This is a genomic window from Ralstonia chuxiongensis (assembly GCF_024158925.1).
Lineage (GTDB): Bacteria > Pseudomonadota > Gammaproteobacteria > Burkholderiales > Burkholderiaceae > Ralstonia > Ralstonia chuxiongensis.
In genome coordinates, this window is record NZ_JAMYWC010000003.1 from 508,296 (window position 1) to 617,858 (window position 109,563).

General features: G+C 63.0%; 115 protein-coding genes, 4 tRNA genes and 1 other RNA gene (1 of these 120 cut by a window edge). 80 read left to right on the top strand and 40 right to left on the bottom strand.

Going from position 1 to position 109,563, the window contains the following annotated elements:
• The 10 genes from NKG59_RS11605 to NKG59_RS11645 all read right to left on the bottom strand — a co-directional run.
• On the bottom strand, positions 1–136 hold the 5' end (the start) of the coding sequence (locus NKG59_RS11605; protein ID WP_253536865.1) for a PRTRC system protein C. The gene continues 269 nt to the left of window position 1, outside the view; 136 of the gene's 405 nt are visible here — the first part of the coding sequence; it begins with the start codon at positions 134–136; its stop codon lies off the left edge, out of view.
• Positions 137–148: 12 nt separating this feature from the next.
• Positions 149–724, bottom strand: coding sequence for a PRTRC system protein E (locus tag NKG59_RS11610; protein WP_253536866.1), 576 nt, complete (start codon positions 722–724; stop codon positions 149–151).
• A gap of 23 nt (positions 725–747) precedes the next feature.
• Positions 748–987 carry a hypothetical protein gene (locus NKG59_RS11615; protein WP_253536868.1) on the bottom strand — a complete coding sequence of 80 codons (240 nt, stop codon included), beginning with the start codon at positions 985–987 and terminating at the stop codon, positions 748–750.
• Positions 984–1,535 (bottom strand): deoxynucleotide monophosphate kinase family protein, encoded by a 552-nt coding sequence (locus NKG59_RS11620; protein WP_253536870.1) that lies wholly within the window; start codon positions 1,533–1,535, stop codon positions 984–986. The genes NKG59_RS11615 and NKG59_RS11620 overlap by 4 nt, the downstream gene beginning before the upstream one ends.
• Positions 1,536–1,553: 18 nt before the next feature.
• Complete coding sequence (locus NKG59_RS11625; protein ID WP_253536871.1) at positions 1,554–1,769, bottom strand: hypothetical protein; 216 nt, start codon at positions 1,767–1,769, stop codon at positions 1,554–1,556.
• Entirely contained in the window at positions 1,766–1,894 is a 129-nt protein-coding gene (locus NKG59_RS26415; protein WP_301288129.1) for a hypothetical protein, read from the bottom strand. Before NKG59_RS26415 ends, NKG59_RS11625 begins: the two co-directional genes overlap by 4 nt.
• Positions 1,891–2,271 carry a hypothetical protein gene (locus NKG59_RS11630; protein ID WP_253536873.1) on the bottom strand — a complete coding sequence of 127 codons (381 nt, stop codon included), beginning with the start codon at positions 2,269–2,271 and terminating at the stop codon, positions 1,891–1,893. Before NKG59_RS11630 ends, NKG59_RS26415 begins: the two co-directional genes overlap by 4 nt.
• 8 nt (positions 2,272–2,279) lie before the next feature.
• Positions 2,280–2,438 carry a hypothetical protein gene (locus NKG59_RS11635; protein WP_253536880.1) on the bottom strand — a complete coding sequence of 53 codons (159 nt, stop codon included), beginning with the start codon at positions 2,436–2,438 and terminating at the stop codon, positions 2,280–2,282.
• Between the two features lie 174 nt (positions 2,439–2,612).
• On the bottom strand, positions 2,613–3,047 hold the full coding sequence (locus tag NKG59_RS11640) for a hypothetical protein (RefSeq protein ID WP_253536882.1): 435 nt from the start codon (positions 3,045–3,047) through the stop codon (positions 2,613–2,615).
• Positions 3,031–3,786, bottom strand: coding sequence for a S24 family peptidase (locus tag NKG59_RS11645; RefSeq protein ID WP_253536883.1), 756 nt, complete (start codon positions 3,784–3,786; stop codon positions 3,031–3,033). Before NKG59_RS11645 ends, NKG59_RS11640 begins: the two co-directional genes overlap by 17 nt.
• Before the next feature lie 382 nt (positions 3,787–4,168).
• Here NKG59_RS11645 and NKG59_RS11655 point away from each other — a divergent pair, with 382 nt between their 5' ends.
• From NKG59_RS11655 to NKG59_RS11805, 31 genes are all read left to right on the top strand, one after another.
• On the top strand, positions 4,169–4,741 hold the full coding sequence (locus NKG59_RS11655; protein ID WP_253536884.1) for a phage regulatory CII family protein: 573 nt from the start codon (positions 4,169–4,171) through the stop codon (positions 4,739–4,741).
• 12 nt (positions 4,742–4,753) lie between these two features.
• Entirely contained in the window at positions 4,754–5,137 is a 384-nt protein-coding gene (locus NKG59_RS11660) for a hypothetical protein (RefSeq protein WP_253536885.1), read from the top strand.
• A 167-nt stretch (positions 5,138–5,304) separates the two neighbouring features.
• The gene (locus NKG59_RS11665; RefSeq protein ID WP_253536886.1) at positions 5,305–5,544 is read left to right on the top strand and encodes a hypothetical protein; all 240 of its coding nucleotides are present in this window, start codon (positions 5,305–5,307) and stop codon (positions 5,542–5,544) included.
• Between the two features lie 8 nt (positions 5,545–5,552).
• Positions 5,553–5,747: a ribosome modulation factor gene (locus tag NKG59_RS11670; protein WP_253536887.1), complete on the top strand. Its 195-nt coding sequence runs from the start codon at positions 5,553–5,555 to the stop codon at positions 5,745–5,747.
• Positions 5,744–6,775: a hypothetical protein gene (locus NKG59_RS11675; protein WP_253536888.1), complete on the top strand. Its 1,032-nt coding sequence runs from the start codon at positions 5,744–5,746 to the stop codon at positions 6,773–6,775. Before NKG59_RS11670 ends, NKG59_RS11675 begins: the two co-directional genes overlap by 4 nt.
• Positions 6,772–7,086 (top strand): hypothetical protein, encoded by a 315-nt coding sequence (locus NKG59_RS11680; RefSeq protein ID WP_253536889.1) that lies wholly within the window; start codon positions 6,772–6,774, stop codon positions 7,084–7,086. The genes NKG59_RS11675 and NKG59_RS11680 overlap by 4 nt, the downstream gene beginning before the upstream one ends.
• Entirely contained in the window at positions 7,073–7,495 is a 423-nt protein-coding gene (locus tag NKG59_RS11685; RefSeq protein WP_253536890.1) for a hypothetical protein, read from the top strand. The genes NKG59_RS11680 and NKG59_RS11685 overlap by 14 nt, the downstream gene beginning before the upstream one ends.
• A 109-nt stretch (positions 7,496–7,604) precedes the next feature.
• Positions 7,605–8,042, top strand: a complete 438-nt coding sequence (locus NKG59_RS11690; RefSeq protein ID WP_253536891.1) for an HNH endonuclease — start codon at positions 7,605–7,607, stop codon at positions 8,040–8,042.
• A 205-nt stretch (positions 8,043–8,247) separates the two neighbouring features.
• Positions 8,248–8,781: a P27 family phage terminase small subunit gene (locus NKG59_RS11695; RefSeq protein ID WP_253536893.1), complete on the top strand. Its 534-nt coding sequence runs from the start codon at positions 8,248–8,250 to the stop codon at positions 8,779–8,781.
• A 50-nt stretch (positions 8,782–8,831) separates the two neighbouring features.
• Entirely contained in the window at positions 8,832–10,490 is a 1,659-nt protein-coding gene (locus NKG59_RS11700) for a terminase large subunit (RefSeq protein WP_253536895.1), read from the top strand.
• Positions 10,487–11,800 (top strand): phage portal protein, encoded by a 1,314-nt coding sequence (locus NKG59_RS11705; protein ID WP_253536897.1) that lies wholly within the window; start codon positions 10,487–10,489, stop codon positions 11,798–11,800. Before NKG59_RS11700 ends, NKG59_RS11705 begins: the two co-directional genes overlap by 4 nt.
• A complete protein-coding gene (locus tag NKG59_RS11710; RefSeq protein WP_252692837.1) occupies positions 11,766–12,524 on the top strand; it encodes a head maturation protease, ClpP-related in 759 nt (252 codons plus the stop codon). Before NKG59_RS11705 ends, NKG59_RS11710 begins: the two co-directional genes overlap by 35 nt.
• A 66-nt stretch (positions 12,525–12,590) precedes the next feature.
• Positions 12,591–13,847, top strand: coding sequence for a phage major capsid protein (locus NKG59_RS11715; protein ID WP_253536899.1), 1,257 nt, complete (start codon positions 12,591–12,593; stop codon positions 13,845–13,847).
• A gap of 68 nt (positions 13,848–13,915) precedes the next feature.
• Positions 13,916–14,272: a hypothetical protein gene (locus NKG59_RS11720; protein WP_253536901.1), complete on the top strand. Its 357-nt coding sequence runs from the start codon at positions 13,916–13,918 to the stop codon at positions 14,270–14,272.
• Positions 14,273–14,275: 3 nt separating this feature from the next.
• On the top strand, positions 14,276–14,830 hold the full coding sequence (locus tag NKG59_RS11725; RefSeq protein ID WP_253536903.1) for a head-tail connector protein: 555 nt from the start codon (positions 14,276–14,278) through the stop codon (positions 14,828–14,830).
• A 3-nt stretch (positions 14,831–14,833) separates the two neighbouring features.
• Positions 14,834–15,160: a phage head closure protein gene (locus NKG59_RS11730; protein WP_253536904.1), complete on the top strand. Its 327-nt coding sequence runs from the start codon at positions 14,834–14,836 to the stop codon at positions 15,158–15,160.
• 2 nt (positions 15,161–15,162) lie between these two features.
• Positions 15,163–15,663, top strand: a complete 501-nt coding sequence (locus NKG59_RS11735) for an HK97 gp10 family phage protein (RefSeq protein ID WP_253536906.1) — start codon at positions 15,163–15,165, stop codon at positions 15,661–15,663.
• Positions 15,653–16,006, top strand: coding sequence for a DUF3168 domain-containing protein (locus NKG59_RS11740; RefSeq protein WP_253536908.1), 354 nt, complete (start codon positions 15,653–15,655; stop codon positions 16,004–16,006). Before NKG59_RS11735 ends, NKG59_RS11740 begins: the two co-directional genes overlap by 11 nt.
• Before the next feature lie 63 nt (positions 16,007–16,069).
• Complete coding sequence (locus tag NKG59_RS11745; protein WP_253536910.1) at positions 16,070–16,723, top strand: phage tail protein; 654 nt, start codon at positions 16,070–16,072, stop codon at positions 16,721–16,723.
• Positions 16,724–16,727: 4 nt separating this feature from the next.
• Positions 16,728–17,042: a phage tail assembly chaperone gene (locus NKG59_RS11750; RefSeq protein WP_253536912.1), complete on the top strand. Its 315-nt coding sequence runs from the start codon at positions 16,728–16,730 to the stop codon at positions 17,040–17,042.
• Between the two features lie 98 nt (positions 17,043–17,140).
• Positions 17,141–17,350 carry a DUF1799 domain-containing protein gene (locus NKG59_RS11755; protein WP_253536915.1) on the top strand — a complete coding sequence of 70 codons (210 nt, stop codon included), beginning with the start codon at positions 17,141–17,143 and terminating at the stop codon, positions 17,348–17,350.
• A gap of 1 nt (position 17,351) precedes the next feature.
• Complete coding sequence (locus tag NKG59_RS11760) at positions 17,352–20,267, top strand: phage tail tape measure protein (RefSeq protein ID WP_253536917.1); 2,916 nt, start codon at positions 17,352–17,354, stop codon at positions 20,265–20,267.
• 10 nt (positions 20,268–20,277) lie between these two features.
• Positions 20,278–20,619, top strand: coding sequence for a phage tail protein (locus tag NKG59_RS11765; protein ID WP_253536919.1), 342 nt, complete (start codon positions 20,278–20,280; stop codon positions 20,617–20,619).
• Positions 20,616–21,338, top strand: coding sequence for a phage tail protein (locus NKG59_RS11770; protein WP_253536922.1), 723 nt, complete (start codon positions 20,616–20,618; stop codon positions 21,336–21,338). Before NKG59_RS11765 ends, NKG59_RS11770 begins: the two co-directional genes overlap by 4 nt.
• A gap of 1 nt (position 21,339) precedes the next feature.
• Positions 21,340–21,936, top strand: coding sequence for a tail fiber assembly protein (locus NKG59_RS11775; RefSeq protein WP_253536925.1), 597 nt, complete (start codon positions 21,340–21,342; stop codon positions 21,934–21,936).
• Entirely contained in the window at positions 21,933–22,634 is a 702-nt protein-coding gene (locus tag NKG59_RS11780) for a phage minor tail protein L (RefSeq protein ID WP_253536927.1), read from the top strand. The genes NKG59_RS11775 and NKG59_RS11780 overlap by 4 nt, the downstream gene beginning before the upstream one ends.
• Position 22,635: 1 nt before the next feature.
• Entirely contained in the window at positions 22,636–23,346 is a 711-nt protein-coding gene (locus NKG59_RS11785; protein ID WP_253536930.1) for a C40 family peptidase, read from the top strand.
• Positions 23,347–23,350: 4 nt separating this feature from the next.
• The gene (locus NKG59_RS11790; protein ID WP_253536933.1) at positions 23,351–23,938 is read left to right on the top strand and encodes a tail assembly protein; all 588 of its coding nucleotides are present in this window, start codon (positions 23,351–23,353) and stop codon (positions 23,936–23,938) included.
• Positions 23,939–24,012: 74 nt separating this feature from the next.
• Positions 24,013–27,168: a TipJ family phage tail tip protein gene (locus NKG59_RS11795; protein WP_253536936.1), complete on the top strand. Its 3,156-nt coding sequence runs from the start codon at positions 24,013–24,015 to the stop codon at positions 27,166–27,168.
• Positions 27,165–27,455 (top strand): hypothetical protein, encoded by a 291-nt coding sequence (locus tag NKG59_RS11800; protein ID WP_253536939.1) that lies wholly within the window; start codon positions 27,165–27,167, stop codon positions 27,453–27,455. Before NKG59_RS11795 ends, NKG59_RS11800 begins: the two co-directional genes overlap by 4 nt.
• On the top strand, positions 27,455–28,150 hold the full coding sequence (locus NKG59_RS11805; RefSeq protein WP_253536942.1) for a hypothetical protein: 696 nt from the start codon (positions 27,455–27,457) through the stop codon (positions 28,148–28,150). Before NKG59_RS11800 ends, NKG59_RS11805 begins: the two co-directional genes overlap by 1 nt.
• On the opposite strand, the gene NKG59_RS11810 is transcribed toward NKG59_RS11805, so the two are convergent.
• Positions 28,151–28,420: a hypothetical protein gene (locus NKG59_RS11810; protein WP_253536945.1), complete on the bottom strand. Its 270-nt coding sequence runs from the start codon at positions 28,418–28,420 to the stop codon at positions 28,151–28,153.
• 169 nt (positions 28,421–28,589) lie between these two features.
• Here NKG59_RS11810 and NKG59_RS11815 point away from each other — a divergent pair, with 169 nt between their 5' ends.
• From NKG59_RS11815 to NKG59_RS11835, 5 genes are all read left to right on the top strand, one after another.
• Positions 28,590–29,081: a glycoside hydrolase family 24 protein gene (locus tag NKG59_RS11815; RefSeq protein ID WP_253536949.1), complete on the top strand. Its 492-nt coding sequence runs from the start codon at positions 28,590–28,592 to the stop codon at positions 29,079–29,081.
• Complete coding sequence (locus NKG59_RS11820; protein ID WP_252692808.1) at positions 29,082–29,396, top strand: hypothetical protein; 315 nt, start codon at positions 29,082–29,084, stop codon at positions 29,394–29,396.
• 2 nt (positions 29,397–29,398) lie between these two features.
• The gene (locus NKG59_RS11825; protein WP_252692806.1) at positions 29,399–29,665 is read left to right on the top strand and encodes a hypothetical protein; all 267 of its coding nucleotides are present in this window, start codon (positions 29,399–29,401) and stop codon (positions 29,663–29,665) included.
• Positions 29,662–30,165 carry a DUF2514 family protein gene (locus NKG59_RS11830; protein WP_253536951.1) on the top strand — a complete coding sequence of 168 codons (504 nt, stop codon included), beginning with the start codon at positions 29,662–29,664 and terminating at the stop codon, positions 30,163–30,165. Before NKG59_RS11825 ends, NKG59_RS11830 begins: the two co-directional genes overlap by 4 nt.
• Positions 30,166–30,329: 164 nt before the next feature.
• Positions 30,330–31,118, top strand: coding sequence for a DNA adenine methylase (locus NKG59_RS11835; protein ID WP_253536955.1), 789 nt, complete (start codon positions 30,330–30,332; stop codon positions 31,116–31,118).
• Between the two features lie 62 nt (positions 31,119–31,180).
• On the opposite strand, the gene NKG59_RS11840 is transcribed toward NKG59_RS11835, so the two are convergent.
• From NKG59_RS11840 to NKG59_RS11865, 6 genes are all read right to left on the bottom strand, one after another.
• The gene (locus tag NKG59_RS11840) at positions 31,181–31,528 is read right to left on the bottom strand and encodes a hypothetical protein (RefSeq protein WP_253536958.1); all 348 of its coding nucleotides are present in this window, start codon (positions 31,526–31,528) and stop codon (positions 31,181–31,183) included.
• Positions 31,529–32,149: 621 nt separating this feature from the next.
• Positions 32,150–33,088, bottom strand: a complete 939-nt coding sequence (locus tag NKG59_RS11845) for an SOS response-associated peptidase family protein (RefSeq protein ID WP_253536961.1) — start codon at positions 33,086–33,088, stop codon at positions 32,150–32,152.
• Positions 33,089–33,119: 31 nt separating this feature from the next.
• A complete protein-coding gene (locus tag NKG59_RS11850; RefSeq protein WP_253536964.1) occupies positions 33,120–33,518 on the bottom strand; it encodes a hypothetical protein in 399 nt (132 codons plus the stop codon).
• 84 nt (positions 33,519–33,602) lie between these two features.
• A complete protein-coding gene (locus NKG59_RS11855; RefSeq protein ID WP_253536967.1) occupies positions 33,603–34,589 on the bottom strand; it encodes an IS1595-like element ISRsy1 family transposase in 987 nt (328 codons plus the stop codon).
• Positions 34,590–34,923: 334 nt separating this feature from the next.
• Positions 34,924–35,826: a phosphoribosyltransferase gene (locus NKG59_RS11860; RefSeq protein WP_253536969.1), complete on the bottom strand. Its 903-nt coding sequence runs from the start codon at positions 35,824–35,826 to the stop codon at positions 34,924–34,926.
• A gap of 258 nt (positions 35,827–36,084) precedes the next feature.
• A complete protein-coding gene (locus tag NKG59_RS11865; protein ID WP_253536972.1) occupies positions 36,085–36,981 on the bottom strand; it encodes a LysR family transcriptional regulator in 897 nt (298 codons plus the stop codon).
• Between the two features lie 239 nt (positions 36,982–37,220).
• On the opposite strand from NKG59_RS11865, the gene NKG59_RS11870 reads away from it, so the two are divergent.
• Together NKG59_RS11870 and NKG59_RS11875 are read left to right on the top strand one after the other, a co-directional pair.
• The gene (locus tag NKG59_RS11870; protein WP_253536975.1) at positions 37,221–39,077 is read left to right on the top strand and encodes a methyl-accepting chemotaxis protein; all 1,857 of its coding nucleotides are present in this window, start codon (positions 37,221–37,223) and stop codon (positions 39,075–39,077) included.
• A gap of 74 nt (positions 39,078–39,151) precedes the next feature.
• Positions 39,152–40,963: a methyl-accepting chemotaxis protein gene (locus NKG59_RS11875; RefSeq protein WP_253536978.1), complete on the top strand. Its 1,812-nt coding sequence runs from the start codon at positions 39,152–39,154 to the stop codon at positions 40,961–40,963.
• A gap of 12 nt (positions 40,964–40,975) precedes the next feature.
• Here NKG59_RS11875 and NKG59_RS11880 read toward each other — a convergent pair whose 3' ends face one another.
• Both NKG59_RS11880 and NKG59_RS11885 read right to left on the bottom strand, forming a co-directional pair.
• Complete coding sequence (locus NKG59_RS11880; RefSeq protein ID WP_253536981.1) at positions 40,976–41,680, bottom strand: MOSC domain-containing protein; 705 nt, start codon at positions 41,678–41,680, stop codon at positions 40,976–40,978.
• Complete coding sequence (locus NKG59_RS11885; protein ID WP_253536984.1) at positions 41,677–42,381, bottom strand: glutamine amidotransferase; 705 nt, start codon at positions 42,379–42,381, stop codon at positions 41,677–41,679. The genes NKG59_RS11880 and NKG59_RS11885 overlap by 4 nt, the downstream gene beginning before the upstream one ends.
• 338 nt (positions 42,382–42,719) lie before the next feature.
• On the opposite strand from NKG59_RS11885, the gene NKG59_RS11890 reads away from it, so the two are divergent.
• Both NKG59_RS11890 and NKG59_RS11895 read left to right on the top strand, forming a co-directional pair.
• Entirely contained in the window at positions 42,720–43,115 is a 396-nt protein-coding gene (locus NKG59_RS11890; RefSeq protein WP_253536987.1) for a hypothetical protein, read from the top strand.
• Positions 43,112–43,570, top strand: coding sequence for a DUF2846 domain-containing protein (locus tag NKG59_RS11895; RefSeq protein ID WP_045204300.1), 459 nt, complete (start codon positions 43,112–43,114; stop codon positions 43,568–43,570). Before NKG59_RS11890 ends, NKG59_RS11895 begins: the two co-directional genes overlap by 4 nt.
• Before the next feature lie 69 nt (positions 43,571–43,639).
• On the opposite strand, the gene NKG59_RS11900 is transcribed toward NKG59_RS11895, so the two are convergent.
• Positions 43,640–44,452 carry an inositol monophosphatase family protein gene (locus NKG59_RS11900; protein WP_253536990.1) on the bottom strand — a complete coding sequence of 271 codons (813 nt, stop codon included), beginning with the start codon at positions 44,450–44,452 and terminating at the stop codon, positions 43,640–43,642.
• Between the two features lie 133 nt (positions 44,453–44,585).
• Between NKG59_RS11900 and NKG59_RS11905 the strand changes: the two genes are divergently transcribed.
• Together NKG59_RS11905 and cysE are read left to right on the top strand one after the other, a co-directional pair.
• On the top strand, positions 44,586–45,470 hold the full coding sequence (locus NKG59_RS11905; RefSeq protein WP_420804030.1) for an RNA methyltransferase: 885 nt from the start codon (positions 44,586–44,588) through the stop codon (positions 45,468–45,470).
• A 147-nt stretch (positions 45,471–45,617) separates the two neighbouring features.
• Complete coding sequence (gene cysE / locus NKG59_RS11910; protein WP_253536996.1) at positions 45,618–46,364, top strand: serine O-acetyltransferase; 747 nt, start codon at positions 45,618–45,620, stop codon at positions 46,362–46,364.
• 22 nt (positions 46,365–46,386) lie between these two features.
• Here cysE and NKG59_RS11915 read toward each other — a convergent pair whose 3' ends face one another.
• The 4 genes from NKG59_RS11915 to NKG59_RS11930 are packed head-to-tail and all read right to left on the bottom strand — an operon-like array spanning position 46,387 to position 49,025.
• Entirely contained in the window at positions 46,387–47,205 is an 819-nt protein-coding gene (locus tag NKG59_RS11915) for a UDP-2,3-diacylglucosamine diphosphatase (protein WP_045204297.1), read from the bottom strand.
• Positions 47,202–47,708 carry a peptidylprolyl isomerase gene (locus NKG59_RS11920; RefSeq protein WP_024976009.1) on the bottom strand — a complete coding sequence of 169 codons (507 nt, stop codon included), beginning with the start codon at positions 47,706–47,708 and terminating at the stop codon, positions 47,202–47,204. The genes NKG59_RS11915 and NKG59_RS11920 overlap by 4 nt, the downstream gene beginning before the upstream one ends.
• A gap of 30 nt (positions 47,709–47,738) precedes the next feature.
• Positions 47,739–48,320: a peptidylprolyl isomerase gene (locus tag NKG59_RS11925; RefSeq protein ID WP_253536999.1), complete on the bottom strand. Its 582-nt coding sequence runs from the start codon at positions 48,318–48,320 to the stop codon at positions 47,739–47,741.
• A 54-nt stretch (positions 48,321–48,374) separates the two neighbouring features.
• Positions 48,375–49,025, bottom strand: a complete 651-nt coding sequence (locus NKG59_RS11930; RefSeq protein ID WP_112185192.1) for a tetratricopeptide repeat protein — start codon at positions 49,023–49,025, stop codon at positions 48,375–48,377.
• Between the two features lie 253 nt (positions 49,026–49,278).
• Here NKG59_RS11930 and cysS point away from each other — a divergent pair, with 253 nt between their 5' ends.
• The 6 genes from cysS to NKG59_RS11960 all read left to right on the top strand — a co-directional run bounded on the left by cysS (position 49,279) and on the right by NKG59_RS11960 (position 55,560).
• Positions 49,279–50,670 carry a cysteine--tRNA ligase gene (gene cysS, locus NKG59_RS11935; RefSeq protein ID WP_253537002.1) on the top strand — a complete coding sequence of 464 codons (1,392 nt, stop codon included), beginning with the start codon at positions 49,279–49,281 and terminating at the stop codon, positions 50,668–50,670.
• The gene (locus NKG59_RS11940; protein ID WP_253537005.1) at positions 50,655–51,539 is read left to right on the top strand and encodes a DNA-3-methyladenine glycosylase family protein; all 885 of its coding nucleotides are present in this window, start codon (positions 50,655–50,657) and stop codon (positions 51,537–51,539) included. The genes cysS and NKG59_RS11940 overlap by 16 nt, the downstream gene beginning before the upstream one ends.
• A gap of 86 nt (positions 51,540–51,625) precedes the next feature.
• Complete coding sequence (locus NKG59_RS11945; RefSeq protein ID WP_045204292.1) at positions 51,626–52,594, top strand: acetyl-CoA carboxylase carboxyltransferase subunit alpha; 969 nt, start codon at positions 51,626–51,628, stop codon at positions 52,592–52,594.
• Positions 52,563–53,981: a tRNA lysidine(34) synthetase TilS gene (gene tilS / locus NKG59_RS11950; RefSeq protein ID WP_253537008.1), complete on the top strand. Its 1,419-nt coding sequence runs from the start codon at positions 52,563–52,565 to the stop codon at positions 53,979–53,981. Before NKG59_RS11945 ends, tilS begins: the two co-directional genes overlap by 32 nt.
• A gap of 96 nt (positions 53,982–54,077) precedes the next feature.
• The gene (locus NKG59_RS11955) at positions 54,078–55,328 is read left to right on the top strand and encodes an aspartate kinase (protein WP_045204290.1); all 1,251 of its coding nucleotides are present in this window, start codon (positions 54,078–54,080) and stop codon (positions 55,326–55,328) included.
• 138 nt (positions 55,329–55,466) lie between these two features.
• Positions 55,467–55,560, top strand: a tRNA-Ser gene (locus NKG59_RS11960).
• Positions 55,561–55,744: 184 nt separating this feature from the next.
• On the opposite strand, the gene fabI is transcribed toward NKG59_RS11960, so the two are convergent.
• Entirely contained in the window at positions 55,745–56,539 is a 795-nt protein-coding gene (gene fabI / locus NKG59_RS11965) for an enoyl-ACP reductase FabI (protein WP_253537010.1), read from the bottom strand.
• 309 nt (positions 56,540–56,848) lie between these two features.
• On the opposite strand from fabI, the gene NKG59_RS11970 reads away from it, so the two are divergent.
• From NKG59_RS11970 to NKG59_RS11990, 5 genes are all read left to right on the top strand, one after another.
• Complete coding sequence (locus NKG59_RS11970; protein ID WP_253537013.1) at positions 56,849–58,735, top strand: extracellular solute-binding protein; 1,887 nt, start codon at positions 56,849–56,851, stop codon at positions 58,733–58,735.
• 16 nt (positions 58,736–58,751) lie between these two features.
• Positions 58,752–59,804 (top strand): microcin C ABC transporter permease YejB, encoded by a 1,053-nt coding sequence (locus NKG59_RS11975; RefSeq protein WP_045204288.1) that lies wholly within the window; start codon positions 58,752–58,754, stop codon positions 59,802–59,804.
• Between the two features lie 14 nt (positions 59,805–59,818).
• A complete protein-coding gene (locus NKG59_RS11980) occupies positions 59,819–60,943 on the top strand; it encodes an ABC transporter permease (RefSeq protein ID WP_253537017.1) in 1,125 nt (374 codons plus the stop codon).
• On the top strand, positions 60,940–62,595 hold the full coding sequence (locus NKG59_RS11985) for an ABC transporter ATP-binding protein (RefSeq protein WP_253537020.1): 1,656 nt from the start codon (positions 60,940–60,942) through the stop codon (positions 62,593–62,595). Before NKG59_RS11980 ends, NKG59_RS11985 begins: the two co-directional genes overlap by 4 nt.
• A gap of 241 nt (positions 62,596–62,836) precedes the next feature.
• Entirely contained in the window at positions 62,837–63,484 is a 648-nt protein-coding gene (locus NKG59_RS11990; protein WP_024975996.1) for a C40 family peptidase, read from the top strand.
• A gap of 75 nt (positions 63,485–63,559) precedes the next feature.
• On the opposite strand, the gene NKG59_RS11995 is transcribed toward NKG59_RS11990, so the two are convergent.
• A complete protein-coding gene (locus tag NKG59_RS11995) occupies positions 63,560–64,516 on the bottom strand; it encodes a patatin-like phospholipase family protein (protein ID WP_045204285.1) in 957 nt (318 codons plus the stop codon).
• A gap of 205 nt (positions 64,517–64,721) precedes the next feature.
• Between NKG59_RS11995 and gltX the strand changes: the two genes are divergently transcribed.
• The 4 genes from gltX (at position 64,722) to NKG59_RS12015 (ending at position 66,657) form a co-directional block, all read left to right on the top strand.
• On the top strand, positions 64,722–66,119 hold the full coding sequence (gene gltX / locus NKG59_RS12000; protein WP_045204284.1) for a glutamate--tRNA ligase: 1,398 nt from the start codon (positions 64,722–64,724) through the stop codon (positions 66,117–66,119).
• 126 nt (positions 66,120–66,245) lie between these two features.
• Positions 66,246–66,321, top strand: a tRNA-Ala gene (locus tag NKG59_RS12005).
• 119 nt (positions 66,322–66,440) lie between these two features.
• Positions 66,441–66,516: transfer RNA gene (locus NKG59_RS12010), tRNA-Glu, on the top strand.
• Between the two features lie 64 nt (positions 66,517–66,580).
• A tRNA-Asp gene (locus NKG59_RS12015) sits at positions 66,581–66,657 on the top strand.
• A 103-nt stretch (positions 66,658–66,760) separates the two neighbouring features.
• Here the strand turns inward: NKG59_RS12015 and NKG59_RS12020 are convergent.
• The 9 genes from NKG59_RS12020 to trxA all read right to left on the bottom strand — a co-directional run bounded on the left by NKG59_RS12020 (position 66,761) and on the right by trxA (position 77,289).
• Entirely contained in the window at positions 66,761–68,107 is a 1,347-nt protein-coding gene (locus tag NKG59_RS12020) for an MATE family efflux transporter (RefSeq protein WP_253537023.1), read from the bottom strand.
• A gap of 18 nt (positions 68,108–68,125) precedes the next feature.
• Positions 68,126–69,916 carry an ArnT family glycosyltransferase gene (locus tag NKG59_RS12025; protein ID WP_253537026.1) on the bottom strand — a complete coding sequence of 597 codons (1,791 nt, stop codon included), beginning with the start codon at positions 69,914–69,916 and terminating at the stop codon, positions 68,126–68,128.
• Between the two features lie 172 nt (positions 69,917–70,088).
• Positions 70,089–70,349: a type B 50S ribosomal protein L31 gene (locus NKG59_RS12030; protein WP_004626237.1), complete on the bottom strand. Its 261-nt coding sequence runs from the start codon at positions 70,347–70,349 to the stop codon at positions 70,089–70,091.
• A gap of 203 nt (positions 70,350–70,552) precedes the next feature.
• A complete protein-coding gene (locus NKG59_RS12035) occupies positions 70,553–71,110 on the bottom strand; it encodes a hypothetical protein (protein WP_253537028.1) in 558 nt (185 codons plus the stop codon).
• The gene (locus NKG59_RS12040) at positions 71,107–71,973 is read right to left on the bottom strand and encodes a M90 family metallopeptidase (protein WP_253537031.1); all 867 of its coding nucleotides are present in this window, start codon (positions 71,971–71,973) and stop codon (positions 71,107–71,109) included. Before NKG59_RS12040 ends, NKG59_RS12035 begins: the two co-directional genes overlap by 4 nt.
• Before the next feature lie 63 nt (positions 71,974–72,036).
• The gene (locus NKG59_RS12045) at positions 72,037–72,705 is read right to left on the bottom strand and encodes a LuxR C-terminal-related transcriptional regulator (protein ID WP_009238433.1); all 669 of its coding nucleotides are present in this window, start codon (positions 72,703–72,705) and stop codon (positions 72,037–72,039) included.
• Positions 72,706–73,868: 1,163 nt separating this feature from the next.
• Positions 73,869–75,242 (bottom strand): sigma-54 dependent transcriptional regulator, encoded by a 1,374-nt coding sequence (locus tag NKG59_RS12050; protein WP_253537035.1) that lies wholly within the window; start codon positions 75,240–75,242, stop codon positions 73,869–73,871.
• Between the two features lie 267 nt (positions 75,243–75,509).
• Complete coding sequence (gene rho / locus NKG59_RS12055; RefSeq protein ID WP_004626250.1) at positions 75,510–76,772, bottom strand: transcription termination factor Rho; 1,263 nt, start codon at positions 76,770–76,772, stop codon at positions 75,510–75,512.
• 190 nt (positions 76,773–76,962) lie between these two features.
• A complete protein-coding gene (gene trxA, locus NKG59_RS12060) occupies positions 76,963–77,289 on the bottom strand; it encodes a thioredoxin TrxA (RefSeq protein ID WP_004626253.1) in 327 nt (108 codons plus the stop codon).
• 217 nt (positions 77,290–77,506) lie between these two features.
• Between trxA and NKG59_RS12065 the strand changes: the two genes are divergently transcribed.
• A complete protein-coding gene (locus NKG59_RS12065; protein WP_253537038.1) occupies positions 77,507–80,350 on the top strand; it encodes a PD-(D/E)XK nuclease family protein in 2,844 nt (947 codons plus the stop codon).
• Positions 80,347–83,868 (top strand): UvrD-helicase domain-containing protein, encoded by a 3,522-nt coding sequence (locus NKG59_RS12070; protein WP_253537041.1) that lies wholly within the window; start codon positions 80,347–80,349, stop codon positions 83,866–83,868. The genes NKG59_RS12065 and NKG59_RS12070 overlap by 4 nt, the downstream gene beginning before the upstream one ends.
• A gap of 53 nt (positions 83,869–83,921) precedes the next feature.
• Here the strand turns inward: NKG59_RS12070 and ffs are convergent.
• Positions 83,922–84,020: signal recognition particle sRNA small type (gene ffs, locus NKG59_RS12075), an RNA gene on the bottom strand.
• 126 nt (positions 84,021–84,146) lie between these two features.
• Between ffs and NKG59_RS12080 the strand changes: the two genes are divergently transcribed.
• The 4 genes from NKG59_RS12080 to recR all read left to right on the top strand — a co-directional run bounded on the left by NKG59_RS12080 (position 84,147) and on the right by recR (position 87,724).
• Positions 84,147–86,348 (top strand): DNA polymerase III subunit gamma/tau, encoded by a 2,202-nt coding sequence (locus NKG59_RS12080; protein WP_253537045.1) that lies wholly within the window; start codon positions 84,147–84,149, stop codon positions 86,346–86,348.
• 85 nt (positions 86,349–86,433) lie between these two features.
• A complete protein-coding gene (locus NKG59_RS12085) occupies positions 86,434–86,781 on the top strand; it encodes a YbaB/EbfC family nucleoid-associated protein (RefSeq protein ID WP_024975986.1) in 348 nt (115 codons plus the stop codon).
• Positions 86,782–86,804: 23 nt separating this feature from the next.
• Positions 86,805–87,104 (top strand): antibiotic biosynthesis monooxygenase family protein, encoded by a 300-nt coding sequence (locus tag NKG59_RS12090; RefSeq protein ID WP_253537048.1) that lies wholly within the window; start codon positions 86,805–86,807, stop codon positions 87,102–87,104.
• On the top strand, positions 87,104–87,724 hold the full coding sequence (gene recR, locus NKG59_RS12095; protein WP_045204274.1) for a recombination mediator RecR: 621 nt from the start codon (positions 87,104–87,106) through the stop codon (positions 87,722–87,724). Before NKG59_RS12090 ends, recR begins: the two co-directional genes overlap by 1 nt.
• Positions 87,725–87,741: 17 nt before the next feature.
• Here the strand turns inward: recR and NKG59_RS12100 are convergent, their stop codons facing one another.
• On the bottom strand, positions 87,742–89,031 hold the full coding sequence (locus tag NKG59_RS12100) for a carbohydrate porin (RefSeq protein WP_253537051.1): 1,290 nt from the start codon (positions 89,029–89,031) through the stop codon (positions 87,742–87,744).
• A 233-nt stretch (positions 89,032–89,264) separates the two neighbouring features.
• On the opposite strand from NKG59_RS12100, the gene NKG59_RS12105 reads away from it, so the two are divergent.
• The 7 genes from NKG59_RS12105 (at position 89,265) to NKG59_RS12135 (ending at position 96,166) form a co-directional block, all read left to right on the top strand.
• On the top strand, positions 89,265–90,179 hold the full coding sequence (locus NKG59_RS12105; RefSeq protein ID WP_253537053.1) for a LysR substrate-binding domain-containing protein: 915 nt from the start codon (positions 89,265–89,267) through the stop codon (positions 90,177–90,179).
• A gap of 22 nt (positions 90,180–90,201) precedes the next feature.
• Positions 90,202–91,410 (top strand): CaiB/BaiF CoA transferase family protein, encoded by a 1,209-nt coding sequence (locus NKG59_RS12110; protein ID WP_253537056.1) that lies wholly within the window; start codon positions 90,202–90,204, stop codon positions 91,408–91,410.
• Between the two features lie 89 nt (positions 91,411–91,499).
• A complete protein-coding gene (locus NKG59_RS12115; RefSeq protein ID WP_082076055.1) occupies positions 91,500–92,549 on the top strand; it encodes an ABC transporter substrate-binding protein in 1,050 nt (349 codons plus the stop codon).
• A 64-nt stretch (positions 92,550–92,613) separates the two neighbouring features.
• Complete coding sequence (locus NKG59_RS12120; protein ID WP_253537060.1) at positions 92,614–93,426, top strand: ABC transporter ATP-binding protein; 813 nt, start codon at positions 92,614–92,616, stop codon at positions 93,424–93,426.
• Between the two features lie 23 nt (positions 93,427–93,449).
• Positions 93,450–94,241 carry an ABC transporter permease gene (locus NKG59_RS12125; RefSeq protein WP_045204270.1) on the top strand — a complete coding sequence of 264 codons (792 nt, stop codon included), beginning with the start codon at positions 93,450–93,452 and terminating at the stop codon, positions 94,239–94,241.
• Between the two features lie 91 nt (positions 94,242–94,332).
• Positions 94,333–94,962 carry a TetR/AcrR family transcriptional regulator gene (locus NKG59_RS12130; RefSeq protein ID WP_253537063.1) on the top strand — a complete coding sequence of 210 codons (630 nt, stop codon included), beginning with the start codon at positions 94,333–94,335 and terminating at the stop codon, positions 94,960–94,962.
• A gap of 97 nt (positions 94,963–95,059) precedes the next feature.
• Positions 95,060–96,166, top strand: coding sequence for an alkene reductase (locus NKG59_RS12135; RefSeq protein WP_253537066.1), 1,107 nt, complete (start codon positions 95,060–95,062; stop codon positions 96,164–96,166).
• Positions 96,167–96,242: 76 nt separating this feature from the next.
• Here the strand turns inward: NKG59_RS12135 and NKG59_RS12140 are convergent, their stop codons facing one another.
• Positions 96,243–97,217, bottom strand: a complete 975-nt coding sequence (locus NKG59_RS12140; RefSeq protein WP_253537069.1) for an NADPH:quinone oxidoreductase family protein — start codon at positions 97,215–97,217, stop codon at positions 96,243–96,245.
• Between the two features lie 210 nt (positions 97,218–97,427).
• Between NKG59_RS12140 and surE the strand changes: the two genes are divergently transcribed.
• The 4 genes from surE to rpoS are packed head-to-tail and all read left to right on the top strand — an operon-like array spanning position 97,428 to position 101,117.
• Entirely contained in the window at positions 97,428–98,183 is a 756-nt protein-coding gene (surE, locus tag NKG59_RS12145; RefSeq protein WP_045204267.1) for a 5'/3'-nucleotidase SurE, read from the top strand.
• A gap of 15 nt (positions 98,184–98,198) precedes the next feature.
• Complete coding sequence (locus NKG59_RS12150; RefSeq protein WP_253537072.1) at positions 98,199–99,143, top strand: protein-L-isoaspartate(D-aspartate) O-methyltransferase; 945 nt, start codon at positions 98,199–98,201, stop codon at positions 99,141–99,143.
• Between the two features lies 1 nt (position 99,144).
• Positions 99,145–99,972: a peptidoglycan DD-metalloendopeptidase family protein gene (locus tag NKG59_RS12155; protein WP_045204265.1), complete on the top strand. Its 828-nt coding sequence runs from the start codon at positions 99,145–99,147 to the stop codon at positions 99,970–99,972.
• 8 nt (positions 99,973–99,980) lie between these two features.
• A complete protein-coding gene (gene rpoS, locus NKG59_RS12160) occupies positions 99,981–101,117 on the top strand; it encodes an RNA polymerase sigma factor RpoS (protein WP_045204264.1) in 1,137 nt (378 codons plus the stop codon).
• Between the two features lie 30 nt (positions 101,118–101,147).
• Here rpoS and NKG59_RS12165 read toward each other — a convergent pair whose 3' ends face one another.
• Positions 101,148–102,011, bottom strand: coding sequence for an endonuclease/exonuclease/phosphatase family protein (locus NKG59_RS12165; protein WP_253537075.1), 864 nt, complete (start codon positions 102,009–102,011; stop codon positions 101,148–101,150).
• A gap of 160 nt (positions 102,012–102,171) precedes the next feature.
• Here NKG59_RS12165 and rlmD point away from each other — a divergent pair, with 160 nt between their 5' ends.
• Complete coding sequence (rlmD, locus tag NKG59_RS12170; protein WP_253537488.1) at positions 102,172–103,524, top strand: 23S rRNA (uracil(1939)-C(5))-methyltransferase RlmD; 1,353 nt, start codon at positions 102,172–102,174, stop codon at positions 103,522–103,524.
• 104 nt (positions 103,525–103,628) lie between these two features.
• On the opposite strand, the gene NKG59_RS12175 is transcribed toward rlmD, so the two are convergent.
• Complete coding sequence (locus tag NKG59_RS12175; protein WP_253537078.1) at positions 103,629–104,330, bottom strand: Bax inhibitor-1/YccA family protein; 702 nt, start codon at positions 104,328–104,330, stop codon at positions 103,629–103,631.
• A 369-nt stretch (positions 104,331–104,699) separates the two neighbouring features.
• Here NKG59_RS12175 and ndk point away from each other — a divergent pair, with 369 nt between their 5' ends.
• From ndk to ispG, 5 genes are read left to right on the top strand one after another with little or no spacing between them, the layout of a single operon-like run.
• Positions 104,700–105,125 carry a nucleoside-diphosphate kinase gene (gene ndk / locus NKG59_RS12180; protein ID WP_045204261.1) on the top strand — a complete coding sequence of 142 codons (426 nt, stop codon included), beginning with the start codon at positions 104,700–104,702 and terminating at the stop codon, positions 105,123–105,125.
• Positions 105,126–105,168: 43 nt separating this feature from the next.
• On the top strand, positions 105,169–106,320 hold the full coding sequence (gene rlmN / locus NKG59_RS12185; RefSeq protein WP_092971462.1) for a dual-specificity RNA methyltransferase RlmN: 1,152 nt from the start codon (positions 105,169–105,171) through the stop codon (positions 106,318–106,320).
• Positions 106,317–107,114 carry a type IV pilus biogenesis/stability protein PilW gene (gene pilW / locus NKG59_RS12190; RefSeq protein ID WP_253537080.1) on the top strand — a complete coding sequence of 266 codons (798 nt, stop codon included), beginning with the start codon at positions 106,317–106,319 and terminating at the stop codon, positions 107,112–107,114. Before rlmN ends, pilW begins: the two co-directional genes overlap by 4 nt.
• Positions 107,107–108,189 carry a RodZ domain-containing protein gene (locus NKG59_RS12195; protein ID WP_045204258.1) on the top strand — a complete coding sequence of 361 codons (1,083 nt, stop codon included), beginning with the start codon at positions 107,107–107,109 and terminating at the stop codon, positions 108,187–108,189. The genes pilW and NKG59_RS12195 overlap by 8 nt, the downstream gene beginning before the upstream one ends.
• A 50-nt stretch (positions 108,190–108,239) precedes the next feature.
• Positions 108,240–109,526, top strand: a complete 1,287-nt coding sequence (ispG, locus tag NKG59_RS12200) for a flavodoxin-dependent (E)-4-hydroxy-3-methylbut-2-enyl-diphosphate synthase (protein ID WP_253537084.1) — start codon at positions 108,240–108,242, stop codon at positions 109,524–109,526.
• Positions 109,527–109,563: the final 37 nt, after the last annotated feature.

Genomic DNA, 109,563 nt, shown 5'->3' on the forward strand with positions numbered 1-109,563 from the left:
CGATTTCGGCGTTCAGAATTTCGGGATACGTGTTGGCGTAGAAGTCGCGTACTTGCTCGAGCGTGAAATTCGGCGACGGGTCGGCCAGGCGCACGCCGTTGTAGCGGAATTCGCGGGTCAGTTGGGTGGTCTGCATTTGGCGCTCCTGTCAGATCGGGAGGTCGAGGCCGGTGTGGCGCGGGTCGGTGCTGGCCGGTTCGGCCGCTGGCGCGTCGCCGGTACCCGAGCTATCGGCGCCATCAGAATCGACGAGCGACATTTGGCGCGGGTCGACGGCAGGCATCTCTGGGTCAGTGCCGTCCTTCGTCCCGGTGGCTGGCGCCTCGGTGCCTCCCGTGCCCCCATTCTTGGCGGCTTCGGCGGCTGCCTTCTCTGCGTTGGTTGGCCTGCCGGGACCGCGCTTCGGCGGCGTGTCTGCGGTTTGAGTTTTCTTGGTTGCCGCCTTCGGCGCCTCGAGTGCAGGCGTTCCCTTCTTTCCGTTGGCATTCGCAGCGGCGCGGGCCTGGTCGAGCAACGGTAGCGCGCTCGGCTCGAAAATCTGCACGGCCTCGGCAAAGCCCTCGTCGATTTCCTGTGGGGTGCCCACGAGCACCAACGGGTGCACACCCGGACCGTTCTTGCTGGTGCTGGTGGCGTTGACGGTCACGCGGAGGTTGTCACCTTCAGCCGCGACGGAAATGAGCAGCGACGCGGCGCGCGCCAACTGGTGGAGTTCGGCAAACATGGGTTCTCCTGAAAGGTTCAAAGTCAGGCTGCGGCGCGCAGGCCTTGCCGCGCATTCGCTGCGTTGATCGCGGCCATGCGCAGCGGTGCACGTTGTTGGAGGGCGGATTGCAGGCGCTGGTAAAGCGCCAATTCCGCGAGGCTGCCCGCCGGGGCACGAGAGTTGGCGTAGTCGTCCTCTGCAACTGCGGCGGCGCGCCAGATGGCGAGTTCGGCCTCAAGCGCCGTAACGCGCTGCTCCAGGAATGCGGTGCTGGCGCTCATCCCTGCACCTGCGCGAAATGTTGGTCTTCGACAAGACGGTCGAGCTCGTCGAACAAGTCTTCGGGGCGGCGGTCGTTTCGAATTTCCCAATCGCCAACGCAAACCGCAATCCCCAGCTCGCTGCTGTGCTCGACAACGCGGCGGGCAGCGTTGCGGCGAAGATGAACAATTACGCCACGGTGCTTGCGGATCATTGAGGCTTCGTTTTCCTCGCGCACGTCAGAGATCACAAGGGCGCGCCCGAGCGTGACGTGTTCGGCCAGCACCTTGTCTTCGGCCAGGCGTACCCAAATCTCGGAATGGACAAGGCGCCGGCCCCACTCGGTACCCAACGACTGCATGAGTTGACGTGGTGACTTTTCGATGCCCGGCAGAATCTCCTCTTTCCGGCCGTGTTCGAAATCCTTCGGCTCCAGCGGCAGCGCTGCCAGCAACATCGCGCGGATTGGGTCGGCAAACGCAATCTGCCGGAACCCATGGGCGGCGCGCAGATAGCCTGCGGCCGTGTCTTTGCCAACGCCGGCGTTGCCGGCAAGTCCGATCAGCATGTCGGTGCTCCAGGTAAGTCAGTCGAGGTCGTTGGCCTGCAGCTTTTTCAGGTCAACGGCGGGAAAAAAGCGGGGGCGTGGGGCTTTGCGATGTGCCCTGCGGTGCGCGCGCAGGGACCGTGCGAGCTGTCGCCGAATGGCCGGTATGTCGACCTGATCCTCGGCGCGGCCGGAGCCGCGCACGCGGTGGAATTCGGCGATGAGGTCAGCACGGGAAAAGCGCGCGCGGCTCATGGCAGGCTGGCAATGTCCGGGGCGATTGCGCCGCCCAGGCCGAAGAGCAGCAGGATCAGGGCGAGCGCCAGCGCGGGGCGCTCGGAGAGCGGGCCATGCGCGAGGCTGTGGACGATGCGCGTCATGCGGCCACCTCGGTGTGCATGGTCTGTGCACCGTCGGGGGCGGGCACTGGTGCGAACACGATTACGGGCGCGGTCACGCTGGGCAGTGCGAGCGTGATCTGCAGCTTGTTGTTGTGCTCGACGATTTTTTCCTTGATGGCGCCCTGCGAGAGCAGGAGTTCAAGGAGCGCATGTTCCGTCCGCACATCCGTCCAGATGACTATGCGTGTGTCGTGCCTGGTCAGATCGAGGGCGCCCCAACGGTGAATGCCGTGGCGCGGCGCGGTGGCGAGAATTTCGCCAATGGCGTCAAGGTCCGCGGCGAAACGCACAACGCCTGCGCGATGGGCGTGAGCCCGGCCATCAATTTCCTGCAACAGACGATCGGAATAGCGCATGGCGGGCCTCACACTTGCCGTTGGGTGGAGGCCTGCGTGCGCGGCTCGTCTTCCGCGACGCGATCCAGATAGAGCGCGATCGAGTGGACGACGATGACTGCGGCAACGGCGGCGATGTAGATCAGGACGCCTTTGGCGGTTGCGTTGAGGCGCGGGCGAGTTCGCATGTTTTGCTCCGGCTGTGTGGCGATGGAGCAATTACACCAAACGGTGTTGTGTGTGTCAACACCAAATGGTGAATATGAGCGTGAGGCTGTGCCGGTGGATTACGTTCGACGGAAAACGAAAAGCCCGCCGAAGCGGGCTTAGGGGTTGTGACTCAACCGCAGCCAGTCGCAGCTCTAGCTGTCCACCCAGTGGAAGAGAGCGGAGTCACCTTGGACGTGCTTCAAGACCTTGCCGGAGGGTTGCAGAAGCAATACGTAGGGTTGCTCACCTGTGTAGCCGCCGTAACTGTTCTTTGCATTGATGCCCACCACGATTGCGTATCCCGCCCAGCCGATGCCGCCACCATGGATAAGACCGTTGTTCATATAAGCCCTACGAGGGCTGCCGAATCTGTATCTGGCTGATTCCGGATCTTTAAGGACGGTCGCGAAATACTCCTTGATGTAGTCCTCGTAATACGCTGCTTTCGGAGGCGATCCATACCAGTAGGTCGGTCCTGGCGCCTCGAACGAAGAAGCGCACGCTGCGAGCACAGGTGCGGCAGCCAACATCAATAGGAAGTGCCGGCGATTAGACGGCATGCCATCCCCCTCAAAGTCGGTTGTCATTCCAGATCGCCCTGCCGGCGATCATCGTGCGGTCATCCGGTGGCAGGAGCTTGTCGGGGTGTGCGGTCTTGTCCGGGTTGTCGCTGCGCATGATCCACGCCTGGCCGCCAATGGCAGGGTGGTAATCGCGGATTAAGCGCTTGAGGACTAAGCCACCCTCGGGCGTGCAGATGGCGTACACCTTGCCGTCTTTCGGTTCCTTGTCCGCCGTGTTGATCAGCACCACGCAGCCGTCTTGAATAAGCGGCGCCATGCTATTGCCGGACGCATAAATGATTCGGGCCGTTTTCTCGGTAACTCCGAAGTCCTTGAGGCTTGATCGCTTAAAGGCTAGGCCGCCCTTCACGACGACGTGGTCGACAAAGCGACCCATCCCACAGGCAGCCGCAATATCAAGTTGGGGCACGAGGGCGAAGTCGGCGTCCGACGGTGTCGGCTCTTCCTCGAGTGCCGGTGGTGATATCGCGGCATCTTCCGCATCAAGCCATAGCGGAGCGCGGGTTGCGTCCCAGGCTTTCTCTATTGCGCGAGCAACCTTTTCGCCGAAGGACTTTCGACCGGCGAGCATGTCATTGATTTGACTGGCCGGTTTTCCCATTCGCTTTGAGACCTGGGCAAGCCCGTACTCGCTAACGAGTCGCTCCAGATTCTTGCGTCGCGTTGTGGCTACTTCACTCATCCGGTCATTACAGCATGCGTAAACCAATTGGTGAATTCCCCATAAGGTGTTGCCAAACATTCACCGTCCGGTGTATGTTTCGGTGAATGGACAAGCTTAAGAACTTTCTGAGGTCGATCCCCGCAGAGGAGCGACAAGCCTTCGCTGCCCGTTGTGGGACTACGTGGGCCTTCCTTCGAAACGTGATGTATGGCCAGCGCACGCCGAACGAAAAGCTATGCGTGGCCATTGAAAGAGAGAGTCGCCGGAAAGTTACTCGGCTCGACCTCCGCCCGGATGACTGGCACCTGATCTGGCCGGAGTTAAGCGGTCCCACGTCGCTACGGAGCATTTCCGAAGACATGCGGGGTGCTGCCTCCGCGTAGTAGCCACTTCCATTCGTTTCTCCGTCTGTAACCAATCTGCGGGCATCTGCCTGCGGAGGGCAACGTTTTGTCTTGATGTGCTGGATCGTAAGCGTGCGCACCTCAAAACAAAACGGTCGAATTTCTGGAGGTTTACCGTGACCCTTTTGTATTCCGATGTAAGCGAGCACGAGGCGCTGTATAACGCGGCGCGGAAGTATCCCCGAGGGATCGAAGGACTGGCCGATGCATTGTCGGCGCGTCTGAACAAGCGCATTTCCCCGAACGTTCTCCGGAACAAGCTGCGCCCAGGTATCGATACACACCACGTCACGCTCGAGGATTTCTCGATGGTGCTGGAGCTTTGCGAGGAGGCACGTGTCGACGCAGCAATGCAGCCGCTCGATGCGCTTTGCTGGCGGCACGGTCGGGTGGCGGTCGAGATTCCCGATGCTGATCCGCAAGACCCGAACCCGGCGCGCACCGTCTGCCAAGTCATGGCGAAGATCGGCAACGTTGCAGAGACGGTCGCGCGCGCTGCAGAGGATGGCGTCATCACCGAGGCCGAGCTCGAAGTGATCGAGGGCGATTTCTTCCGGGCACAGGCAGCGCTGGCAAGCTGGCATGCGGCAATTCGCGCGCAAGCCGAGACGCAGTCGAGCAAGCGCTAAGGGGAGGGGTAGATGGCAACGACCAAGTCGACCCTCGCCGCTCAAGCGCGCAAAGAGCGTCACGTACGCAAGAAGATCGAGTCGCACCTCGAAGACAATCCCGGCGAGCGATTCAGCGAAACGCAGATCGGCCGCTTGTTCGGCCTCACTGGTGGCGCCGTCAAGCGCGTCATGGCTTGGTTGATGGCGCACAACCCGCGCATCGTTACGTGCGGCGGCTGTATCCGCCACTACCAGGCACTACACATCAGCGGGCCACGTCGACGCGGCGACGGTGATCTGCGCGGGTACACCGACAAGCTATTCAGTGCGGCTGAGCTGAGCATGTCGCTGCGCGGTGCGCGCTGGCGTCTCGATCGACCTGCCGGCTGGCGACCGGGGCAAGCCACTGCATGACGCAACGGCAGTCTGGCGCAAACACACAGGGGCTGCGGTTCGGCCCCGAATTCAACTGCTGCAAACCGGCCCGTGTGGCTGCGGGCCTTCCATGCGACAGGCCCACGCAGCAGTGCTGCGCGTGGCACCACATCCGCCTAGTAGTGCGCCACCGCGGCGAATCTCCCTTGATTCAGTTCGCCGAGCATCTGCTGACCAAATGTCAGTGGTCGCTCGGCGAGGTGTTCTTTTCGTTCAATGCGGCTGGCGAGTCTTCATCGCTGGCCGTGGTGTGCGCCAAGCAATGGCGCGCGATTCCGACTGCGGCCGATCGCGCCGCGTATCGCAACCAGATCAGCGCCGCAACGTCGCCTGAGTTTCTCGCGACGTTCGACGTACTTTGTGAGGCCGTAAGCGGCCATCGATGAGGTTCCACATGGATTATCCGATCGCACCAATCCACGCGGTGCAGGACGAGGGCAGGGCTGCGTTTGTCGCTGGCCGCCCACGCGATGCTTGCCCATATACCGACGGGACTGAGCACGCGCTGGCGTGGGGAGCGGGCTTCGCTGATGGCTTCCGAACGCACGCGTCGCGGCGGCAACCGAACGTCGATGTGGTGTTCGCATGAGCGCCGCATTCGTAATCACCAGCGAGGAGTGGCAGGCGCTCTCTGGTGTCGACCATCTCGCGTGCCGCCTGTATCTGTCGCTGCGCCGCTGCATGGATTTCCGAACTGGCGTGGTGGGAGGTCCGCACAAGGCAGTGTCGTGGCAAGCCCTGCGCGAAGACTGCGAAGTCCCTGGTCGGCCAGGCGTTCGCCATTTCCGCCCCACTGAGCAGATGCTGCGCCGCCGCGTTGACCAGCTGGAAAAGTGCGGGCTTCTACGTCGTGTCAGCGAGGGCTTGATCCTGAAATTTCGGATGCTGTTGGCTCGGACGGATTCGTGTGTCCAGAAAAAAGCCGGAGGGGGCGCGAGAGGGGAGAAAAAGCCGAAGCAGCCCAATACTGGCGCGGATGCGCGGCGGTTGTCCACATCGCGAAGTTTGCGAAAAGCCGACACACATCCGAACCCCGGTAAAACCTCTAATCCTTCCTCACCTTCCTTTTCCAAGTCCACGGAGGAGGAAGAGCTGGAAATCGCCCCAAGCCCTCCGGTCGATGCCGTGATGCGCGAGGACAACGCGCGGCAACGGCACCAGCCCTCAGAGCAACGCGAGCGTGACGCTGATGCGGCAGGGGATGGCCCTGCGGGCCAGCTTGCAGAGGGAGAACATGGCGCGGAGCCAGCGTGGTCGCCCGTGCTGGCGTGGCCGCGGCGCATTCCGTTGCATGAGCGTGCTGCAGTGGCGCACCAGCTTTCTGTGCTTCCGCATGGCGTGCGCCAGCGGGTGCTCGACGAGTGGGATGGTGCGATGGATACCGGACGGATCGTGCGCCCGTGGTTGTTCTTCGAGAGCGTTGTTGGCTGGGCGAGCGGCCCGGGCTGGCTGCCTGAGCACGCCGACCGAGTGGCCGAGCGCCGCAAGCAGGCGAGTGCGGTGGCATCGCTGGTGGAGCGGCAACGCGAAGGGCCGGTAGCAGCGAGCGCGGCTCCGGTCGGTTCGCTCGCGGTCGAGCGCCTGCGGAAGCTGGTCAAACCGCGAGGCACGCGATGACGCCAGAGCAAGCATTCGCCGAGGCAGTTGAGCAGATGCCGCGTCGCGCGTCCGGCACCGACGCCTGGAGTTCGCGCGCGGTGTTCTGGGCCGCCGTGCGCGCGGGCGCAGCGACGCTTGCTAAGCCGTGGGCCGACGTTCACGACCGATGGGCGCAGCTCTGGGCTGTCGCGTCGGAGGAGCACTTGCCGCCCATCCCTGGTGCCGCGCACATCGGTGCACCGCCTTCGCTGGCAGCAGCTGAGCGCGGGCTCAGCGAGATCAAATCCATGGTTGGCCTTAACAGGGGGAAAGGGCATGTACACCGCTAATCCGGCACCGCCGCGTGCATCCGCGTTGCAGGGCTACCCTTACGACGCGCTCGACGATCTGCTCTACGACTGGTTTGTGTGGGAGTGCACGTACCGCACAACACGCGGCTTCTCGTCAGTCGACAAGACGTGCGCCGCATCCGGTAGCTCAAGGCAATGGGAGAGCACCGACGCCATCCTCGAAGACAGCGTTTGTGCATGGCAGATGAAGCAGCTCGACGCCTGCGTTGACGAGCTGTCCGGCGATCACCAGCTCGCCATCCGCGTGCAGATGCGCAATCGTCGTGGTCCGGAGGTGTGGCGCAACCCGCGTGCACCGGTCCGCCAGCAGGAGGTGTACGCGCAGGCGAAGGCCGCGCTGCGTCCGATCCTTCGTCGGCGCGGTGTCGAAGTTGAGGTCGAGTGTTGACATCCTCAAATCGCAAGCCTATATTCCGCCCCGTGGGACGACGCACGTCCCTACCAAACGCAAAGCCCGACCCTCAACCGGTCGGGCTTTTTTCATTTCTGCGCCCACCATGCCAGCACGCCCATCCTCAATTTGCCGGCAAGCCGGCTGCGGTGTGACGATTGCGCAGCCGGGCTACTGCGACAAGCATCGGCGCCCAGCAGGTGGTTGGCGTGCCGACAGTGAACGAGGCTCCCGGCACGCCCGAGGTTACGGTGCCGAGTGGGACCGCATCCGGGTGCGCATCCTCGCGCGGGCCGGTGGGCTGTGCGAGTGCGACGAGTGCAAGTCGCTGGGTCGCGTGCGCCTCGCTACCGAAGTCGACCACCGAGTGCCGAAGGCGCAGGGCGGTACCGACGACGAAGAGAATCTGCGTGCGATCAACGTCGACTGCCACAAGGCGAAGACGCTGCGCGAGCGGCGCAAGCCGAAGCCCAAGAACACGTCCAGTGCGCCGACTGCCCGATGGGTCGCCGGTGCCTTCCTGCTGCCGCGATCGCGGCGCTGAGCGCGGCGGCGCACGGGGGGTGCGCCGCCGCCGAGGGGTGGGGGGTGTCGAAAGTCTGGGGGCCGAGCCGCCCGGGACCGTCCGTCCAGGCCGGGTGTGTGGACGGCCGATTTTGGAATAGGGGGGGGTCTCACTGGCAGGCTGTGAGAGCGCCGATCTGACAGCCTGCTACGTTTTTCGGCCGATTCGCCGAAAGGAACGCTCTATGAACCCGCTAGATACGCTGCTGGGCGACAACTCGCCCGACGAGCAGTTTCCAGCTGCCTCTGCCGGTGGTAAGGCAGTTCGTTCGCCGCCACCGCCGCCGGGCACAAAGCTCTCGCCGACAGAGCGCAAGGTGTGGGACTACATCTGCCAAGCGTTGCGCGAAGAAGGTCTGCCGCACTTGACCGCCGGCATTGCAATTGCCGTCGTGTGTAAAACATTCATCCGTTGGGTGCGCGCCGAAGCCGAGCTGCAAAACTTCGAAGCCGGCAACAACAACTCGTTCATGGTGGTCACGCCGAACGGCCATAGCCAGCCGCACCAGTTGTACTTCGTGACGCGCACGCTGAAAGGGGAGCTCTTGAAATGGTTGCCGGAGAGCTGCCTGACACTGCCGTCGTCGGTGATGGCGAGGGCGAAGCTGGGCGACGAGGGGATGCAGGACGACCTATTCGGCGATCTTCTGGAGCACGCGCGCGCCGAGCGGACCGCCGTGATCGCGCGCGCCGCACGCGGAAGCAAGTTGACCGCCTGACGCCGCCGGCGGAGTTGCTGCAGGAATGGGATAGGGCATATGGCCTACCCGTGTTGCGCGGCGAAATTGTTGTTGGCGAGTATGTCTACCTCGCCGTCGAGCGACATTACCGCGACCTGATTGACGGCGCGAAGCGCGGGCTGCAATTTGACACGGCCGCGGCCTGGCACGTAATCCAGTTCATCGAACGATTCTTCGTTCACATCAAGGGGCCGTTGGCGCGCGAGCCGATCCTGCTGGACCCCTGGCAGAAGTTCTGGACGGCGGTGCTTTACGGTTGGAAGACCGCCGCAGGCCTGCGCCGATTTACGCGCGGCTACGAAGAGGTCGCACGTAAGAACGGAAAATCAACCTGGAAAGGGCCGCAGGGCGCTTACCTGTTCATGATGGACGGGGAAATTGGCGCCGAGGTGTACGCGGTGGCCACCACGCGCGACCAGGCCATGTCGGTATTTAAGCCGGCATTCGATAATTTCCGACGCTGGGCCAAGCGCTCGGCAGGCGTGAAACGGTCGTTCAAGATTCATGAAGGGCGCAACCTCGAGCAGATCACGTTCGACAGTGCGGTGTTTAAGCCGCTGCCGGCTAACGCCGAGTCGCTCGACGGTCTGAACCCGTACGCGATCCTGTTCGACGAGCTGCACGCACAGAAGACGCCGGATGTCTGGGACGTTATGGAAACCGCGCTCGGTGCGCGCGACCAGCCGTTGTTGTCTGCGATCACCACAGCCGGCTTCATTCTCGACGGAATCTGCGTTGATCAGCGGCGATACCTGATCGAGGTGCTGCGCGGGGAGCGAACCGACGACTCGTATTTCGGCTACGTCTACACGATTGACGTCGACGACGATCCATTCGACGAGCGCGTTTGGATCAAAGCGAATCCGGGCCTCGGCAGCTCGAAGCGCATCGAGTACATGCGCGACATGGCGCGTAAGGCAGCGTTTCTGCCGAGCGCCTTGGTCAACTTCCTTACCAAAGACCTCAACGTCTGGGTCAACTCGGCCGACGGCTGGATCAGCCCGCAGGCATGGGACAAGGGCGCCAAGCCGTTTGATATTTCGACGCTGGCCGGGCGGAAGTGCTACGGCGGTCTCGATCTTTCTGCGACACAGGATTTAACCGCGTTCTCGCTGGTGTTTCCGCCGGCGGACGACGATCGAGATGGCGAGTGGCATGTGCTCGTCTGGACTTGGTGTCCGCAGGAGCGCGTTGACCAGCAATCCGATCAGAAAGACGAGCGTGCGCGCTATTCGCGCTGGGTCAGAGACGGATGGCTCGAGGCCACCGAAGGCGTAATCGTCGACTACCGCCCGGTGAAGGCTCGCATTCTCGAAGCGCGGCGGATGTTCGAGGTGGTCGAGATCGGCTACGACGAATGGAACGCTGCGCACCTGGTGAATGAGCTGCTCGAAGAGGGGCTGGTCATGGTGAAGGTGCCGCAGAACACGCAAGGCATGTATCCCGGCGCGCGCCGCTTCGAAGAGCTGATCTACAACAAGCAATTCCGCCACGGAGGTAACCCCGTGCTGCGGTGGGCGACGCTCAACGTGGCGTTGCTGTTCGATACGAATGGCAATTTCCGGCCGGACAAGAAACGATCGAAGGGGCGCGGCCGCATCGACCCGGCAGTGGCCACGGTTATCGCCCTGAGCCGTGCAGTTGCCATCGAACCTCAGCAACCCGAATCCGGAATCATCGTGCTATGACACAGAGTTGGTACAACGAGGCGCGAGTGCGCCGGCCTGGGTCTTTCGTGCTCAATGCCTGGCGTGAGCAACGCCAGGCGGAGCGCGCGCAGGCGCAGGTAAAGCCGGTGCCGGTGTCGGATATCCGCAGCGGCACCGAAGCCTATGGCTGGCTCACAGGTGGCGTGGGCGGTGCAGGGCGCCCGGTTTCCGAGCGGACGGCCATGAGCATCGGTGCGGTGTATGCATGCGTCTCCCTCATCGGCGGCGCACTGGCGTCGCTCACGCTGGAGACCTACAAGCTGGTCGACGGCATTGGCGAAGCCCATCGGCCGGATCTCTGGTGGCTGCTGAATGAGGAAATGCACCCGCGCTGGGCTGCGCCGGTCGGGTGGGAATTCGGTGCGCAATCGCTCCTGCTGCACGGCGACATGTTCATGCGCATTGGCCGTCCGAGCCGATATTCACCGAACGTCGTTTCGCTCAAGCCGTATCACGCGCTGCAGGTTGACCCCCAGCCGAGCACTGACAGGGAGCGGCTCCTCTATTACCTCTGGGATGAGGATGGCAACGTCGAGGTGGTCGACCAGGACGACATGATCCACGTGCCGGGTCCGGGATTCGACGGTCGCCGCGGCATGTCGCAGATCCGGCATGTTCTGCGCCGTTCCGTCTCGCTGGCAAACGTCGGCGGCGAGCAGGCTGAATCCATGCTCGACAACATGCGGCCGGATTTGGTCCTCACGCAGGACAAGGAGTCGAAAAAGCTCGAGGGCGGCGACATCGACAAGCTGCGCGAGCAGTGGTTGCAGCGCTACAGCGGGCCGGCTGGCAAGAACGGCGCGCCCGTCGTGCTGACCGGTGGCATGGACATCAAGCAGATCAGCATTACTCCCGAGGATGCGCAGCTGCTGGAGATGCTCCAGCTTTCGGTGGAAGACACCGCGCGGATTTTCGGTGTGCCGCCGTACATGATCGGCTACACCGACAAAACCACCGGGTGGGGTAGCGGCGTCGAGCAAATGGGCATCGGCTTCGTCAAGTACACCATGCAGCGCCATCTGGTGAAGATCGAGCAGGAATTGAACCGCAAGATCTACCGCGGCAACCGCGGCGTATTCGTCGAGTTCGACACCGAGACACTCGAGCGCGGCGACCTGAAATCACGCCTCGAAGCTGCGCGTATCGCATACGGCCGAGCCGGAGAGCCCGGCTGGATGACGCGGACTGAAGTCCGTCGGCGCTTCAATCTGCCGGCTCCGAAGGCGGGCGACATTTTCAACGAAGGAAAGGGCGATGCGCCAAAACAAAATCCTCCAGCTGCTGAGTGACAACCGCGCGGCCGCGCGCGTATTCAACGTCGTCGCCAGCGGCGATAACGAGGTGACGGTGTACCTGTACGACTACATCGTTTCCGATGACTGGTGGGGCGGTGTATCGGCCACAACGTTTGTCAAAGAGCTGGCCGGAATTACCGCCGACGTCATCCACCTGCGCGTCAATTCTCCCGGCGGCGACGTCTTCGCCGCGCGCGCCATGGAGACGGCGCTTCGTGGGCACTCCGCCAAGGTGATCGCACACGTGGATGGCCTGGCCGCCAGCGCGGCGAGCTTCCTGATCATGGCCGCCGACGAGATCGAAATATCGGATGGCGCATTCCTGATGATCCACAAGGCCTGGACGGCGCTGTGGGGCAACGCCGACGACCTGCGTTCCGAGGCCGATTTGCTCGACAAGATCGATGCAACGCTCGTCAGGACCTACGAACAGCGCAGCGGCCAGTCCGCGGACGATATTTCTGCCTGGATGACCGCGGAAACGTGGTTCGGCGCAGACGAGGCAGTCGAAAAGGGATTCGCCGACCGCAAGGCCGATGCATCGGCGCAGCCGTCAGCGAAGGCCTCCGCCTGGAATTTGCAGGCCTACTCGAATGCGCCGAAGCCCGCCAGCAATGAGCCTGCTGCGCCTGTGAACGCGCCCGCGCAAACGACGCGCGCGCAGGCGCCTGATTTCTCGGCCATGCGCCGCCGGCTCGACCTGGCACAACGAACCTGACGCGCTCCCGCGTCGGCCTGGGCCGCCCATCGGGCGGCCTTTTTCTTTTCTACCTCCGGAGATTTCATGTCCAAAAGCATCCAAGCGTTGCGGGAGCGCCGTGACGCCATCGCGAAGAACATCAACAGCCTGATGGAGAACAATCAAGGCGATAAGTGGGGCGCCGAGCAGCAAAAGGCCTATGACGATGGCATGCGCGATCTCGACAACGTCAACGCCGAGATCAAGCGCCACGAAGACTACCTGGCCCGTCTGGGCGAAGAAGCGGCAAATGGCCGCCCGGACGGTCTGATCGACGCAGCCGTGCGCACGCCGGGTGCTCACAGCGAGGAATCGCGCGCGCTGCGTGCATACCTGACCGGTGGCTATGCAGCCATGGAGCAGGAGGATGTGCAGCGTGTGCGTGCCCGTCGCAGCCCCGACATTCAGGCGGCCATGTCGACGACGAACCCGGCCGAGGGCGGCTACACCGTGGCGCAGGAGTATTACCGCCAGCTGACCGAGGCCATGCGCGCCTTTGGCGGCCTGCGCAACCTGGCCACCGTGATTCAGACGTCGACCGGTGCCGACATGAATTTCCCGACGGCCGACGCGACTGCCGAGGAAGGCGAAATCGTTGGTCAGAATGCCCAGGTGAACAAGCAAGACACCACGTTCGGCAACACCGTCCTGAAGGTGTTTAAGTACAGCTCGAAGTCGATCGCCGTTCCGTTCGAGCTGATCCAGGACAGCATGTTCGACATCGAGCTCTATATCCGCAGCCTGCTCGCGATGCGACTGGGCCGGATCACCAGCAAGCACTACGTCATCGGCGACGGCGTAACCCAGCCGATGGGCATCGTGACCGCCTCGCCCGTCGGTAAGGTCGGCGCAGCCGGCCAGGTCACCAGCGTCCTCTACGACGATCTTGTCGACCTGGAACACAGTGTCGATCCGATCTACCGCGCGAACCCGAAGGCTGGCTGGCTCATGCACGACCAGACCATCAAGGCGGTGCGCAAGATCAAGGACACGACCGGTCGCCCGATTTTCGTGCCCGGGTACGAGCAGGGCAACCCGGGCGGCGCGCCGGATCGCCTGCTCAACCGTCCGCTGACAGTGGATCAGGCCATGCCGACAATGGCCGCGAACGCCAAGTCGATCGCCTTCGGCGACTACTCGAAGTACATGATCCGCGAAGTGATGGATCTGACCATGTTCCGCATGGCCGACTCCAAGTACATCGAGTACGGCCAGATCGGCTTCGTGGCGTTCAACCGTCAGGGCGGCAACCTGGTCGACGGTGGTGGCGCGGTGAAGACATTCCAAAACCCGGCCGCGTAACAACGCGGTCATCCGAAAGCGTGGTGCGGTCCTGGTGACCGCGCCAACCGAGAACGAGGTATTCGAACATGGCAAAAAATCAAGCTGCCGCGACCGCGGCACTCTCGGCCCAATCGGGTGGGGTGGGTGCGGCGGGAGCGCCGCAGGACCAAACGGGCAGGCAGGACGATGCGAAACTCCAAACCGGTCAGCCGGGCTCGGGCGACGCAGACAAAGACCAGGTGCAGCGCGAAGGTGCTGCCAGCACGAAGCCGAGCGCACCGCAGCAGAAGACGCAGAAACGGGTTCGGGCCCGCGTGTTGGTGGAGGGTCGTTTTGGTCAGCCGAACGATGTTGTCGAAGTCGATGACGACACGCTTGCTACCGCCGCTGGTGAGCTTTGCGCGCACCCGGCCTCCGTTGCATACGCACTGTCGCTGAAGTAAGCCATGCGCATCGTGATCCAGCCGCCGGCCGAGGAAGCAATCAGCCTCGCCACGGCGAAGACGCACCTGCGTATCGAGGACGGCGAGCTGGATTCCGGCGGCGAAGCACTGTTGCTTGCCGCGATCGAGGCCGTGCGCCAGATGGCCGAGCACGAACTGATCCGGCCGCTGCTGCCGCAGACATGCATGGTGCGTGCAGATAGCCTAACCGCTCAACTGCGCTTATGGAATGACGTTACCAGCGTGACGAAGGTTGAATATCGCGACGGCAATGGCGAGGAGCAGCAATTCCCGCTCGATCGCTGCAGCATCCGTGATGCCGGCACCTTGGTGCTTCGTGGAGACCTGCCGAAAGACGCTACGGGCGTGCGTGTCACTTTCGCGTGCGGGGCATGGGCAGAGCCGGCAGCCGTTCCGCGTTCCGTCGTGCAGTGGATGCTCTTGCAGCTCGGCACGCTCTCTCAGGTTAGGCAAAGCGTGACCTACGGCCAGACCTTCGCGGTGCCGGGCCCATTTGTTGGCCGCTTGCTAGACCCGTTTCGCCTAGTGGAGATCTGACGTATGGATTTCGGACGCAACAGTCGGCGGATCGAGTTGCAGCGACGTGTGAAGGGGCGGACGCCATCGGGGCAGCCAACCGATACCTGGGAGACGGTCGCTCGGCCATGGGCTCGACCCTTAGGGCAATCCGGTCGCGAGGTCATTGCGGCAGGACGTGAGACCGCCACCAGGCAGCTCAGCTTGCGCATCCGGTACCGCACAGACGTGACAGCGACTTGGCGGGTGATCTACCGCGGAAAGCCTGCCGATATTCAGGCGGTGTTGCCCGATGAAATCAATCGTGAGCACGTCGACCTGGTCGTCGCGCTCGGCGCCAGTGAGGGGTAATCATGTTCGAGTTGAGCGGCGATGTGCTCGCGGGTCTCGAGCAGCTTGCTGACGATGTGGAGGAGCACGTTGTTCGGTCGGTTGCACACGCCGGCGCGCTGGTTTTTTATGACGAAGCGCGCAAGCTGGCGCCTATTTACCGCGGCACCGAAAAGAAGGGTGTGCGGCCTGGCCAGCTGCGTGAGGCGATTTACCGCGCGTACGCGGACAAGCAGTCGACTGCCGGCGAGGCGGTCTACCGCATTTCGTGGAATGCGAAGAAGGCGCCGCACGGTCATTTGATCGAAAACGGCCACTGGCTCGTGCGCAAGGTGGATGGGCGCAAGAAGCGCATTCGATGGGTACCGCCGCACTCGTTCATACGGCGCGCTTATGATCAGGCCCCGGCCGCTCTCGAAGCCATGCGTCAGCGGGCCGTCGAAAAGATGGCGCAGGCGTTGCGGCGGTCCGTGGTGGACGATTTTGGTAATGAGGTTGCCGCCGAGGTTCCCTATGACGGTTGAGGTAGAACTCCAGCGTGCGCTTGCACCGATGGTCGAAGACCGTCTCTTCCCCGACGAGGCACCGGCCGATACCGCGCTGCCATACGCGACCTACTCGCAGATAGGCGGAAAGGCGCTCACCTTCCTGGCGGGGCTGCCCGACAAACGCAACGGGCGGTTTCAGTTCAACGTGTGGGCGAAAACGCGTGATGAGGCGAACGCGCTGATGCGCGCCATCGCTGACGCGCTCGAGCTGGACGATGTGCTGCAGGCCACGCCGCTCGGTGAGCTCGCGGCAACGCTGGAGCCCGAAACCAAGCTGCGCGGCGCCACACAGGATTTTTCGATCTGGTTTCCGCGGTAGCGCCTGCCGCGCCCGCATTTTTCTGCCCGCCTTGTGCGGGCTTTTTCATTTCTGGAGATCACCATGGCAGTTCGCCTTCCCAACGGCACGACGTTCGCCATCGCTTCGGCCTATGGCGTTGCGAAGCCGTTCTCGGCCATTACCAACGCCAAGCCGCCGCACGTCACCAGCGTGGGGCACGGCCTGGCCGACGGCGCAATCGTCGAGATCTTGTCTGGCTGGTCCAGCCTCGACGGGCGTGTCGCCCGCATCGATACCTCGGCCGCTGACGATTTCACGCTCGAAGGCTTCGATACGACCAACGTGTCGAAATACCCGGCGGGTACAGGCATCGGCTCGGTGCGAGCGGTGCAGGCGTGGCAGCAAATCAGCCAGGTCCTGAGTTCGGCCGCTTCGGGCGGCGAGCAGCAGTTTTACAACTACTCGTTCCTGGAGGACACGGGCGACGAGAAGCAAATCCCGACCATCCGCAGCGCTCGCTCGTTCGCGCTGACGATCGCGGACGATCCGAGCCTGCCGCACTACGCGGTGCTGGAAGCGGCTGATGAGGACCGCGAGCCGCGTTCCATCCTGATGACGTTGCCGGGCGGCTCGAAGCTCTACGCCCGCGCCTATGTGTCGTTCTCCAAGGTGCCCACCACCACCAAGAACGAAGCCATGACCATCGCGGTGACGCTGTCGCTCACCGGCGAAGTCACCCGCTACGCAGGAGCCTAACTCGATGTTCCAGATCAACCCGAACCCGACGTTCACGACAACGGTCGATATTCCGGCCGCCGGCGGCCGCACGGAAAAGCTGACGCTCACCTTCAAGCACAAGACCCGCGACGACGCGCTCGAGTATCTCCGGCGTCCAACCGGCGAGGGCGAAGACGACGCCTCCATCCTGCTCGAAATCATCGCGGGCTGGGAAGACGTCGATGCGGAGTTCTCGCGCGAGGCGCTCAACCAGGTCGTGCAGAACTACCCGGGTGCACCGCGCGCCATCTTCGATGCGTACGCGGCCGAACTGATGGGGCAGCGCCGGGGAAACTGATCGAGGCGGCGCGCCGGCTGTACTGGCGGTCGCACGATGCAGATCAGCTTGCCGCCTTCGGCTTAACAGCGGACGACCTAGAGCCTGAGCCCGTTGCGGTGTGGCCGGATAACGCCACGACGGTCGAGGTTTTTGCGCACCTCGGTACCCAGTGGCGGATCGGTGCCCGCGGCCCTATCGGGCTCGATTACACGGCGATTCCGGTCGTGCTTCAGCTACTGCAAGTCGCTGCCGAACAGCACGCCGAGGTTTTCGCAGGCATTCGCATCATGGAACACGCCGCGCTGGAAGAAATGAACGGGGAATGACATGTCAGAGTCCGTCGTCGGTAAAGCGACGCTGGAGGTGGGCGCGGACGTGTCCGGCGTGCGCGCCGGCGTGTCCGAGGCCCGAAGTGCGGTAACCGGCCTCGCCAACACCGTCGCCACTGAAGGGCGGCGCGCCGCTCAGGGCATCGAGACGATCAGCCAGGCAGCGGCGTCGGTGGCGAAGGAAGGTGGAAGGGCGGCAGCCGGCGTGGAAACGATCGGCCAAGCCGCCACCGCAGCTGCAGGCAATATGGACGCCGCTGCGACCCGCTTCTTGCGCGGCCTGGAGCGTCAGGCGGACCGCGCGGGGAGAACGGCCGCTGAATACGCGGCGCTGCGCGCCGAGCAGCTCGGCGTGACGGCAGCGGCGCAGCAGTACATCGAGCGCCTACGCGCGGTTGAAGTTGCCAGCAAGGCGAGTGATACGGCGCAGCAGAACCTCGGCATGTCGGCGCGCCAGACGGCCGCAGCGATGCGGATGGTGTCACCGCAGATCACCGATATCGTCACGCAGCTCGCAGGCGGCCAGAGCCCGATGCTGGTGCTCACGCAGCAAGGCGGCCAGCTCAAGGACATGTTTGGCGGCGTCGGCCCGGCGCTAAAGGGCGTTGCGTCCTACGTTGCCAGCCTGATCACACCGACGACTGTCGCCGCTGCCGCGGCTGGTGCGCTCGCGTATGCCTGGATGACAGGCGCACAGGAGGCCCGGGGTTACACCAACGCGCTGATCATGACCGGCCACTACGCCGGCGTGTCGAGCGGGCAGATGGCGGGCATGGCCGAGTCGGTGTCGCGCGTCATCGGCACCCAGCACCAGGCAGCGGATGTGCTCACGCGCATTACGACCACCGGGCGCGTGGCCAGCGAGCAGATGGTCGAAGTCTCGTCAGCTGCCATCGCCATGGAGAAGGCGACCGGGCAGTCGATCGATGAAACCATCAAGGATTTCGTCAAGCTCGCCGAAGAGCCCGCCAAGGCCTCGGTCAAGCTGAACGAGCAATTCCACTACCTGACCGGCGCGGTGTATGAGCAGATCGCCGCCCTCGAGCGAGCCGGCCAGGTCGACGAGGCGGCGGCGCTTGCGCAAAAGACGTTCGCGGACGCACTGCGCGATCGCGCGCTGGAGGTGCGCCGCAACGTCGGTTACATGGAGCTCGCGTGGATCGGGCTGACAGAGACGGCAAAAAGGGCCTGGGACGCCATCGCGGGTATCGGTCGCGCGGAGACGGCGGGCGACAAGCTCAACGGGCTCTATCGCACGATGGCCCAGCAGGAAAAGGAGCTGGCCGAGGCGCGTGCGAAGGGCTACAACACGGTGCAGCTCGAGGCCGCGCTCAATGCGAACCGGTCGCGCCTGCAGCAGTACAACGATGCTGTCGTCGCCGACGCGAAGAAGGCGGCCGACCAGGCCGCCAAGCAGCGTGCGGAAGACGACAAGATTGGTGCGCGGGTGTCGATCGACGCACTGATGAAGAGCGTCCGGTCGCGCCGGCAGATCCGCGATGACGACCTGAAGAAATTCAAGTCTGATGCTGAAAAGGCAGGGCTGTCGGCGGAGGAATACGCCAAGGGCGTTGCTGCCATCAACGAGAAGTACAAGGACAAGACGCCGAAGGCGGCAACCGAAGACGCTGGCGCGCGCATGTTGGAAAACCTGCGCAAGACCGGCGCCGCCCTGGCCGCACAGCAGGCCGTCGAGGATCAGCTCACCGCTGGTCAGAAGGCGCGCGCCGAGTTCGAGCAGCAAATTGCGGACATCAAGGGCAAGAAGACCCTGACCGCTGATCAGAAGAGCCTGCTCACGCACCAGGATCAGATTCGCGCGCAGCTCGACCTGAACATCGCGGCCGAGCTCGCAATCCAGAAACGCAAGGACGAAACAGCGGAGCTGGAGAAACAGCGGAAGCTGCTGGAAGACGCACGCCAGCAGGCAGAGGGAATGAACGTTCGAATTGCCGATGCCGCGCAGGCGCGCAGTGAGCAGTTCGGCCGACAGCTTGACGCCTTCGGCTTGGGCAAGCGCGCCAACGAGCAGGTCAACGCGGCGAAGTCGATCTACCGCGAATTCGAGCGCATGCGCACCGACTGGAACAAGTCGATGACCAAGCGCGGGCTCGTTGGCTCTGACCTATACAACGAAGAGCTCGCCAAGATCAATGAGAGCGAGCGGGCCGCGCTGGATCAGTTGGGTGCGTATTACGACCAACTGGCCGCCAAGCAATCCGACTGGAAATTCGGAGCGCTGTCGGCGCTGGCGGACTACCGGGACGCGGCAGCCAATGTGGCGGCCTCCGCTGAGCGGCTGTTCTCCAACGCGTTTCAGTCGATGGAAGACGCCGTCGCCAAGTTCGCCACCACGGGCAAGCTGGATTTCAAGAGCTTCGCCCAGAGCGTCATCGCTGACCTTGCGCGTATTCAGGCACGCGCAGCCATCTCAGGCCTGGCGCAGATGGGTCTGAGCATGGTCGGCAGCATGTTCGGCTCGTTCGCCGGAGACGTCGGAGGGTCCGCAGCGGGAACCGTTGCGGCAAGCGGGGGGACGATGACGGTGCCTGGCGACATGCTCTACGGCGGCAGCATGCCGGCGCCTAGCTACGGCGGCGGCTTGTTCGTTGACGGCGCTCGCGCGGCGGGCGGGCCGGTATCCGCCGGTGGCTTGTACCTCGTGGGCGAGCAGGGGCCGGAACTCTTCAGGCCCAGCGGCTCGGGTTCGATCGTGCCAAACCATGCGCTGGGCGGTGGCGGCGTGGTGGTGAACGTGATTGGCGCACCGAGCCAGCTCGAGGTGCAGCAGTCCACCGACCAGGATGGACGCACTCAGATCGATCTGATTTTCAAGGAAGTCGACAGGCGGATTGACGACAGGCTGCAGCGTGCAACGTTGCAGGGCGGCGTGTTGTCCGGCCGTCGCAACTGAAAGGAATTCCATGGCACTTGAAACTTTCACCTGGCGCGCGGCCGGCGGCAGCGCGCAGGGCACCGTCAAGCTGCGCACGCGGTCGGCGCAGTTTGGCGATGGCTACCAGCAGGTGGCACAAGACGGCATCAACAACCGCACCAGCTCCTGGCCGCTGCGATTTGTCGGCGATGCAGCGCGCATCGGCGCAATTCAGGCGTTCATCGACCGCCACGCCGGCGCGAAATCGTTCCTATGGACGCCACCGCTGGGCGTGCAGGGGCGTTATCGCGTCGGCGAATACACGCCAGCCGTCGAGGCTGGCGGCGTCTACTCCCTTTCGGCAACCTTTGTGCAGAGCTTCGCGCCATGAGTCTCATTCTCGAGCAAATTAGTCTAGGCACCCCGCCAGAAGGCAAGGATGGCAACACGAACCGCGAGGCGAACGCAAAGACCAACGCGAATATGACGGCCATCGCCGCGGCCGTTGACGCGCTCACGCAAAGCGTGCAGGCAAATTCGACGGCGATCGCCGCCAAGGCCGACAAGTCGGTAACGGATAACCAGCAAACGAACATCGGAATCCTGTTCTCAGTCAACGCGCTGCAGGCCGGGAGTGTGGTGATGTTTGCCAGGAACACTGCGCCGCAGGGCTATCTGAAGTGCAATGGCGCGGCGGTTTCCCGCACAACTTACAACACACTGTTTGCAGCCATCGGCACGACCTTCGGGGCCGGTGACGGCGCAACGACCTTCAATGTTCCTGATCTGCGGGGCGAGTTTATGCGCGGTTGGGACGACGGACGAGGCATCGACGCCGGCCGGGCCTTTGGTTCGGGTCAGGGTGCCTCCGTGCACCCATGGTTGGGCGTCTATCGCGCGAGTGCGCAGAGCGGGATTCTGGTCGGCATGCCGGCCGCGACGCTAGTAGATAACGGGTCCGCTTATCCGAGCGGCGATTCGATCTTACCGGCAAGCTCGGGGCCGTACTTCAGCGCGAGTATGCCGGCAGCAAGCACCAATTCCGCACCAGCCGCGGTTGGCGCGCGTCCGCGAAACGTGGCGTTGCTGGCCTGCATTCGGTATGCATAACATGGACATCTATCACTATCACCCACTCTTCGGAATCTGCCTCGGCGCAGACTTGGCCGACGAGGACCCGCTCGAACCCGGCGGGTCGCTCGTTCCGGCATTCGCCACACCGCGAACACCTCCCGATGCACCCGCTGGGACTGTCGCCGTTTACGTGAAGAGCGACGGAGCGGTGCCATCCAACTGGACTGAAGGCGATTGGGAGATGCAACCGGATTATCGCAATGTGCCGATATTCAGCATCGCAGATGGCGCGCCCTATACGCTTGGTGGTCGCTACTTTGGAATCGGGTTGCTTCCGGCGGACGCGACGACCGAGCCGCGCCCGTCGCTAGCTCACTTCTGGTCTGGTGCCGCGTGGGTCCTGAACGTCGACGAGGCGGCGCGATTGAGCAAAGTGGCCGCCGCTAAAGAGCGAGCTGACCGGATGGAAGCGGCGCGCGACGCAATGGTGCCGTTGCAACTCGCTGCCGAGCTGGGCGAGGCGACGGATGCGGAGGCCGCTCTTCTGTTGGCGTGGAAGCGCTACGTTGTAAAGCTCAATCGGATTGACGTTGGCGCCGCGGACATTCAGTGGCCGGAGGTGCCGGCTCCATGAAGATCACCGGCGATATTCAGCGCCTCGAGCCTGGCGCGCTCGTTGAGCTGTTTGAGCTCGACGCGACCGAGATCGGCGCCGACCGGCTGCGCTTTCACGGCCACACGCAGGTCGGCTCAATCTGGTGGCAAGGCAACGAATACAGTCCGTGGCCCATCGAAGGGAAGGGCTTCGCTCGCTCCGGTCAGGGGCAGCAGCCGGCACCGCGCCTGACCGTTGGTAACGTCGATGGCTCGATCTCGGCGGTCTGCCTGTACGCCAACGACCTCGTTGGCGCAAAGCTGCGACGTCGGCGCACCCTGGGCCGCTTCCTCGATGCGCGCAATTTTCCGGAAGGGAATCCCGAGGCGGACCCGACCGAGGAGTTGCCCGTCGAAGAGTGGTTCGTCGAGCAGAAGACAGCCGAAACAAGCGAGACCGTCGAATTCGAGCTCTCCAGTGCGCTCGACTTCAACGGCGTGCAGCTCCCGCGCCGCCAGATCGTCGCCAACGTCTGTGTGTGGCTGATGATTGGCGGATACCGGGGGCCGAACTGCGGCTATACGGGCGCCGCAATGTTCGATCGCGACGACAACCCGGTGGCCGATCCTTCCCTCGATAAATGCGGTGGCCGGCTGTCATCGTGCAAATGCCGCTTTGGCGCCAACAACCCGCTGCCGTTCGGCTCGTTTCCCGCGGCAGATCTGGTTCGCACCTGACATGCAACAACAGACACTCGATGAAGCGCGCCGGCACGCCGCGCGCGATTTCCCGCGCGAAGCCTGCGGCCTGGTGGTCGTGGTCAACGGGCGGGAGCGCTATGTGCCATGCCGCAACGTGGCCGTCGGTACCGAGCATTTTGAATTGCCGGCGGAGGATTACGCCGCAGCCGAAGACATGGGCGAGGTGATGGCCGTCGTGCACAGCCACCCCAACGCCAGCGCGGAACCCAGTCAAGCCGACCGCGTTGCATGCGAGGCCTCCGGTGTGCCATGGCACATCATCGCCTGGCCAGCCGACGACGTGCGTACGATCGAACCCTGTGGCTACCGGGCGCCGCTCGTCGGCCGTCAGTTCGCTCACGGTGTGCTGGATTGCTACTCCCTCGTTGTCGACTGGTATGACCGCGAGCGTGGCATCCATTTGCCGGATTTTGAACGGCACGACAATTGGTGGGCGAGCGGCGGCGATCTTTACCTGCAGCACTACGCGGAGGCGGGCTTCCGCGTCGTCTCGCAGGATACGCCAGAGCGGGCAGGGGACGTCATTCTGATGCAGCTTCGAGCGCCCGTGCCGAACCACGCGGGTGTGTATCTCGGCGATGGCCACATGCTGCACCACCTGCACGGGCGCCTTTCGTCACGCGACGTCTATGGCGGTTACTGGCGCGAGATCACGCGGTGCGTGTTGCGCCACGAATCGGAGATCTAGGCCTATGGAACAGCGAATTCGAACCGTGCGCCTGTACGGAAAGCTGGGCACCCGCTTCGGCCGGCGCTTCGAGCTTGCGGTCGCAAGTCCTGCGGAGGCTATTCAGGCGTTGTGCGTACTGCTCAAGGGCTTTCGCCGCGAGCTGCTCGAGAGCAAAGACAAGGGCATCGCATACGCCGTGTTCGCAGGCAGACGGAATCTGAGCAAAGACGAGCTCGAGTTGCCGCCGGGGCGGGGCGAAATCCGGATTGCGCCCATTCTGGTCGGCAGCAAGCGCGGGGGCATTCTGCAGACGATCATCGGCGCAGTGCTGGTAGTCGTGGGCGCCGTCGTGAGCTATTTCGGTGGCGGCCTCGGCGCGCCGCTGATGAAGTTCGGCGCCGTCATGATGCTCGGCGGTGTCATTCAGATGCTGTCGCCACAGCCGACCGGATTATCCGCACGCGATTCGCCGGAGAACGGCGCCTCTTACAACTTCAACGGCCCCGTCAACACCAGCGCCCAGGGCAATCCCGTGCCGCTACTGTACGGCGAGCTTGAAGTCGGCTCAGCCGTGATCTCTGGCGGCATCTTCGCCGAAGACCAGGTGTAGAGCCCGCAACTGATTTCTGAAACTGAACAGCAAGGCCCCGCTTATGCGGGGCCTTTTCTTTTGGGTGAGCCGAAGTGCGAAATATCGTCGGATACGGCGGCAAGGATGGCGGCGGCGGTAGTTCGCCCGTTGAGTCGCCCGACAGCCTGCACTCCATCGCCTATGCGCGCGTCCTCGACCTCGTGTCGGAGGGTGAGATTGCTGGGCTGGTCAACGGGCTGCAGAGCATTTACCTGGAGGGCACGCCTCTGGCCAACGCCGACGGCTCTCTGAATTTCCAGAACGTTGCCGTCGACTATCGGCCGGGCACGCAGGATCAAGATGCCATTCCGGGTTTCCCGTCGGTGGAGAACGAAACAGGCGTCGGCGTTGAATTGACGTCGGCGATGCCATGGGTTCGTGCGATCGCGAATACCCAGCTTTCGGCGGTGCGTGTGCAGCTGTCGGTGCCAGCATTGTCGAAGGCAGACACCAGCAACGGCAATATCAACGGCTGCCGCGTCGAATATGCGATCGACCTGGCCACCGACGGCGCCGCGTATCAGCAGGTGATGGCCAGCGCCTTCGATGGAAAGACCACCAATAAATACGCGCGCACGCATCGCATCGAATTGCCACCGGCGCGCAACGGTTGGACGATCCGGGTGCGGCGCACGACGCCGAACGCCAACAGCGGCACGATCGCAGATACGACGCGCGTCGAATCGTTCGCCGAAGTGATCGACGCGAAGCTGCGCTACCCGAACTCGGCGCTGATCGGCCTGCGCATCGATGCGCGCCAGTTCAGCAACATCCCGACGCGCTCGTATCGGCTGCGCGGGCGAATCATCCGGGTGCCCAGCAACTACGATCCGGCCTCGCGCACGTACACCGGAATTTGGGACGGCACTTTTAAGGTCGCTTACACCAACAACCCGGCGTGGGTGTTCTACGACCTGGTGCTCCACACGCGCTACGGCCTAGGGGATCGGGTCAACGCGGCGATGGTCGACAAGTGGTCGCTGTACCAAATCGGCCAATACTGCGACGAGCTGGTGCCGGACGGGCGGGGCGGGCAAGAACCGCGCTTTACCTGTAACTGCTACCTGCAGCAGCGCAACGATGCGTACAACGTCCTGCAGGACCTTGCCAGCGTATTCCGCGGCATGGCGTTCTGGGCGGCCGGCAATGTCGTGGCGATGGCGGACATGCCGAGCACGGCCTCCTATCTGTTCCATGCCGGAAACGTTGTCGACGGGAAATTCTCCTATGCCGGCAGCGCCCGGCGCGCTCGCAAGACGGTGGCGCTGGTGTCGTGGAACGACCCGGCTGATCGCTTCATCGCCAAGGTCGAGCCTGTGCAGGATGCAGATGGCATTGCGCGGTACGGAATTCAGCAGACGGAGGTGACGGCCTTCGGGTGCACCTCGCAATCGCAGGCGCAGCGGGTCGGCCAGTGGATTCTCCTGACAAGCCGTCTGGAGACCGAGACCATTTCGTTTAAGGTCGGGCTGGATGCGGCCGTCGTCATGCCGGGCTCAGTAATTGAGGTGGCTGACCCGGCGCGGGCGGGCCGATCCAACGGCGGGCGCGTAAGTTCCGCTGCGGGCCGGGCTGTGACGCTCGATCGGCCGGCCGTTGCAGCGCCGGGGGATACCCTGGTCGTCAATATGACCGACGGTACCGCCCAGCGCCGAACGATCAACGGCGTTGACGGAAATACGGTGACGGTGTCGGCCGACTGGTCGCTGCCCGTGCAGCCCGAGGCGGTGTGGTCGATCGAAAGTGCCGATCTCAAAACGCAGCTCTTCCGCGTCGTGTCTGTCACGGAAGACGACGGCCTCACGTTCGAGATCATCGCGCTGCAGCACAACCCGCAGAAGTACTCGGCGGTCGACCACGGTACGCGGATCGATAGCCGGCCGATTACGGTCATTCCGCCGTCGGTGCAGCCGCCGCCGACCAATGTGGTGCTGTCCACCTACAGCACGATCGATCAGGGCATCGCGGTAACAACGATGGTCGTCGGCTGGCAGCCTGTTGCGGGCGCCATCGCGTACACCGTCGATTGGCGTCGGGACAACGGCGAATGGGTGAGCGCCGGCCGGACCGGGTCGCAAAGCGTGGAAGTGCGGAACATTTACGCAGGTACCTACGTTGCGCGCGTGCGGGCCATCAATCCGTTGGACGTGGCCTCCGCGCCAGCGTATTCCCCAGAAACGCACCTGCAGGGCAAGACAAGCCCGCCGCCGGTCGTGGGCACGTTGCTGGCCACGGCTATCGTGTTCGGCATCCGGCTCGACTGGGCATTTCCCACGGGGCCGCTCGATGTCGAGCGCACCGAGATCTGGTACAGCAAGACGTCGAGCCGTGCCGACGCGGTCAAGCTGGGGGATTTTGCGTTCCCCGCGAACACGCACACGATGATGGGCTTGGCGGCCGGCGCACAGTTTTTCTTCTGGGCGCGCCTGGTCGACAAGTCGGGGAATATCGGCGCGTGGTATCCGAGCGGGTTGGGCGTACCAGGTTCGAGCAGCTCGCAGGCCTCCGACATCCTGGGCTATCTCAACGGCCAGATCGGCAAGACGCAGCTCGGGGCGGACCTGCTGTCTGCGATCAGCAGCATCGAGCCGCCAATGGCCGGCAGTAGCAACGACTACGCGGGTGACGATCACGTGTTCGCCGGCATCGTGTCGACGCAATCTGTGCTCGAGGAGGCGGGCCGGGCGGTGGCGCAGCGCGTCGACACCATGCAGGCCACCGTCGCGCAAAACACGGCGGCGGTGCAGGTCGCGCAGCAGGCCGTTGCAGATCAGAACGGCAAGCTGGCCGCGATGTACACCATCAAGACGCAGATTGCCGCCAACGGCCGTACGTACCTGGCTGGCATCGGTATTGGCGTCGAGAACAACCAAGGCGTCATCGAGAGCCAGGTGCTTATTGCGGCCGACCGTTTTGGCGTCATCCATCCGAACGGGAACAGCGTGCTCACGCCGTTCTTGATCCAGGGTGGCCAGGTGTTCATGGATTCGGCGTTTATTCAGGACGGCGCCATCACCAACGCCAAGATCGGCAACGTAATTCAGTCCAACGCGCTGGGCGCCAACGGGCGGCCGCGCTGGGTGCTCGACAAGAACGGAACGCTCGAGCTCAACGGCGTGGCGGGCGGCGGGTATCTGCGCATCACCGACCAGGTGGTGCAGGTGTTCGATGCGAATGGTGTGCTGCGTGTTCGTATGGGGATCTGGTGATGCCGGTAGGTCTGGAGGTTTACGACGCGTCGGGGCGTCCGGTCGTTCGGCTTACCGATCGGCTGGGCGCCATCGTCGGCGTCTTCAACACCGGCACGAGCGCCGGCTCTGTCAGCGTTCCGGGGCTAGCGCGCGGGTCGCCGTTCTATGTCATTCAAACCGGGTGGTCGTCGGCGGTTGGCGCGTCCAACTTGCCGCAGATCTCGATTTCTGGGACGACGGTCTCCTGGTCCATACCGTATCCGGGCGATACGCAGGCTGTCACCGTCTACGTCGGAGTGTATTGATGACCGCAGGCTTTCAAGCGTTCAACAGTGGGGGCGTGCTGCAGATTGACGAGAATTACGTCAACCTGGGGCTGATCGCGACAGGGCAGGTGACGCCCGCCACGGCAACGCCGGATGGATTCATTTCGGCGTTTAAGATGGCCGAACTGACCGTCACCGGTGTGGCGCCCATCATCGCTGTGCGGGCCAATTACGCGGTGGCCTTGGGGGACGTCCGACAGAGCGGGAGCTCGTGGACGTTTCGCCTATGCGTGAACACCACAACCGACTGGGACGGTACGGCGCTCACGTACTACATCTTCGACCAAGTGCCGGCAGTCGCGCATGGCATCGGACTTCAGGTGTTCCGCGCGGATGGCGTCTGCACCTTCGATTCGAATTACAAGTATTTCAACCCGGTCGGCATCTTCACGCTGGCGGGTGGACAGCCCTTAGCGCTGACCGACTACAACGACTATACGGGCCTGCCAATCGGCACGTACGCCGTTGTGCTGTCGATGGAGCGCATGGGGACCCACTACGCGGTATCAGAGCTCGCCATCACATGCGGCGATGGGCTGCGTGCGTTGCCGAACGGCGTCCGGATGCGCTGGACGCAGATCAACGTGAACGCCGTCGGCGGCGAGGGGGGCGGATCGCTCATCGTCGATCCGCGCGCACGCCAAGCCGTCCTGATCGACGTGTCGAATATCTGACTACTCGATATGCATGGCGCCGATGTTGCCAACATCGGAGTAGGTCGTGTAACGGCGCGCGGCTTCTACCTTTGCGAGCGCGGCGATCTCAGGCTTGCAGTCGGAGCGATCGCCTCGCGCCACGGCGGCACGGCATTCGAAGACGCGGACACGTGCCGCGTGCTCCTCGCGGTCCATGCGCCAGGCGACTGGCTCTTCGTTGTTAGCAGGTGTTGCGCAGCCCGCCACGGCCGTGAGCGCTGATAGAGCTGCAATGCGGAGAGCTTGCATGGGACCCCCTTCAATGTTGTTTTTGCTGTTGCCCTTCCAGTTCGAGGGCGCTGCTCGATTCTAGGTCGTACAGCGCGGATAAAACACGGCCAATTGCAACGAATCTTGCCGTGCTCTTCTGACCGTCCATACCCGCCAATCGGCGGGTTTTTCTTTTCTCGGAGCAACCATGCCATTTACAGACCCGGCTCTGCTGGGTGGACAGAACGTGGCCGCCTTTCTCGACATGCTCGGTTTCAGCGAGGGCACTGACGACGGGCGACAGCCCACGCGTGACCACGGGTATGACGTCATGGTGGGCGGAGACCTGTTCAGCAGCTACGCCGATCATCCGCGCGTGCTGGTGGATCTCCCGCGGCTTGGCATCAAGTCCACGGCGGCGGGGCGCTATCAGCTGCTGGCCCGGTGGTACGACCCCTACAGGCGCTTGCTCAAGTTGCCAGACTTCAGCCCTGCATCCCAAGACGCGATCGCCGTGCAGCAGATTCGCGAGCGCGGCGCATTGGCTGATATTCAGGCCGGCCGCCTGCGCGACGCGATCGGCAAATGCCGAAACATCTGGGCCAGCCTGCCGGGGGCGGGCTATGGCCAGCATGAACACACATTCGAACAACTGCGCGCGCGCTACCTACTGTGCGGCGGCAAAGAGGGGGCGGCGTAAATGACGGAACAGGAAATCGTGGTGGCCGCAAAGGTGGGCGGTGCGGCCGCGCTTGGCTCGGTGATCGCGCTGCGGTTTCTACCCGGCAGCTGGTGGCAGCGGATGCTGTCGTTCGTCAGCAGTCTCGGCATTGGGTGCCTGGCCGGCGGCGCGGCCGTCGAGCGCTTTGCCCTGGTGCCGGGCTCCTATACGCACATGCTGGCCGTGGCCTCGGCCGCCGTCTTCGGCCTGGCGATCGTCAACAACGCCATGCAGCAGATCCCGGAAATCCTCAACGACGTACGGCGGCGCGTGATTGGCGGCGCGAAGGAGTGAGCATGCTCGCATCCATCAACGTGGTGGCCAACGCCATCATTTTCGCGGGGTCGCTTTGGGCGGTCCTTACCCACAAGGTGCCCACGCGCACCGGCGGCGCCTGCGTGCTTGCGCTGATCAACTACGCGGCGCTGGGGAATATCGCGATTCCCGGTGCGTGCCATAGCGCGCCGGAGATCGCGCTGAATGTCGCGGTGGCGATCGGCGTGCTCTGGGGATTTTGGAGGTTGGAGCTGCGCGCACACCGGAAGAGCGGGGGGGCGACGTGAGCCTATTCGACCCTCGCGTGCTGCTGGTGGCGATCGTCGCGCTGGCCCTGTCCTACGGGGCTGGGCGCGTCCAGCAACACGGTGCCGACACTAAGGTTTTTCAGGCAGAGCGGAACAGGGCGGCGCTCGATGCAGCGCGGGCCCAGATCAAAGCCACTGACGAGGCGCGCATCGAAGAACAGCGCCGTGCGAAACAACTATCGGATATTGCCAATGAAGCGAAACAACAAGCTGAGACGGCTTCGGCCGATGCTGGCCGCGCTCGCGCTGAGTCTGGGCGGCTGCGCGAGCGAGTTGCCGAACTCGTCGCCGCAGGTCGCGCCGCCGGCAATTCCTCCGCTGCCGGCGGAGGCGAGGCAGCCGGCGACCCCCTCGATGTGCTTGCCGACGTGCTCCTCCGCGCTGACCAGAGAGCGGGAGATTTGGCGGACTTTGCGGACCACGCCCACATCGCCGGCGCGGCCTGCGAGCGCGCCTACGGCTCATTGACTGGGCTCTAAATTCGGCGCCCAGCCATTCGAATCAAAGACGAGGCGACCGGCCAGCGTTGGAGCGCTGGCCAGCCGCCGGACACACTGAACACCCAGTGAGCCAAGCCGAGGCCTCGCCACCTTCCTAGGAGGCGGGCCGGATTTTAACAAACTGATATCTAGGCTCACATTTCATGGCAACACCCATCATTCCGTGGATCGGCGGCAAACGCCGTCTGGCAGATTTGCTGCTGTCCCGTTTTCCCGCGCACAAATGCTATGTCGAGGTTTTTGCCGGCGGAGCTGCGTTGTATTTCATGCGGCCGCCGGCCGATGTGGAAGTGATCAACGATATCAACGGAGAGCTGGTCAATCTCTACCGCGTCGTGCAGCGGCACCTGGAGGAGTTCGTGCGGCAGTTCAAATGGGCGCTGTCGAGCCGCAAGGTATTCGCCTGGCTGCAGAACACCGAGCCCGCAACGCTCACGGATATCGAGCGTGCCGCGCGTTTCTACTACTTGCAGCAGCTGGCGTTCGGCGCAAAGGTGGAAGGGCAGAATTTCGGTACCGCCACCACTACGCCGCCCGGGCTGAATTTGCTGCGGCTTGAGGAGACGCTCAGCGCCGCGCACCTTCGGCTGGCGTCGTCCTACATAGAGCATCTCGATTGGGCTGCATGCATCGAGCGCTATGACCGGCCGCACACGCTGTTCTATCTCGATCCGCCGTATTGGGAGACGGAGGGCTATGGCGTCGATTTTCCGCTGAGCGAGTATGAGCGCATGGCGGGCTTGCTGCGCGGACTGAAAGGCAAAGCGATCGTGAGTCTGAATGACCATCCCGAGATCCGGCGATGTTTCGCGGGGTTCGAAATGGAGTCCCTCGACATCAACTACACCGTCGGCGGCGGTGCCGGTGTTGGCCGCCGGGAGATCATCATCTACAGCTGGGACAGGGCGGAGGAACCTGTTGGACTTTTCTAGGTTCGGCGGGAGCCGAGCGGCTTATGGCCGCTCGGGATTTACTTCATGGTTCTATTGCAGGCTTATCGATACACTGGCAGGCCAAGTGCCGCCAGTGTGGCGAGGGGTACCGTTGCTTGCGCGGGCGCGGGCTTCAAATACCATGCCGAGTTACCCCACTCGAAAACGATCACCTCCGGCCCGGTGCCTGGCGGTGATACACGCTGCGCTAGCTGCACCACCGCGTCGCGCAACTGCTCGACCGACATCAAGGTCGTGCAGACGTAGGTTGCATCCGGCAGCGAGTAGCGGGTCCCGTTGTCGGCGAGGATGTTCCGGAAGCAGCCGATCGTTGCGAGGGCGGAGTGCAGGTTCTCGTAGTCCTGCCACGATCCATCATGGATCGTGCATCTAATGGCATATTTACTCATGATGCTCAATTCCTTTGCGCATAAATTGCGCGTTTGGGTATCGTTTCTTGGTTGCGCTGGAACGTTACAAAATTCGAATCGAATTTCTCTTGTCGTTCCGTTGACCAAATACGTAGAATTGAGCCCGTTGCACGCCCCTGCAACTTAAACGCAATCCGGGTGCAACCGGGTCACGCTGAGTGGCGTGGAAAGCATTTGTTGGTAGCAAATGCTTTCCGGGGATGCATCGAGCTGTGCCTCGGGCCCTGGTAGCGTCTCCGTTCACGTGGATATGCGCTGCCGGGGCCTTCCTGTTCTCATCAGCGACACCGGTATCGGCTTACCGGGCGCCTCTCGCTATATCACCAGATTTCTCCATCGGACCACTACAGCTAGTGGCGGTTGGTTGTCTTGCCCCCAAGTATAGTGCGGCAATCGAATGTGCCTAGTCTTGACAGGTGGGGACAAAAGGCTATTTTTCCCTTCCCATTGCGGTGCCACAAACTCGCTAACCCAAGTGGGGTATAGGGTTATCAAAGGCCGACTATACGCGGCGCAATAATCGCATTCCAGAATAATTCTTTCTATCGAATCACCCTGATCGATAGATTTATGCTTTTCCAGTGAGCGGCGGTGTGAGGGCTACGATTGGACGCGATGTTCGAAGTGCGGCATCGCGTTCCTTTTGAGGATTTCGTCCATTGCGTCAAGGCGATTTGCGTCCGGGTTCAACCATGCATCCAGGTCCTCGTGCCTGATCGGAACCGGGCAGCGATCGTGACCTGCCTCAGAGATTTCTGGCGGCGGATCTGTTGTGATGATCGCGAACGACAGCAGATCCTTCTCGCCTGGTTTTGTCGCACGCCAGTGGGACCATAGGCAGGCTACGAGCATGGTCTGCGGCGGCTCGGGGCGGAATTCGAGCACCAAGTTTTTTCCCTCGGGGCCGGCCACGTTCTCGTAGAAGGCGTCAACCAGCACGACCCCGTGCATGTGGCCGTATTGCCCCTTCCAAAAACCCCGCAGGTTGTCCATGCGGGCGTTGTAGGTGCCTGGGTACTTTGTGTCGTAGAACGCCGGTTTTCCGGCCGGCCGGCACTGGTAGCGCATAGGCTTTACCACGCGGCGCCCGTTCTCGCACACCATCACCGGCGCATACCAGCCCGGGAAGATGCGCGCGTCCCGCGGCTTGATTTCGGTGGTGTGCAAGTCGTCGAGCTTTCCGGCGATCACCGCAATTTTGTTCGTCGCGATTCGCTCGTCGTCAGAAGCCTTCTTGGTCGCCTTCACTGCCAGCGACTGCTGCGCCCTCTCGAGCCGCTCGCGCTGCTTGGCAAGTTCTTGCAGCAGCTCGATCTCGTCAGCCTTCATCCGCTCGCGCAACACTTCGGCAATCTTCTTTTCCTCGTCCGTGACTGGCGATTCCAAGAACGGTGCTGTCATCGCCTTCGGCAGCCGGATGCGCTTCGGCTCGGCGAAGTACTCCATGATCATGCGGGTGAAGTCGTCCAGCGACATGACCGCGCCGTACTCTTTCACGAAACGTCGATAGTCGGCCTCGATGCGGGCTGAGTAGCACATGGGTTCTCACGGAGCGGCTGGACCCCGCTGATCATACGCCGGCCTCGGCCAGCGCCTGGGCGATCTGTTCGTCGGTGGGCGCAGATGCATCTGATTCCATTGCAGCAGCGCCATACTCGCTGGGGCCAGGGAGACGCACGAGCCACGACTGCGCGTAGTCGGTCGCTGTATCGATTCCCTCAATACGGCGCTCGTAGCCTGAAAGCAAGAACATCGTGTCCTTGGCCCAAACCAACTGCGCATCGAATAGAAGCCATTGGCCGCCAGATAGGTCTTCGACCTGGGCGAGTTCTGCGACGCGGGTGGTGCGGTGGTTAATGGTGTCGCGCTTGTCGCAAACATGGAGAACGCCGCGCGCGTTACCCATTGCGCGAGCCCACTTTTGCTTGAGCACGCCCTTAATTTTGAGAGGCGTGATATGCACTTTCATGGCAAGGATACTGTGTTTTTATGTGGGGTATCCACTTAGCTCCACCAGCTCAGAACAACTGGATGGATATACAGTGCTCGTATGCTACACCGTCTCGGCGCGGTGCACTACATCCGCATACGTCACAGGGCCGGTAACGACCGCTTGCTGAAGCAGCCGATAGAACAAGAGGCCGCGCGAGCCCGAGGTGCGGCGATTGAAGCGGAACACGAACTCGTCCAGGTAAGCGTCCAGATGCTCGGGCTGAACCGAGCCGTGGTGCGTGCCGAGAATCCAGCGTTTGACCAGTGAGGCGACCCGGTGCACGCCGGCCATGGAGACATGCGCCGGCACCTCGGCGCCGAGCATCACATTGCGCTGGTGGTCATAGCCCAGCTTGCTCAATGTCCGGTAGGCTGCTGACCCATCAGTTCTGACTTGGGCGCCAGGCTCAATTGACGCCTGTACGAACGGGATAACGCATTCGGCGCCATCGTTGTGGATGCGCTGCAAGCGTATCCGGCCGAAGCCCTTGGGCTGAAGCATTTCGACCGCAAGGATGACCAGCACCTTGCTCGTGCGGTTCTTGCGGTTGACGGCTGAGATAGGGGCTTCCCGGTCCGTGATGGCTAGGTAGGTCTCGTCAACCTCAACACATCCCTTCAGGCGTTCGCGGTCCGGCCGCACCATGGCGCGGCGGAACCGGTGCAGCATCGTCCAAGCGGTCTGGTAGCTTCCCAGGCCCAGCACCCGTTGCAAACCAAGAGCGCTGACGCCTTGCTTTTGATTGGTCAGATACCACGCACCAGCCAGCCACACACGTAGCGGGGTGCGGGTCTTGTCGAATATCGTGCCAGCGGTCACCGTCGTTTGATGACCGCAACTGCGACACATCAGGCGGGTGCGGCTCGACCGATAGGGCTCGGCTGCCACGCCGCAATCAGGGCAAATGAACCCCCGCGGCCACCGCAATGCCTCCAGGTAGGACAGGCAAGCCTCTTCCGTCCCAAACCGGTCCAGAAATTCGTTCCAGTTGCGGGGGTAGTCCTTGCCCGGTTCTGGAGGTAATATCCGCTCTACCTGTATATCCATCCAGTAATTCTGGCACAGCTGGAGCTAAGTGGATACCCCTTGTTTTTATACAGTATCAGCAATGGCGCTTCAGAAGGTCAAGTCTAGCGTCATGTGTGCGTAGCCGGGGTCACTTCTGCTGAGCGGTGCCAGCCCTCGCGGTTCTCAGTCGCGATTGGTGGAACTGCCGCGCTGGGTTGTGAACCGGCGAATTTTCCGCTTCGTGGATTTGGTCGCTTTGGCTGCTTCGACGAACTTGGCAAAAGCCTCGCTGGAAGTGCGCAGCGAAGGTGGGATTGCGTCGCGGCGCGCTGCCGTCGAGGCGCGCAGGGCCCAGAACCGACGGGATTTGGGCTTAGCCGGGCTGGTCGCGCCACCTGGCTCGACGATGCTGTCGCCAAAAAGCTCGCCGGAAGTGTGCGGCGAAGGTGGAATCAAATGCAGCAAGCCTTTCTGGTTGACTAGGACCAGAAATGCCCTTTGAGTTGAGACGGCGAGTTGTTTCTTTTGCTGCCGTAGCTTTTCGATTTCGGATTTCGTCAGTTGTGCGGAAACCGACAAGGTAAGTGGCTTCGTCCGCCGTGAGTGCGTCGGGTTCGATGCCGCAGATTTCTGTGATTTCATGTCCAAACCTTTCCGTCAGAAGCCGCACCACTTTTTTCGTGGGCCGCAACGTTCCGGCTCGACTTGCGTTAACTAAGACTACCACGCCGCCGATGATGCCGCCGCGCGCCTGGATGAAATGGGCCAGTTCCGCAAGGGTTCCCCCCATCGTTGTGACGTCGTCAACCAACACATATGGTTCACCGATCTGCACTTTTCCCGTAAATCGCGGACGGGCAATCAGACGCTCCATGGGGTCGGCTCCCGTGTGGAAGACTTTCGTGGCCTGCACGATCTCGTAATCCACCCGGCCAACTGTGAGAAGTCCCAATGCGCTCGCGAGCACTTGGGGTATTGCGTTGTCGCCCAGCGCCTCTCGTGCGTGCGGCGCAACGTACGTCATGTCGCCGCCAAAGGAGTCCATCACCTGTGCAAACAACTCGGCCCCTAAGTCAAAGACAAGCCGGGTGGCTGCCTCTCCGTCACCACTCTTCGCCGCGCGGTAATCCGGATGGGCTTTAAGCTCACCATCGTCTTTGAATACCGACAGAATTTTGACGTTCGCGGGAAAGCCGAGACGCCTGACGGTGGGGGCGCGATAGGGAAGTTGTTGACGCTCTGTCTGAACACCTGGGCGCGGTCGTCTACGACGCATAGGATATGTCAATGGAGCGTAGGTCTTGGCGTAAGTTCCCGCAGAGATCCCCGCCCGGCAAGGCGCAAACCCCGCTGCATCATCGGAGTGTGCTTGTCGAAGGGGCCGTATTTCGGGTCGATCTCCAGAGCCGGAGCGGAGTGTTCAGCCATGCGGTGCAATGAGTACTAAAGCGCGGCGCACGACCCGCTCAGGTCTGATTGGGTCGTGTGCGGAAGGTGTTGAATCGCGCAATTGTTGCACACCCGCCGTGCCGCATCACCGCACATCGTCTGCGAGCCGGCCTTCCAGAAAGTCCAGAAAGCACGCAATCCGCGAAGCCAACTGCGTGTTGCGGTAGTACACCGCGTGAATCGGCTGCAGCACCTCCACCGTGGCATCCGGCAGCACCTGCACAAGGTCGCCGGTGCGCCGGTCTTCAGCGCTCATGAAATCGGCCAGGCAGACGATGCCGGCGCCTTGCAGTGCGAGCTGGCGCAGGGTTTCACCGCTTGAAGCCTTGAGCGTGGGCTCGATACGCAGTCGGTCGCCGTGCGGGCCGCGCAAGGGCCACAGATTCAGCGATTCAGGCTGCCCGAAGCCAAGCAGGGCGTGCTTTTTCAAATCATCCACTTCGCGGGGCCTGCCGTGCGCTTTCAGATAGGCGGGGCTCGCCAGCACGCGCAGCCGCCGCGTGCCGAGCAGGCGCGCACGCAGGGTGGAATCGCGCAGCGGGCCGATGCGGATCGCCACGTCGGTGTCTTCTTCCAGCAGATCGATGATCAGGTCGTTGGTGTTCAGCTCCAGGTCAATCTGCGGATACTGCGCGCGGAAGTCCGGCACCAGCGGCGCCACCACATGCAGCATGAATGGCATGGCAGCGTTGATGCGCAGGCGTCCGGCGGGCTGCTGACGGCGCAGGGCGATCTGCTCCTCGGCCTCGTCGACGGCGGCGAGGATGCCCCGCGCCTGCGCCAGAAACGTCGCGCCCTCGTCGGTGAGCGACAGCCGCCGCGTTGTGCGCGAGAGCAGGGTGGTGTCCAGCTTCTCCTCCAGGCGGCGCAGCGCGCGGCTTACACCCGACACGGTCTGGCCGAGTTGTTCGGCGGCCGCAGTGACAGAGCCCGTATCGACCACGGTGCGAAAGGCAAGCAGTTCTTCGAGCGTGGTTTTCATCGTCGATTGTCAATTAAAGATCAAAAGAATTCTGATCAATTTAGCGATTTTTGCAAGGATCGCCCTTGGATTCAACTGCCCTGCACGGGCGCAAATCCAGGGCTGCAGCCGTTAGCGCGGGCACACCGCCCTCAAGATTGGTGCGCTGCCTGCCGATAGACCATCCGGACCCCTAAAACCATAGTGGGAACGCGTTTGCGCAAATGATGCCTCGCGGTTCCACATCCGGAGACTCTGGAATGAGCAAGCTCAGCTTTCGCCAAAAGCTTTGGCTGCCGCTGGTCATCAGCCTTGTCGCGCTGACCTTGATCTCGGTATTCAACGCGTATCAGGCGCGTGAGATCCGCGTGGAGGAGCGCAAGAACAACCTTGTCAGCGTGACGACCATGGCTATGAACTTGGTCAAGCAGTACGACGATCTGACCAAGAACGGCACGTTGAGCAAAGACGCCGCGCAGCAGCAGGCGCTCGACCGCTTCAAGGCGCTGCGCTACGACAAGGACGGCTACTTCACCATCACCAGTTCCAACAACGTCGTGGTGATGCACCCGATCAAGCCCGAGTTCATCGGCAAGGATCAATCCGGCTTCAAGGATGCGCAGGGCAATGCCCTCTACGTCGGCTTGACCAATGCCGCCAAAGACCCGAAGGGCGGATTCACCAGCTATGTGTGGCCGAAAGTCGGCGGCACGGATCCTGTGCCCAAGACGGCTTTCGCGATGCGCTATGAGCCCTGGGATTGGGTTTTCTCGACCGGCGTCTACATGGACGATATCAACGCCGCGTTCATGACTTCGCTGTACCAGACCGGCGGCCTGCTGGTGCTGGTGGGTGGTTTGCTGTTGCTGCTGGGCGGCGTCGCAAACCGCGGCCTGCAGCGCACGCTCGGCGGCGACCCTGCCTACGCAGCCGATGTGGCCAACCGCATCGCCGGCGGTGACCTGACGGTGGAGATCGCCACCCGCGCCGATGACAACCACAGCCTGCTTTACGCGATGAGCCGCATGCGCGGCGCGCTGGTGCAGACCATCGGCCGCATCAAGGGCGCTTCGGAAACCATCGGCACCGCCACGCGCGAGATCGCCAGCGGTAACCTCGACCTGTCGTCGCGCACCGAACAGCAGGCCAGCTCGCTGGAAGAAACGGCTTCGGCCATGGAAGAGCTGATGTCGACCGTGCAGCAGAACGCCGACAACGCCCAGCAGGCCAACCAACTGGCCGCGTCCGCCTCGGATGTGGCCGTGCGCGGCGGCGATGTGGTGACGCGCGTGGTGGAGACCATGGGCTCGATCAACGCATCGTCGCGCAAGATCGTCGACATTATCGGCGTGATCGACGGCATCGCTTTCCAGACCAACATCCTCGCGCTGAATGCCGCGGTGGAAGCCGCCCGCGCCGGTGAGCAGGGTCGCGGTTTTGCCGTGGTGGCTGGTGAAGTGCGTAGCCTTGCGCAGCGCAGTGCTGCTGCTGCCAAGGAGATCAAGGCGCTCATCGACGATTCCGTCGTCAACGTGGATGCGGGGAGCGCGCTGGTGGAAGAAGCCGGCACGACCATGCGCGAGATCGTTGCAAGCGTGAAGCGCGTGACCGACATCGTTGGCGAGATTTCGTCCGCCAGCCAGGAACAGCGCTCGGGTATTGAAGAGGTCAGCCACGCCGTCACGCAGCTTGACGACGCCACGCAACAGAACGCCGCGCTGGTGGAACAAGCCGCAGCCGCCGCGCAATCGCTCGAAGAGCAGGCGGTGAGCCTGACGCAGGTGGTGGCGCAATTCCGCCTCGATGCGCACGCGCTGCGCTCTCCGACCATGGTGGCCAAGGTTGAGCCGGTTGTTGCGCCGGTCAAGCCGGTCGCAATTACAGCGCCGGTGGCACCCAAGGACGAAACGCCGCGCCGCGAGGCCGCCAAGCCGAGCACCGATTCCGCCAAGCCCAGGCTGACGTCGCGCAAGCCGCCTGTACTGCGCAAGGCGGCGGCCAAGCCGGTCGCCCGAGCCGAGAAGAGTGTGCCCGCACCGGCGGTTATACCGGCAAGCCTGACCAAAGCGAAGCCGCTGGTGGCCGCCGGAGACGATTCGGATTGGGAAACGTTTTGACCCGCGACTGACTTTCACCTCGTTGATTTGACGCACGCAATCGCGTGCTTGCCTGCCCGGATTCCGGAGACAAGATGGACCGCATTTTGAAGAACACCAGCGTGCGCGCTGGCCTGCTTGCGATTCTGATCACGTTTGCACTGATGATCGTGGTCGGGGCGGCGGTGGGTGTGCTGGCCCTGCGCACGACCAACACTGCCACGGAACGCGTGCATGAGATTTCCGACCGCAGCATGCTGTTGAACGACGCCTACAAGGACATGCAGCGTGCGCGCACCGGCATGTCGCGCCTGTACAGCGTGCTGCGTGAGAACATGGATGACGCCGCCAAGGCGGCAGCGCTTGCCAGCTCAGAGAAAGGTCTGAAGAAGTCCATCGAACAGGTGGAAGCATTCAAGAATGCGCCACCCATCGAAGGTGTTGACGAGTCGCAGCACCAGGCGATCGTCCAGGCAGCACAGACGCACATCGAAGCTGTGCAGCGCGCCCTGGCCGCCTTGCGTGCCGGTGATGCCGCAGCCTATGCCCCGATCAACTACAAGGACGTGACCGATACCGGTGCGGCGTGGTCGGTGCAGATCGAGAATTTCCAGAAGCTCGTCAAGAAGCTGGCCAAGGACGAGGCAGACAATGGCAGCGCGCGCTATGGAACGATCCTGAAGTTCGTGGCGCTCGGTATTGCCATGGCGCTCGCATTGATCGTGGCGGTGTTCTACGGGCTCAAGGCCTTTGTGATCACGCCGCTCAACGAAGCCGTGACCGTGCTGAGCCGTGTGGCAGAAGGCGATCTGGCCGTCCATGTCAAAACGGGTGGTCGCAATGAACTCGGCCGCCTGCTGGCCGCCGTGGGCCGCATGCGCGAGAGCCTGGTGAACACCGTGCGTCAGGTGCGCAACAGCTCGGATTCGGTCAACACCGGCGCGCATGAAATCGCCAGCGGCAACCTCGATCTGTCCACGCGTACCGAGCAGCAGTCGGCCTCGCTGGAGAAGACTGCCGCGAGCATGGAGCAGATGACCTCCACCGTGACCAACAACTCCGAAAACGCCCGTCAGGCCAGCGCGCTGGCGTCAAACGCTGCAGACCTGGCTTCGCGCGGCGGCGATGTGGTGCGCGGCGTGGTGGCCACCATGGACGACATCAGCGCGGGCTCGCGCAAGATGGCCGACATCATCGGTGTGATTGACGGCATTGCCTTCCAGACCAACATCCTGGCGCTCAACGCTGCCGTGGAAGCCGCTCGCGCCGGCGAGCAGGGCCGCGGCTTTGCCGTGGTGGCTGGCGAAGTGCGCGCGCTGGCTCAACGCAGTGCTGCCGCTGCCAAGGAAATCAAGACGCTGATCGACGATTCGGTGTCGCGCGTGCAAGCCGGCCACACGCAGGTTGCGCAGGCCGGCGAGACCATCACCGAGACGGTGGAAGCCGTACGCCGCGTCGCCAATATCGTTGAAGACATCGCTTCCGCATCGGCCGAGCAGACGCAGGGCATCCTGCAGATCGGCCAGGCCGTGACGGAAATGGAGCAGGTGACGCAGCAGAACGCCGCGCTGGTCGAACAGGCCGCCGCCGCCGCGCAGTCGCTGGAAGAGCAGGCGCAGAATCTCACGCAGGTGGTGTCGCAGTTCCGGTTGGACGGGGCAGAGACCGCCGCGATTGCTGCGGCCAAACCTGAGAAGGCTGCTAAGCCTGTGGCCAAGGTCGCAGCAAAGCCGGTCAGCGCGGCCAAGCCCGCGCGCGCGGCTCTGCGCAAGCGTGAACCGAAGATCGCTGCTCAGCCGGCGGCGTCTGCGCCGGTCGCACCTGCCGCAGCTGCTTCTGCTCCCGCCCGCAAGCAATCTCTGGCCGTGGCAGGTGGCGGTTCCGACGCCGATTGGGAAACGTTCTGATCGGTTGAGAATTCAGGCATCGAGCGCTGGGCCATCGATGCGTTTGGCCCAGCTTTCCACCTCGCCGCGTGCGAGGCGGCCCTCCACAAGCTTGCGCCATGACGGCGTAAGCGGCAGCGCCAGCATGTCGGCCAGCGCCGCACGATCGAGCATGTTGCGGTAAAGCACGTCGAGCACACGCGCCAGCGGCCATTGCGGCCATGGGCGCTCGAGCCATTCGAGCGCATCGCCCGCGCGCAGTGTGCCGCCTTCCAACACCCGGTAGTACCAACCCGTGCGTCCGGTGTTTTGCACCCGGCGTGCCATGTCGCGCGCATTGAAGCGGTCGTTCAGCTTCCAGCACGGCTGACGCAGTTGCGACACTTCCAGCACCACGCTGCCTGCACGCAGGCGGTCACCCACGCAGATGCTCGCTTCGGTGATGCCCGTCGTGCTCAGGTTCTCGCCGAAAGCGCCGGGCCGTGCGAGTACGGGCTGCGGGCCAATGTCCGCTTGCCAAGCCGCGTAGTGGTCGAACGGGTAGTGGTGAATCGCCTTGTCGGGGCCGCCGTGCACATCCAGATCGCCTTGCTCATCACCGACAATGCCGTTGATGTCCACTTTCACCGCGTCGCTCACGGGGCGCTTATCGATGCCGCTGCGTGAGCCCGGGCGCGTGTAGTCGACAGCACGGCCGGTGAGGAGGGTATCGATGCGGATGGGGCCGGGCAGCGTCATGCTGCCTCCGCGCCATCCAGCCAGGCGGTGAAGACTTCGCGCGCGCGTTGCGCCAGGTGTTCCGCAATTGCCGGCACCTGTGCACGCAGCGCGCGTGGGTCGATGCCTGCGGCACCGAGCTCCGCCGCGTGCCCGATCAACCACGCTTCCAGCTCCTCCAGATTTGCTTCCAGATGGAATTGCAAGCCCAAGGCGTGGGTGCCAATGGCGAAGGCTTGCTCTGCGCAGACTGCCGTGAATGCCAGCCGTTGCGCGCCCGGCGGCAAGTCGTATCGGTCGCCGTGCCAGTGCAGCACCGGCGTGCCGTCGGTCAGCGGCGCGAGCGGCGAGTCTGCGCCTTCGGCCGTGAGCGTGATGGGCGCAAAGCCGATCTCCTTCGTGCCCATCGGCTTGACCGCCGCTCCCAGCGCCCGTGCCATCAACTGCGCGCCCAGGCAGATGCCAAGCAACGGCTTGCGTGCGGCCAGTCGCTGCGCGATGGCGGCGGCTTCGTCTCGCACGAACGGATACGTTGCATCGTCGTATGCGCCGATTGGCCCGCCCAGCACGATCAGCAAATCGGCCGCCGCTATGTCATCGGTAGGCACAGGCTGCACGCCCACGTCCGCGGTGCGTACGGTGTAGCCGCGCGCTTCCAGCAGCGGCTGCAGGATGCCGAGATGCTCGAATGGAACGTGGCGCAGGGCGAGGGCGGTTTTCATGGCAGGTGGTGACGGTTAGAGGCCAAGCACATTGTGAATGAGGGGCGCGGCTCGCAAAAGCCGTGCGGCTGGCGAGGGTTTGTCGCGCGACATTGGCGACTTGAGGCACACGCTTGGCGATGCCACGGTGGCTGACTCCTCTGCACGCAACGCAAAAGGCCTCGGCGACACGGCTTTGACATGCCCACTAAGTGTTGCTTATATCGGTTGTTAGCAACGTGCATTGCAACCCCCACGAAAAACCCGTTTCGAGGGGATGCCAGTCTCGCGTCATCTTATTAAGATCGCTCCCCACAGAGTGCCGCCTCGGTACCGATAAGAAAATTCTGGAGGGAGTTGTGCGAAAGCCAATGCTGTATTGGGCCGTGGCGTGCGTTGCCGTGGCTTGCCTGGGCGCGTGCGCGCCGATGGTATCTACCGCGCCAGCCACGCTGGCCACTGACAACGCGACGGGGCCGTCGCGGATTCAACTGAAATCGGCAACGGAAATCCGCTTGGAGACGGGTTATACGCGCACGCTTGCGGCCGGCTCCAACTGGCAGCGCGTGGGTACGTTGCCGCAAGGTGCTGTCTATCGCCCGGTCGGCACGATCTTCACGATTGAAGGCCGTCAGGTTCACGAAGCCTATCTCGTTATCGCCGGTCAACGCCTGGTCGGGTTTTACCTGCCCGGCGAGCAGGCGTACTCCCCGCTTTCCACAGCTGTATCCATCACAACAGGAGAATCACAATGAAGGGAGTTTTGCGCGCATTGGCTTCGGCCATCGGTATCACCGTTCTGATGGCGGGTTGCGCGTCGGGCGTGAAGTATTCCGAGATGGCTTCGTCGATTCCGACGCTCAAGCAAGATCAAGGGCGCGTGTACTTCTTCCGCTCGTCGTCGCTGATCGGTGCGGCCCTGCAGCCGGACATCAAGCTGAACAGCGAAGTGGTGGGGCAATCCAAACCGGGAGGCTTCTTCTTCGTTGACCGCCCGGCTGGCAAGTATGTCGTGTCAACGGCTACCGAAACCGAGAAGACGCTGAGCTTCGCACTGGACGCCGGCGAGACAAAGTACGTGCGCACGTCGCCATCGCTGGGTCTGATTGTCGGTCGCGTGGTGCCGGAGCTTGAAACGCCGGAAAAGGCGCAGGCCGAACTGCCGTCGTTGAGCTTTGCGCCAAACCAGCCTCCGGTTACAAAGAAGTAAGCCGGAAGGTGAAAAAAAAAGCCCGCTTCGCGCGGGCTTTTTTTGTTGGCGGCTACCGGTTAGTAGCGATCAAGCTTCAGTCTTCGACCGCGAGAACGGCGAGGTGATCTTGATCATCTGCACGAAGGCCTTCGGGTTGCCGGCCAGGATTTCGCCCTGGTCAAGGTAGCCCGATTCGCCGGTGTAGTTGCCCACCAGACCGCCCGATTCCGTCACGAGCAGCGAGCCGGCGGCCATGTCCCACTTGCTCAGGCCCTGCTCGAAGAAACCGTCGAGGCGGCCGCAAGCGACGTAGGCGAGGTCAAGCGCGGCGGCGCCTGGGCGACGCAGGCCGGCGCAGTTTTCCGTCATGGTCGCAAACAGGCGGGTGTAGTCGTACAGGCCTTCCAGATCGCGGTAGGGGAAACCGGTGCCGATCAGGCAGTCGGCCAGCTTGTCGCGACGCGTAACGCGAATGCGGCGGTTGTTCAGGAACGCGCCGGCGCCCTTGGAGGCGGTGAAGAGTTCGTCGCGCGTCGGGTCGTACACCACAGCTTGGGTGACGACGCCACGCTGCATCAGCGCGATCGAGACGCCATATTGCGGGAAGCCGTGAATGAAGTTGGTGGTGCCGTCCAGCGGGTCGATCACCCAGACGTTTTCGCTGGCGGTTTCGCCGTCGGCCCAGGATTGGCCGGACTCTTCCGCTAGAATCGCGTGATCGGGGTAGGCAGTCTTGATGACTTCGATGATCGCCGCTTCAGCTGCGCGGTCGACTTCGGTGACGAAATCGTTGTGTTGTTTGCGCTCGGTGCGCAGGCTATCGACGTCGAAGGACGCGCGGTTGATGACGGTGCCGGCCTTGCGAGCAGCCCGGACGGCGATATTGAGCATCGGATGCATGTGGGATCTCCGCGCCTGGCGCGCCGGTTTTCGAAAGCGGCCGCAGGCGAAACAACACAACGAATTGTAGAAGAACGAGCGGCGGGCCAATCTCGCGATCCTGCCCGCCGTCAAAAGAGTGGCCGTATTGTATATGAACCCCGCCCCAGGCGCCCCGCGAATTGCGCCAATGAGCACGTCGAACACAACTCCTGCCGACCCGGAAACGCTGCGCCAGCGCGCCGCGCGGTGTCGTTTCGTGCTGGTCGAGACCAGCCATCCCGGCAATGTCGGCTCCACAGCACGTGCGCTCAAGACGATGGGGTTCGGCGAGCCCGGCAGCTTCGTGCTCGTACGCCCGCGCGAGGCCGACGCCCAATGCCACGCCGATGCCGTTGCCATGGCAAGCGGCGCTGATGATGTGCTGGCCGCAGCCCGTGTGGTCGACGACATTGGCGAGGCGCTGGTCGGTGCCTCGCTCACCATTGCGCTCACCGCCCGCCCGCGTGAATTCGGCCCGCGCCGCATTGGCCCGCGTGCCGCTGCAGAAGAAGTGGCCGCATTGCTGGCCGCGCCGGACACCACCATCGCCTTCGTCTTCGGCAATGAGCGGTTCGGTTTGCCCAACGAGGTGGTGGAGCGCTGCCACGTGGTCACGCACATTCCAGCCAACCCGGCGTATGCCTCGTTGAACCTGGCGCAGGCGGTGCAGTTGATTGCGTACGAAGTGCGTATGGCGCTGCTGGCCGATACCGGCACGGGGGACACCCGCATGGAAGGCGTCGGCTTTGTCGGTGAGCCGGCCACGGCCGAGCAGATCGACGGGATGTTTGAACATCTGGAGCAGGGTCTGGTTGAGATTGGCTTTCTCGACCCCGCCCAGCCGAAAAAGCTGATGCCGCGCCTGCGACGTCTGTTTGCCCGCACGCAGTTGGAGGCCGAAGAGGTCAACATCCTGCGCGGGATTGCCAAGCGCATGCTGGGCCGAAGCGCCGCAGCGACCACGCCGCCTACGGGCGCAGCTGACGACTGTCGCTGACCATCCTGAAAGCCGCCCGTTGTTGAGCAAGCAGGGCGGCATCCCCTGCATGTCTGGTTAAAACCCTTGCCGCAGCGCGGTAAGGCAATGCCTTACACTGCCCTCAGCGCATCGCGCATATAGATATAACGATCCACACACCTGAAGATGTTCACACGCATTCGCGAAGATATCGGCGCCATCATGGAGCGAGACCCGGCCGCGCGCAGCCGCTGGGAAGTGCTGACCTGCTACCCGGGTCTGCACGCCATCATCGTCCATCGGGTCGCGCACGCGTGTTGGCACGGCGGCTTCCGGTTGCTGGGGCGGTGGTTCTCTCACCTCGGCCGCTTCCTCACCGGCATCGAGATCCACCCCGGCGCGACAATTGGCCGGCGCGTGTTCATCGACCACGGCATGGGCGTCGTGATTGGCGAGACGGCCGAAATTGGTGACGACTGCACGATCTACCAGGGCGTCACGCTGGGCGGCACGTCGCTCTACAAGGGCGCCAAGCGGCATCCGACGCTCGGTAAGGGCGTGGTGGTGAGCGCGGGTGCCAAGGTGCTCGGCGGCTTTGTCATCGGGGATGGGGCGCGGGTTGGGTCCAACGCGGTTGTGCTCAAGCCGGTGCCGCCGGGTGCCACGGCGGTTGGCATTCCGGCGCGCATCATCGAACGCGATGTCGCTACCGAGGCCCGGTCTGCGCTCAAGCAGGAGTTTTCCGCTTATGGCATCACGCCGGATGCGGACGATCCGGTGTCGCTGGCGCTCAAGCGGATGATCGACCACAGCGAGCTTCAACAGGAGCGCATCGAGTCGATTCTTTCTGCGCTCGATCGCCTGGGTGCGCACCTGGAAAACTCGCCGAACGATCCGTTCGATGCCAGCGAACTGAAGCGGATGCTCAAGTAAGCAAAGGGCCGGTGGCGACAGCTTATGTCGTCACTTGCTCGACCGTCAGCGTGCCATCTTGCAGTTTGAGGAAACTGCCGCGCGGGTGTGCTTGATCGAAATCCCAGTCGGAAAGTACCCAGCGGCTGCCGCTCGGCTCGTGATGCAATTGCGGGCGGTGCGTGTGGCCGTGGATGAGCGTGGACGTATTGGATGCCTTGAGCAGCGCGTCCACCGCATCGGGTGCGACGTCGCCCATCATCGCGGCGGCGCGGGGTTCGCCGGCGACATTGGCGGACACGGCACGGCCGGCTTCGCTCTCTGCGCGCATCTTCTGCGCGATCTTCAGCCGCCAGCGAAGCGGCATCGTCAGGAATATCCGCTGCACCCAGCGCTTGCGCGTCCAGTGGCGAAAACGCATGTAGGCCGTGTCGCGCGTGCAGAGGGCGTCGCCGTGGGCAAGCACGATGCGCTGGCCATCATCCGCTTCCAGCACGGTGGGATCAGGTAGCAGCGTAGCGTGCGCGGCCTTCAAAAAACGCTTGCCGAGCAGGAAGTCGCGATTGCCATGCATGAACAGCACGCGCGTGTCGCCCGCTGCCACGTCAGCGAGCAGGTTGGCGATGTGCCGGTGGAACGGATCAGCCAATTCTTCATCGCCGACCCAGTATTCGAAGAAGTCACCCAGGATGACGAGCGTGCGTGCCTCGCGGGCGCGCGTGCGCAGGAAGCGCTCGAACGCGGCGGCGGTGGCCGGCATGCTGGCCGTCAGGTGCAGATCCGAAATAAAAAACACCGGCCCGGAAACCCGGACCGGTGTCTTCAGCGCGGATGCCTGTGAGGCGTGCGCTGCGTCGGTCATTCGATCACTTCAGCGCTTTCGATGATCACATCTTCCATCGGCACGTCCTGGTGGAAGCCGCGGTTGCCCGTGCGAACAGAGCGGATCTTGTCGACCACATCCATGCCTTCGGTGACTTTGCCGAAGACGGCGTAGCCCCAGCCTTGCGGCGTCGGCGACGTGTGGTTCAGGAAGTCGTTGTCGACCGTGTTGATGAAGAACTGAGCGGTGGCCGAGTGCGGATCGTTGGTGCGTGCCATGGCAATGGCGCCGCGTTCGTTCTTCAGGCCGTTGTTGGCTTCGTTGTCGATCGGCGCCTTGGTGGGCTTCTGGTTCATCTTCTCGCCCGGCTCAAAGCCGCCGCCCTGGATCATGAAGCCCTTGATGACGCGGTGGAACACCGTGCCGTTGTAGTGGCCATCCTTCACATAGGCGACGAAGTTGGCAACTGACTTGGGTGCCTTCTCAGCGTCCAGGGCCAGGGTGATGTCGCCGTGGTTGGTGTGCAGCTTGACTTGGGTCATGGTGAATTCCTTGGGTGGGGCAAAAAAGCGTTACTTGGAGACGACGGTGGCCGATTCAATCACGATCGGCTTCACAGGCACATTCTGGTGCGGGAATTTCGTGGTGGTTTCCACCGCCTTGATCTTGTCGATGGTATCGGTGCCATCAACCACCTTGCCGAAGACGGTATAGCCGTAACCGTCCTGACCAGGGTAGTTGAGCATGTTGTTGTCCACCACGTTCACGTAGAACTGCGCGGTGGCGGAGTTTGGGTCCATGGTGCGGGCCATGGCAATCGTGTACTTGTCGTTCTTCAGGCCGTTCTTCGATTCGATTTCGACAGGCGGGCGGGTGTCCTTCTGTTTCATGTCGGCCGTGAAGCCGCCGCCCTGGATCATGAAGCCGTCCATCACGCGGTGGAAGATCGTGCCCTTGTAGAAGCCGTCCTTCACGTACTGCAGAAAGTTGGCGATCGTTTTGGGTGCCTTGTCCGGATACACCTCAACGGTGAAGTTACCCATCGACGTCTTGAACTGGACGCGTGGCGCGGACGCGGTGGCTGCCGTGGCTGCAGTGGCGGTTACGGCCAGTGCACACACGAGCCCGGCAAAGAGGGAGCGAATACGGAGCATGGTCAGAAAGAGAGAGCTTGGGGTGGGAAAAGCAGGATCGGCCGCGTCTTCTTCTTACTGACGCTTCGCCGGCTTGGCGCTCACGCCGCTGGCTGCGGGCAGCGTGGTCGTGGCGGGTTTGGACGCAGGGTGCACGCCCGGCAGATCGGGCAGGGCATCCAGACGCGCGCGCGCGGCGGCGTTCTTCGGGTTCAGCTTGATCGCGCTCTGATACGACTGCGCGGCCAAGCGGACGTAGACGTCCCCAAGGTTGGATTGCGCAAGCGCATTTTCCGGCGCCACGCGGTTCGCCATGATCAGGCTGTCGCGGGCGCGGAGCAGTTCGCCGCGCTCGGCATACAGCGCAGCCAAGTTGATGTACGGCTCGGGCAGCTCCGGGAAATCCTGCGTCATCTGACTGAAAGCCACGATGGCATCGTCGGCGCGGCCCAGGCCGGCGAGTGCCACGCCGCGCTGGAAGCGTGCCTGCGCGTTGCGAGGCTGGGAGGCGACGTCCTTGTCCAGCTCGGCCAGTGCCTCGGTGTATTGCTTCTTGGCCAACGCGTCGTCGATGCGCTTTTGGCGCGCAACCTGCGGCGCTTGCTGCGTGCTGGGCATCAAATCGGCCGGCAAGGCAAAGCCGGCAGTCTGGGCGAAGGCCGGTGCCGCCGACATGGCAAGCAGGCAAGCCAGGGTTGCAGCGGTCTGACGCAGCGGTCTGTTCATGAGAATCGGTTCCGTTATACTCCGCCGCATTCTAACAAACCGTCTTTGTGCGCAGCAGCGGCCGTGCGCGCCAGGAAAGGTTCTTGACGGGGAGCATGCCAGACGCACAGGCAGGCCGCCCCGTCAGCGCAGTTCCGGTAAGATATGCCGCTAGTTTTGCAGGCGCCGCACCGGCGCCAATTGCCTCCAATTTGGTCCGTCCGCAACGTTGTACATCGCATGCGCGGCGCGCTGAGTCTCCCGACACCGCTTCATGGAATCACTCAAGATCTACAACACGCTCGCGCGTGAGAAACAGACGTTCGTCCCCATCGAGCCCGGTCGCGTGCGTATGTACGTGTGCGGGATGACGGTGTACGACTACTGTCACGTCGGGCATGCGCGGGTCATGGTGGTGTTCGACATGGTGCAGCGTTGGCTGCGCGCGGCAGGTTACGACGTGACCTACGTGCGCAACATCACCGACATCGATGACAAGATCATCAAGCGTGCGGTCGAGAACGGCGAGACGATGAGTGCGCTCACTGGCCGCTTCATTGCTGCCATGCACGAAGACGCCGATGCGCTTGGCGTGCAGCGCCCCGACCACGAGCCCCGCGCCACCGAATACGTGCCGCAGATGCTGAGCATGATCGGCAAGCTGCAGACGAACGGCCTCGCCTATCAGGCCACCGACGGCGATGTGAACTACGCCGTGCGCAAGTTTCCCGGTTACGGCAAGCTCTCGGGCAAGTCGCTCGAAGACCTGCGTGCTGGCGAGCGTGTGGCAGCCAACGATGCCAAGCAGGATCCGCTCGACTTCGTGCTGTGGAAATCCGCCAAGGCTGACGAGCCTGCCGAGTCGCGCTGGGCCTCGCCGTGGGGCGAGGGCCGCCCAGGCTGGCACATCGAGTGCTCGGCAATGAGCTGCGAACTGCTGGGCGAACATTTCGACCTGCACGGCGGCGGTGCCGATCTGCAGTTCCCGCACCACGAAAACGAGATCGCGCAGTCCGAGGGGGCGACCGGCAAGACGTTCGTCAACACATGGATGCACAACGGCTTCGTCCGTGTGAATGACGAGAAGATGTCGAAATCGCTCGGCAACTTCTTCACCATCCGTGACGTGCTGAAGGTGTACGACGCGGAGGTCGTGCGTTTCTTCATCCTGCGCTCGCACTATCGCAGCGACCTGAATTACAGCGACGCGCACCTCGACGACGCGCGCCATGCCCTCACACGTCTGTACACCGCGCTGAAGGATGTACCCGCCGCGGCCGGTGCAAAGCCCGACTGGAACGAGTCGCACGGCAAGCGCTTCCTCGAAGCGATGAACGACGACTTCAATACGCCGGTCGCCGTGTCGGTGCTGTTTGAGCTGGCGAGCGAAGTCAACAAGACGCGCTCGCCCGAGTTGGCCAACCAGCTCGCTGCGCTGGCAGGTGTGCTGGGCCTGCTGGGCCGCGATCCGCATGCGTTCCTGCAGAGCGGTGTGTCGGCCGATGGCCTGGACGCCGCAGAAGTGGAAGCGCGTATCGAAGAGCGCCGCGCGGCCAAGGCCGCCCGCGATTTCGCCCGTGCGGACGCCATCCGTGCCGAGTTGCTGGCCGCTGGCATCGTTCTGGAAGACAAACCGGGTGGCCTGACCGAATGGAGACGCGCATGAACGCGGTGGCCAAGAAAGCCAACGTAGTGCGCAGCACAGCCGCCAAGAAAACGCCGGCGGTGAAGGTGCCGTCTGCCAAGAAGGTGGCCGCCAAGAAAGTCGACGGTGTGGCGAGCAAGACAGTCGCCGGCAGGAGCGCGCCGATCAAGGCCGCCAAAGCGCCGGCCAAACGCGCGCCTGCGAGCAAGGTACCGCTGCCTGAAACACTCGCCACCAACGAGGCGCTGCCTGTGCCGGCGGAAGTGGTGCTTTCGGGCCCGCCCGAGTACTGGCAAGAAGCTTGCGCAGACCTGATGAAGCGTGACCGTATCCTGCGCAAGATCATCCCGACGTATGGTCCGGCGCACTTGGCTTCCCGCGGTGACCCGTTCGTCACGCTGGCTCGGTCGGTCGTTGGTCAGCAGATTTCCGTTAAGGCTGCGCAGTCGGTGTGGGAGCGGGTGGTGGCTGTGTGCCCCAAGCTCGTGCCTTCCCAGTTTTTGCGTGCCGGCCAAGAGAAGCTGGCGGGTTGCGGTCTGTCCAAGCGGAAGGCGGAGTACATCCTTGACCTCGCCGATCACTTTCGCAACGGCACGGTGCACGTTGCCAAGTGGGCCGAAATGGAAGATGAGGATGTGATCGCCGAACTGACGCAGATTCGCGGCATCGGCAGATGGACGGCAGAGATGTTCCTGATGTTCAACCTGATGCGTCCGAATGTGCTGCCGCTGGACGACATCGGGCTCATCAACGCGATTTCACAGAATTATTTCAGTGGCGAACCCGTCACTCGCAGCGAAGCGCGGGAAGTTGCCGCCAACTGGGAGCCTTGGCGCACCGTGGCGACTTGGTATATGTGGCGCAGCCTCGATACGGCAACCACCTATTGAGCTGTTCATTTCGATGAAACGGAGCGCGTCGCCGGGCGGTCAAAATCCGGTAGAATGCGCGCCTTCAAGAGCCTTTCAGAAGATCCATGAAAACAACCTTCCTGGAGTTCGAGCAGCCGATCGCAGAACTTGAGGCGAAGATCGAAGAACTTCGCTTCGTACAAGACGATTCCGCTGTCGACATTTCTGAAGAAATTTCTCGCCTGGCTTCCAAGAGCCAGCAGCTCACCAAAGATCTGTACGCCAACCTGACGCCATGGCAGGTCGCGCAGATCGCGCGACACCCGCAGCGTCCGTACACGCTCGATTACGTCCGCGAGATCTTCACCGACTTCCACGAACTGCACGGCGACCGCACTTTCGCCGATGACTTGTCGATCGTGGGCGGTCTGGCGCGCTTTAACGGCCAAGCTTGCATGGTGATCGGTCACCAGAAGGGCCGTGACACGAAGGAACGCGCGCTGCGCAACTTCGGCATGTCCAAGCCCGAGGGTTACCGCAAGGCCAAGCGCCTGATGGAACTGGCGGACAAGTTCGGCCTGCCGATCTTCACGTTCGTCGATACGCCGGGCGCATTCCCCGGCATTGACGCAGAAGAGCGCGGTCAATCCGAAGCCATCGGTCACAACCTGTTTGTGATGGCCGGCCTGAAGGTGCCCCTGATCGCCACCATCATCGGTGAAGGCGGTTCGGGCGGCGCACTGGCCATCGCCATGGGCGATTCCGTGATCATGCTGCAGTTCGCGACGTACGCTGTGATCTCGCCGGAAGGCTGCGCGTCGATCCTGTGGAAGACCGCAGAGAAGGCACCGGAAGCCGCTGAGGCATTGGGTCTGACCGCGCATCGTCTGAAGGCGCTCGGCCTGATCGACAAGATCGTCAACGAGCCGCTGGGCGGCGCACACCGTGATCCGAAGGGCATGGCGACGATGCTCAAGCGCGCGCTGGCAGAGTCGCTGCGCCAGTTCCAGGGCATGAAGACATCGGAACTCCAGACGCGCCGTCACGAGCGCCTGATGGCTTATGGCAAGTTCAAGGAAACCGAAGTTCGCTGATTCGTCGGCTGATCTCGTCAACAAGGTCGCACAACGCGTTGCCGCGTGTGCGGCCTTTGTTGCTTCTGGCGGGGCCGAAACGCCAATCGTGGCGATTGCCCTGTCGGGCGGGCGCGATTCCGCCGCGCTGCTGCACGCAAGTGCTGCGTGGCGTGATGCGGGTGCCCACGTGCGGCTCGTTGCCCTGCATATTCACCACGGCTTGCAGGCCGAGGCCGATGTCTGGGAATGCGCCAGTCAACGCATGGCAGAAGCAGCCGGCGTTGCGTTTCATGCGCGTCGCGTCCACGTAGCGGTCGATGCCGGGCAGGGGGTTGAGGAAGCAGCACGCGAAGCCAGATACGCCGCGCTTGAAGCGCTTTGCGCCCAGACAGGCGCCTCCATTTTGTTGACGGCGCATCATCAGGATGATCAAGCTGAAACGGTGCTGCTGCAATTGATGCGCGGCGCTGGCCTCGACGGCCTCGCAGCCATGCCGATGGCGCGGGCGGGCACTGTCACATTGCTGCGTCCGTGGATCGATGCGCCGCGCAGCGAGATCGAGCTGTACGCACATGCGCACGCGCTCAGCTGGGTCGAGGATCCGTCCAACGCCGACGCACGTTACGCACGGAATGCACTGCGTCCGCTGCTCGTGGGCATGGCGGATCATTTCCCGGCGTATAGGGAAGCCTTGTCGCGCAGCGCTGGGCACCTGGCGGATGCGGCTGCGCTGATCAACGAGATCGCGCGGGCCGATTTGATGCAGATCGCCTCAGAGGATGGGTTGGATGTGGGGGCGATGATCGCGTTATCCGCGCCCCGTCAGCGCGCGGTGCTGCGTGCCTGGTTGGCCGATGCGGGGGTGCGCGCGCTGTCCACGCGTCGCCTTGAGGATCTGCGCACGCAACTGGTCGACGCGCGAGACGATGGGGCGCTGTGCATTGAACTGCCTGCGGGACAAGTTAGGCGCTATCGCGGCGTTGCGCGAGTCGACGCTGGCGCCGGTGATGCGCCGGATCCGGTTGCGTTAGCCATTGAGACGACGCAATTTGAACCGACGCATCCAGCTGAGCAACGCGTGAATGTGGCTGCATGGGGCGGGGCGCTGTTGTTTGCACCTGTGGCACGCGATGGCATTGCTGTGCAAACTTTGCAAGCGCCGCTGTTGCTGTCGCCACGCAGCGGTGGTGAGCGCATCGTGCTGCGCCCGGGGGGGGCGTCCCGCGCGCTCAAGCAGGCGTACCAAGAAGCCGGCATTCCTGCCTGGGGGCGCCAGCGCTTGCCGCTGCTATACGCGGGCAACGTGCTGGTGTTTGCAGCGGGGTTGGGAATGAACCGAGCGGCCATCCACAGCGGCGCTGGCTGGCAGGTCACATGGTCTGCGGCCACCGAGGGTGCGCCCTGATACACATCGCTAGCAGTGAATTGCTTGCCGATCGGTGCAAATTGCTGTATTTTCAAAAGCTTTTGCACCGCTCCGCCTCCTCCTGATCTTTCCAAGATGGCTCTCATCGTTCACAAATACGGTGGCACCTCGATGGGTTCGGTTGAACGCATCAAGAATGTCGCCAAGCGCGTTGCCAAGTGGCACCGTGCAGGTCACCAGATCGTGGTCGTTCCGTCGGCCATGTCTGGCGAAACCAACCGACTGCTGGGTATGGCCAAAGAGATTTCGGCCCAACCCGACCCGCGTGAACTCGACATGATTGCCTCGACCGGCGAGCAGGTGAGCGTGGGTCTATTGGCCATCGCGCTGCACGCCGAAGGCATCGATGCCCGCAGCTACACGGGCTGGCAAGTGCCGGTGAAGACCGATTCGGCCTACACCAAGGCGCGCATTCAGTCGATCGACGATGAACGCGTACGCGCTGATTTGGACGCTGGTCGCGTGGTCGTCATCACCGGCTTTCAGGGCATCGACAGCGAAGGCCACATCACCACGCTGGGCCGTGGCGGTTCGGATACTTCGGCCGTGGCGGTTGCCGCGGCGCTCGAGGCCGACGAATGCTTGATCTACACCGACGTCGACGGCGTTTACACGACCGACCCGCGCGTGGTGGACGACGCCCGTCGCCTGGACAAGATCACCTTCGAAGAGATGCTGGAAATGGCCAGCCTCGGTTCCAAGGTGCTGCAGATTCGCTCGGTGGAGTTTGCCGGCAAGTACCGCGTGAAGACCCGCGTGCTGTCGTCGCTGACCGACCCGCTGATGCCGCTCGACGTCGAGATGAACTCGGGCACGCTGATTACTTTTGAGGAAGATTCGAACATGGAAGCCGCCGCCATTTCCGGCATCGCCTTTGCCCGCGACGAAGCCAAGATCACCGTGATCGGTGTGCCGGACAAGCCTGGCATCGCTTATCAGATCCTGGGCCCGGTCGCCGACGCCAACATCGATGTCGACATGATCATCCAGAACCAGTCGGTGGAAGGTAAGACGGATTTCACCTTCACCGTACCGCGTGGCGAATACCAACGCGCCCTGGCGATCCTGAACGACAGTGTGAAGGCGCATATCGGTGCGGCCAGCGTGTCGGGCGACCCGAAGGTGTCGAAGGTTTCGGTGGTCGGTGTGGGCATGCGCTCGCACGTGGGCATCGCGAGCAAGATGTTCCGTACGTTGTCGGAAGAGGGTATCAACATCCAGATGATCTCCACGTCGGAGATCAAGATCTCGGTGCTGATCGATGAGAAGTACATGGAGCTGGCCGTGCGCGCGCTCCACAAGGCGTTCGAGCTGGATCAGGCGTAATAGGCTGAGCTGGCACCGGATGGCGATCCGGGGCCACAGATTCTCACCGCGTGTCATGCAGTTGTCGTTGACCGGGTGGGGTGAAGTGGCTAGAATACGCGCTTCGTTGCACGGGCTCCTTCGTGCAACGCAAGTTTGGGAGACGTGGCCGAGAGGTCGAAGGCACTCCCCTGCTAAGGGAGCATCCGGGCCAAAACCTGGATCGAGGGTTCGAATCCCTCCGTCTCCGCCAGTTTGGCGCTTCTCGCGGGAAGCGCACACAACAGGCGGATGCGAGTTGAGCTGACGTGACGGCTCGCATTGCACTGCACGTCAAAAAGCCCGCATGGTTTGCGCCATGCGGGCTTTTTCTTTGTCTGCTCCGCAAGCGTGCGCCTTCCGAAGATCGCGCGCGCATGCGTTAGTGCATTAACGCATCAGCCTTGGCCGACGACGTCCGGCACACCGGCGGTCACGTTGAAGCCACAGTCCACGTACGTGATCTCGCCAGTCATACCGCTGGCCAGATCCGACAGCAGGAACGCCGCCACGTTGCCAACCTCCTCGATGGTGACGTTGCGGCGCAGTGGTGCCACGTCTTCCATGTACTTGAGCAGCTTGCCGAAATCCTTGATGCCCGAGGCGGCCAGCGTCTTGATCGGGCCGGCAGAGATGCTGTTTGCGCGGATGCCCTTCGGACCCAGCGCGCTTGCCAGGTAACGCACGCTCGCTTCGAGCGACGCCTTGGCCAGGCCCATCGTGTTGTAGTTCGGGACCACGCGTTCAGCACCCAGGTACGTCAGGGCGAGGAGCGAAGCATTGGGCGAGAGCATCGGCAGCGCGGCCTTCGCCAGCGCGGGGAAGCTATACGCCGAGATGTCGTGCGCGATGCGGAATGATTCGCGCGACAGGCCGTCCATGAAGTTGCCGGCAATCGCTTCGCGCGGCGCAAAGCCGATCGAATGCACCAATCCATCGAAGTGGTCCCAGTGCTGGCCGAGATCTTCGAAGACCTTGGCGATCTGCTCATCGCTGCCGACGTCGCAATCAAACACCAGCTTGCTGTCGAACTCGGTGGCGAATTCAGTAATGCGGTCTTTAAAGCGTTCGCCGACGTAGGTGAAGGCCAGTTCTGCGCCTTCGCGCTTACACGCGCTGGCGATGCCGTAGGCGATCGAGCGGTTGGACAGAAGGCCGGTAATCAGAATGCGCTTGCCAGCGAGGAATCCCATGGTTTCTCCGTACAAATGTGGGGCAACGTCGCGCCCGTATGTGGCTGTGGTCACTCGTCACTGCGGTGACGCAGCGGCGGTATCCGGGGCACGAGGCAATTAGGTGGGCGCGATCATACCGGAAAGCGAGGGGCGGCTCCGCATTTGCGCAGTGCCGCACGACCCCTGCCAGCCTTGTCAATGCGGGACGATCCCCGGGCCGGAATTGGTGGGATTGCGGTGTGAGGGCGTTAGAATCGTCCAAAACAGTTTTTCAGACAGCGATCAATCGGATCAACGCATGCAAGGACATTGGGGGCAAGGGGCGCAATGAGCGTGCGCGTTGCGACACACAAGCGAGCCATGGCGCTGGTCAGCCTGCTGGCGGCGATCTGCGTGACACCCGCCTGGGCGGCCCATGGCTACGCTGAATATGGCGACCTCAAGTATCCGGCCGGTTTCTCGAACTTCGGCTATCTGAACCCGAAGGCGCCCATCGGCGGCATGCTGCTGCTCGGCAACCCCGACCGGCGCACGAGCTTCGACAAGTTCAATCCGTTCACGATCAAGGGCACGTCGGCGCCGGGCCTCAATCAGCTTGTCTTCGAAAGCCTGCTCATTACGAGTTGGGACGAAACCGCCAGCGGCTATGGGCTGCTTGCGGACGACGTGACGGTCGCGCCCGACGAGCTTTCGGTCACGTTCCACATCAGCCCGCGCGCGCGATTCTCCAACGGCGATCGCGTGCGCGCGTCGGACGTCAAATACTCCTACGACATGCTGATGGGCAAGGGCGCGAGCCCTGCCTACCGCAGCATGACAGCGGATGTGGCCAAGGTGACGGTCGTGGACGCCAGCACCATCCGTTACGACTTCAAGCGCAAGAACAAGGAGCTGCCGCTCATCGTCGGTGGGCTGCCGGTGTTCTCGCCAAAGTGGGGCAAGGGCAGCGGCAAGCCCGATGATCCCGACGGCGGCAAGGATGTCGCGTTCGACAAGCTGACCTTCCAGGACCCGATTGCCAGCGGTCCGTATGTGATCGAGCGTTTTGACCCGTCGCGCGGCATTACCTTTCGGCGCAATCCCGACTATTGGGGACGTGACCTGAACGTGCGCCGTGGTTCGTTCAATTTCGAGCGCATCCAGTACAAGCTCTACAAGGACGAAACCGCCCGTCTCGAAGCCTTCAAGGCTGGTGAGTACGACGCCATGGTCGAATACCGCGCCAAGAACTGGGCGAAGAGTTACGTCGGCGTGAAGTTCCGCAGCGGTGAACTGATCAAGAGCGAATTCCCGCATCGCAACGGCGCGGGCATGCAGGGCTTTGTGATGAACCTGCGGCGCCCGCTGTTCCAGGACCTTCGGGTGCGCAAGGCGCTGGCGCTGGCGCTTGATTTCGAGTGGCTCAATCGGCAGCTCTTCTATGGCGCCTATCGCCGGCTCGATAGCTACTTCGCCAATAGCGAGCTGGCCGCGTCGGATTCGCTCACGGGCATGCCTAGCAAGGGCGAGCTGGCATTGCTGGAGCCGCTGCGCAGCAAGCTCGATCCGGAGGTGTTTGGCGTGCTGCCCGCACCGCCTTCGACTGATCCTCCCAGCTCACTGCGTGACAATCTGCGGCAGGCGCGTCGCCTGTTGGCCCAGGCTGGTTGGACGTACGCCGACGGGGCGCTGCGCAACAGCAAGGGCGAGCCGTTCGTCTTCGAGATGCTCGACGACGGCGGGGCCATGAGCCGCGTCATGGCGGCGTATGCGCGCAACCTTGAGAAGCTCGGGATCCAGGTCAACCAGCGCATGACCGATTTCGCGCTCTACCAGAAGCGGTTGGAAGAGTTCGATTTCGACATGATTTCGCTGCGCTTCCCCGATTCGCAAAGCCCTGGTAACGAGCTGAAGGATCGCTTCGGCTCTGCTGCGGCTGACGAGGCTGGCTCGGACAACGTGATCGGCCTGAAATCGCCGGCCGTCGATGCACTGATCGATGATGTGCTGCGCGCTGACAGCCGCGACGAGCTGGTCATCGCTTCACGCGCGCTCGACCGCGTACTGATGCAAGGCTGCTATGTGATTCCGCACTGGTATTCGGCTTCGCACCGCGTGGCCTACAACAAGAACCTGATGTACCCGGACCGTCTGCCGTATTACTACTCGGCCGAGGCCTGGGTGCTGACGGCGTGGTGGCGGACGCCGGAATCCGCTCAATCGGCTGCCAAATGACCGCATCGGTGACACCATGTTCGCGTACCTGATCAAACGGTTGCTGCTTCTGATCCCGACGCTGATCGGCGTGATCACGCTGACGTTTATCGTGATCCAGTTCGTACCTGGTGGCCCGGTCGAACAGATGATGATGGAGATGAAAGGGCGTGCCGCAGGCGGCGAGGCCAGTGGCGGCGGCGCGTTTGACTATCGAGGCCGCCGCGGCGTCGACCCCGAGAAGATCAAGGAAATCCGCGCGCTGTATGGTTTCGACAAGAGCCCTGTCGAACGCTACTTCCTGATGCTCGGCCGTTTTGCACGCTTCGACCTTGGCGAGAGCTATTTTCAGCACCGTAGCGTGTGGGACCTCATCAAGTCGAAATTGCCGGTATCGATTTCGATCGGGTTATGGACGTTCTTTCTCACGTACCTGATAGCGGTGCCGCTCGGCATTGCGAAGGCCGTGCGGGCGGGCAGCCGGTTTGATCTGGTGACCAGCATCATCGTGCTGGTCGGCTATGCCATCCCGGGCTTCGTGCTCGGGGTTCTGCTGCTTGTGCTGTTTGGCGGCGGCACCTTCTTCCAGTGGTTCCCGATCCGCGGCATCACATCCGACAACTGGGATCAGCTCAGCCTGCTCGGCAAGATCACGGATTACCTTTGGCACATTACGCTGCCCGTCATGGCGTCGGTCGTGGGCAGCTTTGCCGTCATCACCATGCTGACGAAGAACGCGTTCCTGGAGGAAATCCGCAAGCAGTACGTGCTGACGGCGCGTAGCAAGGGTCTGTCGGAGCGGCGCGTACTGTGGAAGCACATCTTCCGCAACGCGCTACTGCCTTTGGTGACAGGCTTCCCGTCGGCCTTCATTGGGGCATTCTTCACGGGGTCGCTGCTGATCGAGCAACTGTTCTCGCTCGACGGCATGGGCCTGCTGTCGTATGAGGCGGTGATGCGGCGCGATTATCCCGTAGTGCTCGGCACGCTGTACCTGTTCACGTTGATCGGGCTGGCCGCGCGGTTGATTTCCGACGTGTGCTACGTGCTGGTTGATCCGCGTATCCATTTCGGCTCGGTCGGGCGATAGGCGGGCCGGCAACCATGACCCAGTATTCGCGCACTTCCACGCATCCATCCAATACGGCAACGCCGCACCCGGTGCGGCATTCGCCGTCGCCCCTCAAGCGAGCGTGGCGCCGCTTCAAGCAGCATCGGCTTGGCTATTGGAGCCTGATCATCTTCGTGGTGCTGTTCGTGCTCAGTCTGGGCGCCGAATGCATCTCCAATGACCGGCCGCTGGTGGTCAAGTACCACGGTCACTGGTATTTCCCGATCGTAAAGGCGTACCCCGAGACGACCTTCGGCGGAGATTTTCCGACCCCGACGGATTACCTCGATCCGTTCATCCGAGACAAGTTCAAGGAGCCGGGAAATTTTGCGATTTTCCCGCCCAATCCTTATTCGTACGAGACGCTGAACTACTTTTCGAAAGAGCCCAACCCCGCGCCGCCCTCGGCCGAGAACTGGCTCGGTACCGATGACCGTGGTCGCGATGTGTTTGCGCGGCTGCTGTACGGCTTCCGTGTCTCGGTGCTGTTCGGGCTGGCGCTCACGGTGCTTGGCGTGCTGGTCGGCACGCTGACGGGCGCGCTGATGGGCTTCTTCGGCGGGCGCTTCGACATGGTGTCGCAACGGCTGATTGAAATCTGGAGTTCGATGCCAGAGTTGTACCTGCTGATCATCTTCGCGTCGATCTTCACCCCCAGCCTCGGGCTGCTGATCATCCTGCTGTCGCTGTTCGGGTGGATGAGCCTGTCGGATTACGTTCGCGCCGAGTTCTACCGCAACCGCTCGCTCGACTATGTGAAGGCCGCGCGGGCGATGGGCCTGTCCAGTTGGCAGATCATGTGGCGCCACATCATGCCCAACAGCCTGACGCCTGTGATCACCTTCCTGCCGTTCCGCATGAGTGCGGCCATTCTTGCGCTCACCAGCCTGGATTTTCTTGGCCTGGGCGTGCCGCCATCCACCCCCAGCCTTGGTGAGCTTCTCGCACAGGGCAAGGCCAACTTGGATGCGTGGTGGATCTCGCTCTCGACTTTCGTGGTGCTCGTGCTGACCCTCGTGCTGCTGACCTTCATGGGCGACGCGCTGCGCGATGCCTTCGACACGCGCCTGTCGTTCGCCCAACTGCGCACGCGCCAGAAACCGGCGGGGGTGAAATGACCCGCGTTGATCTGCGTTCCTCCGCGCCGAAGTACGACGGCCCGCTGCTGCGGCTGGATGACTTATGCGTGCATTTCGAATCCGAGCACGGCGAGGTGACGGAAGCCGTCAAGCACGTCTCGCTCGACTTGCACGCGGGCGAGCGCTTCGCATTGGTGGGCGAATCTGGCTCCGGCAAGTCCGTGACTGCGCTATCGATCATGCGATTGCTGGCCGACGCGCAATACAGCGGCCGCATCCTGCTCGAAGGCCGCGACTTGCTGGCCGCGAGCGAGCGTGAGATGCGCGGCCTGCGTGGCGCCGATGTTGCCATGGTGTTCCAGGAACCGATGACGGCGCTCAATCCGCTGTACACGATCGGCAACCAGATCGTCGAAACGCTGGAGCTCCACGAAGGCCTGGACAAGCGCGCCGCCAAGGCCCGTGCGATTGCTCTGCTGGAGCGCACCGGCATCGCCGAGGCGCCGCGCCGATTCGACGCGTTCCCGCACCAACTGTCAGGCGGGCAGCGCCAGCGCGCAATGATCGCCATGGCGCTGGCGTGCTCGCCGAAGCTTCTGCTGGCCGATGAGCCGACCACCGCGCTGGACGTGACGGTGCGAATGCAGATTCTGCAATTGCTGCGCGAGCTGCAGGCAGAGTTCGGCATGGCCATCATGCTGATCACGCACGACCTCAACATGGTGCGCGCCTTTGCCGAGCGCGTTGGCGTGATGGAGCGGGGCGTCCTGGTGGAAACCGGCAACACGGCCGACGTATTTGCCGCGCCCCAACATCCGTACACAGTGCGCCTGCTTGAGAGCCGCCCGCAGCGCGACGTCCTGCCGCTGGTGCCGCTTGCGCCCTTGCTGCTCGAAGCCGACAAGCTGACAGTTACCTACGAACGCCATCGTCCCGGGTTTGCCGGCTGGTTCAGAACCGATCCGTTTACCGCGGTCGATTCCGTGTCGCTGCAACTGCGCGAAGGCGAGACGCTCGGCATCGTGGGCGAATCGGGCTCTGGCAAGACCACGCTCGCGCAGACGTTGCTGGGGCTGCAAGCGGCAAAGAGCGGCGACCTGCGTTTCCTGGGCAACTCGCTGCTGCGTATTTCGCGCGACGAGCGCCGCGCTGTGCGGGCGAGCATGCAGGTGGTGTTTCAAGACCCATACGGCTCGCTGTCGCCGCGTATGACGATCGAGGAGATCGTCGGCGAAGGGCTGGCGCTGCACCAACCGCACATAAACCCTGCAGAGCGCCGTCACCGCGTGATCGAAGCCCTGCGCGAAGTCGGCTTGGATCGCACGGCGCTGGGGCGCTATCCGCATGAATTCTCGGGCGGGCAGCGCCAGCGCGTCGCCATTGCCCGTGTGCTGATCCTCAAGCCGCAGTTGCTGGTGCTCGATGAGCCGACTTCCGCACTTGATGTGTCGATCCAGCAGCAGGTGCTTTCGCTGCTGTCAGCCCTTCAGAAAAAGTACAACCTGTCGTATCTATTCATCAGCCACGACCTTGCTGTCATCCGCGCGATGTCACATCGCGTGGTGGTGATGAAGGATGGAAAAGTGGTGGAAGAGGGCGACACTGAAGCGGTGTTGGCGTCCCCCTCACACCCCTACACCTGCAAGCTGATGGCGGCTGCCTCACTCATCCCTGCGCGGGATAACCCGTAAAACCCACCGCTTTTGCCCCGAATCAGTGCGCTTCTGAGGCGCTGTTTTTGTAAGAATGCGCATCGAAAGTCATGTCTAAGTGCCTGATTTGCCTGTGGATTTCGGGGAATTTGTAACGACCTTTGACAAGTCAAAGTGTCACTTTTATCATCCTGCGAGATTGTTTTAACAAGATTCGGACTGTTCTCATTTGCGGTGCCATATCTTGGCCGCATCATTACAAGTTTCCGAGGGAGAACCAATGCAGCATTTCGTACTTCATTCCATGGCGCGTCTGGCGGTAGGGGTTGTGATCGGCTGCGGCGTGATCGTGTCGAATGCAGTGCATGCTGATACGGTCTTCAAGGACACGGAAGTCCGCGCCGACGTCAAGCCCGAAGCCAAATCGGGCCTCATCTCCAACGTGATGAGCAAGACCGGCGACGTGGTCATGAACGCACTGGGCATGATCGGCCTGCGCTACCGTTTCGGCGGCAACACGCCGGAATCGGGCCTCGACTGCAGCGGCTTCGTCCGCTACGTCTTCAACGACACCTTCGGTTTCCTGCTGCCGCGCCGCGCTGTGGAAATGAGCCGTGTCGGCACCAGCGTAGAAACAGCTGAACTGCGTCCCGGCGACTTGGTATTCTTCAACACTATGCGCCACACCTTTTCGCACGTCGGTATCTATATCGGCGATAACAAGTTTGTGCATGCGCCGTCCACGGGCAGCAAGATTCGCGTGGATGACATGACCGCCTCGTACTGGGTGACGCGCTACAACGGCGCCCGCCGTATCGAAGGCAACTCCGGTGCCGCCATCAAGGACGGCGCCGACAACTTCGTCGAGCAACTCAAGCGCGTCGACCCAAACGCCGCCGGCAAGCCGCTCGCAATGTACGGCGGTTGATTCGCTCCGACTCGCTATCAGGCAATAGAAAAAAGACCGCCACGGCGGTCTTTTTTGTTGCCTGCTGAAGGAATATCAGTGCGGCGGCAGCGGGGTGCCGACGATGGTCTGCGTCAGATGCAGCTTCTCCCGCAGCAGCGGCATGGCGGCCTGGGCGGCCTGCTCGCCCGCCAGAATCGCTTCGTTGCGCGCGGTGAAGTCGCTGCCCTTTACGAACGGTAGCGACGGGGTGATTACAACGTCCGCCTGGGCCAACTCGGTCTTGTTGATGCTCTGACCCATGATGGCCGTCGTCTGCAGCAGCATGCTCGCTTGCCCCGATACCGCCTGGTTGGACGGGTCTGCCGAGATATTCACTGCAATCACGAACGTTGCGCCCATCTGCTTGACGTACGTCACTGGCACGGGCGCTACCAGCCCGCCGTCCACGTATTGGCGGCCGCTGATCGTTACCGGTTGAAACACGCCTGGGATGCTGCACGACGCACGCACCGCCTGGCCGGTATTGCCGCGCCGGAACAGGATCGGCTTGCCGCTCGCCAGGTCCGTCGCCACGATGCCCAGCGGAATGTGCATCTGTTCGATGCTCTTCTGCTTGACCAGTCGGTTGATGTACTTCTCCAGCGCCTCGCCCTTGAGCCAGCCGCCGAAGCGCGTGCCGAACGGCAGAGCCCAGTCGGCGATCATGGCCTCGTCCATCTTGAGCGCCATGCGGTTCATTTCCAGCCCTGACATGCCCGACGCGTAGATCGCCGCCACTACGCTACCCGCGCTCGTGCCGGTGATGAAGTCGATCTGGATGCCTTGGGCTTCCAGCATCTTGATGACGCCGATGTGCGCAAAACCGCGCGCGGCACCGCCGCCCAGTGCCAACCCGATCCGCACGGGCTGTGTGGCCGGCTGCGCCGTGGGCGGCAGCACGGCCGTGGCCGGGGTGAGGGGCGTTTCGGTTTTGCCGGAGGAGAAACCCGTCACGGTACAGGCGGAGAGGACGGAGGCGCCGGCGGCGCCCAGAAAGAGGCGGCGTTGCATGAGGAGGTTAGGGCGGTTTGGTATGCCGCGCAGTGATGTTCAGTCGTAACCGAGCGCACTGCGGCTGGCCGCCATTGTGCCAAAGTTCAGCGACGGGTCGGCCGGATATGCGTAGCGCGGTTGCTATAATTTCGGTTTTGATAGAGGCCGCTCAGGATCCGCGCTCGCGGTCCGACCACGCGGCCTTATTCGTTCAGCCATTCCTATGACACAGCGCGTCCGCACTCGTTTCGCTCCCAGCCCTACCGGCTTCATCCACCTCGGCAACATCCGCTCGGCACTCTATCCGTGGGCCTTCGCACGCAAGATGAAGGGAGACTTCATCCTGCGCATCGAAGACACCGATGTGGAGCGTTCCAGCCAGGAAGCTGTCGACGTGATCCTCGAGGCGATGGACTGGCTGGACATGGATATCGATGAGGGCCCGTTCTACCAGATGCAGCGCATGGACCGTTACCGCGCCGTGGTCGCGCAGATGGTTCAGCAGGAACTGGCTTACCCGTGCTACATGAGCACCGAAGAACTCGACGCCCTGCGCGAAGCGCAACGCGAGCGCGGCGAAAAGCCCCGGTACGACGGGACTTGGCGCCCGGCGCCGGGCAAGGTTTTGCCGACGCCGCCGGTGGGCGTGCAGCCGGTGATTCGCTTCAAGAACCCCATCGGGGGCAGTGTCGTGTGGGACGACGCAGTGAAGGGCCGCATCGAGATCTCCAACGACGAACTCGATGACCTGGTGATCGCGCGCCCCGACGGCACGCCCACATATAACTTCTGTGTGGTCGTGGATGACATGGACATGCAGATCACCCATGTGATCCGCGGCGACGACCACGTCAACAACACGCCCCGCCAGATCAACATCCTGCGCGCGCTGGGCGGTACGCCGCCGGTCTATGCTCACCTGCCGACCGTGCTCAACGAGCAGGGCGAGAAGATGAGCAAGCGCCACGGTGCCATGGCTGTTACGGGCTATCGTGATGCTGGCTATCTGCCCGAAGCCATCGTCAATTACCTCGCTCGCCTGGGCTGGGCGCACGGCGATGCCGAGATCTTCTCGCGCGAGCAGTTCATCGAATGGTTCGACCTCGAGCACCTGGGCAAGTCGCCCGCGCAATACAACCCTGAGAAGCTCGCCTGGCTGAACAACCACTACATCAAGCAGGCCGACAACGCGCGCTTGGCTGGTCTGGTGAAGCCGTTCATCGAGGAGTTGGGTGGCAAGGTGGATGGCGGCCCCGTGCTGGCCGATGTGATCGCCTTGGTGAAGGATCGCGCCAACACGCTTCGTGAAGTCGCCCAAACGGCGCTGCTGTTCTATCGCACGGATCTGGCTGTCGATCCGGAACTGGCTGCGCAGCACCTCACCGACGATGTGCGTCCGGGCATTGCCACACTGGCCGAGAAGCTCGGGGCGCTGCCCGAGTGGAAGCGCGAGGCCATTGGTGCCGCCTTCAAGGAAGTGCTCGCGGCACACGGCTGGAAGATGCCGAAGCTGGCGATGCCGGTGCGCCTGCTGGTGGCAGGACAACTGCAAACGCCGTCGATTGATGCGGTGCTGGAACTGTTCGGCCGCGACGTTGTTCTGCGTCGTCTGGCGGCGTGATGTGTGCGACGCAAAAAATTTTGCGGAAGGGTATTGCCAAGCGCTAAATACTTCCCCTATACTCTTGTTTTCGCTGCAACACGAAGCGAAATGCAGTAAGAAGCAAGCAGTAAAAGGCAGTGCCTCGGGGCTATAGCTCAGCTGGGAGAGCGCTTGCATGGCATGCAAGAGGTCAGCGGTTCGATCCCGCTTAGCTCCACCAAAATGCCGGAAGATTCGATTCAAAAAAATAATTTGAAAAGAGGCTTCCAAAACGCAAAGAAGTTCGTTATAGTAGCGGACTTCGCAGCGTAAGACAGAAAGCGTTGCAAAACAGTTTCTGTCCCCTTCGTCTAGAGGCCTAGGACATCACCCTTTCACGGTGAGTACAGGGGTTCGAATCCCCTAGGGGACGCCAAAACAAGAGCTTAACCAGAAGCTCATTAGCAAAATCAGTCTCTAGCTGATTTTGCAACCGACACGGAGCGGTAGTTCAGTCGGTTAGAATACCGGCCTGTCACGCCGGGGGTCGCGGGTTCGAGTCCCGTCCGCTCCGCCAAATCAAAACCCGCTGCTTGCAGCGGGTTTTTTCTTTTGGGCTTTCAATTCAAGCCACGCAAATCAAGTTTGATACTGCTTTAAAGTGAGTGGAATGTCTCGCTTTAATCGGCAGCGCGGCTTACGCGATTGAAATAGCTGACCAACAACGCGCCAGCCACCATCAAACTGAGTCCATTGGCGGCCCAGAAACCGGCAGCACCACGTAGTGCCATGGCAGTGTCGCCCAGCAGTCCAAATCCGAGCACATATCCGCCGCCAAGGCCCACACCCCACAGCGATAGCGCATAGATGACGGTTGGGATGAGAGCGATCTTGTATGCGCGCAGGATGAACGCTGTCATGACTTGCAGCGCATCGAACATCTGATAGAAGGCGATGAAAGGCAGCAGCGGCACCGCAATCGCCAGGACAGCGGCATCGTGCGTGTAGAGGGTGACCAACTCGCGCCGCAAGAACAGCACGGCCGCGCCGACGATGACCGCACACATCACCGCCAACTTGATGCCGTTCAGCGAGATGCGCCGAGCCGCTACGCGATCGCGGGCCCCGATTGATTGCGCAGCCAGCGTGGACGTCGCGATCGATAGCGACAGCGGCACCATGTAGGCAACCGCTCCAAGGTTGGCGGCAATCTGATGCCCGGCCAGCGCCACCGTGCCAAGGCGCGCGATGAAGATCGCCATCAACGTGAACGACGTGATCTCGATCAGGTAGGTGAAGCCCATCGGCACACCCAGACGTACCAGTACCCACAGCCGCGCACGGTTGGGTGGTGAGTAGTGCGTGAAAATCGCGAACGGCTTGTAAGCCGGATTGCGCATCAAAATGGCGGCCGCTGCGACGAACCACAGCCAGCTGATGATCATCGAGGCGAGTGCGCAGCCCGGGCCGCCCATCGCCGGGACGCCCATGCCGCCATACAGAAACAGTGCGTTGAGCGGAAACTTGATGGCGAGGCCTGCAAGCTGCAGTACCGTCACCATCACCGGGCGCGACAGCGCGTTGTTCAACGCAGAGTAAATCCGGAAGCCGAGTGCCGCAGGCAACGCCAGCGCTTCATACCGCAAATAGGCGGTGGCTTTCTCAGTGAGTTCTGGCGTGGCGTCTGCCAGGTGCAGCAGTGGGGCGGGGAACCAGAGGAGCAGCATGCCGATTGCCGCGAGTACCAGACCGAGCCAGACGGCCTGCCGCACTTCTTCGCCGATTTCGCTGTATCTTTGCGCGCCGTAGAGTTGTCCGGCGATAGGCGAGAGCGCTTGCAGCACGCCCATCAAGCTGATGAACACCGTCACGTAGATCGACCCGCCGAGCCCGATGGCCGCGAGGTCTGTCGCAGAGGCGCGGCCGGCCATCGCCGTATCGAGTACGCCGAAGGCGATGACCGCCAACTGGCCGATCAGTACTGGCCAAGCCAGTTCGGTAATGCGGCGGACGTCGGCGACAAACATGTGGGTGCTACGGAACCGTTACTGGCGCAGCTTGCGCCGGCGCGTAGTTGCCGGTGTCGGCGGCGGATGTGTGGCGGCAGCGGCCTCGGTCAGGCGGTACATGCGGAAGTGCTCGTCGCGGTCGGCGGGACGGCGGCCTTCCCAGATCAGGCGCCACTCGTAGTTGGAGACGCTCGTCGGTGCGCCGTAGTCGTACGGGTCGTGGCGCAGCAGGATGTCGCAGTTGTCTTCGGCGCTACCAAAACGGATGTGGCCGAAGTACGCAAACGAGGCAAGCTGCGCATCGCCCATACGGATCGGCTGCACGCACGTGTAGGTACGCGGCAGCGCAAGGGCGGCCGACTGCGCGACGTCGCGATATGTCTTGGCGTAGTTGATGGTGGGCAGCCACAGCGTCATCATCAGCACCCACATTAGTGTGGTGCCGGCGGCCGAGATCACCACTGCACGCCAGATGGCCTTGGGCGCCCGCGATGTGCGCCAGACGACGATGAGCACCCACGCCGCGGTCACGAGCAGCGCGCTGATCAGCGCTGTCCAACTGAACTCGGGTCGATAGCCTGGCACGATGCGATACACGTTGCGCGCGAGCTGAGGCGGAAAGCCCGTCATCTTGGCGATCCACAGCAGCCATAGCGTCCCGCCCAGGATGGTGAAGGCCAGCAACGCAAACCAGTCGATCGCGCTGATGGCGCCTCGTTTGAGCGTCGGCAGCGCGAACGTGGCCATCACGGCCATCGGTGGAATCAGCAGCAGGAAGCCGTCGTCGCCCGGGTGTGGCTGCATGAGAAGCAGCACCAACTGCGGCAGTAGGACGGCCAACGGTAACGTGATATGCGGAGCGGTGCGCATGCCGCCCCAGCTCTTCCACGCCCATGCTGCCAACGGCCAGACTGGCCATGCGAATAGTGGCAGGTTGCGAGCGACAAAGCCGAGCGAATGAGCCGTCGGGCCAGCGTATTGGTGGCGATCGAAGCGCGCCCATTCGCGGACGTACGTCACCGCGTCAGTCGGATTATTTGCCAGCAAGTACGCCATCGCCGGCCATGAGCATCCCAGTACGAGTGCTACGGGCAGTGCCACTGTGAGCAATGGGCGTAGCGGCAGCACGCGCGTGGCATGCGCGGCGATCAATACGGCCACCGTGATTGCCAAAGGCAGGATTGGGCCGCCCGCTAGCGACAGGCAACCGATGCCGATGCCATAGATGAGGCTGCCGTGTACCGGCTTGTCCAGCGCTCGGATCAAGCCATACACCGCGACCGCCACGAAGCACAGCGCCCCTACCAGCGGTGTCGTTTCGTGACCGCGCTGCGCCAGGCCTACGCAGGCGAGGAAGATCAGCAGTGCGCCATCTGCCAGCGTACGGCCGTAGTCACGCGTGTTGGGCTGGCCACCAAAGACGAATTCAAACGGTTGGACTTCCGCGCGACGACCCAGCAGATAGGCGCCATACCAGATGCACGCGGTGGTGACGAAGAAGAAGAGGGCGGTGGCCAGGCGCGAGGCATCCGCGGGGCCGAGCCATTGTCCGAAGAGGCGAATGAACGCGCCGCCAATCCAGAACACCAGCGGCCCCGATTGCACGACGGGACGCCCGACGATGTTCGGCATCAGCCAGTCCTGCGCGTTGCCGGTGGCCAGCGTCCACATCGTGCCAAAGCCGGCGGCGTCTTCGTTCTTCCACGGGTCGCGCGAAAACAGGCCCGACAGGCCGTAGATCACGCAGATGGCGAGCAGCAGCCAACGCGGCAACTCGCGGGTGGCGGCGGCAGTCAGGCGGATGCGCGAGACGCGGGTGGTGTTCATCGAGTGTCAGACCGGGCGAGCCCGGTCGGGGTTGCACAGCGACGTGCTGATCGTAAAGAGGGGCCGAACCAACGGCCTAACCATGTGCCGAGAAACAAAAAAGGCAGCCGGAGCTGCCTTTTTCTGACCAGTGAGACGGGCCACATCTGGTGAGCCGTCTCCGGCGCCGATATTACTTGGCAGCCTTGCCGATCTTGCTGCCGAACTTGTTGCGGAACTTTTCGACGCGGCCGGCCGTGTCCAGAACCTTTTGCTGGCCCGTGTAGAACGGGTGCGATTCGGACGAGACTTCGATCTTGGCCAGCGGATATTCCTTGCCGTCCAGCGTGATCATTTCCTTGGTCTGGATGGTCGAGCGGGTGATGAACTTGAAGTCGCTGGACATGTCTTGGAACACGACTTCGCGGTAATTCGGGTGAATGCCTTCTTTCATGATGAGCCCTGGGGTAGAGGTAGCCAATTCGCGGCGCGCTTCAGGTGCTCACATGGTAGGAGCCACCGTGCGACCAGCCCTCGAATCACTTGCCGGGTGGAGAAACGAGGATTATGCCAGAGAAACAAAGGCTTGGGCAACGCGCTTGCCGCAAAATCCGTCGTGCCGGCGCATCGGAAAGTGACTCGGGGAGCCCATTTCGATCAAGGTTTGGCCAAGCGTTCGATCGTGAGCACGCCGTGGCCGTCCAGATCCATGATCTTGGTGTCGCCGACGCGCAACGAGGTGTCGAGATTGCGCGTCCAGGTGTCGACCCGGGCTGGGGCCTCGGCGTCGGGCGACGGCTGGAACCGATGCAGCGTTACGCCGATCGACAGCGACTGGAACTCGCCCGACACGACCATCGGCCGCAGGGTGACGTCCACGCCGGTCTTGGCCCACCGGTGGCGCATGAATTGGCACGTGGTGGTGTCGCAGCCTAGCGGGATCGTGTCGTCGGGCAGGCCGGCGGCGAAGCGCGCCTCCCATTCTTTGCGAGGCATCGAGCCACCCACGTCGTATGTATGGGTACGTTCGAGCAGTGCGACGTGCTGGCCTGTGGTGGATGTGTCGGCCGAAAGCGTGACGCGCTTGGTTTCGGATTGCCCATCGAATTGGGCGGTGACGCTGAGGATCACGGGCACGGCTGGCTGTGCCCACGCTGTGCCGGCAGCGAGACAACAACCGAGCAGCGTTGTGCGAAGCGCTTGGCGAATCGTCATGGCAGGAATCCCTCCTGGCGTTGCTCAGCGTCCAGCACGCGCCGTGCCGGATCTTGCAGGTAGAAGGCTTGCAGGAGTGCGTACAACGATGGAAGCGTCTCAAGCAAGGCCACCGGTTCGACGAAGAACACTTCCGACGCTACCGCAAAGAACTCGGCCGGATGCTGTGCGCCATAAGGGTCGAGCAACGAAAGGATCGGATCGTCGCCCCACCGATGCGCTGGAATCTGCTCGCAACGATTGGCAAAGGCGTCGTATTCAGCATAGAGGTCATCGGCCCATTGCTCGCGGTCAACATTCGCATGCAGGCGCGATGAAAACGCCGGGATACCATCCGACTCGCCGTTGAGCATGTCGAGCTTGTGCGCGAACTCGTGTACGACCACGTTGTACGGCTGCGCGCCTGGCTTGGCCAGTGCGCCCCCGAGTTCGATGTCCTGCCACGAGAGGATGACGGGGCCGTGCTCCCATGCCTCGCCGGCAGCTTCTTCACGCACGTTGTGCACAACGCCGTCTTCATCCATGACTTCCTTGCGGATGACGAACTCGCCGGGGTAGATGACCACGCCGTGCCATCCGCCGTACCACGACATGCCCAGCTCCAGGATCGGCACACTGGCTTGCACGGCAACGCTGATCACCATGTCGTCGGCGAGCGGCAAATCGTGCGTGGTGGTGAATTCCTTTTCGGCGATGAAGAGCGTGGCCGTTTCCCGCAGGCGTGCGAGGTCTGCGTCAGACCAGTCGAGCAGGAAGGGCAGGCTATCGAGCGCGCGTGACCACAGCGCGTCTGAGATGGCGTAACGGGTCAGGCGCCGTGTGCGTGCGCGGCCGGAGAACCACTGGAAGACGGACGAAAGCATGCGTCCAGTATATCGGCCGTCGCCAGCAGCTTTGCGACGCTCGCTTGCGCCCTTGTCGGGGGATCAGGCGACTGAGAGGAGTCGTGCACCGCGCTGATTAGCGACGTACACGGCCTCGGTGCGGCTGCGGACTTTCAGGCGCCGATACAGCGTGCTGATATGCGCCTTGGCTGTTGCCTCGGAGATGTTCAGCATGCGGCTGATGGTCTTGACCGGATGCCCGCGTGAGAGGAGCACCAGAATCTCGTACTGCCGCGGCGTAATGCCGAGCAGCTTCGGATCGGTCTGCGGGTCGCCTGCGAGCGCCGGGTTGGGCGCGCCGTCCAGGCGTGATTCCGGCAGCAGCGCGCTGGCCGGAATGTATTGACCGCCCACCAGAACGAGCTCCAGCGAAGCCGCGATGACTTCGCCCGGCGAATGCTTGAGCGTGTAGCCTGACAAGCCCATCTGCATGAGCGTGCGGATGATGTCGGGCGATTCGGATTCGGCCAGCACGACCACGTGGCGCGCATGCGGCCGATGCATGATTTCGCCGATGGCCGACAACTCGTCGAGATGTGGCAGCGGCAGGCCGATCACAAGGAGACCGGCGTCGGCATTGGTTTCGATGGCGTCGAACATCCCTTCGTCCGGTTCGACAACCGTGACGCCAGTGACGCCCTTGAGCGTCCGTAGCAGGTGCGCAATGCCTGTACGCACCAACGGATGGGCTTCGATCAAAACAGTGTTCATCGTTGTTCTCGACCTGTTACCGATCTTGCGAACATCCTTGTCGCCCAGGCGAGATGCAGGCCGGAGCAGACCCCCGTTCCGAATCATTTTAGTGGCGGAAGTCAAAAATGACAGCCGCCACGGCCATGCCTCGGGACCCTCGATGCGGCGTCCTTGGTACTGTAGCCCAGCGTTTGCCAGGGCGCGCAATTCGACCACCGCAGCGCCTGCGCCCGATAACCGCGGTTTTTGTGGCGACGGCTGTTTCAGTCGCGACACAAAAATCGCATGCCATGCTGGGTCGCGCGGTTCTCCGTGTGGAAAATATCCCGCCAAAACAAGGCGTTAGCCATCATGGCATGGATGTCGCTCTATATCCGTCGGGGAGGAGCGAGCCATGCCGACAATCGCGCAGCGCTGTGCTCGACGTTTGCCGTTTGGGTGGACGGTCGAGAAGACGGGAGTGGTCGCAAATCGCACGGCCATGATCGTCATGATGCCTGCGCTCGCAGTAGACGGCGATTTCGTCGTGCAGCGTGCAATCACGCTGCTGATCGCCCTTCGAAGCGTTCTCGCCGATACGTTGCCGGCGCGACTCGCATTCGGTCTCATTCCCACCCGCGCATTCGATCCATCCACCGGTTCTGTCGTGTCCGCACTCACGGACGGCGAACTGAGTACGTCGCATGCGTGGCTTAACAATCCAACGGCGACGTGGCTTGCGCAATCCCCCCGGAAGTGGGGTGCTTTCCGGTATGTGCCACTCACCGTGTCAGATTGTCGGCGCCGCAACACTCTCCTGGCAAAGGCTGTCGGTGGTTGCGCGGCCTTGGACGCACCAAAATGTGGCGCGTTCGCAACGTGCGCCGAACAGGCCGGCGTAGCGGCTGTTCAACGGTTTCGTGCTCCGTCCCCCGGCGGGCACTCTTTTCTTAATAGCCATCCTGGAGCGGGATCCCGATGCAAGCCAACCTGACCGCGTTTGCGGCGCTCGCACCGCCAATTTATTCCTGCACTGGCAGCTGAATTGAATGCACTGAACCAAATGCTGGATGAATCCGATTGGGGGGAAACAGGCAGGGCAGGTCGGTCGGTCATTTTTCGTCCTTGCGCCCAATGCCCTTCAGGAGCGCAGCGCTAACGCTACGCCCCCGATCGCATGAAACCGATGAGACGGATGACGCTCAGGCCGTATGCAGAGGATGTTCTGCGCGAATACCGTGCTTCTGCATCAGCCGATACAGCGTGACACGAGACACCGCCAATTCGCGTGCCGTCATGCCCATGTGGAAGCCGTTGCGCGCGATGGCCGTGCGGATGGCATCCGACTCGGCGCCTTCGCGCGCTTCTTCCAGCGTCTGGCCCGACACGGATGCGTAGCCTTCGAGATGCAGGTCAGCGGCGGAGATCTTGCGGTTGTCGGTCATCACCAATGCGCGGCGCACGCGGTTGATGAGTTCGCGCACGTTGCCCGGCCACGGGTAATGCATCATCGCGTGCAACGCGCAGGGCGTGAACCCGCGGATGCGGTGCGACGCCTCGCTGGCGTGCTGGGCGAGGATGTGTTCTGCCAGCAGCACGATGTCGCTGCCGCGCTCGCGCAGCGGTGGCACCGACAAGGTCAGCACGCACAGTCGATGAAACAGGTCGGTGCGGAATCCGCCGTGATGTTGGGCCGCTTCCAGATCCACGTGCGTTGCCGAGATGATGCGGAGGTCCAGCGGAATCGCCTGATGCCCGCCGAGCCGAGTGATCGTGCCTTGCTGCAAGAAACGCAGCAGGCTGACCTGGCTCTCGAGCGGCAGGTCGCCGATTTCATCGAGGAACAGCGTTCCGCCATTGGCATGCTCGACCCAGCCGATATGACGTTGATGCGCGCCGGTAAATGCGCCTTTTTCGTAGCCGAACAATTCGGACTGGATCAGGTGCGGAGGAATCGCCCCGCAGTTGATGGCGATGAACGGCCCGCCTGCGCGAGAGGACGCTTCGTGAATGGCCTGCGCAGTCAACTCTTTGCCGGTGCCGGACTCGCCCGCAATGAAGGCTGGCGCACTATTCTGCGCGACCTTGCGGATGGCGCGGAACAGGCTGTGCATGACGGGGCACTCGCCCAGCATGCGAGCATGATTCGCTTTGGGCGCCGGCGTGAGTTGTTGTGCGAGCGAGGCCATGCCCCAGGCGTGACGCAGCGAATTCGCAGCCTCATCCATACGCAGCGGCATCTGCACGTAGTCCACGCAGTAATCGCGCACGAGTTGGCGCACGCGTTCGTGGTTCAGCAGGGCCGGCGGTAGGGCGGCCACCCAGCCTACATGCGAGACCTGCATGCAGCGCTCGAGTAAATCCAACTCCGCAGCGGAGAACGCGCCGCTGAAATCGACCAACCCCGCCATGGGAACGCCGTCGCGAATGGCGCAACCCAGTTCACGCATCGACGTTACGCGCCGCACGTGCCACTCTGCACCCAGAATTGTCTCGTCGATCTCCCCCATCCCTGCGCGCGACGCCACTATGACGGTTCGGCACGCAGCAGTACATTCCAGCGACTCTTCGCGCATGGTTTCCCCCGTTCGATTCTTGGTGTGGTTCGTTCTTTGCCGAGGCGGCTCAGCCAGGGCAGGCTTGCAGTATGGTTGCCGGGTTTCTCTTTTGCGATGACGTTTAAGGACGATAGTGGCAAACGCTTGCGCGCCCGCCCTGTAATGCAAATGAACTAGCGAATTTCACGGCTTTGACGAGGAAATCCGCTGGAAAAACAGGCAGTTGACGCAGCAATAAAAAAGCGCACCACAATGGGTGCGCTTTTCGCTATGCAGGCAGGAGACTTAGCCGCCGCGTCGCATCATGTCGAAGAACTCGGCGTTGTTCTTTGTCGTCTTGAGTTTGTCGAGCAGGAATTCCATCGCCTCGACTTCATCCATGTCATGGATGAACTTACGCAGGATCCACACCTTCTGCAGGATGTCCGGCTTGATCAGCAGTTCTTCGCGGCGGGTGCCCGACTTGTTCAGGTTGATGGCGGGGTAGACGCGCTTCTCGGCTAGACGGCGTTCCAGGTGCACTTCCATGTTGCCGGTGCCCTTGAATTCTTCGTAGATCACGTCATCCATGCGGCTGCCGGTTTCGATCAGCGCCGTGCCGATGATGGTGAGCGAGCCACCTTCTTCCAGGTTACGTGCAGCACCGAAGAAACGCTTCGGACGCTGCAGCGCGTTGGCGTCGACACCGCCGGTCAGTACCTTGCCCGAGGTCGGCACCACGGTGTTGTAGGCGCGGGCCAGACGCGTGATCGAATCCAGCACGATCACCACGTCTTTCTTCAGTTCGACCAGGCGCTTGGCCTTTTCGATGACCATTTCGGCCACTTGCACGTGACGAACGGCAGGCTCGTCAAACGTCGAGGCCACCACTTCGCCGCGCACGGTGCGCTGCATTTCGGTCACTTCTTCCGGGCGCTCGTCGATCAGCAGCACGAACAGCTCGGCTTCCGGATGGTTGGTCGCGATGGCGTGCGCAATGTGCTGCAGCATCACGGTTTTGCCGGACTTCGGGCTTGCCACCAGCAGCGCGCGCTGGCCGCGACCAATCGGGGCAATCATGTCGATGATGCGGCCGGTGATGTTTTCTTCGGCCTTGATGTCGCGTTCGAGCGTGAGCGGCTTGTTCGGATGCAGCGGCGTCAGGTTCTCGAACATGATGCGGTTTTTGACCGCTTCAGGAGGTTGCGTGTTGACCTTGTCGACCTTCACCAGCGCGAAGTAGCGCTCGCCATCCTTGGGCGTGCGGACTTCACCTTCGATCGTGTCGCCGGTGTGCAGATTGAATCGGCGGATCTGCGACGGGCTGATATAGATGTCGTCGGTGCTGGCCAGATACGAGGTTTCCGGCGAGCGCAGAAAACCGAAGCCATCGGGCAGCACTTCAAGTGTGCCGTCACCGAAAATCGTTTCCCCCTGTTTCGCCTTCTTTTTCAGGATGGCAAACATCAATTCCTGTTTGCGCATGCGTTGGGCGTTATCGATCTCCAGCTGCCCCGCCATTTCCAGCAATTGGGACACGTGCAAGGATTTCAGTTCTGTCAGATGCATAGACGAAAGATGAGGGAAGGGCCCGAACGGGCGGCGAAACGAGAAACGGGGGGAGGGGGAAAAGGTCGAGCGAACGCTCGGAGAAACAGATTGACTGCAATCTTAGCACAACGCTGGCGAGCTTCCAGGCGGAAGTGCGCCAGCGTGGGCGAGGGGCAACGCGAAGGGTCGCCCGCAGCCGAAAAAGGGCTTACAGGTGGCTGTCCAGGAATGCGGTCAGCTGCGACTTGGACAGTGCGCCCACCTTTTGCGCCGCCACAGCGCCATTCTTGAACAGAATCAGCGTCGGGATGCCGCGAATACCGAACTTGGCCGGCACGCCTTGGTTTTCATCGACGTTGATCTTGGCGATCTGCACCTTCTCGCCGTAGTCCTTGGAAACTTCGTCCAGGATCGGGGCGATCATTTTGCAGGGACCGCACCATTCGGCCCAGAAATCGACCAGCACGGGTTTGTCGGACTTGAGCACGTCTGCCTCGAAGGACGCGTCGCTCACATACTTGATCTGTTCGCTCATGGCGGGAACCTCTGTTATTTCGTAAAAGCTGGCGACGTGCGCCGAACCCATACATTACACGATTACACGAACCGGCGTGTATTGGGACCACTGTCGGCGCGGATGCTGCTGATATAGTACCGACGCCCTCATTTTCAACCGATTCAGTCGTTGATTCTGCCTATCAGGCCGATAGCCGCAGGTCTTCGCTTCCCGGTATATCGCCATATTCCCTCGCATGCAGACGCTTGCCTTCGCGCCTGGCCCAGCATTCCTTTCTCGTGCCGCCGACGCTGCATGGCGCTTTCTGGATGCGCATGCCCAATCCTCGGGTACCGCCACGATCGTTGTGCCGACAGCCGCGCAGATTCCGGGGGTGCGCAGTGCCCTGCACGCCAGTGCGCAAGCGGCCGGCACGCCGCGCTTGCTCCCTCGCATCCTGACGCTGGGGCACTGGCTGCTCGATTTGCCGCCCGAAGCGGGCGTGCCCCTTGCGCGCACGCCGCTGTCGCGACTGCTCGCCGTGCAGCAGGCCCTCAAGACGCAGGCATGGCTGCGTGAAGCGCTTGGCGCACAGGACGATGCCGCCCTGTGGGGCGTGGCGCAGGTGCTCGTGACGGTGTCGGATGAGTTGTCGCAACGTTGGCTGACGCTAGATGCGGCGCACAGTGGCGCCGATGGGCGGCCCGATGAGCTGGAGTCGGCATTGGCTGAGGCGTTGGAGCGCACCTACGCACAATTGTCTGACCGTTTTCTCGGTACCGAATCGCGCATCGTGCTGACGTTCTGGCGGTTGCTTTCGGGCGCGGCGGACCCGATTCCAATGCGCCTGCGGGCCATGCGGCGCCTGCTGGACGAGCTGCACGGGCCGATCGTGTGGATGAGCCCAACCGATCCCGAGACAGTCGATCTGGATTTCCTGCAGCGCGCCGCCGAGCGCGTGCCGGTGCTCAACATCGGCTACGACTGGAATGCGCCTGAAACCGGCGCGTCTGCCGGGCCCGCCACGCACGCAGATTTCCGCGATCTGCTGTTGCACGCCTGGCCCGAGTGCGCCACGCCCGCCCAGGCGGCGGACGATGCTGCCGATGCCCAGATTCCCGCGCCAATCCTGCGCATTGCCGGCGCCGCCCGCTTTGAGGACGAGGCGGCCTTCGCCGCGCATACGCTGGTCGATTGGTTGAACGCCGGGCGCCGCTCGCTGGCGTTGGTGGCGCAGGATCGCATCGTCGCGCGGCGTGTTCGCGCGTTGCTCGCGCGTGTGAACGTGCCGGTGCGCGACGAGACCGGCTGGAAGCTCTCTACGACGCGCGCCGCTGCGGCACTCATGCGCTGGGTCGACGTGGTGCAAGGGGATGGCGATACCGCGGCGCTGCTCGATCTCATCAAAAGCCCGTTCTGTTTGCGCGATGCCGACGCCGGCACTGCCACGCCCGCATGGGTTGCAGAACTGGAGCGCCGGGTGCGTCGGCACAACGTTTCGGGCGGCTGGGGACGGCTGCGCCGTCTGGTGGCCGATCGTCCGGCCGAAGATGCCGAGGGCGTAGCAAAGGCCAGCCGCCTGGCCGATCGCCTGGGCGTGCTGGCCGACGAAGCGGCGCTGTGGCGCCGTGCCGGCAGCGCCACGCTCGACGCGTGGATAACGCTGTTGGCAGGCACACTCGATCGTCTGCATATGCGCACCGGTTTGCAGAACGACGATGCAGGTCGCCAATTGCTGGATTGGATTGACCGCCTGCGGACCTCCATACATGGCAGCACCGATGCGGGCGCGCGTTTTTCGCTCACGGAGTGGCGCGCGTTGCTCTCGATGCTGCTTGAGTCCGCCGTCTTCAGCGAGCCTTCGCCGCCAGCGGACCGGCGTGTTGTCATCCTGCCGTTGAATGGCGCGCGCATGCGGCGCTTTGATGGTGTCGTGGTGGTCGGTTGCGACGATGCGCAGTTGCCGTCGGCGCAGCCGGAATGGCTGTTCTTCTCCAACGACGTGCGACGTGAACTCGGTTTGCCCGACCGCGCCCAGCGCTTCGCGCAGCAGGCGCGCGACTTGGCCGAAGTGCTGCTCAATCAGCCCGAGGTGGTGTTGACCTGGCAACGCCACGGCGGACGCGGCGAGCCGCATCGCCTTTCGGGCTGGCTTGAACGCTTGCAACGCCGGTTGGCGGTGAGCGGCGTGCGTATCGATACGTCGGTCTCGTTGCCCAGTTTGCAGACGACGAGCCAGCCAACCGATATGCCGGCGCCCGCCGCGCCGACGCTGGTGCCGTCCACGCTGAGTGCGGCCGCATACAACAGCCTGCGCCGCTGCCCGTATCAGTTTTTCGTCGGCCGAATGCTGCGGTTGGGCGAGTTGGAAGAGGTTTCCGACGAGCTGGAGAAACGCGACATCGGCGAGATCCTGCACGCGATCCTGCATCGTTTTCACCGGCAGTTGCTGGAAGTGCCAATGCGCGATCCGGCCGATCGTCAGGGGCTGCTGCAGACCATCACCGATGAACAGTTCGGCCCGCTGTTGGCCGAGGACGGCAACGCGTTGCGCTTCTATCGGCGCTGGCTCGGCGTGATGCCGTCGTACTTGGCGTGGCAGGCTGCGCGCGAGGCTGACGGCTGGCGCTTTGAAGCGGGTGAGGTCGATGTCGATACGTCCATCACGTTGCCGGACGAGCGCCCGCTGCGCTTGCGCGGCCGTATCGACCGCATTGACGTACACGACGAACACGGCGTGGCAGTGCTAGATTACAAGACGCAATCTCAAATGGTGCTGGTGCGTCGCGCCAAGACGCCGTTTGAGGATTGCCAGCTCCCGTTTTACGGCGTGCTCGATGCGCGTGCTGATTCGGGCGGCTGGGTTTCGCTCGACGGCGAGGCGCGCGGGGACAAGCGCGACGTTGCATTGCCCGACTTCACGCAAGTCGTCGACTGGTTGATCGAACAGATGCAAAAGGACATGACCGCTCTCGCAGCCGGTGCGCCGCTGCCGGCCTTCGGTGATGAATCGGCGTGCCGCTACTGCGCGGCGCGTGGCCTGTGCCGCAAGGGGTATTGGACCGAAGGTACGCCCCGCGAGCCGGAGGGCGCGGCATGAGCGATCACGCTTACGAACGCGACGGCGCCGCCGTCTCGCCCGAGACCTTTTCGCGTGCCGCGTGCGATCCGCAGCGCTCGGCCGTGGTGGAAGCGTGCGCAGGCAGCGGCAAGACGTGGTTGCTGGTCACCCGCATGTTGCGCTTGCTGCTGGCAGGCGCCGCGCCGTCAGACATTCTCGCCATCACGTTTACACGCAAGGCCGCCGAAGAGATGCGGCAGCGTTTGCTCGACATCCTCGCGCAACTGGCCAGCGCCGACGATGAAGGCGTCGTGCGCGAACTGATCGCGCGCACGGTGGATGAGCGCGATGCCCCGGCGCTGATTGAAACCGCGCGCCGACTGTATGCGCGCGTGCTGGAATCGCCATCGCGCATGGCGATCGATACGTTCCACGGCTGGTTTGGGTCATTGCTGCGCGGGGCGCCGCTGTCGTCTGGCGTGCAGCAAGGCGCGTCGTTGCGTGAAGATGCCGGGCGGCTGCGGCGCGAAGCTTGGGCGCCTTTCTGGCGTGGCTTGCTGGCCGAAGATCACGCTGACTTGCGCGCCGCGTATGAAACGCTTGCCGATCGGGTCGGCGATTTCCAGGCCAGTCGCCTGCTCGATGCAATGTTCCACCAGCGCAGCGACTGGTGGGCGTACAAGACGCAGGCGGCGGGGCGGCCGCTGGATGCATTGGACGCACTGCTAGGAAACGATGCGACGGTCGATCCGTTGATCGAAGCGCTGCAGGATGCGGCGTTGTGGGGCGACATGCTGCGCGTGTCCGGCTGGCTTGGGCAGGGCGGTGCGGCCGAGGGCAAGCGCGCGGTGACCATCGAATCGGCGGTGACTGCTGTGCGCGGAATGAACGTGTCGGACGAGGCCGCTCGCGCGCAAGCCTTTGATGCGCTCTTCTCGGCCTTCCATACGCAGGCCGGCAAGGCACGCGCCTGCAAACCGACCAAGGCGCTTATCAAAGCCGTCGGCGACGAGCACGCACAAACGCTGGTGACCTTGCACACCACGCTCTGCGAAACGCTGACGACGATTCAAGCCCGCCGCCAGGAAGCCCACGTGCGCGCCGTCAACGCTGCATTGTTTGCGCTAGGCGATGCACTCATCGATCGCTATCAGGCCTACAAGCGCCAGGCGCGCGCAATGGATTTCACCGATCTCGAATGGGAGGCGGCGCGCCTGATGCAGCAAGACGACACGGCCGCTTACCTGCAGGTGCGGCTCGACGCGCGCTACAAGCATCTGCTGCTGGACGAGTTTCAAGATACGAACCCGATGCAGTGGCGCATCCTGCAAGGCTGGCTGGCCGGCTATGCTGGCACCGGCACGCAGCCGAGCGTGTTTCTGGTGGGCGATCCGAAGCAGTCGATCTACCGTTTCCGCCGCGCCGATGCACGGTTGTTCGACGCTGCGCGTGAAATGCTCGTTGCGGAATTCAACGCGACCGTGCTGCGTACGAACCGCACGCGTCGCAACGCGCCGGCCGTGCTGGAGTGGGTCAACGCCGTGTTCCTGCAAGCGCGCGCGCGCGGCGACTATCCCATCTACGCCGAGCAGAGCACCGCCGTGGACGCACCCATCGGGCAGGCGCTGCTGTTGCCGCTGGTGCCGGTGTCCGAAGCCGAGCAGGCCGACGAAGCCGCACCCCGGGATACGCTCACCGAACCGCGCGAAGAAGCCGGCGATTCGCAGCGATATGAAGAGGGCCGCCAAGTGGCTGCTTGCCTGCGCGCGTTACACGTCAATGAGCGCATTCGTGAAGGCGGCGTCGAGCGCCCTGTGCGGTGGAGCGATTTCCAGCTGCTCGTCCGCCGCAAACGCTATCTCGCCGATTACGAACGTGCGCTGCGCGACGCCGGCGTGCCGTATCTGAGCCCGCGCCGTGGCGGTCTGCTGGCTACGCTCGAAGCGCTTGATCTGTGCGCGCTGCTTGATTTTCTGATGACGCCGCAGGCCGACTTGTCGCTCGCGCATGTGCTACGCAGCCCCATCTTCGCCGCCACGGACGACCACCTCATCGCACTGGCGCAGTTTGGCGAAGGCGCGGTCGCATTGACATGGTGGGAGCGCCTCACCGCGCTGGCCGGCCAGGCCGATGCGGCGGACACCTTGCGCCACGCGCATCGCATGCTCTCGCGCTGGCTGGCGGTGGCGCCCACGCTGCCGGTGCACGACCTGCTCGATCACATCGTCTACACCGGCGAACTCAAGCGCCGCTATGCCGAGCGCGCACCGGCCGCAAACCGCGACCAAGTGCTCGCCAACCTGGATGCGTTTTTGAAGCTCGCGCTCGATCTGGACGGTGGCCGCTACCCGAGCCTGCCTAAGTTCATGGCCGAGCTGCGCGCCATCCGCCAGGGCGATGAGGATGAAAGCCCTGACGAAGGCACGCAGGGCGACACCGAGGCGCCGGATGCAATCGACGCCGAAGTCGCCAGCGAAGGTCTCGACGCCGTACAGATACTGACCGTGCATGCGTCGAAGGGGCTTGAGGCGCCGTTCGTTGCGCTGCTCGACAGCCACCACAGCGACGCGCGTGTCGATACGGCCGGCATCCTGATCGACTGGCCGCCCGGCGCGCAGGCGCCTGCGCATTTTTCCGCCTTCGGCAAAACGTCCGAGCGAGGCCTCGCGCGCGAGCCTCTCTTCAAGCAAGAAAACGAGCTTGCCGAGCGCGAGAACTGGAACTTGCTCTACGTGGCGATGACGCGTGCACGGCAAGCGCTGATCGTTTCCGGCGTGGCGAACAAGCGCGATGCCACGGCGGCCCAATCTGTCGATGAAGGTGATGCGCCTGAAGTGGACGGCACGGCGAGCTGGTACACGCTGCTCGCCGCGGCAGGCGTAGCGTCACCCGCTCCGGTGCTTGATGGCGTAGCCGATTCGGCTGTCGGTGCAGCAGGGCAGGAGGCGGTCTCGTATCACGATTTCCGCGCGCCGCTGACTGTGACGGTGCGTGTTGGCGCTGCCGGCGCTGTCGCCGAGGGGGCTGCCGATATCGTTTTTGACCAAGGCGCTGTCGCGCAGGGCGAACTGCTGCACGCGGTGCTGGAGCGCCTGACTCGCCGGGGCTTGCCCGAACAGGCACCTGACGCCGAGACGATCGCGCGCTGGTTCAGCGCCACCGGCGTCACGCAAGCCGACGCCACACGCACCGCCGATGCCGTGCGTCGGATGCTTTCAGCGGAGACGCTGGCGCATGTCTTCGACCCCGCGCGCTTCGACGTCGCGCATAACGAGATCGAACTTTTCGGCCCAGACGGTGCGCTGTTGCGCATCGATCGCCTGATCGAACGCGGCAACGACGTCCTCGTGGTCGACTACAAGCTGCGCTTGCTGCCTGTCGAGCGTGCCGCCTATGCCGATCAGCTGCGCGGCTATGTGGCTGCCGTCACGCCGATGTATCCAGGGCGCACCGTGCGCGCAGGCGTGGCTACCGCACAGGAAGAATGGATCGATCTGGAATCGTTGCCGAAGCCCGTCCAGGCATCACACGACGACAGCCAAGGCGCGCTGTTCTGATGCGGGCGGCACAAACAAAAAGGGGAGGGGTGATGCGGAAGGGGAAAAGAGAAGGGGACGAGCCTGACCCTCGGCACTGGCGGAAAACGGCTGTGGCTGCTTCGTTCCCGACCTGACCAGGTTGACCGCGCCACCATGCGAGGAGGCCCGTCCGACCGCCATTGTAACCGACTCCCACGTCCCCACCTGAATATCCTTGCAATTCGCTCGGCGCGCATGGCGGTTGACCCCTCCGAAACCGCGTCGGAAATCCACCTCGCTTTGCTACAATCCGCCGCATGAGTTATCAAGTGCTCGCCCGCAAGTGGCGCCCTCGCGATTTCACCACGCTGGTCGGTCAGGAACACGTGGTGAAAGCGCTCACGCATGCGCTCGAACAGCGGCGCCTGCACCACGCATACCTGTTTACGGGCACGCGCGGTGTCGGCAAGACGACGCTGTCGCGCATCCTTGCCAAGTCGCTCAATTGCATCGGCGCGGACGGGCAGGGCGGCATCACCGCGCAGCCGTGCGGCGTGTGCCGCGCCTGTACCGAGATCGATGCCGGGCGCTTTGTCGATTACATCGAGATGGATGCCGCCTCCAACCGCGGCGTCGACGAGATGGCCCAGTTGCTGGATCGCGCGGTCTATGCACCAACCAGCGGTCGCTTCAAGGTCTACATGATCGACGAAGTGCACATGCTGACCAACCACGCCTTCAACGCGATGCTGAAGACGCTGGAAGAACCGCCCGAGCACGTCAAGTTCATTCTTGCGACCACCGACCCGCAGAAGATTCCGGTGACGGTGCTGTCGCGTTGCCTGCAGTTCAACCTCAAGCAGATGCCGCCGGGGCACATCGTGTCTCACCTGGACCGCATTCTTGGCGAAGAGGGCATCGCCCACGAGCCGAATGCGCTGCGTCTGCTGGCGGCCGCTGCTCAGGGTTCGATGCGCGATGCGCTTTCGCTCACCGACCAGGCCATCGCGTACAGCGCTGGCGAGGTGAGCGAGGCTGCCGTACGGGGCATGCTCGGCGCGATTGATCAAAGCTACCTTGTGCGGTTGCTCGATGCGCTGGCCGACGAGAACGGCGCGGCGCTTGTCGAGATCGCCGATGAGATGGCCGGGCGCAGTCTGAGCTTCTCGGGCGCGCTGCAGGATCTTGCATCCTTGCTGCAGAAGATTGCGCTGGCGCAGGTCGTTCCCGCCGCTGTGCAGGACGACTGGCCCGAGGCCGACGATGTGCGCCGCCTTGCCGAGCGGTTCGACGCGCAGTCGGTGCAACTGTTCTACCAGTTTGCCAACCTGGGCCGGAACGAATTGGCGCTCGCGCCGGATGAATACGCCGGCTTCACGATGACGCTGCTGCGCATGCTTGCGTTCCAGCCCGGACAGTCGGGTGGAGAAGCGCCGCCGCCTTCGGGCGGTGGTGGCGGGAAACGGGCGATGCCGCTGGCTGCAACGCCGGCCGCATCGACGCGTCCGGCCGTTACGGCGACTGCGCCGGTGGCGACGCCGGTTGCCCAGGTCGCGCCAGTGGCGGTGCGTCCGGAGCCGGTGGTCGAGGCGCCGCGTGCGACTTATCAGGCGACTCCGCCGGCGCCAGCGCCCGTTGAAGAGGCTGTGCAGACGCCGGCTGCGGCCCCAGCGCGTCGCTCGCCGGCAATGGAAGCGTTGGCCGCTGCGCGTCAGGCGTCAAGCCGTGGCCGTGGTGGTGCTTCCGCGCCTGCCGCTACACCGGTGGCCGCGCCTGCGCCTGTGGCTCGTCCTGCTGCTCCCGTTGCTCCGGTCGTGGGCCCACGTCCGAATCCGGCTGCGGCTGCGGCCTCTCCGCCGCAGCGCCGTGAGCAGCCGGTTGCAGTTGCCACGCCCGCCGATGATGGCCCGCCGCCCTGGGATGAAATGCCGGGCGAATTTGCTTCGCCGTCGCTTGAAGAGATGGACGTGGCCTTTGCCGGTTGGGATTCCGCTTCGAGCGTGCGCCCCGGCGCGGCTGAACCGGCAACACGTCCAGCAAAGATCGAGGCGCCCGCAACTGCACCCGTGCTGGCGAAGACGGTCGCACCGGAGCCGGTGGCCGCTGCCACGCCGCCTGACCTGAGTGCCAGCGGCCTCACCACGTTCGACGGCAATTGGCCGGCGCTGGCAGCGTGCCTGCCGATCCGCGGTCTGGCCCAACAGCTGGCTTACCAGAGCGAGTTGGCGGCCGTCGAAGGCGTCACGATGCGTCTGCGCGTACCTTTGCCTCCGCTGACTGACGCCAACGTCGTCGAGCGTCTGGAAGCGGCGTTGACGGAACGCTTCGGCACGCCCGTTCGCGTGGCGTGCGACATCGGCCCTGCACGCGCCACCGCTGCGGCTCTGGATGCCGAGCAGCGCGCCGAGCGTCAGCGCAGTGCCGAAGATGCCATCGCTGCCAACCCGTTTGTGCAGGCGCTGGTCCGGGACTTTGCCGCGCAGGTCGTCCCTGGTTCGATCCAACCGCACACGCACTGAATCGCATTCCAAGACTGAACATTGAACACCGGCGCGCACCGCTGAGCGGCGCGTCTTGCATGACCCATTTCAAGGAGCAACGACCATGATGAAAGGCCAGATCGCCGGGCTGATGAAGCAGGCCCAGCAGATGCAGGAAAACATGAAGAAAGCGCAGGAGCAACTCGCTCTGATCGAGGTGGAAGGCGTGTCTGGCGCGGGCCTCGTGAAGGTGGTGATGACCTGCAAGAACGACGTGAAGCGTGTGTCGATCGACCCCAGCCTGCTGGCCGAAGGCGAAGACAAGGATCTGCTGGAAGACCTCATCGCTGCTGCGTTCAATGACGCCGTGCGCAAGGCCGAGGCCACTGCGCAAGAGAAGATGGGCTCGCTCACCTCCGGCCTGGGTGGCATGGCGAGCATGCTGCCGCCCGGCTTCAAGCTGCCGTTCTAAACGACGCTCGTCAGGATCGCGCCATGGTGCTGGAATCTGCGCTGCTGCACGTCAGGCCCGGCCAGGAAGCTGCCTTCGAGGCGGCCTTCGGCGAGGCTCGCCACATCATCGGTGCGATGCGGGGCTTCGTTTCGCTGTCGCTGTCGCGCTGCATAGAGAAGACCAGCGATTATCTGCTGCTGGTGCAGTGGCAGACGCTGGAAGACCACACCATCGGCTTTCGGCAGTCGCCCGAGTACCAGCGCTGGCGTGCGCTGCTGCATCATTTCTATGATCCGATGCCGGAAGTGCTGCACCACGCGACGGTTCTGGAGCATGCGTGATGCGTAACGCTCCAGGCACGCCGTCGGCGCTGCAGATGCTGGTTGAAGCCTTGCGCGTACTGCCGGGCGTGGGTCCCAAGTCTGCCCAACGGATGGCGTATCACCTGATGCAGCATGATCGCGAAGGCGCTGCGCAGTTGGCGCAGGCGCTGTCCGAGGCGACGGAATCGATTCAGCATTGCAGCCGTTGCAATACCTTTACCGAGCAGGAAATCTGCGAAACCTGCCTGGATACGCGTCGCGATGCGTCGGTGCTGTGTGTGGTGGAAACGCCGGCCGACCAGATGATGATCGAGCAGACGTTGACCTATCGCGGCCAATATTTTGTGCTGATGGGGCGGCTCTCGCCGCTGGACAACATCGGCCCGAAAGAGATCCACCTCGAGCGCTTGCTTGCTCGCGCGACCGACCCTGCGCTTGGTGGGCCGTGCGCCGAAGTCATCCTCGCCACCAATTTCACCAGCGAAGGCGAGGCGACCGCCCACTACATCGGCGAGATGTTGAAGGCGCGCGGTATCAAGGCGACACGTCTGGCGCGTGGTGTGCCGGTGGGCGGTGAACTGGAATACGTGGACGCGGGCACCATTGCCCGCGCGGTCCTGGATCGGCGCCAGCTCTGAGCGGGCGCGCCTGAACCTCAGAATTCGGTATGCAGTCGCGTACCGAAGAACACCGCAGAGCCGCGATCCGCGTTGTAGCCGGGGTTGCGGATCCATTGCGCGTCGGCGCTTATCCACAGGTGCTTGGTCGCCTGGAAGCTATAGAAGGCCTCGACGATCTGCTCGGGCGCATAGTTCAGCTTGCCGTCTCCCAGGAATACGCCCAGGCCGCCTTGCTGCAGGTAGCGGCGGTGATCTGGCGACAGCACGTTGATCGCCGCTGCGAGCCCTACCGTGTCGTCCGAGCGGCCCCACTTGCTGCCCTTGATCAGCGTGCCGAACGACACGGAGCGATCGATTTCCGTAAAAGCGTAGGTTTCCGTCTTGCCGTCCGCCCACGATGCGCGTGCGAAGACGCCAATGTCATCGTTGATTTGCTGTTCGCCGCCAAGACCGATCCCCACCTTGGTGTTGTCGCGTCGCGCGAGGCTGATGTCCGGCGCGCTGCCCGTCGACTGTCCGAGGGCGAGGGCATCGTCGTAGCGGGCCATGTCGGTCCTGTTACGGAAGAGCATCACGCGCAGCTTGCCCGGCTGCCCGGCAAGCGTATGACTGCGTTCCACTTCAAACACGTCGCCATAGTAGCGGCCGATACGCGTGTCCAGCGGCAGGCCGTTGGACTCTTCCGGCTGGATGAAGCGGCCAATGCGGTAGGCCCAGTCGCCGTCGTAGTACTCCAGCGCAGCGCCCCAGGTGTAGCCACGCGCATCGGCCGCGTAGTCGAATGCGCCGTGCGTGAGGAACGACCAGTTTAGGAACTGGGTGCGCGGGTCATGCGCATAGGTCACGCCGTCGAATACGTCCAGCACCGAGAAGTTGCCTGCCGTGAAAACCAGGCGACGCTTGTCGACCTGGCCGGCAAACTGGTTCATCTCGGCTTCCCGATCCTCAGTGCCGCCACCCAGGCCGACCGTCTGGCGGAAGAAGGCGCGTGCGCGGTAGAGCGTCGGGTTTGGGCCGGCGGTCTTGGCAAGCTCGCCATTGGTGAATCCGGCCAGGCCATGCAGACCCGAGAAAGGCTGGCCGAACGCCATTTCCGGATTGAAGTGCACTTCGGCGCCTTGCCACAGGCGCATACCCAGATCGAGCGTCGTCGTAACCGAATAGCTTGTGGTCGATTTGCCTGACAGGCTGTTCAGCCCGCTGTACGGCGAGTGGAACGACAGGTCGTGCTGCCATACGTAAGTGGCCTGACCGTGCACGGCAAAGCGATCGGGAGCGTTGATCGCCCAACTGGTGGTGTCGCCGGTGCTGCTTTGGGTTGCCAAGGCATGGCCGGCGCTCAAGGAGAGGGCGCACAGGGCGGTCAAGCGGGCAAGACGGAACGGAAGCAACATGGCGGCAATCAGGGAGAACGCCGTTAGAATCCCTTTTTCGGATCCGGGAACGGCAAAAGTCCGCCATGTTAAACGTGGGCGGGTGACGGCCGGATGAAACACGCACGGAACGTGCCACGATGTCACATCCGATGTTGTGTATTTCCCACCTTCAGCTTTCCACGATGAATCTCGCCCGCTTCGATCTTGTCACCCTCGGCTTGTTTGTGGCGGTGGCCCGGCTGGGCAGCATCTCGGCCGGAGCGCGCCAATCACACCTGGCTGTGGCTGCGGCAAGCAAGCGGATTTCCGATTTGGAAGCGGCCGTGGGCGCGCCGTTGCTCTATCGGCATGCCGCCGGCGTGGAACTGACCGAGGCCGGCCAGGCGTGCTTCCGCCATGCTGTGGGCATCCTGCAGGACGTCGAGCGCATGGCCGGTGCGCTGTCTGACTTTGCCGCAGGCACGCGCGGGCTGGTGCGCGTGTGGGCCAATACTTCGTCGATTACGCAATTCCTGGCCGACGATCTGGCCGCGTTCATGTTGGCCAATCCGGCCATCCGCATCGCGCTGGAAGAGCAGGACAGCGGCGATATTGTTGCGGCGCTGCGCGAGAACCGCGCAGACCTTGGCATCTTCGCGGCCGGTACGCCGTGCGACGGGCTGCAATCGTTCGACTACCGCGAGGACGATCTCGCCTTGGTGACGCCGCGCGGGCATCCATTAGCCGGGCGCAAGCAGGTTCATTTCGCCGACGTTGTGGATTTCGATTTCGTCAGCCTGCCGCCGGGCACCTCGCTGGCTGCGCAACTGGTCGACGAGAGTGTCCGCCTGGGCAAGCCGCTGCGTTTGCGTATCCAGGTGCGCAGCTTTGAAGCCGTCTGCCGCATGGTGGCATCTGGCTTGGGCGTGGGCATATTGCCGCGCATCGCGGCGCAAGGGCATGTATCGAGCCTGCCGGGTGCGGGTCTGGCGCTCGTGGCACTGCAAGACGAATGGGCGCATCGCCGCCTGTTGGTGGGCGTGCGCGATCCCGATGCGCTGACCAGCTCCGCGCGCCTGTTGATGACGCATCTGCTTGGCAACCCCGCTGCACTCTGAATTCAACGCTTTCTACACAACCATGCCGACACAGGTTTTGCAGGACATCCGCGTGCTCGAACTCGGGCAACTGATTGCCGGGCCGTTTGCCGCCAAGACGCTCGCCGACTTTGGCGCGCAGGTCATCAAGATCGAGCCGCCGGGGCAGGGCGATCCGCTGCGCAAATGGCGGATGCTGTATGAGGGCACGTCGGTCTGGTGGGAGGCGCAGTCGCGCAACAAGCAGTCGGTCTGTGTGGACCTGCGTGTGCCGGAGGGGCAGGAAGTCGTACGCAAGCTGGCCGCCGAAGCCGATGTCCTGATCGAGAATTTCCGCCCCGGCACCATGGAAAAGTGGGGGCTGTCGTACGAGGCGCTTTCCGCCATCAATCCGAAGCTGATCATGCTGCGCGTGTCGGGCTATGGCCAGACGGGCCCCAAACGTGATGAACCCGGCTTTGCCGCCATTGCTGAAGCCATGGCCGGCCTGCGCTATTTGACCGGCGAGCCGGGGCGGCCGCCTGCCCGCGCCGGGCTGTCACTTGGCGACACGATCGCCGGCTTGCATGGCGCGCTAGGCGTGTTGCTGGCCTTGTACGAACGCGATGCGCGTGGCGGCAAGGGGCAGGTGATCGACGTGGCGCTGTATGAATCCGTGTTCAACCTGACGGAGAGCCTGCTGCCCGAATACTCGGTGTTCGGGGCAATCCGCCAGCCGGCGGGCGGGGCGCTCCCGGGCATTGCACCGTCGAACGCCTACCGGTGCGCCGGCGGCGAATACGTTCTGATTGCCGCCAACGGCGACAACATCTTCCGCCGCCTGATGCAACACATGGGCCGGCAAGATCTGGCCGACGATCCCGATTTGGCCCGCAACGACGGCCGCGCCGCCCGGTCGGACGAAATCGATGCCGCCATCAACGCCTGGACAGGCACGCTGCCCATCGCCGATGTGCTGGCAGCGCTGCATGCGGCCGAGGTGCCCAGCGGCCCCATCTACACCATCGCCGACATTGCCGCAGACCCTCACTATCGGGCGCGCGGCGTGATCGAAACGGTGCGCGCGCAGTCTGGCATTGATGTAGAGATGCCGGGCGTGGTGCCCAAGCTTTCCGCCACGCCGGGCGCCGTGCAGGCGAGCGCGCCGCGCCTGGGCCAGCATACGCGCGACGTGCTGCGCGGCCACGGCCTGACGGACGAGCAGATCGACGCGCTGGTGTCGCAAGGCATCATTGCCGAAGCCAAGAGCTAGACAGCTAGGACGATCCCGCATGTTGTGTTGCAAATCGTTGCGGTAATATCGCCGCCGAGGCAGTGAACGCCACCAAACAGGAGACAGGCATGGGGACACGAGTCGTTGGGCGCTGGGCAAAATGGATGGGCGCAGCACTGTGCGCGACGAGCCTGGTGGCTGCCAGCCCCGCCGTTCTGGCACAGGGCAAACCTGAAAAGAGCAAGATCACCATCGCGGTGGGCGGCAAGGCGCTGTTCTACTATCTGCCGCTCACAATTGCCGAGCGCCTTGGCTACTTCAAGGACGAAGGCCTGGACGTTGAAATCGTCGACTTTGCCGGTGGCGCGAAAGCCCTGCAGGCCGTGGTTGGCGGCAGCGCCGACGTGGTGAGCGGCGCGTATGAGCACACGCTGGTAATGCAGGCCAAGGGCCAGATGTACCAGGAGTTCGTGCTGCAAGGGCGTGCCCCGCAGATCGTTCTGGCGGTCAACAACAAGACGATGCCCAACTACAAGTCGATTGCCGATTTGAAAGGCAAGAAGATCGGCGTGACGGCTCCGGGTTCGTCGACCAACATCATGGTCAACTACGTGCTGGCGCGCGCCGGCATCAAGCCGAACGAAGTGTCGATCATTGGCGTGGGCCCGAGCAGTGGGGCGATTGCCGCCGTGCGTGCTGGCCAGATCGACGCCCTGGCCAACCTGGACCCAGTGATGTCGATGCTCACGCAGAAGAATGAAGTGCGCGTGGTCTCGGATACCCGCACGTTGGCCGATACCAAGGCGGTATTCGGCGGCAACATGCCGGCCGGCTGCCTGTATGCATCCACCGCGTTCATCCAGAAGAATCCGAACACGACGCAGGCGATGACCAACGCCATGGTGCGCGCGCTCAAGTGGCTGCAGAAGGCAGGCCCGTCGGACATCGTCAAGACGGTGCCGGAAGCCTATCTGCTGGGTGACCGTGCGCTGTATCTGGCGGCGTGGGACAAGGTGCGCGAGGCCATCTCGCCGGATGGCACGATGCCCACCGACGGCCCCGCCACGGCACTGCGCACGCTGTCGGAGTTTGATGCGGAAGTGAAGGGCAAGCAGATCAAGCTCGACCAGACCTTCACCAACGCCTTCGTGCAGAAGGCCAACGCCAAGTACAAGTAATTTCGACAGGCTTTCAGCAACGCGCCCGGTTCCGCCCGGGCGCATTGCTTTTGGACCGCAGACCATGTCCCATCCCGCGCTTTCGTTCGATCAGATCACCTGTACGTTCATCTCACCCGACACGCCGGGCCAGCGTTACACCGCTGTGCAAAACACCTCGCTGGAGGTGCAGGCCGGCGAGTTCGTCTCCGTGGTCGGCCCGACTGGCTGCGGCAAATCTACGTTGCTGAATCTGGCTGCGGGCCTGCTGCAGCCGTCTTCCGGACAGGTGCGGGTCTTTGGTGAGCCGCTGCTCGGCATCAATCGTCGCGCCGGTTACATGTTCCAGGCAGAGGCGTTGATGCCGTGGCGCAGCGCGCTCGACAACGTGATGGCCGGGCTGGAGTTTCGGGGCATGTCCGACAAGGAAGCGCGTGACCTTGCCATGTCGTGGCTCGCGCGCGTGGGTTTGTCCGGGTTTGAAGGCCGCTATCCGCATCAGCTTTCCGGCGGCATGCGCAAGCGTGTGAGCCTGGCGCAAACGCTGGTGCTCGACCCAGACATCATCCTCATGGACGAGCCGTTCTCGGCGCTCGACATTCAGACGCGCCAGCTGATGGAAAACGAGGTGCTCGATCTGTGGGCCGCCAAGCGCAAGGCGGTGCTGTTCATCACGCACGATCTGGACGAAGCGATTGCCATGAGCGACCGGGTGGTCGTGCTGGCCGCCGGCCCCGGCACGCACCCGATCGGTGAATTCACGATCGGCCTGCCGCGCCCGCGCGATGTGGCCGAGATTCGCGATCAGGCCGGCTTTGTCGACCTGCATTCGCGCATCTGGGATGTGCTGCGCGAAGAAGTGCTCAAGGGCTATGCGCAGCATCGCCGCGTGGCTTGACCTGAATCTGATCGATTGCATCCATGGCTAACCGTCCGCTTTCTCTATTCGCGCTGCGCACCTGGCAGCTTGGCCTGCTGGTCGTCACGTTGGGCGTGTGGCACTTCGCCACGCGCTCGCAGGAAGTTGCGTTCTTCTTTGGAGAACCGCTCATCGTTGCCCAGCGCATCTGGGCGTGGTTCGTCACCGAAGGCGATATCTATCAACACCTTGGCGTGACGTTGGCCGAGACGGTGCTGGCATTTGCCATTGGCACGGCCAGCGGCCTGGGCGCAGGGCTGTGGCTGGCGCTGAGCCCGGCCGCATCGGCGGTGCTTGATCCGTACATCAAGGCTGCCAACTCGATGCCGCGCGTGATCCTGGCGCCAATCTTTGGCGTGTGGTTCGGGCTGGGAATCTGGTCGAAGGTGGCGCTGGCGGTGACGCTGGTGTTCTTCATCGTCTTCTTCAACGTCTATCAGGGCGTGAAGGAAGTGAGCCCGGTCGTGCTGGCCAATGCGCGCATGCTGGGCGCATCGCAGCGGCAACTGCTGCGCTTTGTCTATCTGCCGAGCGCGACGAGCTGGGTGTTCTCATCGCTGCATACGTCGGTCGGTCTGGCCTTCGTCGGAGCGGTGGTGGGGGAGTATCTCGGCTCGGCGCGCGGTGTTGGTTACCTGATCCTCCAGGCCGAAGGGACCTTCGACATCAACACCGTGTTTGCGGGCATCGTCGTGCTGACGGTATTTGCGCTGGTGCTCGACTGGCTCGTCGGCTTGATGGAAAAACGCCTGATGCGCTGGCAACCGAAGAGCGGCGAAACAGAGAAGCTCTGAGCGAGCGCCTCAACGACGCGTACGTCATATTGGCCCTGCTCATAGAAGGGTCATGCAACTAGACGGTCGGTCTACTACAATGCGATCCATCATGAGCAAGCATCCCGAACCCGTCACCGCTGAAGGCGCCGAAGCCCGGCACGACACCCGCGACCGCATTCTGGACGCCGGTGCCGAGTTGATCCTCGGACGTGGTTTCTCGGCGGTCGGTTTGGCGGAAATCCTCGGCCGCGCTCAGGTACCCAAAGGCTCGTTTTATTACTACTTCGGGTCGAAGGAAGACTTTGGCGTTGCCATGCTGGAGCGCTATTTCCAGGATTACGACGCCGGGGTTGTTAGCCTGTTCAACGACACGCGCATCACCGCCCGCGAGCGGCTGCTGCGCTATTTCATGGCCTGGATCGATCTGCATGAGCGCAGCGCGTGCGAAGTCACCTGTCTGGCGGTGAAGCTGTCGGGCGAAGTGTCGGATTTGTCCGAGCCGATGCGCAAGGTGCTGTCGACGGGGATGACGCGCATGGTCGAGCGCATCGCCACGGCAATCGAGGCGGGCGTCGCCGACGGTTCGTTGGCGCCTGTGGAGGATGCGCACCAGCTGGCCGAAGGGCTGTACGCCATGTGGATGGGCGGCGCGCTGTTGGCCAAGTCGCATCGCACTGTGGCCGCGTTCAAGAGCTGCGTGGCGCAAACGGAAATCCTGCTGGCCAAGCCCAAGCATTGATTGCAACCAAACCATTGCCGGCGAGGCATGTTCCTCGCTTTTTCTTTGATTCCGGTTCTAGATGACCGGTCGAATAGTCTCTCTTTCAGGAGCTGATATGACCCAACAACTGCTGTCCCCGATTCAGACCGGCCGTACGACCCTCGCCAACCGTGTCGTGATGGCGCCGCTCACGCGCTCGCGCGCAGGTCAGCCTGGCGACGTGCCGACCGAACTGAACGTGACTTACTACGCGCAGCGCGCAACCGCCGGCCTGATCGTGACGGAAGCGACGCAAATTTCCCGCCAGGGCCAGGGCTACGCCTGGACGCCGGGCATGTACACCGACGAACAGGAAGCTGGCTGGAAGGCGGTGGTGGATGCTGTGCACGCCAAGGGCGGCCGCATCTCGCAACAGCTCTGGCACGTGGGTCGTATTTCCAATACGTTGCTGCAGGAAAACGGCCAGGCACCTGTCGCGCCGTCGGCCATCGTCGCCAAGGGTGCACAGAGCTTTGTCGTGCAGCCCGACGGCACGCCCGCCAATGTGCCGACCAGCGAACCGCGCGCGCTCGCCACGGAAGAAATCCCTGGCGTGATCGCGCAATATCGTCAAGCCGTCCTGCGTGCACGCCGCGCTGGTTTCGATTTCGTTGAAATCCATGCGGCCAACGGTTACCTGTTGCACCAATTTTTGTCGACCAACAGCAACCAGCGCACCGACCAGTACGGCGGCTCCCTGGAAAATCGTGCCCGACTGATTCTCGAAGTGGTCGACACCGCCATCACAGAGATTGGCGCAGACCGCGTCGGCATCCGCCTGTCGCCGCACTTCGTCGCGCATGACATTGCCGATGCACAAGCCGAAGAAAGCGCGCTGTACCTCGCCCGCGAGCTGACCAAGCGTGGCATCGCCTATTTGCACATCGCCGAGCCGGATTGGGCCGGCGGGCCCGAGCTGACCAACGATTTCCGCCGCCAACTCCGCGACGCCTTCAAGGGCACGCTCATCGTGTGCGGCCAATACACGGCGGAAGAGGGCGAGCAGATGATTGCCTCCGGTCTGGCTGATGCCGTTGCGTTCGGTCGTCCGTTCATCGCGAACCCCGATCTGGTGGCGCGCTTCCGTGCCGGCGCATCGCTCAACCAGCCGGATCGCGCAACGTTCTACGGTGGCCAGGAGAAGGGCTACACCGACTATCCGACGCTGGAAGAAGCAGCCTGATAAGCGGTTGCATAAAAAAGAAAGCCGCGCAGGCGATCAACCTGCGCGGCTTTTTTGTCTCCAGCGCCTGCGTTTTTTAAGGCTGGATCACCACCTTGCCCGTCACCTTGCGCGCCGCCATATCCAGCAGCGCTTGCGTCGTCTGCTCCAACGGATAGCGCGCCGAGATATGCGGACGAATCTTGCCTTCCTGCATCCAGCCGAGCATCTGCATCATGTTCGCCAGATTCGCCTTCGGCTCGCGACGCGCGAATTCGCCCCAGAACACGCCGACCAGCGACGCGCCTTTTAGCAGCGCCAAGTTCAGTGGCATCTTCGGGATTTCGCCGTTGGCAAATCCGACCACGAGGTAGCGGCCACGCCAGGCAATCGAACGGAATGCCGGTTCCGCGTAGATGCCGCCGACCGGGTCATAGATCACGTCGGGGCCTTTGCCGTCGGTCAATACCTTGATGCGCTCGCGCAGGTCTTCGGTCGAATAGTTGATGAGCGCATCGGCGCCGTGGTCTTTGCAGACCGCCAGCTTTTCGTCGCTCGACGCCGCCGCGATGACGCGTGCGCCAATCGCCTTGCCGATCTCGATGGCTGCCAGTCCAACGCCGCCGGCCGCGCCGAGCACAAGCATCGTCTCGCCGACCTTCAGTTGGCCGCGATCGACCACCGCGTGGTGCGACGTGCCGTACGTAAGCGTGAATGCGGCGGCGGTGTCGAACGCCATGCCAGGCGGCATCGGCATCACCACCTTGGCCGACGCCTTGACCTGTGAAGCAAAGGCGCCCTGACCGAGGAAGGCGATCACATGGTCGCCGGCTTTGAGGTGCGACACGCCTTCGCCGACGGCGTTAACAACGCCCGCCACTTCCGAGCCGGGCGTAAACGGCAACTCCGGCTTGAACTGGTATTTGTTCTGGATGATCAGCACGTCAGGGAAATTCACCCCCGCAGCCTTGACGTCGATAACCACTTCACCAGCACCGGGCGACAGGTCCGGCAGCGTTTCGATCACCAGCGATTCGGGCGGGCCCCAGGTCTTGCAGACGACGGCTTTCATCAGTGTCTCCTCAACAGTTTTGCGTTGGATTGTTCGCCATCTCGCATGCATTGCACGCGATCTCGTTCGGCAGTGTAACCGAATAAAAGCACGGTCGTTCGATTTAGCCGGCGGCGATAAATCGTGCGGCTTGTCGATGCATTTTTTGTAAGCGTGTAGAACGTGTGCGCGAGCACAATTCGCGAACGTTGCTCGGTTACAATCCGCGCCATGCATATTCTCATTGCCAACGACGACGGATACCTCGCGCCCGGGCTCGCGGCGCTGCATCGCGCGCTGAGCCCTCTGGGCCGCGTGACGGTGGTCGCACCGGAGCAGAACCACAGCGGCGCGTCGAACTCGCTCACGCTGCAGCGTCCGCTTTCGGTGTTCGAAGCGACCGACGGTGCCCAGAAGGGTTTTCGCTTCGTCAACGGCACGCCGACGGACTGCGTGCACATCGCGCTTACCGGCATGATCGAAGAGAAGCCCGACCTGGTCGTCTCCGGTATCAACCAGGGTCAGAACATGGGCGAAGACGTGTTGTATTCCGGTACCGTCGCCGCAGCCATCGAGGGCTATCTGTTCGGTATTCCGTCGATTGCGTTCTCGCAGGCCGACAAGGGCTGGACGCACCTCGACGCTGCCGAGCGCGTCGCCCGCGAAGTTGTCGAGCGCTATCTGTCCGATCCGCTGGACGGCCCGGTCCTGCTCAACGTCAATATCCCGAATCTGCCCTACGGCGAACTGGCCGGTTGGCGCGCGACGCGTCTGGGCAAGCGGCACCAATCGCAGCCGGTGATCCGCCAGGCCAATCCGCGCGGCGAGCCGATCTTCTGGGTCGGTGCCGCCGGCGATGCGAAAGACGCCAGCGAGGGCACCGATTTCCATGCCGTCGCGCATGGCTTCGTTTCGCTGACACCGCTGCAGCTCGATCTGACCGATACGGCCCAACTGCGCACCGTGCGCCGCTGGCAGACGCCATGATCGTCACGGTGGCTCATGTCTGAACGCCCGCGAGACCGGCGCTTTCCGTTGACGCTTGACGCAGTGGTCGAGCGCAAGCCCGTGGAGCGCCAGCGTGAAACGCGTATCTCGTCAGGAGTGAGCGCGGTGTCACGCCCCACGCCGGTGCGTGCGGCATCCGTTGAGCGCGCGTCGCCCGCATCCGCCCCTGCACCTGCGCCACAGCGTGTGGCGGGTGTCGACGCTGTTGTCGGTGCTGTTGCTGCGAGCGCTGTACAGGCACGCACAGCGGCAGCGCACGCGGCTGCCGGCGGCATGGCATCGGACCGTGCGCGTCAGGCGCTGGTTGGCCGTGTGCAGGCCGGAGGCGTGATTGACAAGCGGGTGCTCGCTGCAATTGGCACGGTCCCGCGACATCTGTTTGTCGATGCCGGCCTTGCCTCACAGGCGTATGAAGATTCCGCATTGCCGATCGGTCATCAGCAAACGATCTCGAAGCCGTCAGTGGTCGGACGGATGATCGAGCTGTTGTTGAGTGGACGGTCCGGCCGCACTGGCATGCCGCTCGCTCGCGTGCTGGAAATTGGCACCGGCTGTGGCTACCAGGCAGCCGTTCTGGCACAGCTCGCCGACGAGGTGTACTCGATCGAGCGCGTCCGCCCGCTGCATGAAAAAGCCAAAGCGAACTTGCGGCCACTCCGCGTGCCAAACATCCGTCTGCACTATGGCGACGGCATGCTGGGGCTGCCGAAGGCCGCGCCGTTCGACGCCATCATCCTGGCGGCGGCAGGGCTGGAGGTGCCGCAGGCGCTTCTCGACCAGCTGACCGTTGGCGGCCGGCTGATCGCCCCGGTGGCTACCGATCGCAACAGCGGCCCCGCGCAGCAGCTCGTTCTTATCGAGCGTCGCAGCCGCTTCCAGTTTCACAGTACCGCGCTTGAAGGCGTTTTCTTTGTCCCGTTAAAATCAGGAACTGTTTAGCATGTTCATTTCCCGGAGCTCCATGAACCGTCCAAGCCCCGCACGCGCAGGCCGGCTCGCCGTGGCGATGGTGTCGGCCGCACTACTGGCGGCTTGCGCATCCTCCGGCAACCAAGCCCCTGTTCTCGACCGCACCTCGCGTGCCGGCAGCGCTGGCACCGTGTCGCAGGAGCCGCCGCCCCCCGGCTACTATCGAGTCAAGCGTGGCGATACCTTGTACAGCATCGCCTTGCGTAACGGCCAGGCGCCGCGCGACCTGGTGGCCTGGAACAACATCGCCAATCCGAATCAGATCGAAGTCGATCAGCTGTTACGTGTCGTTCCTCCGAACGCGGATGTCAGCAGCACCGGAGCCGTGGTCACGCCGGTTCGCCCGGCCAATACGACTGCGCAGCCGGTCGAATCCACGCCGGTGACGCCGCCGCCCGCAGCGTCGTCCAGTGCTCCTGCCGGGGCAAGCGACGGCGCAATCTCGCTTGCCTGGCCGGCACGCGGATCGCTCATCAACCGGTTCGATGACAAGAGCAACAAGGGCATCGACATTGGCGGCAAACGCGGTGACGCGGTGGTCGCTGCCGACGACGGAAAAGTGATCCACGTTGGACCCTTGCGTGGGTACGGGAATCTTGTCATCATCAAACACAACGACACGTTCCTGACCGCCTACGGCAACAACGATAAGGTTCTGGTCACCGAGCAATCCACGGTCAAGAAAGGGCAGAAGATCGCCGAAATGGGCAGTACCGATGCGGATCGCGTGAAGCTTCATTTTGAAGTGCGCCGCAACGGTAAGCCGGTCGATCCGATGCGCTACTTGCCGCCTCAATAGAGGAATGCATGCCGCGCCAGAAAGCCGCCACGCCCGTCAACCCCGCCGATGACAACATCGACGCTGCTGTAGAGGGCCAGCGCACCCCGAATGGGCGCGCGGGACGGCGTGCGCGCGGCGAGGCACAGCCCCCTGCTGAAGAGATCGAAGTCGTCGACGCGCTTGTCGACGACCTGCCTGCTTCCGATTCCGCCGAGCTCAACGACACGTCGGACAGTGCCGACGAGCCCGATGAAGAAGAGGAAGAGGGTGAAGAGGCCGAGGAAGCTGCACCCGAGGAAGATTTCCGCAAGGTGCTGCAGGCCGAACTGGCTGCCGACACCGTTCAGCACTATCTCAATCGCATCAGCATTAAGCCGCTTCTGACGCCGGCCGAAGAACTGCATTTCTCGACGTTGGCCAAGGCGGGCGAGTTTGCCGCGCGCCAAGTCATGATCGAGCGCAATCTCCGCTTGGTCGTGAGCATTGCCAAGGGCTATCTGAATCGCGGTGTGCCGCTGCTCGATCTGATCGAAGAGGGCAATCTGGGTCTGATGCACGCGATCGAAAAGTTCGATCCGGAACGCGGATTCCGCTTCTCCACGTATGCAACGTGGTGGATTCGCCAGAGCATCGAGCGCGCGATCATGAATCAGGCGCGCACAGTTCGTTTGCCGGTGCACGTAATTCGCGAGCTCAACCAGGTGCTGCGCGCCAAGCGTCATCTGGAAAAGAGTGGCGTGGATGGCCGCGACGCAAGCCTCGAAGACATCGCTCACCTGCTCGGCAAGACCACGGAGGAAGTGCAGGACGTGCTCTCGCTCAACGAGCACACGACTTCGCTGGATACGCCGTTCGATCTTGATCCGGGTACGAGCCTGCTTGATTTCCTGTCGGACGAGCATGGTGCCTCGCCCGATCAGGAGGTGGCACATCGCGAGCTGTCACTCTTGATGAAGTCGTGGCTCGCACGCTTGTCCGACAAGCACCGCTATGTGGTTGAGCGCCGCTTTGGCCTTAACTACATCGAGCCTGCCACGCTGGAAGAACTGGCTGCTGAGATGGGTTTGACGCGTGAACGCGTGCGTCAGATTCAACAGGAGGCGCTGGTCAAGCTCAAGCGTCATTTCGCCTCGCAGGGCGTGCGCAAGGACGCGGTGCTGTAAAGCGCCGTAGCCCCTCTTTCTCCTCTGTTTTCAGTCGTTCAGCAGCTCCAGCAGCATCGGTTGATGATCCGATGCCTGCGTGGCGCTGTCGACTTCTAGGCGCACCACGCGCCGCTTCAATGGCTCGCTGATCAGCACGAAATCGCACGCGTAGGCCGGTTCGGTCCAGCCAGCGCGGTCGTGCACACCGAAAGTCGGTGGCTGCGGCGTCGCGCCGTGCGCAATCTCCCACGCATCATGCAAAGCGGGTTCGCGAGTGAATGGCACGGTGGCCAAGCGCTTGGGCATGGAATCTGGCTTGCAGTTGAAATCGCCGCAGACGATGGTTGCCGTGGTCTGCGCTAGCGGGCGGAAAGGACCAGTTTCGGGCTCGGTGCCAAGCACGGATGGTTGGTCCGTACGCGCGCAACCTTCCGTGTGGATGGCTCGCAGTGCGTCGATTTGCGCCACACGCTGAGGTTCCGAGTAGTACTCCAGATGTGTGGTGACAACACGCAAGGCACCAAACGGCGCCTGCACGATTACCTCAATGGCCATGCGGGGCATGCACGGTGTGGCATCGGGCGGGCAGGGCAATGCGTGACGCCGGATGTAATGCACGGGCAGGCGCGTGGCAATGGCGTTGCCGAAGCGCTGCACGTGCAGGCCGTTGTTACGCTCCAGGGCGAATCCACTGATGACGGTGTATTCGCTGCCCAGCGCATCGGCCAGTTCGCTCCATTGGTCGATGCCCGGTTGGCCTGGGAGGTTGCTGAAGCCGGAGGTGACTTCCTGCAGGCATAACACGTCGAATTCAGCCATCGCACGGGCTTGCGAGAGTTGGCGCTCGAGGCTGACGTGCCCGTCGGCGCCACGGCCCCACTGGATATTCCACGTCAGGATGACGGTGCCCATGCTGGTCCTCCGGTGTCTTACAATGCCGCCCTTGTCCTCATTTTGCCCAGGCTCGCTCGTGTCTCAAGCTGCACCCAACGTCACGCCTTCCTCTTCCGTTCCAGCAACGGTCGCGCCGGACACGCCGCCGGCCAAAACCCGTGGGCGCCGTAAGCCCGAGATGCCCGTGGCGGGCCCATTGGACATCGTCTCGCTCGATGGCGAAGCGCGGGGCATTGGGCGTTTAGTGAACGAGGATGGCACGCCGGGAAAGGTTGTCTTCGTGGAAGGCGCATTGCCGGGCGAGCGGGTGATGTACCGCAGTCACCGCGTCAAGTCGTCGTACGAACAGGCGAGTGTCGTGAACATTCTGCGCCAGTCCGCTTCGCGCGTGACGCCGCGGTGCAAATTTTTCGGGGTGTGCGGTGGCTGCTCGATGCAGCATCTGGATTCGCGCGCGCAGGTTGCGATCAAGCAGCGCGTGCTGGAAGACGATCTGTGGCATTTGGCCAAGCTGCGTCCGGACGTGGTGTTCCGGCCCATTGCCGGTCCGGACTGGGGTTACCGCTATCGCGCGCGTTTGACCGTGCGTTATGTCGCGGCCAAAGGTGGCGTGCTGGTGGGTTTTCACGAGCGCAAAAGCAGCTATGTGGCCGACATGACGTCATGCGAGGTGTTGCCGCCGCACGTGTCGGCGCTGCTGGTGCCGTTGCGCGAGTTGGTGGGGCGCCTATCGATCGTGCAGCGTATGCCGCAGATCGAGCTGGCCGTCGGCCAGGATGTGACCGCGCTGGTGTTGCGTAACCTAGAGCCAATCACCGCTGAAGATGAGGCGGAACTGAGCGCTTTCGCCGATCATCACAACGTTCAGTTCTGGCTGCAGCCCAAGGGGCCGGATACGGTCTATCCGTTCCATCCGCTCGATCGTACGCTGACGTACACGCTGCCCGAGTTCGGCATCACCATGCCGTTCAAGCCGACGGATTTCACGCAGGTCAATCACCAGATCAACCGGGCGCTGATGTCGCGGGCGCTGAAACTGCTCGACGCGCAACCGGGTGATCGGCTGCTCGACCTGTTCTGCGGTATCGGCAACTTCACGCTGCCAATGGCTACACGTGCCCGCGAGGTTATGGGGATCGAAGGCAGCGAGGCGCTGACGACGCGTGCCCTGGCCAACGCCCAGTACAACGGCTTGGACGCGAAGACAACATTCGCTTGCCGCAATCTGTTCGAAGTGACGGCTGATGACATTGCCGCGCTGGGCAAGTTTGACCGTTGGCTGATCGATCCGCCGCGCGAAGGCGCGCTGGCTGTGTCCAAGGCGCTGGCCGAGTTGTCTCAGCGTGGCGGTGATGCGGCTGAATTGTTGCCGAAGCGCATCGTCTACGTGTCGTGCAATCCGGCGACGCTGGCGCGCGACGCGGGTCTGCTTGTGCATGAGGCCGGCTACAGGCTGGCCGGTGCGGGCGTAGTGAACATGTTCCCGCACACGTCGCATGTGGAATCGATGGCGGTATTCGAGCGCGTCTGATCGCTCATCACGTAGTCTTGCGTGCAAAAAAAAACCGGCGCATCAGGCGCCGGTTTTTTTTGTTGCTCCGCGCCAGTGTTAGCGCGTCGGGGGCCGAATTTCGTTCAGTTGCGATTTCCGCCGAAGATGCCCAGGATCGCCAGCAGGTTCGTGAAGATGTTGTAGACGTCCAGGTAGATCGCCAGGGTGGCAGTCACGTAATTGGTTTCGCCGCCGTTCACGATGCGCTGCACGTCGAACAGGATGTAAGCGGAGAAGATCGCGATGGCCAGCACCGAGATCGTCAGCATCATCGCCGGCAGTTGCAGCCAGATATTGGCCACCGAGCCCACGATCAGCACCAGCACGCCCATGAACAGCCATTTGCCCAGGCCCGAGAAATCACGCTTGCTGACCGTGGCGACCGTCGCCATCACACCGAAGATGATCGCTGTCCCGCCGAACGCCGTCATGATGAGCGACGCGCCGTTCGAGAAGCCCAGGATCATGCCGATCAGCCGCGACAGCATCAGCCCCATGAAGAGCGTGAAGCCGAGCAGCAGGGCCACGCCCAAGCCGCTGTTCTTGAAGCGCTCAATGGCGTAGAAAAAGCCAAAGGCCACTGCCATGAAGATGACGAACCCCATTAGCGGGCTGCGTCCCATCAGGTTGAAGCCGGTAGCGACACCGATCCACGCACCGAGGATGGTGGGGATCATGGAAAGCGCGAGCAGCCAATAGGTATTGCGCAGCACACGGTTACGGACGGCCAACGCGCCGGCGGTGCCGGAAGCGCCAAAACCGTACGTGTTGAGTTGGTTGTCCATGCGAACTCCTTGGGGTGAATGACATTGCAGACAATGCGACGACACAGCGAATGTGGCATCCAAAGCGGGCTTTTGCAAGCCGCGCCGTCCTTACTTGGAGAGTCAGCATGCCACGCGGTTCCGGCTGCTGGCCGGCAATCGCGGCGGAAAGTGTCCTTTGCGGGTGACTTTCCGTGCCCCCAATAAGGGGATGCTAAGGCGCGTAAATCGGGCTGGCAGCGTGCTCAATGCAAAGTGATCGTTGCGCCTCCCGCCTCTCCCGGCATGCGCGTCGTCGGGTTGCACCGCTTGACATCCAATCTGGCTCCCTCCCGTGTTAGAATCTAACGTTTATCTTTCACGTAACACCTTCATTTTTTGGAGTTTTTGATGGCGCTCGAACGCACTTTGTCGATTATCAAACCGGATGCCGTGGCCAAGAATGTCATCGGCCAGATCTACGCCCGCTTCGAAGGCGCAGGCCTGAAGGTCGTCGCGGCCAAGATGATCCACCTGTCGCGCGCAGAAGCCGAGCAGTTCTACGCCGTGCACAAGGAGCGCCCGTTCTTCAAGGATCTGGTGGACTTCATGATCTCGGGCCCGGTGATGGTGCAGGCGCTGGAAGGCGAAAACGCAATCGCCAAGAACCGTGACCTGATGGGTGCAACCGATCCGAAGAAGGCTGAGAAGGGCACGATCCGCGCCGACTTCGCCGACAGCATCGACGCCAACGCCGTGCACGGTTCGGATGCTGCTGAAACGGCTGCCGTGGAAGTCGCTTTCTTCTTCCCGGGCCTGAACATTTACAGCCGCTAAGCGTCAACACTAGACTGGAATTGGTGGTTTCGGGTTGCAAGTCATGAGCGATGTGGTGAATCTCCTCGATTTCGACGCACAGGGTCTTCTCGCGTACTGCGAGAGCCTGGGTGAGAAATCGTTTCGCGCCAAGCAATTGCAGCGCTGGATTCACCAGTCGGGCGCGTCCGATTTTGGCGAGATGACCGATCTCGCCAAGTCGCTGCGCGAAAAGCTCGCGACCCGCGCCAACATCCAGGCACCGGCGGTCATTACTGATCACCTTTCGTCGGACGGCACGCGTAAGTGGCTGGTCGACGTGGGGCAGGGCAATGCCGTCGAGACGGTCTACATCCCCGAAGAGACGCGTGGCACGTTGTGCGTATCGTCTCAGGCGGGGTGTGCCGTCAACTGCCGGTTCTGTTCGACCGGCAAGCAGGGCTTCTCGCGCAATCTCAGCACGGGCGAGATTATCGGTCAGCTGTGGATGGCCGAATTCGCCATGCGCAAGCAGCTCGGTCGCGGCCCGAAGGACGATCGTGTCATCACCAACGTGGTGATGATGGGCATGGGCGAGCCGCTGCTGAACTACGACGCCGTGGTGCCGGCTTTGGCCCTGATGCTGGACGATAACGCGTATGGCCTTTCGCGCCGACGCGTCACGGTATCCACCTCCGGCGTGGTGCCGATGATGGACCGCCTTGCGCGCGATGTGCCCGTGGCGCTTGCAGTGTCTCTGCATGCATCCAACGATGCGCTGCGCGACGTGCTCGTGCCGCTCAACAAGAAGTACCCGCTGGCCGAACTGATGGCAGCCTGCCGCCGCTATCTTGAGTTTGCGCCGCGCGATTTCATCACGTTTGAATACTGCATGCTCGATGGCGTCAACGACACCGTCGAGCATGCCCGTGAACTGCTGCGCGTCGTGGCCGACGTGCCGTGCAAGTTCAATCTGATCCCGTTCAACCCGTTCCCGGAATCGGGGTTGAAGCGCTCGAACAATGAGCAGATCCGCCGTTTCTCACAAGTGCTGCTGGATGCCGGCATTGTCACGACCATCCGCAAGACGCGGGGTGACGACATCGATGCGGCCTGCGGTCAGCTCGCCGGCGAGGTCAAAGATCGCACACGCCTGGCCGAGCGCGGCAAGTTCGGCAAGATCGTCGAGATCCCCGTGGTCGGGGCCGACTCAACTCACCGCATGGGTACCGCATGAAGCGTTGGTCGACTGCTGTCAGTCTGGTCTTCACGCTGGCAGCTGCCGGGTGCGCATTGTCGCCGCCGGTCCAGACACAGACACGAGAAGTCACGACCGTCCCCGATCAAAAGGCCGACGCCGGTCGCCGGGCCGCGATCCGATTGCAGCTCGCGACGCAATACTTGGAAGCTGGTCAGAATGCGACAGCGCTTGAGGAAATCAAGAACGCCATCGCGATCGATCCGAGTGTCCCAAATGCGTATCACATACGTGCGCTGGCCTATATGAATCTCGGTCAACGCGAACAGGCAGACGAGAGTTTCCGCAGCGCGCTGGCCGCGACACCGCAAGATGGTGACCTGCTGAACAACTACGGTTGGTTCCTGTGCTCGCAAGGCGGCAAGCCGGATCAAGGCATGGCAATGCTGCGCCAGGCCATCGAGACGCCTGCCGCCGCCAGCCCGGCCAAGCCGTGGACGAACCTAGGCGTTTGCCAGATGCGTCAGGGCGATCTGGATGGCGCGGAGAAGAGCCTGACGCGCGCCACCTACATCGACGCAAACAATTTGCTGACCAACCTCACGTTGGCGCAGCTTTACTACAAACGCCGCGAATACGCGCGTGCCATGCCGTTTATCGAACGTGTGAATGGCCGTGGCAATGCGACGGCAGAAAGCTTGTGGCTGGGCGCTCGCATCGCGCGTCGCCTCGGTGACACTTCGCAGCAGAACGCATGGAGCGCGCAATTGCAGCGTCGCTTCCCCAATGCGCCCGAAGAGGCGGCATTCGAACGAGGAGCCTGGGATGACTGACCGCGACGTGGCAAGCGCTGCCGACTTCTCTCACGGCACGGCGCCTGCCTCGAATCCGCCTGCCGCCGCGTCGCCTGAGCGCGACGATGCGTTGCGTCAGATTGCCGAACGCCTGCGCGCCGGCCGTGAGCATCAGCGTCTGACGGTCGACGATCTGGCCACGCGCTTGAAAGTGGCACCGGGCAAGTTGTTGGCGGTGGAATCGGCGGATGTCAGTGCGTTGCCCGACATGACGTTTACCAAGGGCCTCATCCGCGCCTATGCGCGCGCTCTGCAGGTCGATGTCGATGATCAGCTCGCGCGTTTGAACGCGCGTGCGCAGGTCACCAACATCGGATTGCGCCCCGAAGGCGGCCTGGGTGAATCGTTTTCCGACAAGCCGAGCTTTGCCAAGCGTCGGAGCGGCAGTGGCCGCTGGCTGATCGGCGTGCTGATTGCGGTGATTGTGGCGGCCGGCGCGCTCGCTGGTATGGATCGTCTCAAGCAGTGGTTTGCCACGCAAACGGCAGCTACGCAGAACACAGAATCCACAGCAAAGGAAGCATCGGCTGCGGAGCAAACCGCGCCCGCGCAAGTGGCTCCAGCGGCTGAGCAGGCTCCGGCAGAAACGCCGGCCGCTTCTATGCCGACACCGTTGACGCCCGTTACGCCGGCCGCTCCGGCCTCCGGTGTGGTGACTGCGCCGCTGGCGCCCCCGCCTACGCTGCCGCGTTCGGACAACGGTGCCGCGCCGGCGCCCGCTGTAGCCGTTGCGGGTGCCAAGCCGGCTGTGATCAACGTCGACGCTCCAGTCGTTGCGCTGCCGGCAGAAGCCGCCAAGCCGGCTGAATCGGGTGGCGGTACGGTCTCGGTACGCTTCTCCGGTTCGTCTTGGTACGAGATCAAGGACAAGACTGGGAAGACGCTTGCCAGTGGCATTTCCAAGGAAGGTGACGCACGTGATCTGACCGGTACGCCGCCATTCAAGGTCGTCTTCGGCAATGCGGAAGCAGTTGAATCGCTGGCCGTGGGCGGTGCCACCGTCGATCTTCAGAAGTACGCCCGCAATCGCGTGGCACGGGCTACGTTGCCCTGAACCGTTTTGTAAATGGCGCGGCGCTTGTGAGCGGCGCGCCTTGTCTGATCATGGAAATCACCACGCCTCTCGATTGCGCTCCAGCCTTGGTGGGCCCGTTGCCGCGCCGGAACTCGCGCGCGGCCGAAATCCGCTGGGGCGATCGCGTCGTGCATGTCGGCGGCGATGCGCCGGTCTGTGTGCAATCGATGACGAATACCGACACGTCGGATGCCATCGGTACCGCAATCCAGGTGAAGGAGCTGGCGCGTGCCGGCTCTGAGTTGGTGCGCATCACAGTGGATACGCCGGCCGCCGCCGCTGCGGTGCCGGCCATCCGCGAGCAGCTCGACCGCATGGGTGTGGATGTGCCGCTGGTGGGGGATTTTCACTACAACGGTCACAAGTTGCTGCAGGACTATCCGGAGTGCGCGCAGGCGCTGTCCAAGTACCGCATCAACCCGGGCAACGTCGGGCAGGGTGCCAAGCGCGACACGCAGTTCGCGCAGATGATCGAGATCGCCTGCCGCTACGACAAGCCGGTGCGTATCGGCGTGAACTGGGGCAGCCTAGATCAGGATCTGCTCGCGCGCATCATGGACGAGAACGCGCAACGCGCATCTCCGTGGGATGCTCGCGCCGTGATGGTTGAGGCGTTGATTACCTCGGCGATCCAGTCCGCACAGAAGGCTGAAGAACTGGGCTTGCCAGGCAGCCAGATCATCCTGTCATGCAAGGTCTCTGCAGTGCAGGATCTGATTGCTGTGTACCGCGAGCTCGCGCGTCGCTGCAATTACGCGCTGCACCTGGGCCTGACCGAGGCCGGCATGGGTAGCAAGGGCATCGTCGCTTCCACGGCGGCGTTGTCGGTGCTGCTGCAGGAAGGCATCGGCGACACGATCCGCATTTCGCTCACGCCGGAGCCGGGTGCGCCACGCGAGAAGGAAGTCATCGTCGCGCAAGAAATTCTGCAGACCATGGGCCTGCGCAATTTCACCCCCATGGTGATCGCGTGCCCGGGTTGCGGGCGCACGACCAGTACGGTGTTTCAGGAACTGGCGGCGCGCATCCAGTCGTACCTGCGAGAGCAGATGCCGATGTGGAAGACGCAGTACCCCGGTGTCGAAGAGATGAACGTGGCCGTGATGGGCTGCATCGTCAACGGCCCCGGTGAGAGCAAGCACGCCAACATCGGCATTTCGTTGCCAGGCACGGGCGAATCGCCGGCGGCGCCGGTGTTCGTTGACGGCGTGAAGGTGAAAACGCTGCGCGGCGAACGCATCACAGAAGAATTCCAGACGATCGTCGACGAGTACGTGCGCACGCATTACGGCGCACAGACCCCGGCGACGGTCTAAGCGGCACGGGCTTCAAAACTCGAAGCCCAAGCGCGAA

Excerpts from the sequence above, each read along its gene's own strand:
- NKG59_RS11610 (WP_253536866.1), bottom strand. The coding sequence starts at position 724 with ATGTTTGCCGAACTCCACCAGTTGGCGCGCGCCGCGTCGCTGCTCATT.
- NKG59_RS11615 (WP_253536868.1), bottom strand. The coding sequence starts at position 987 with ATGAGCGCCAGCACCGCATTCCTGGAGCAGCGCGTTACGGCGCTTGAG.
- NKG59_RS11620 (WP_253536870.1), bottom strand. The coding sequence starts at position 1,535 with ATGCTGATCGGACTTGCCGGCAACGCCGGCGTTGGCAAAGACACGGCC.
- NKG59_RS11625 (WP_253536871.1), bottom strand. The coding sequence starts at position 1,769 with ATGAGCCGCGCGCGCTTTTCCCGTGCTGACCTCATCGCCGAATTCCAC.
- NKG59_RS26415 (WP_301288129.1), bottom strand. The coding sequence starts at position 1,894 with ATGACGCGCATCGTCCACAGCCTCGCGCATGGCCCGCTCTCCGAGCGC.
- NKG59_RS11630 (WP_253536873.1), bottom strand. The coding sequence starts at position 2,271 with ATGCGCTATTCCGATCGTCTGTTGCAGGAAATTGATGGCCGGGCTCAC.
- NKG59_RS11635 (WP_253536880.1), bottom strand. The coding sequence starts at position 2,438 with ATGCGAACTCGCCCGCGCCTCAACGCAACCGCCAAAGGCGTCCTGATC.
- NKG59_RS11640 (WP_253536882.1), bottom strand. The coding sequence starts at position 3,047 with ATGACAACCGACTTTGAGGGGGATGGCATGCCGTCTAATCGCCGGCAC.
- NKG59_RS11645 (WP_253536883.1), bottom strand. The coding sequence starts at position 3,786 with ATGTTTGGCAACACCTTATGGGGAATTCACCAATTGGTTTACGCATGC.
- NKG59_RS11660 (WP_253536885.1), top strand. The coding sequence starts at position 4,754 with ATGGCAACGACCAAGTCGACCCTCGCCGCTCAAGCGCGCAAAGAGCGT.
- NKG59_RS11670 (WP_253536887.1), top strand. The coding sequence starts at position 5,553 with ATGGATTATCCGATCGCACCAATCCACGCGGTGCAGGACGAGGGCAGG.
- NKG59_RS11675 (WP_253536888.1), top strand. The coding sequence starts at position 5,744 with ATGAGCGCCGCATTCGTAATCACCAGCGAGGAGTGGCAGGCGCTCTCT.
- NKG59_RS11680 (WP_253536889.1), top strand. The coding sequence starts at position 6,772 with ATGACGCCAGAGCAAGCATTCGCCGAGGCAGTTGAGCAGATGCCGCGT.
- NKG59_RS11685 (WP_253536890.1), top strand. The coding sequence starts at position 7,073 with ATGTACACCGCTAATCCGGCACCGCCGCGTGCATCCGCGTTGCAGGGC.
- NKG59_RS11690 (WP_253536891.1), top strand. The coding sequence starts at position 7,605 with ATGCCAGCACGCCCATCCTCAATTTGCCGGCAAGCCGGCTGCGGTGTG.
- NKG59_RS11695 (WP_253536893.1), top strand. The coding sequence starts at position 8,248 with ATGAACCCGCTAGATACGCTGCTGGGCGACAACTCGCCCGACGAGCAG.
- NKG59_RS11705 (WP_253536897.1), top strand. The coding sequence starts at position 10,487 with ATGACACAGAGTTGGTACAACGAGGCGCGAGTGCGCCGGCCTGGGTCT.
- NKG59_RS11710 (WP_252692837.1), top strand. The coding sequence starts at position 11,766 with ATGCGCCAAAACAAAATCCTCCAGCTGCTGAGTGACAACCGCGCGGCC.
- NKG59_RS11715 (WP_253536899.1), top strand. The coding sequence starts at position 12,591 with ATGTCCAAAAGCATCCAAGCGTTGCGGGAGCGCCGTGACGCCATCGCG.
- NKG59_RS11720 (WP_253536901.1), top strand. The coding sequence starts at position 13,916 with ATGGCAAAAAATCAAGCTGCCGCGACCGCGGCACTCTCGGCCCAATCG.
- NKG59_RS11725 (WP_253536903.1), top strand. The coding sequence starts at position 14,276 with ATGCGCATCGTGATCCAGCCGCCGGCCGAGGAAGCAATCAGCCTCGCC.
- NKG59_RS11730 (WP_253536904.1), top strand. The coding sequence starts at position 14,834 with ATGGATTTCGGACGCAACAGTCGGCGGATCGAGTTGCAGCGACGTGTG.
- NKG59_RS11735 (WP_253536906.1), top strand. The coding sequence starts at position 15,163 with ATGTTCGAGTTGAGCGGCGATGTGCTCGCGGGTCTCGAGCAGCTTGCT.
- NKG59_RS11740 (WP_253536908.1), top strand. The coding sequence starts at position 15,653 with ATGACGGTTGAGGTAGAACTCCAGCGTGCGCTTGCACCGATGGTCGAA.
- NKG59_RS11745 (WP_253536910.1), top strand. The coding sequence starts at position 16,070 with ATGGCAGTTCGCCTTCCCAACGGCACGACGTTCGCCATCGCTTCGGCC.
- NKG59_RS11750 (WP_253536912.1), top strand. The coding sequence starts at position 16,728 with ATGTTCCAGATCAACCCGAACCCGACGTTCACGACAACGGTCGATATT.
- NKG59_RS11760 (WP_253536917.1), top strand. The coding sequence starts at position 17,352 with ATGTCAGAGTCCGTCGTCGGTAAAGCGACGCTGGAGGTGGGCGCGGAC.
- NKG59_RS11765 (WP_253536919.1), top strand. The coding sequence starts at position 20,278 with ATGGCACTTGAAACTTTCACCTGGCGCGCGGCCGGCGGCAGCGCGCAG.
- NKG59_RS11770 (WP_253536922.1), top strand. The coding sequence starts at position 20,616 with ATGAGTCTCATTCTCGAGCAAATTAGTCTAGGCACCCCGCCAGAAGGC.
- NKG59_RS11775 (WP_253536925.1), top strand. The coding sequence starts at position 21,340 with ATGGACATCTATCACTATCACCCACTCTTCGGAATCTGCCTCGGCGCA.
- NKG59_RS11780 (WP_253536927.1), top strand. The coding sequence starts at position 21,933 with ATGAAGATCACCGGCGATATTCAGCGCCTCGAGCCTGGCGCGCTCGTT.
- NKG59_RS11785 (WP_253536930.1), top strand. The coding sequence starts at position 22,636 with ATGCAACAACAGACACTCGATGAAGCGCGCCGGCACGCCGCGCGCGAT.
- NKG59_RS11790 (WP_253536933.1), top strand. The coding sequence starts at position 23,351 with ATGGAACAGCGAATTCGAACCGTGCGCCTGTACGGAAAGCTGGGCACC.
- NKG59_RS11805 (WP_253536942.1), top strand. The coding sequence starts at position 27,455 with ATGACCGCAGGCTTTCAAGCGTTCAACAGTGGGGGCGTGCTGCAGATT.
- NKG59_RS11810 (WP_253536945.1), bottom strand. The coding sequence starts at position 28,420 with ATGCAAGCTCTCCGCATTGCAGCTCTATCAGCGCTCACGGCCGTGGCG.
- NKG59_RS11815 (WP_253536949.1), top strand. The coding sequence starts at position 28,590 with ATGCCATTTACAGACCCGGCTCTGCTGGGTGGACAGAACGTGGCCGCC.
- NKG59_RS11820 (WP_252692808.1), top strand. The coding sequence starts at position 29,082 with ATGACGGAACAGGAAATCGTGGTGGCCGCAAAGGTGGGCGGTGCGGCC.
- NKG59_RS11825 (WP_252692806.1), top strand. The coding sequence starts at position 29,399 with ATGCTCGCATCCATCAACGTGGTGGCCAACGCCATCATTTTCGCGGGG.
- NKG59_RS11835 (WP_253536955.1), top strand. The coding sequence starts at position 30,330 with ATGGCAACACCCATCATTCCGTGGATCGGCGGCAAACGCCGTCTGGCA.
- NKG59_RS11840 (WP_253536958.1), bottom strand. The coding sequence starts at position 31,528 with ATGAGTAAATATGCCATTAGATGCACGATCCATGATGGATCGTGGCAG.
- NKG59_RS11845 (WP_253536961.1), bottom strand. The coding sequence starts at position 33,088 with ATGTGCTACTCAGCCCGCATCGAGGCCGACTATCGACGTTTCGTGAAA.
- NKG59_RS11850 (WP_253536964.1), bottom strand. The coding sequence starts at position 33,518 with ATGAAAGTGCATATCACGCCTCTCAAAATTAAGGGCGTGCTCAAGCAA.
- NKG59_RS11855 (WP_253536967.1), bottom strand. The coding sequence starts at position 34,589 with ATGGATATACAGGTAGAGCGGATATTACCTCCAGAACCGGGCAAGGAC.
- NKG59_RS11860 (WP_253536969.1), bottom strand. The coding sequence starts at position 35,826 with ATGCGTCGTAGACGACCGCGCCCAGGTGTTCAGACAGAGCGTCAACAA.
- NKG59_RS11865 (WP_253536972.1), bottom strand. The coding sequence starts at position 36,981 with ATGAAAACCACGCTCGAAGAACTGCTTGCCTTTCGCACCGTGGTCGAT.
- NKG59_RS11870 (WP_253536975.1), top strand. The coding sequence starts at position 37,221 with ATGAGCAAGCTCAGCTTTCGCCAAAAGCTTTGGCTGCCGCTGGTCATC.
- NKG59_RS11875 (WP_253536978.1), top strand. The coding sequence starts at position 39,152 with ATGGACCGCATTTTGAAGAACACCAGCGTGCGCGCTGGCCTGCTTGCG.
- NKG59_RS11880 (WP_253536981.1), bottom strand. The coding sequence starts at position 41,680 with ATGACGCTGCCCGGCCCCATCCGCATCGATACCCTCCTCACCGGCCGT.
- NKG59_RS11885 (WP_253536984.1), bottom strand. The coding sequence starts at position 42,381 with ATGAAAACCGCCCTCGCCCTGCGCCACGTTCCATTCGAGCATCTCGGC.
- NKG59_RS11895 (WP_045204300.1), top strand. The coding sequence starts at position 43,112 with ATGAAGGGAGTTTTGCGCGCATTGGCTTCGGCCATCGGTATCACCGTT.
- NKG59_RS11900 (WP_253536990.1), bottom strand. The coding sequence starts at position 44,452 with ATGCATCCGATGCTCAATATCGCCGTCCGGGCTGCTCGCAAGGCCGGC.
- NKG59_RS11905 (WP_420804030.1), top strand. The coding sequence starts at position 44,586 with ATGAACCCCGCCCCAGGCGCCCCGCGAATTGCGCCAATGAGCACGTCG.
- cysE (WP_253536996.1), top strand. The coding sequence starts at position 45,618 with ATGTTCACACGCATTCGCGAAGATATCGGCGCCATCATGGAGCGAGAC.
- NKG59_RS11915 (WP_045204297.1), bottom strand. The coding sequence starts at position 47,205 with ATGACCGACGCAGCGCACGCCTCACAGGCATCCGCGCTGAAGACACCG.
- NKG59_RS11920 (WP_024976009.1), bottom strand. The coding sequence starts at position 47,708 with ATGACCCAAGTCAAGCTGCACACCAACCACGGCGACATCACCCTGGCC.
- NKG59_RS11925 (WP_253536999.1), bottom strand. The coding sequence starts at position 48,320 with ATGCTCCGTATTCGCTCCCTCTTTGCCGGGCTCGTGTGTGCACTGGCC.
- NKG59_RS11930 (WP_112185192.1), bottom strand. The coding sequence starts at position 49,025 with ATGAACAGACCGCTGCGTCAGACCGCTGCAACCCTGGCTTGCCTGCTT.
- cysS (WP_253537002.1), top strand. The coding sequence starts at position 49,279 with ATGGAATCACTCAAGATCTACAACACGCTCGCGCGTGAGAAACAGACG.
- NKG59_RS11940 (WP_253537005.1), top strand. The coding sequence starts at position 50,655 with ATGGAGACGCGCATGAACGCGGTGGCCAAGAAAGCCAACGTAGTGCGC.
- NKG59_RS11945 (WP_045204292.1), top strand. The coding sequence starts at position 51,626 with ATGAAAACAACCTTCCTGGAGTTCGAGCAGCCGATCGCAGAACTTGAG.
- tilS (WP_253537008.1), top strand. The coding sequence starts at position 52,563 with ATGGCAAGTTCAAGGAAACCGAAGTTCGCTGATTCGTCGGCTGATCTC.
- NKG59_RS11955 (WP_045204290.1), top strand. The coding sequence starts at position 54,078 with ATGGCTCTCATCGTTCACAAATACGGTGGCACCTCGATGGGTTCGGTT.
- fabI (WP_253537010.1), bottom strand. The coding sequence starts at position 56,539 with ATGGGATTCCTCGCTGGCAAGCGCATTCTGATTACCGGCCTTCTGTCC.
- NKG59_RS11970 (WP_253537013.1), top strand. The coding sequence starts at position 56,849 with ATGAGCGTGCGCGTTGCGACACACAAGCGAGCCATGGCGCTGGTCAGC.
- NKG59_RS11975 (WP_045204288.1), top strand. The coding sequence starts at position 58,752 with ATGTTCGCGTACCTGATCAAACGGTTGCTGCTTCTGATCCCGACGCTG.
- NKG59_RS11980 (WP_253537017.1), top strand. The coding sequence starts at position 59,819 with ATGACCCAGTATTCGCGCACTTCCACGCATCCATCCAATACGGCAACG.
- NKG59_RS11985 (WP_253537020.1), top strand. The coding sequence starts at position 60,940 with ATGACCCGCGTTGATCTGCGTTCCTCCGCGCCGAAGTACGACGGCCCG.
- NKG59_RS11990 (WP_024975996.1), top strand. The coding sequence starts at position 62,837 with ATGCAGCATTTCGTACTTCATTCCATGGCGCGTCTGGCGGTAGGGGTT.
- NKG59_RS11995 (WP_045204285.1), bottom strand. The coding sequence starts at position 64,516 with ATGCAACGCCGCCTCTTTCTGGGCGCCGCCGGCGCCTCCGTCCTCTCC.
- gltX (WP_045204284.1), top strand. The coding sequence starts at position 64,722 with ATGACACAGCGCGTCCGCACTCGTTTCGCTCCCAGCCCTACCGGCTTC.
- NKG59_RS12020 (WP_253537023.1), bottom strand. The coding sequence starts at position 68,107 with ATGTTTGTCGCCGACGTCCGCCGCATTACCGAACTGGCTTGGCCAGTA.
- NKG59_RS12025 (WP_253537026.1), bottom strand. The coding sequence starts at position 69,916 with ATGAACACCACCCGCGTCTCGCGCATCCGCCTGACTGCCGCCGCCACC.
- NKG59_RS12030 (WP_004626237.1), bottom strand. The coding sequence starts at position 70,349 with ATGAAAGAAGGCATTCACCCGAATTACCGCGAAGTCGTGTTCCAAGAC.
- NKG59_RS12035 (WP_253537028.1), bottom strand. The coding sequence starts at position 71,110 with ATGACGATTCGCCAAGCGCTTCGCACAACGCTGCTCGGTTGTTGTCTC.
- NKG59_RS12040 (WP_253537031.1), bottom strand. The coding sequence starts at position 71,973 with ATGCTTTCGTCCGTCTTCCAGTGGTTCTCCGGCCGCGCACGCACACGG.
- NKG59_RS12045 (WP_009238433.1), bottom strand. The coding sequence starts at position 72,705 with ATGAACACTGTTTTGATCGAAGCCCATCCGTTGGTGCGTACAGGCATT.
- NKG59_RS12050 (WP_253537035.1), bottom strand. The coding sequence starts at position 75,242 with ATGCGCGAAGAGTCGCTGGAATGTACTGCTGCGTGCCGAACCGTCATA.
- rho (WP_004626250.1), bottom strand. The coding sequence starts at position 76,772 with ATGCATCTGACAGAACTGAAATCCTTGCACGTGTCCCAATTGCTGGAA.
- trxA (WP_004626253.1), bottom strand. The coding sequence starts at position 77,289 with ATGAGCGAACAGATCAAGTATGTGAGCGACGCGTCCTTCGAGGCAGAC.
- NKG59_RS12065 (WP_253537038.1), top strand. The coding sequence starts at position 77,507 with ATGCAGACGCTTGCCTTCGCGCCTGGCCCAGCATTCCTTTCTCGTGCC.
- NKG59_RS12070 (WP_253537041.1), top strand. The coding sequence starts at position 80,347 with ATGAGCGATCACGCTTACGAACGCGACGGCGCCGCCGTCTCGCCCGAG.
- NKG59_RS12080 (WP_253537045.1), top strand. The coding sequence starts at position 84,147 with ATGAGTTATCAAGTGCTCGCCCGCAAGTGGCGCCCTCGCGATTTCACC.
- NKG59_RS12085 (WP_024975986.1), top strand. The coding sequence starts at position 86,434 with ATGATGAAAGGCCAGATCGCCGGGCTGATGAAGCAGGCCCAGCAGATG.
- NKG59_RS12090 (WP_253537048.1), top strand. The coding sequence starts at position 86,805 with ATGGTGCTGGAATCTGCGCTGCTGCACGTCAGGCCCGGCCAGGAAGCT.
- recR (WP_045204274.1), top strand. The coding sequence starts at position 87,104 with ATGCGTAACGCTCCAGGCACGCCGTCGGCGCTGCAGATGCTGGTTGAA.
- NKG59_RS12105 (WP_253537053.1), top strand. The coding sequence starts at position 89,265 with ATGAATCTCGCCCGCTTCGATCTTGTCACCCTCGGCTTGTTTGTGGCG.
- NKG59_RS12110 (WP_253537056.1), top strand. The coding sequence starts at position 90,202 with ATGCCGACACAGGTTTTGCAGGACATCCGCGTGCTCGAACTCGGGCAA.
- NKG59_RS12115 (WP_082076055.1), top strand. The coding sequence starts at position 91,500 with ATGGGGACACGAGTCGTTGGGCGCTGGGCAAAATGGATGGGCGCAGCA.
- NKG59_RS12120 (WP_253537060.1), top strand. The coding sequence starts at position 92,614 with ATGTCCCATCCCGCGCTTTCGTTCGATCAGATCACCTGTACGTTCATC.
- NKG59_RS12125 (WP_045204270.1), top strand. The coding sequence starts at position 93,450 with ATGGCTAACCGTCCGCTTTCTCTATTCGCGCTGCGCACCTGGCAGCTT.
- NKG59_RS12130 (WP_253537063.1), top strand. The coding sequence starts at position 94,333 with ATGAGCAAGCATCCCGAACCCGTCACCGCTGAAGGCGCCGAAGCCCGG.
- NKG59_RS12135 (WP_253537066.1), top strand. The coding sequence starts at position 95,060 with ATGACCCAACAACTGCTGTCCCCGATTCAGACCGGCCGTACGACCCTC.
- NKG59_RS12140 (WP_253537069.1), bottom strand. The coding sequence starts at position 97,217 with ATGAAAGCCGTCGTCTGCAAGACCTGGGGCCCGCCCGAATCGCTGGTG.
- surE (WP_045204267.1), top strand. The coding sequence starts at position 97,428 with ATGCATATTCTCATTGCCAACGACGACGGATACCTCGCGCCCGGGCTC.
- NKG59_RS12150 (WP_253537072.1), top strand. The coding sequence starts at position 98,199 with ATGTCTGAACGCCCGCGAGACCGGCGCTTTCCGTTGACGCTTGACGCA.
- NKG59_RS12155 (WP_045204265.1), top strand. The coding sequence starts at position 99,145 with ATGTTCATTTCCCGGAGCTCCATGAACCGTCCAAGCCCCGCACGCGCA.
- rpoS (WP_045204264.1), top strand. The coding sequence starts at position 99,981 with ATGCCGCGCCAGAAAGCCGCCACGCCCGTCAACCCCGCCGATGACAAC.
- NKG59_RS12165 (WP_253537075.1), bottom strand. The coding sequence starts at position 102,011 with ATGGGCACCGTCATCCTGACGTGGAATATCCAGTGGGGCCGTGGCGCC.
- rlmD (WP_253537488.1), top strand. The coding sequence starts at position 102,172 with ATGCCCGTGGCGGGCCCATTGGACATCGTCTCGCTCGATGGCGAAGCG.
- NKG59_RS12175 (WP_253537078.1), bottom strand. The coding sequence starts at position 104,330 with ATGGACAACCAACTCAACACGTACGGTTTTGGCGCTTCCGGCACCGCC.
- ndk (WP_045204261.1), top strand. The coding sequence starts at position 104,700 with ATGGCGCTCGAACGCACTTTGTCGATTATCAAACCGGATGCCGTGGCC.
- rlmN (WP_092971462.1), top strand. The coding sequence starts at position 105,169 with ATGAGCGATGTGGTGAATCTCCTCGATTTCGACGCACAGGGTCTTCTC.
- pilW (WP_253537080.1), top strand. The coding sequence starts at position 106,317 with ATGAAGCGTTGGTCGACTGCTGTCAGTCTGGTCTTCACGCTGGCAGCT.
- NKG59_RS12195 (WP_045204258.1), top strand. The coding sequence starts at position 107,107 with ATGACTGACCGCGACGTGGCAAGCGCTGCCGACTTCTCTCACGGCACG.
- ispG (WP_253537084.1), top strand. The coding sequence starts at position 108,240 with ATGGAAATCACCACGCCTCTCGATTGCGCTCCAGCCTTGGTGGGCCCG.